Consider the following 113,853-nt stretch of genomic DNA (forward strand, 5'->3'; position numbering starts at 1 on the left):
ATGCCGCGCAAGCCCGCAAGCAAAGGCTCAGACAAACAGGTTTCACTGTTTCAGACACCCGAGCCTCCCGACTTGCTGCGCAAGGCGGTCCAGGCGATCCATATCGCGCCCAAGTCCGGAAAGATCGGGCTGCAGCAGCGCAAGATGTTCAGCTCGCTGATCAAGAACGCACTTCGGCAGGAGGCGTTCGAGCCTGGCCGGACCAGCTTCTCGATCTCGATCGCGTCGCTTTCGCACGAGAGCGGGCTGAACAGCAACAACACGAAGTACGTGAAGGACACGGTCAACTCGCTGATCAGTACCGTCGTCAACTGGGACTACCTGGCCGCGGACCGTTCGACGGTCTGGAAAGCGTCGGGCCTGCTCGCCGGCGCGGAGCTCGAGCAATCGGTGCTGAAGTACAGTTTCTCGGACCAGATTCGCAGCGAACTGCTGAACCCCGAAATCTACGCGCTGATCGATATGCGGATCGCTCGCGAATTCCGGCGGTCGCACTCGCTCGCCCTGTGGGAAAACACGGTGCGCTACGAAGGGATCGGCATCACCGCAAAGATCCCGCTGCCGAAATTCCGTGACCTCATTCTCGGCCAGGACAAGGCGTCGCAGTCGTACAAGGAATACAAGCTGTTCAAGAGCAAGGTCCTGGTGCCGTGCATTCAGGAGGTGAACGAAGTATCGGATCACACGCTCGAGCTGATCGAACACAAGTCCGGCCGCAGCGTGGAAGCCGTGCAGTTCAAGGTGACGCGCAAGCAGAGCGCCGATACGGTGGAAGACGGCGACGTCAAGAACGAAGCGCTGGTCGAGGAAGTCGCCAAGTTCGGCATTCCGCGTTCGGAAGCGCGCCGGCTGATCACGCAATACGGCGTGCAGCGCATCAAGGCGGCGATCGCCTATACGCTCAATCGGACAACGAAGAAGAATGCGGCGCCGGTCGACAACGTGGCCGCGTATTTCCGCAAGGCGCTGACGCACGGCTATACGCTGGCTGACGGGCAGGGAACCGAGGCGGTCGCACCGGCGAAGGAATCCGCGCAGAGCAAGCAGGAGCAGATTCGCGACAAGTATCTGGCGGCGAAGGTCGAGGAAGCCGGCGCGTATTTCCGCGAACTGGAGATCGATGACCAGACCAAGCTGCTCGAACGCTACAACGAGACGGTAGTGGGCTCGAAGGACCTGACGCTGTCGCCGAAGAAGAAGGCGAGCAAGCTCGCGCAGACCAGCTTCTTCCGATGGCTGGCACTGGATACCTGGGGCGAACCGACCTCGGACGACCTGCTGGAATTCCTGCTCAAAAGCAGTCTCGCAGGCAACTGATCCAGGCCTCGCAGCCGAGCTGCATCGCGCGCCGGACTTTGCGGTCGTCCGGCTTCGCGGTGCAACGCGGATGCGAGGCCTTCTGCTTTGGGCGCGTTAGTTACTTTTGCGCGGCCGTCGCCAGCTCGGCGACGTAAGCATCGATGACGATCTTGAGCTGGTCGGCAAGCGCCTCCTGATGGGACGCGTCGACGCCCTTGAGCTGCAGATCGAGACGGCCATCCGGGTAGGTCTTCAACTGGCCGATCGCGCGCGATTCGAGCGCGAAGTCGTGACGGACGCTGTAGCGCGTGCGGCCCGTTTTCTTGTTGCCGTCGCTCTGCGCACGCAGGAAATTCTCGAGATCGCGGACCGATTTTTTCCGGTCGATCACGGCCGTCAGCAGCCGGTCGGCCGTCGGTTCGCCCAGGCGTTCGAAAATCAGCTTCAGAAAGTACGCCGCCTGCAGGCCGACCACGTCGTTCGCGCCGGCCATCCGCTCCAGCAGGGTGTTGGGCAGTGCGTTGAGCGACAGCGTCTTGCTGATCGATGCCTTGTCCTTGCCGATCTTTTCCGCCAGCGTGTTCTGGTCGGAAAAGACCTTTTCGTCGAGGAGGCGCTTCCACGCAACCGCGTCGTCGAAGATCGTCTGGCGTTCGTGGTCGTGGTTCGCGCGATACGCGATCGTATAGAGCTGCTCGGGCGTGTGGTCCGTGCGGAACGTGGCGTTGATGGTCTCGTCGCCGTTGATGCTCGTCGCCCGCAGCCGGCGTTGCCCGTCGATCACGACGAGCTTGCCGGGAAACTCGGGAAGCCGCGTGACCTTGATCGGCTCGATCTGCCCTTCCCGTTTCAACGTCAGCGCGAGTTCGTGCAGGCTCGACTCCGAGTAGAACACGCGCGGGTTGAACGGATTCGGGATGCAGTCCTTGACCAGCACCTTCTGAGGTGCGCCAAGATCCGGCGTCCCGGCGGGCGTGACTGCGGGGGGCGTGCCAGCAGGCGTCGCCTCGGCGGCAACATTTGCAACGGCCGCGGGTTCGGGCAGCCGCGTTTCGAGGGCCGCATTTTCCTGCGCGAGTCCGCGCAACAGGCCGGCAGCGAGGTGCAGGTTGCCGGTGGGTTTCTTGTCTTTCGAAGTGTCCTTAGCCATGGGCGGCTCCGGTAGCGCGCGTCGACGCGATGTATTGGGCCATTTCCGTGACCAGCTTTTCGATTTCCGCGCGGGCCTCTTTCAGGCCCTTCAGGTATCGATTGTGGTGGTGGATCGTGGTGCCGAGCGCGAATGTCTGACGATAGACCTCGCGTTGCGCGATCTGGCTGTCGAGCAGATGCTCCCCTATTTCTTCAGCCCTTAGAATTTTTAAAATTTCTTCACGCATTTTAGTTTTTCCATTGACGCTATTCAGCATTAATGCGGAAGAAAGATTAGGGTTTCGAACGGCGCGCATCGATTCGATCATACGGATCATCGCGACGGTGCTGTACAGGTCGGCCGGCGACGGCGACAGCGGCACCAGGCAAAAGTCGGCGACTTCAAGGACGGATGCGATGCGCGGATCTTCGAGGTTGCCGGGACAGTCGACGACGATCACGTCGAAGTTCGCGTCCTGCTTCTTGATCTCGCCACCAATGCCGCGGCCGGCGGGCGCCAGCGAAAGGACCGTCATCGGCAGGGTGTTCTCGCCACTCGTGACCCAGCGGACAGATGTGCCTTGAGGGTCGGCATCGATCAACGCGACTTTGTTGCCGCCGGCCTCGAACGCGGCCGCGATGTTGACGGAGATGGTTGTCTTCCCAGTCCCACCTTTTTGATTACTGACGGCGATCTTGAAAGCCATTAAATTCCTCCAAGGAGTTTTGCGTAATATATGTAGTTATTGGCAAAATGTCCAGAAAAGCATTCGATGCAATGCATATCTTGACGGTCTATGTGGTTGTCACGTGACAAGTAGGCCAAATGGTCTATTTGCTATCAACAAAAATGTTCCAGTAAAAATATAACTTTCGATCGCGTCACCGATGCGATCATTAGAGCCAGTAAAAGATTTGCTCGGCTTCATGTCGACGATAAGACGCAGCGTGAAAACCGGCTGCCGCGACAGATCTCCATCTCTCGCTTTACTCGTAGCGATTTCGATTGGTTAGGATCTTGGACATCGAAGAAGCATCCAGTTGTCACGTGACAAGTCGCTGGAAATCGGTCCCGGGCATCGCGGTACATCGCCAGGAGGTTTCTGACCAGGCCCTGGTGTCGACCCTCGACTATTCCATTTCTGTATCCGATATTCGGCTCTTGACCTTGCTCGACTATCTGATGAGGCGAGTTGTCACGTGACAAACGAGTTGTTGAGATGCGCCTGGAGTGCCTTCGCGGCATCTTCCTGGAGCAGTGAAGCGAACAGCATCGAGATACTTAGGCGTTGTCTATCACGGCGGATTTTCACAGGCGGTGGTTAACCGCTCGATGTGGCTCGCTGCACGGTACGCTGGTGAGTTGTCACGTGACAACCAAAACTCCTGACGTGGCCTCTTGATGGATTGATCGAGAGAAGCCGCTCAGGTATCACCGTGAGCAAGCGCCTGAGGATGGCGAGTTATGGAGAGCGGCTTATCGCTCTGAACGAACCGCTGCTGACTCCCTGCTCAAGCGCGCACTTGCCCTTGCATGAGTCCTTGGGACTGCCTGGAATAATGGATCCGTTGCAGGTGTATCGAATGTCAGTGATGTGTCCCCATTTATTTGGGGACTCTCCGTGGTTTCATTTCGTCCGCCAGTCGGCAGGGGAGGGGTGTGGTCTCGTCGAACGCCGATGTTGCCATCGATGCATCCCGGCGCGCATCTGCGACCGCGACACCGAGAAACCGGCTGAATAGGTGAGAATTCACGCGCCAAACGGCGCGTGACAACGCAGGCGGATCGTGTCGTGAAACATTTTCGAGAAATGGGGTATTCTTGGAAATCCTTGTCTGGCAATGGCTTGCGCCACATTCTTCATGTTGTTTCACGCAAAATGAGCGAAATGGCTCGTGGAAATGGGGGCGTATGGCGTTTCCGTCTGCCGTTGCCATCGATACGCAGATGATCGACACAACATGTATCTTTTGATACGTAATTTGTGGTTAATGAAATGCTTTTGAGTGACCCAGGCCTGCGGGCGGCGGATTCGTTGCTAGTCGTGGTCAGCTTGAGATCATGTCGACACTCTGGCCCGACGCGCAGTGCTGATATTCAACGCGAGTTGTCACGTGACAACGCGTCATGTCAGTCGCACGATTTGGTGATGCGTGGCGCCTCGAGAGAAGTCGATAGATGGGCATATGCGCCCAAGGACCAGAATGCTGAAACAGGCACCGCGGTTGTTGGGAGGGGAAGCCCAGATACCTTCAGGAAGGGGTGAGTGACCGCGAGTCCGCCACGGGTCCGGCTATGGGTGCAGGATGCGCGCTCCCGCGAGCGCGATCGTTGTCACGCGCAAGACAGCCAGGGGAGTTGCGCGGACAGATGTTGAGCAATTTGATCCTGAGTGGGCACGACGCGCGCATTCTGTCGCGCTCCCCCGATTCAACCGGCTCAATCAAATACGGGTGAAGCCGATACTGGTGTTCTGCGGATTCGGCCAAAACGGAGCACCCGCCTCTCTCCCCATCATTGCCCGCGATCAATAACTTGCTGCGATCGACAGAACGACATCCATCCCGCCGCGCAGGTTATCGATATCTCGCCGTGGTGAATTGCCGAACAACCGGCTGTATTCCCGATTGAACTGGGTCGGGCTCGCATACCCGACCCTGAACGATGCCGATGCAGCGTCGAGACGCTCGGACAGCATCAGCCGACGTGCCTCGTTGAGCCGAATCCATTTCTGGTACTGCAGCGGACTCATGCCCGTGAGCTGGCGGAAGTGGTGATGGAACGTCGAACTGCTCATCTGGACTTGCGCTGCGAGATCGTCGACTCGCAGCGACTCGTCATAGTGGGCACGCAACCACCGGATCGCACGTGACACGCGGTTGCCCTGGCTGCCGGCAGACGCGATCTGACGCAGACGAACGCCCTGGTCGCTCGTCAGCAGGCGATAGTAGATTTCCCGCTCGACATACGGGGCGAGAACGGGAATGGCGTTCGGGTCGTCCAGTAACGCCAGCAAACGGTTCAGTGCATCGTACAGCGATTCGGTCATGTCGCCGACGACGAGGCCGCGGCCCACGGGGGCTTCGTCGCGATCTGGTGCGACCTGCATCATCAATTCCGTCAGGACACGGAAATCGAGCTTGAGACCGATTCCGAGAAACGGCTTCTCGTGGCTGGCCTCGATGACCTGGGTCGAACCAGGCAAATCGAGCGACGTGATCAGAAAGCGGTTGGCGTCGTAGATGTAGGCGTCGCCGCTCTGAATGACCCGCTTCGTGCCCTGAACGACAAGACCGAAGCTCGGCTCGACCATGCAGTCCATCGGCTGAGTCGGCGCTTCCCGGCGGTGGAAGCTCAGGTTCGGAATGGGCGTGGTGACGTGGTCGGCGCCTTCGGTCCACTTCGCGACACGTGCCGCGAGCGTTTGCCGCAGAGCGCACATGGGGCTGCGGCCGGCTGGTCGTTGATCTGCACCGTCGAATGCAGCGACGGCGACGTCGTCGTCTCGTTGGCCGGGGGTATATTGGACGGGTGCCGGATGCATGACTTCTCTATTCAGGTAATCGGGGGCGGGCAGGCCGCCGATATGCAGATGCTCCGGCAACGCATGCGCCATCGGAATCGCGGCATGGCCGCATTGCCGGAAAGCGCAACGATCGGTGGAGCGGCTACTTCGTCGCCTGCGACGCGCAAAGTTGCCAGCGGCGTGATTTCGTTGCCGGCGCCGTCGCATGCTCGTCGACCGTGCGCCACCACCGCTCGCCGCGATGCGGTGCGTCGAGATCGAGGCGCTCACCGATCCTGGGCGTCGACAACTCGATGCCACGCACGAGCGCCAGCGCCGTGACCCGCTCGAACGGTTCCTGCCAGCGATGCATTGCAAGATCGAACGTGCCGTTATGGATCGGGACCAGCCAGCGTCCGCGCAAATCGATATGCGCCTGCACGGTTTCTTCCGGCTGCATGTGCACGTACGGCCATTGCGCATCATAGGCGCCTGTTTCGATCAGCGTCACGTCGAACGGTCCGAGGCGCTCGCCGATCGTCCGGAACCCGTCGAAGTAACCGGTGTCGCCGCTGAAGAACATGCGCAGGTCGTCGTCGACGATGACCCACGACGCCCACAGCGTGCTGTTGCCGTCGAACAGGCTGCGCCCGGAAAAGTGCTGCGCGGGTGTCGCCGTCAACGTCAGGCCGGCCACGTCGACACTCTGCCACCAGTCGAGCTGACGAACTTTCCTTGCGTCGATGCCCCATTCGATCAGGCGGTCGCCGACGCCCAGCGTGGTCACGAACACATCGGTGGTTGCGGCAAGCGCCAGCACCGTATCGCGGTCGAGGTGATCGTAGTGATCATGCGAGAGGATCACACCGCGCAGCGGCGGGAGATCGTCAAGCGCGATCGGCGGGGCATGAAAGCGCTTGGGGCCGATGCGTCGGAACGGCGACGCACGCTCGGCGAATACGGGATCGGTCAGCCAGAATTCGCCGCGCAGCTTGAGCAGCAGCGTCGAATGGCCGAGCCGGTACAGGCTGCGATCGGGGGCGGCATCGAGCGTCGCGCGAGTCAGCGTATCGACGGGCACGGGGCCGGTGGGTACGGTGTTGCGCGGCTTGTTGACCAGCATGTTCCACGCGATCCCGAGTGTCTTGCTGAATCCTTCGACAGGACGCGGCGCGACATTGGTGAAACGCTCGCCGTTGTGCTGCGGCGACCCGCCGGACAGCGCGCGGCCGCGCCGGGCGGCGGCGAAACCCAGAATACGGTGAATCAGAACGAGAGGCGATGCCATGTCGGGGCGTCCGGAGAATAAAGTACACTAAACAGTGTAGTTTATTTTTTGGATAAGTAAACTGCCCGGTGTAAAATTTTCGTATGGAAACCAGCACTCCCCCCTTGCGCCTGACCGATCGAAAGCGCGCGGCCATCGTCGATGCGGCGATCGAGGAATTTCTCGCGGCAGGCTACGACGCGACCAGCATGGATCGTATCGCTGCGCGGGCGGACGTCTCGAAGCGCACGGTCTACAACCACTTCCCGGGCAAGGAAACGCTGTTCGCGGCGATCCTGCACAAGCTGTGGGAAGCGACGCAGACCGGCGGCTCGCCGACCTATCGCGCCGACGTGCCGCTGCGCGAGCAACTGCTCGCGTTGCTGGACCGCAAGTTGCGCTTGCTGAACGATGAAGCGTTTCTCGCACTCGCGCGCGTGGCGATCGGCGCGGCGATCCATTCGCCGGATCGCGCGCGCGACATGGTCGAGCGTCTCGGCGAGCGCGAGGAAGACGTGACGGTCTGGGTGCGTGCGGCCGCGGCGGCCGGCCGCCTGTCGGTCACCGATCCGGTGTTCGCCGCGCACCAGTTGCATGGCGTCGTGAAGGCATTTGCGTTCTGGCCGCAGATCACGATGGGTCAGCCGCCGCTCACGGCGCAGGAGCAACGGAAAGTCGCGGAGTCCGCGGCCGACATGTTTCTCGCGTACTACACGCGGCCGGATGACGGCGATGTGCGCGCCACACCGGACTGACCGTGCGTCGGGATGCCCTGCGCACAGCGAAGCCGGCGCACCTGAAGCCGAACGCGAGCAACTACCCATGAAGACGCTGTTGATCGTCTATCACACGATGACCGGGGGCACGCAACAGATGGCCGAAGCGGCTGCCGGCGCGGCGCGCGAGCAACCCGGCATCGACGTCAGGCTGCAGCGCGCGGATGCGACGAGCGCGGATGACGTGCTGGCCGCCGACGCATACCTGTTCGCGACGCCGGAGAATCTCGCGGCGATGTCCGGGCTGATGAAGGACTTCTTCGACCGCTGCTACTACGCGGCGCTCGATCGCGTGAACGGCCGTCCGTATGCGGCAATGATCTGCGCGGGAAGCGACGGACAGAACGCGTTGCGCCAGATCGACCGGATCGCGACCGGATGGCGGCTGAAGAACGTGGCGCCCGGGCTGATCGTCTGTACCCACGCGCAGACAACGGAGCGCATCCTCGCGGCGAAGACGATCGACGGCGACGATCTCGCACGCTGCGCGGAACTGGGTGCGGGTCTTGCCGCGGGACTCGCACTGGGCGTCTTTTGACGGCGTTGTGGTTGTGGCGATTTGCGGCGCGGGTCGTGCGGACGCACAACCGGTCGAATACCGAAACCCTAGCCGTCTTTTGCCGTTGACGAAGGCCGATGGTATTCGGGCCAAAGACGTTTCACGAGATCGCGCGAGGCGCTGTACGCGTGGCAGCTGTCGATCTTGAGCGGCTTTCCTTCGCTGTCGCGGTAGTCCAGCGACGAGCGCCGCATGCCGACCATCGTCTGATAGGCGGTGGTGGCGATCGGGCCGAGCAATTCCTTCAAGTGCGTGCACGTGTCGCAGGACGGCAGGCGCTTGCGAACCTCGCTGTTCCAGCCGGCGCCGATGCTCAGGCCGACGAGCGCCTGCAGCGAGTCGCCGCCGCCCGGACACTGCGCATAGGGATGCGCGCGAATGAACGTGGATACCGCGCGAACGACCATGTCGGCGTCGAAGACGAGCGTCACGCCGAGGTCGTGGATCGGCGACAGCGCCGCGACCGTTCGCGTACCGCCCGGTGGCGTGAAATCGCTGGTCTTGCGGTCCGCGAGGCAGGCCGTCACTTCGAACAGGCCGTCGCTGCGCCGATAGCCGCGCATGTCGATGTGCCGATGGTGAATTTCCTCGCGCGTGATGCCGTCGTGCGCGATGTCGTGTCGGGGAACCATGTATCCGCTCCGTTTCGTACAACCGGTTCTTTTCGCAGGCAAAGGAGAACATCGCCGGTTGATCGGGCGTGCAGCGAAACGGACCGAGATGCGCTGCCGACGACGTCAATCCGGCCATACTACGCATTTTCCGGCATCTTCGTACACGACGAGATCGATGCGAACGCAACGAATCGAGGGGGCGTCCGGTGCGGCCGTGGGCTGTCGGACGGCCTGTCGCGTGACGTTGGCAGGACGCGCGTCACGCGGAATGCCGCACGGGAGAGGCGGGCCGCTGCCGAAGCCGGGCCGGGTTTCGGCCCGATTTCCGTGACGTCCCCGAATGGCGTGACATCCGGGAGCGTATCCATATAATGCGCAACATGACCGCGCGGACGCCTTTCCGGCCTCCGGGGGCGGGCAAATGCAGACCGGCGAGTCAACCGGCCACCGCGCGTACCGGTATACTTCCACCCCTGCCTTGTCCGGCATCGTGGCCGGGTGCCTGAAACAGCGTGGCGTGCGCGATGCGGCCCCATAGTGTCCCGCATCGGCGGCAGACGGGCCGCCCGCACGGCGGCGAGCTTTCGAGCCGCGCGGCATGGCCGCACGAACCACACCTTATATTCCTGGTGGATTGAATTTATGGGTTTTGAACAACTTGCCGAATTGCGGGCGCAGCTCGCAGCGAAGGCCAAGCAGGAGCGCAACGCGAAGCGGCCGGCAGCACCGGCGGACACCGGCGCAAAGCCGAAGTCGGGCGACCGGCCGTCTCGCGGTGCCAAACCGGGCGCTGGCGCCAAGGCCGGGGCCGGTGCGAAGACACCGCATCGCGCGAAGCCCGCTTCGGCCAAGCCGTCGGCACCGGTCGATCCGGTCATCGTCGCGATCGGCAAACTGCAGCGGAAGTTTCCGAGCGCGTTCCCGAAGAATCCGGCCCCCAAAGTGCCGCTCAAGGTCGGCATCTGGGACGACCTGGCGCGCGAAGCTCAGGCCGTCGGCCTCACCGAGGCCGAGCTGCGCGAAGCCATGTCGACGTGGTGCCGCGGCAACCGTTATTGGTCGTGCCTCGTCGAAGACGCGGTGCGCGTCGACCTGCAGGGTAACGAAGCAGGGCGCGTCACGCATGACGACGCGGCACGGGCACGCCGGCTGAAGTCGCGCCGTCCCGGCAAGGGCGCCGCGCAAGCGGCCAAGGGCGCACAGCAGCCGCCGAAGGCCGAGCAGCAGGCCGAGGCCGCGACTGCACCGCAGGCGGCGGATGCAGCAGAAGTTCAGACCGACGCTACGCCGCAGGTCGAGCAGCAAGTGGCCGGCAACGAGTAACGCCACCGCCGTCCGCCGCACGGCGCGTACCCGCATGCATGTCGCACGCGGCGCATGACACGACGGACTGACCTGCCTCGACGGAGGCAGGTCAGGACTGCCTCCCCCGGCGCTTGCCGGCCAGCACCTACCTATCCCGCGTCAACCAGGCAATGCAACCGGACGAGGCACGCTCGTCAATCGGGACTGCATGCTTTTCCATTTCCAGGAAAACGATTTGCATACCTTAATTTATCGGCGTCGTCGCTTGATAATTCGGTTTCCTGAAATAGTAATATCGGAATCGCCGGCCGGGACGTGAGCGATCTGGTCGGGCGCATCGCGACAGGGCGACGCACGATAATCCCGACAGGCTCCTGATTGCACGACGCAGCTTGCATTTCGAAAGGTGCGGGAAACCCGCGCCCAAGCGATCCGGAGTCGCGTCCACCGATTTTCAACGTCCATTCAAACCGGATCATGAACCCGAGACATTCCGCGATTCTGGTCGCGCTCACGGCCGCCGCGCTGTTCGGCGCGGCAACACCGCTCGCCAAGGCGCTGATCGGCGCGATGTCGCCGTTCATGGTCGCCGGCCTGTTCTATCTTGGCAGCGGGGTCGGGCTCGGCATCGGGATCCTGCTGCGCAGGCTGCACAACCGCCGCGCACCGGCCGCGGATGCCGCGCCGCTGCAGCGCGCCGACCTGCCGTGGCTGGCCGGTGCGATCGTGGCGGGCGGTGTGGCCGGCCCGGCGTTGCTGATGCTCGGGCTGTCGAGCACGCCGGCGGCGACCAGTGCGCTGCTGCTCAATCTCGAAGGCGTACTGACGGCCGTCATCGCATGGGTCGTGTTTCGCGAGAACGTGGATACGCAGGTGTTTCTCGGCATGGTCGCGATCGTCGCCGGCGGCACGCTGCTGTCGTGGGTGCCGGGTCGGGCCGGCGTGCCGGTCGGTGCGTTGCTGATCGTCGGCGCCTGCCTGTGCTGGGCGATCGACAACAACCTGACCCGCAAGGTCGCCGCGAACGACGCGATGGTCATCGCGTGCGTCAAGGGGCTGATCGCGGGGCCCGTGAACATCGGCATTGCGCTGGCGACCGGCGCGCCGCTGCCTGCCGTACCGGTCACGGCTGCTGCGATGCTGACGGGGCTCGGCGGCTACGGGATCAGCCTGGTGTTGTTCGTCGTCGCGCTGCGCCATCTCGGCAGCGCGCGGACCGGTGCGTATTTCTCGATCGCGCCGCTGTTCGGCGTCGTGCTGTCGCTGCTGATCTGGCCTGCGCTGCCGCCGGCAACGTTCTGGGTCGCCGCCGCATTGATGGCATTCGGTATCTGGCTGCACGTGCGCGAGCGGCATGAGCACATGCACGAGCACGAGCGGCTCGAGCATGCGCACCGGCACCGGCACGACGAACATCACCAGCACACGCACGATTTTGCGTACGACGGCAACGAGCCGCACTCGCATTCGCACGTGCATTTGCCGATCACGCACAGTCACGCGCACTTTCCGGACATTCATCACCGGCATCGACATTGACCGCGGTCATGGACGGCGGACAACATGCGCCGCCAGGTGACCGTTTATGGGATGCGTGTCGCGCACTGGTCCATGACGTCGATGACGCAAGTGGACAGGCTGGTCGACGCGATGGCTATCGCGCGTGAGGAAAGCAGAAACCGAAATCTTCGCAGCCCGGGCACCCCGGTGCGGGGCCCGGCGGCGCGCCGAGTGAGGCCGCCACTTCCAGTGCGAGGAATTTCTTCCAGCGCAGGTGGGTGACGTTGCGCGCGGCCAGCGCGGGGAAATAACGATCGAGCATCGCGGATACCGCATCGCGCCCGTCGAGCCCGAGATCGCGCCAGAGATGGTCGGGGCGCAGGCACGCATGCGCGATGATCGACGCGAGGCAGTCGGCATCGTCGCGGGCGACGTCGGGATTCGCGTCGTCCATCAGCCGCGAGCGCAGCGTCGCGACGAACGCAGAATGGTTGGCTGGTAACACTGCCAACGTGACCATTGGCATCAGTGCAGCGACGGGCGCCAGATGCGGAAACTGCCGGGCGAGCAAGCCGGCGAACTGGTCGGGGGACAGCCCCAGCAGCGAGAGTTCGTTGCGGCACGCGCGAGCCGCGATGAGCGCGCCGAACAGCCGTGCGTCGGGCGTGTCGGCATGCGCGGCCGCCGATCGGAGCGCGTGCAGCGCGCTTTCCCGCGCGGGATCGAGCGCGGCTGTCATCGCGTGCCGCCGGATGGCAGCCGGGCCGCGCGAACGCGCGGCACTGGGCGGTGCTCCGTCGCGACCGTCACGCGCTCACTCGACGCCGACGATCACGCTCGATGCCTTGAAGATCGCGGATGCGGCCGAGCCGCTCGCGAGGCCGAGGCGATCGACGCTGTCATTGGTGACGATCGCGACGATCTCGGCGCCGCCCGCGGTCTTGATCACGACTTCCGAATTGACCGCGCCCTTCGTGACCGTCGCGACGGTGCCCGCGACGCAGTTGCGCGCCGATACCTTGCTGCTGTCGACGTCGACCATCACGATGACCGACGATGCCTTGACGAGCGCGAACGCCTTCGTGCCCGCCGCGAGGCCCAGCGAAGCCGCGCTGCCGTGGGTGATCACGGCGACGATGTCGAGGCCGTCCTGCGTGTGCAGCGTGATTTCGTCGTTGACGGCACCGGGCTTGACGGCGCCGACCTGGCCAGCGAAATGGTTGCGGGCACTGGTTCGCATGATGACGCTCCGAATGAAGGCGGCTGCCGGATCGGCAGCCGCGGATGAATGGAAATGCATCGCCCAGTCTACCGTCAACGCAGGGACGCGTCGCCATCCGGATGCTATGGCGCGAATCAGTAAAACCCGCCACCGCGGTGCGTTTTGCCGCACCGGGGTGATGTATTGAAGGCGATGACGCTACCGTGGCGACTCGCCGTCCTTGATCGTTGCGGCGGCACGCGCGGCGGCGGGGGCGCTGCCGCGCGCGGCCGCCGTACCGTCGCCGTCCCACCCGCCGCCCAGCGCGAGGAAGAGCCGCACCTGATCGGCCGCGACCTGGCCTTCGGCCGCCGCAACCTGCGCCTTCACGCTCGTCAGCGTGCGCGTCGCGTCGAGATCGGAGAGGAACGACTCGCGGCCGGCCGCATAGAGACGATGGGTTTCGTCGGCGGAATTGCGGGCCGATTCGTACGCGGTGCGCAAGGCGTCCGTACGTTGCACGTCGGCCGCATAGGTCGCGAGGCTCGACTGTGTTTCGCGCAGCGCGTTCAGCACGACGCCGTCGAAATGCGCGAGCGCGCCGCCCGTCGACGCCTCGGCTTCGCGCACGCGGGCGCGCTGGCCGTTGACGGGGAACGACCAGCTGATCAGCGGGCCGAACGACCAGCGATTCGTGGTGGACGAGAACAGGTCGGCGGCGACGCCGACCGAGCCGGCCGACGCACCGATGCTGATCGACGGATACAGCGCCGCGGTCGCGACGCCGATCCGCGCGGTCGCGGCGGCGAGCTGCCGCTCGGCTTCGCGTACGTCGGGGCGGCGGCGCAGCAGCGCGGCACCGTCGCCGATCGGAATCGGCTGACGCAGCTTCGGCAGCCGTTCGCATTCGACGACGGCCTTCGGCAGGTCGGCCGGCGCGCGCGCGAGCAGTGCGGCGAGCTGGTATTGCGCGACCTTGCGGCGCCCTTCGAAGCGCGGGATGTCGGCCGCGAGCGTGCGCACCTGCGTCACGCCGCGCGTCACGTCGGTCTGGTTGCCGCGCCCGGCATCGCGCAGCCGCTGCGACAGCGCGACGCGCTGCTTCTGCAGCGCGAGCGACTGCCTCGCGATCGCCAGCTCGTCGCCGGCCGAGCACGATTCGACGTACGCGCGCACGACGTCGGCGACGACGGTGATGCGCGCCAGGTCGCCGGCCGCCTTGACGGCCTCGCTGTCCGCGCGTGCGGCTTCGACGCCGCGCCGCAGCTTGCCGAACAGGTCGAGCTCGTACGACACGTTGATGCCGACCGCGCCTTCGTTGACGACCGGCAGCTTGTTCTCGAGCAGGTATTGCTCGGCCGATTCCTGCGCGCGCTGCACCGCGGCTTCGGCGCCGCCCGAGAACCCGCCCTGCTGGCTCGCGACTTCCAGCGCCGCGCGCGACCGCGCGAGGTTGGCCGCGGCGACGCGCAGGTCGGTGTTCGACTTCAGCGCATCGCGCACCAGTGCGTCGAGCACGGGGTCGTCGTACAGCTGCCACCAGTTGCCGGGCACCGCGTCGCGCGACACGAGCGTTCCGTTCGTGTCGTCGAGCGCATGGTTCGCGAGCGGCGCATTCACGTACGCCTGCTGCGGCAGCGTGTAATCGGGGCCGACGGATTTGCATGCGCCGAGTGCGAGCGCAAGCGGCGCGAGTGCGGCCGCGACGCGCAGACCGTGCCGGTTCATTGCGATGCTCCCGCCGCGCCGGCGGCGGCCCCGGACGCCGCGGTGACCGGTGCCGTGGCCGAGCCGGCACCGGCAGCCGGTTTTGTGTTGTCGTTTCGGCGCGTATCGGCGTCGCGCATCGACACGGTCGCGGTACGGCCGGCGATCATCCGGAAATCGTCGGGCACTTCGTCGAGTACGACGCGCACCGGCACGCGCTGTGCGAGCCGCACCCAGCTGAACGCCGGGTTCACGTTCGGCAGCAGGTTCGCGCCCTGCGTGCGGTCGCGATCCTCGATCGCGGCGACGATGCTCTGCACGTGGCCGCGCAGCGCATGCGGCTCGCCCATCACGATGATGTCGACCGGCTGGCCGATATGGATGCCGCGCAGCTTGGTTTCCTCGAAGTAGCCGTCGACACGGAACGAATGGCGGTCCACGACCGACAGGACCGCGCGGCCGGCCGGCACGTATTCGCCGACACGCGGCGCGCGGTCGTTCAGGTAGCCGTCCACGGGACTCACGATCGTCGTGCGCTGCAGGTTCAGCTTCGCGGTGTCGAGCGATACCTGTGCGTCGGCGACGCTGGCTTCGCCTTGTTCGACGCGCGTGCGGCTTTCCTCGACCTGCTCGCTCGCGACCAGGTTGCCGAGCTGCAGGTTGCGCGCGTATTCGCGCTTCGCCTGGGCGAGTGTCGCGCGGCGCTGCGCGAGCGTCGCTTCGGCGAGCCGTTCCGCGAGCGTGTAGCGCGCCTGGTCGATCACGAACAGCACCTGGCCGTGCTTGACCTCCTGGTTGTCGGCGACCTGCACCGACGTGATGAGGCCCGCCACGTCCGGCGCGACCTGGATCACGTCGGCGCGCACGTGCCCGTCGCGTGTCCACGGCGAGAACATGTAGTAGTTGATGATCCGCCACAGCACGAGGCCGGCCACGACGACGACGATCAGGGTGAGCAGGATTTGCCCTGCCGAGAGCCAGGTTTTTTTCACGTTAGGAAGCCACGAGATGGTGGGAAGCGATGACGACGGCGGCAAGCACGAACACGTAGATGCCGAGGTCGAAGATCGAACGGTGCCAGACGAGGCGGTAGAAGCCGACGCGCTCGAGCACGGCGCGCACGACGATGTTGATCAGGTAGGCGATCAGCATCAGCACGAGCGGGGCCGGCACGAATACGCCGAAGATGTCGATTTCGCCGATCATGGTCGCGGTCGGAAGGACGGGTTGGAAAGCCGGATCATGCGCGTGCTCCGTCCGAGGCCCGAGGCGCCTGGCCGGCAGCGGCCGGATACAGCGACAGACGCAGCCCGACGAGCGCGTGCAGCGTGTCGCGCAGCCGGCGGTGCGTGGCAGGGGCGGCAGGCGCGGTACCGCCCTCGGCCGGCGCGGCACCCGGCAGGCCGCGGCCGCCCACGCGGTGCAGTGCGTCGTCGATCGTCGCGAGCAGCGCGGGCGGTGCCGGCTGGCGCGCGTTCGCGGCCGCGCAGCGCGCGTAGTGATCGGTGACGCCGGCGAGGACGCGATCGATCGCGTCGGGTACGTCGCCCGACAGGCGACGGCGCGAGCGGCGCAGGTCGAGCGCGTTCAGTGCGATGCGCAGGTCGCGGAAGCTCTCGATCGACGGGTGGCGGTGATCGTCGGATGCGCCCAGGCGCGGCAGCAGCTGCGTGACGCGGTCGAGCATCCGCGATGCGTGGTTGCGCTGGTCGTCGAGCGGCTGCGTCGACGCGGAGCGCGCGACGTCTTCCCAGCCCGAGCGCAACAGGCGCCGCACCGCGAGCTCCGCGCCGAACGGCCGCGTCGCCCGCGTCCACACGTACGCGAACAGCAGCCCGGCGACACCCGCGAGGTTGCTGTTCAGGAACACGAAGAAATCCGCTTCGTACGCGCTCTGGATGCTGATGAAGGTCGCCGTGTTCACGGCGACGAGCATCGTCACCATGTTGAACTGCGGGCGCGGCAGCAGCGTGCCGATCAGGATGAACGGGCCCGCGAACATCAGCACGAGCATCGCGAAATCGTGCACGTGCGGCAGCACGACGAACAGGTACAGGCCCGCGAACACGACGCTCGCGGCGGTCGACAGGAAGAACTTGAACACCAGCGGCGCCGGCTCGTCGAGCGCGGCGAAGAAGCTGCACGACACGGCCACGAGCGTGACGGCCGCCGCACCGTCGTGCCAGCCGGACGAGATCCACAGCCAGCACGCGAACACGATCGCGAACACGACGGTCAGCGTCGAGAACAGCATCATCCCGCGATCGAAGAAGCGTTCGGTGCCGCCGAGCCGCCAGTGCCGGTAGCGCGGCTGCCACACACCCGATTCGTTCGCGATCAGCGCACGCAGCGAACGGCAGTCCTGCCAGATGTCGACGACCTGGCGCAGCCGCCACAGCGCGTTCGACAGCAGTGCGCCCTCCCAGCTCGCCAGGGCGCTGTCGGCGGGCTGCAGCGCGGCGATGCGCTCGCGCAGGTTGTCCGCGACCGCGTCGTGGGCCATGTCGCCGTCGGCCTTCACGGACGGCAGCGGTGCGTCGAACCATTTCGCGGCATCGGCCAGCAGCGCATCGAGAGCGGGCGGGCGCACGTGCAGGTCGCGCATCAGCGCGATCAAGGGATCGGCGAGCGACGACATCAGCGGCAGGAACAACTGCATGCGGCCCGCGAGCGCCTGCGCGCGGGCAAGGATGTGCGGGTGCGCATGGTCGTAACTCAGCTGGCTCAGCAGGAATTCGAGGCCGGTGATCGTCGCGGCGAGCCGTTGGCGGCATGCCGACAACGCCTTGCCGGCAATTTGCCCGGACAGCGTCTCGCGACCGTAGAACGCGGCGTCCTTGAACCACGCGTCGGTGCGTTCGATCAGCGTCGGCGCGAGCCGGTTCGGAAACACGGTGCTGCCGACCACGCTCGCGCAGACGATGCCGAGCACGATTTCCTCGGTTCGCGCGATCGCGACGTCGAACACGGTGGACGGGTCGGTCACGGTCGGCAGCGCGATCAGCGGCATCGTATAGCCGGCAAGCATGAACACGTAGCTGCGCGCGGTGCGGTCGGAGATCGCGAGGTAGAGCAGCGTGCCGCACCAGGTCGCGACGATGATGCTGAACAGGAGCGGCGTCTCGACGAACGGCGGCACGAAGAAGATCGCGGCGGCTGCGCCGAGCGCGGTGCCGAGCGCGCGGTACAGCGCCTTCGAGCGCGTCGCGCCGACGAACGGGTTCGACACGATGTAGACGCTCGCCATCGCCCAGTACGGGCGCGGCAGCTGGAAATACAGGCCGAGGTACAGCGCCAGCATCGACGCGGCGAACGTCTTGCCCGAGAACAGCCAGTCGCGAAGGCTCGGATAGGTCATGACGCGGTGTCGTCGGCGGGGGAGGTGCGCGTGGCGGGCGAGTGCGACTCGGACGCATTGAACGCGTCGAGCACGCGCAGCGTCGTTTCCAGATCGGCGCGCGACACGCCCTTGAGCACCTGGGCGCGCAGCGTGCGCAGGTCTTCTTCCATCCTCGCGGTGACGGCGCGGCCGGCGGCCGTCAGGGAGATCGTTTTCGCGCGACGATCGTGCGGATCCTCGTCGCGGCGCGCAAGGCCGGCCGCGCACAGCTGGTCGAGCAGGCGCACGAGCGACGGCCCTTCGATCCCGACGTGTTCGGCGAGCGTGCCCTGCCGTACACCTTCGCCGAGCCGGCCGGCGATCAGGAGCGGCGTCGCGCAGGCCTCGGACACGTTGTACGCGTTCAGCACGCCGTCACTGGTGCGGCGCCACTTGCGCGCGGACAGCACGAGCAGGCTGCTGACGGCGAGGCGGAGGTCGTGCAGATTGGTCATGGCCGAGATGATAGGGTAAAAACATTCGATAGCAAACTATCGTTTTCTTGTCACCCGGATGACATGTCGCTCGTCGCGCGGCCGGTCCGTCAGAACCAATTTAGGCAGCGTGCCGGCGGTGGTCAAGCTGTAAGGTCCGCGCCAGGAATCGCACGCGGCGCGCGAGGCGGCTATATTGTCGAATGTATCGAATGGTCAGACGAAAATCGTCGCGCAGGACCGACAGGGCCGCAGGGGTCGAGCAAATTCGAAGCCCGGGTTCGGGAATGCCGACTTCGCGAAACGCCGTGCGGCGCGCATATTTGGGCCCTTGCCAACGCACCGGAGACTCCATCAGTGTCGAACTCATCCTCGCAGCCCGCCGCACCCGCGTCACTCGACGCGTGGCTCGGCAAGACCGAAACGCTTGGCGACGACATCACCGCGTTCCCGCTCAACGCGCTGGCCGCCACGCTCGACCGCCCGTCGCCCGGCGACGTCGTCCCGCCGATGTGGCACTGGCTCTATTTCCTGCCCATCGCGCCGCTGGCCGAAGTCGGCCCCGACGGCCACCCGAAGCGCGGCGGCTTCCTGCCGCCCGTGCCGCTGCCGCGCCGCATGTGGGCCGGCGGCCGGCTGACGTTTCACGCGCCGCTGCGCGCGGGGCGGCGCGCGACGCGCGAATCGACGATCGCGAACATCGAGGACAAGACGGGCCGCAGCGGCCGGCTCGTGTTCGTGACGGTGCAGCACCGCATCGAATCCGATGGGGTGCCGTGTATCGAGGAAGAGCACGACATCGTCTATCGAGACGCGCAGCGGCCGGGCGCGCCGGCGCAGAAGCCGGTCGCGGCGCCCACGGGTGAAACGTGGGCGCGCACCGTCACGGCCGACGCCGTGATGCTGTTCCGCTATTCGGCGCTGACCTTCAATGGTCACCGTATCCACTACGACCGCAGCTACGTGACGCAGGAAGAAGGCTATCCGGGGCTCGTCGTGCACGGCCCGCTGATCGCGACGCTGCTCGTCGATCTCGTGCATCGCGAACGGCCGGACGCGGTGCTCGCGAGCTTTGCGTTTCGCGCGGTGCGCCCGACCTTCGACGGGGAGCCGTTCACGCTGTGCGGCAAGCCGTCGGACGACGGCAGTACGATCGAGCTGTGGGCGAAGGATCGCGATGGCTGGCTGACGATGCAGGCGACGGCGACGCTGGCTTGACGCGCCGCGCGAACGGCGCGACCCGATTTCGTTTCCACAGCCCACGACGAACGCGGTTCCCGGTCGCGGTCTCACGCTCGAGACGGTCCCGCCGCAACTGCGTTGCGACGCGATTCCGGCCGATGTGCCGGTGACCTCGAAGACACGGCACATGCCGTGCGCGCCGGTGGCCTGACCGCCCGCATCGACTCGACCCGCAGCGCCCTGCTGACGTGCGCGATTCCACCGGGACAATATTTTCAGGGTGTTTTGCCGGGCGACGAGGCGGATGCCACGACGGAGACATCGAGACGGGAAAGACCGAGGTATCGGCGGGCTGGCGCGACGCGATCGGCGCGGTGCCCGGCATCGAGTCGAGAGACAAGCGGCTCGTGACGCGTGCGAAAGCCGACGAGAGCGTCGGTATCGTGAAGGAGGCGGCGGACGAGGTCGCGGAGCGGAACATGTCGTCGCTCGCGTGAGGTTCGGGCGGTCGTGATGCGCTTTGGCGCGTGACGTGATGCCGCCGCATGAAATGCGGCGGCGCTTTTTTATGGTGGTGCCGTTCGGGAGGACCGCCGATGCGTTGCCGCAGCACGCACCGGTCGCCGATCCTCGATCAGTAGTCCCACACGACGGGAACGAAGCGGAAGCCGCTGCCGTCCCGCGCAACATGGCCGATGGAAGGGAACGCGACATGTGCGGCGGCCAGCAGCGCACCGGTGTCGGCGGCTTCGTTGAACAATGCGATGCGCACGTCGACAGCCGCTTCGGGATCGTGCTCGAAGCCGTTCTGCCAGTCGGGATGATCGAAGTTGACTTCGAAGATCGCGTCGCCCGCGAACGTCAGCTTTTCCCCGTTCGACGCGACGTCGACCACGCAGTGCCCGGGCGTATGTCCGCCCGTCACGCGCGCCGTCACGCCGGTTGCGACTTCCACGGTCCGATCGAACGTCACGATGTTTTCGCCGTAGAGCGTCACGAACCTGGCCGCCGCCTTGCGCAGTGCGGGCGGTACGGTTTCCGGCATCACCGTCTTGCTGAAGTCCGGATTCTTCCAGAACGCCATTTCGGCGGCCGATACGTGAATGCGTACGTCGGGGCGCAGCCGGGCCTTGACGCCGTCGGTGTTCAGCCCGCCGACATGATCCATGTGCATGTGCGTTATCACGATGTCGGTGATCGCGGCCGGGTCGATACCGGCCGATTCCAGACGCATCACCGATCGCCCGGCGCGCGTAAAGTATTCGAAGCCGTCACCCACGCCCGAATCGATCAGGATCAGACGATCGGCGCTGCGCACGAGCGCGATGTTGAGCGCCCAGTCGAATCGGTCGCGTTGCAGGAAACGCCCGTCGAACCAGGCGTTGCGCTCCGCCTCGCTCACGTTGGTGGACATGGTGGAAGTCGGCAGCGGCAGCACGCCGTCGCTGATCAGCACGACATCGACATCGCCGATGCGCACGGCGTAGCGGGAGGGAACGAGTTCGCCCGAACCTTCTTTTCCCAGGCGGTCGATAACCGGCTGGACGTTGCGGAGTGGTGCGTTCATGTTCAGTAGTCCTGTTCGTCGAGTGGATTGAGCCGCGCGGCACGGCGCGGTTCGCGAGCGCGATCGTGAAGGTCGCGCGCTTCGGTTCGCCCGGATTCCGGTCGAGCGTGTCAGCGATTGTAGTGACGGTCGATACACGCCAACAGCGCCGCACGTGTCCACATCGTGTTGTCCGGGCGACAACAATCCCGCCGCGGCTTCAGCCGCCCGACCTGCATCGACCGCTGTCCATCGCCGGACGGCGGGCGATGCAACGGATGCCGTTGATGGAAAGCCGGGCGCCGCCGGCGCGCGGATCAGCCCGGTTGCGCAGCGGCCAGCATGTGATACGCGGGAATCAGCGCGTTGCCGGTCTCGCCGATCAACCGGTCGTTGGCGATCGGGGCGGTACCGCCGAACAGCGGCGTCGACACGTCGCACGCCGGGCAAGTCATCCCGCCAATTTGCAATGCCCGATGTGATCGGACGATGTGGGGATCGGTTCTTTCAGCGTCGCGGCGGCTTGCGCCGCGACCGCCTATAATCCGCACACCCGTTCGCACTGCACGCGGCCGGGGGCGGCGCGATCGTCGGAAAGCAGCGATACGCGCGATTTCCATCCACCGGACAAAGGGGCACGCATCTTGGCAACTTACATCGTTTTTACACGGGAAAGCACGCAGGATCAGCACGAACTCGATACCTACGCGAGCAAGGTCGGCGCGACGCTCGCTGGTCATCCGGTGAAGGTGCTCGCGGCTTACGGCGCTCAGGAAACGCTGGAAGGCGAAGGACCGGAAGGCGTGGTGATCGTCGAGTTTCCGTCGAAGGAGGCCGCACATGCGTGGTATCACGGCCCCGAATACCAGGCCGTCGTGCAGCACCGGTTCAAGGGCGCGCGCTATCGTGCCGTGCTGGTCGAAGGTGTTTGAGCGCGGCGTTTCTGCCGTTCACCGCGAAGCGATGTCGTGATTGACGTTGTCATGTTTGCGATGACATCTTCCCCCGCGCCCGTCCGTCCGCCGATGGGCCGCGCGGCCATCACGCTGCTCGCCGCCGGCATGCCGCGTCATCTCGCCGCGATGTTCACCACAGTGTTGCGCGTCGGCGCGATGCTGTCGCCCGGGCGGATGAACGCAGGCTGAGGCGGGCGGCGCGGCCGCCCACCCGCATCCCGCGCGTTGCCGTTCAGCGCACGCGAGGCTGCAACGCGCGCAACCAGTACGACACGGCTACCGCGCCGCCGTCCGGCGTGCCGATCGCGCGCTCGCCGAGATAGCTCGCCCGCCCTGCGCGCGGCGTCATGCGCGCGGTGGCTTCCGCGCCTTCCACGGCCGCTTCCACGGCCGCCGTCCATGCACTTGCGTTGTCGCGATCGCTGTCGAGTGCGCGGCTGAATGCATCGACGGCCGGCACCAGTGCATCGAGCATCGTCCGGTCGCCGGCATGCGCGCCCCCCAGTTCGCTGATCGAATCCACTGCCGCGCGGAATGCCGCCGCCCAGTCGCGCGCCGACGGTTCGGCAAGGTCGGCCAGCCGGCGCGATGCGCGCAGCAGCGCGGTTGCATAGAACGGCCCGGAACTGCCGGCGATCGCGCGGCGCGACGCCGCGCCGAGCGCCGCGAGTGCGCCGGCCGGCGTGGCGTACGCGGTATCGGGCAACGCGAGGATCGCGTGCGCGGCGCGCAGCATGCTCGCACCGAGGTCGCCGTCGCCGGCCGCCGCGTCGAGGTCCGTCAGCGTCTGCTCGTGATCGATCAGCGTCTGCGCGACCGCGTGCAGCGCCGGCTGCAGGCGCGCGGCCCAGGCGCGGCCGGCCGCGTCGAGCGGCGGCAGTGGTGCGTCCGGCGACGCGGCCGCGGCTACGCGGATCTGTGCATTCACGGCGCCGCCGCCCGGCCAGGCGCGCGCCTGCGTCGGTGCGTCGAGCAGCGATGCGCGTTCGTCGTTCAGCCGCAGCACCGAGATCGAGCAGCCGGGCATGTTCAGCGCGGACAGGAATGTGCCGGCCCACGCGCGCGCGACGACGATGCCGCGCCGGGTCAGGTTGTCGTACGCGGCACGCAGCACGATCGCGAGCTCCATGTCCGGCGTCGCGCCGAGACCGTTGACGAACAGCGCGACGCGTTCGCCGCGGTCGAGCACGAGATCGGCGGCGATGCTCGACAGCAGCGTGTCGACCAGCGCGTCGGCCGGCAGCGGCGCGCGACGTTCGACGCCTTTCTCGCCGTGAATGCCGAGGCCGAGCTCGATCTCCTGATCGCCGAGGCTGAAGCCCGATTTGTCGGCGCCCGGGATCGTGCAGCCGTCGAACGCGACGCCCATCGTGCCGAGCTCGGCCGCCGCGTCGCGCGCGATGGCTGCAACACGGGCAAGCGGCAGCCCGCGCGCGGCGGCCGCGCCGGCGAGCTTGTGGATCAGCACGGTGCCGGCGATCCCGCGCCGCTGGCCACGGTCGACACGACCGCGCAGCGATACGTCGTCGGCGACGACGACCGTCTCGACCGGAATGCCTTCCGCGCGCGCAAGCTCGGCGGCGAGCCCGAAATTGAGCCGGTCGCCGGTGTAGTTCTTCACGATCAGCAGCGCGCCGTTGGGGCCGGCGCTCGCGCGGATCGCGGCAAGCACGGCGTCGGTGGACGGCGACGTGAATACTTCGCCGCACACGGCCGCGCTCAGCATCCCTTCGCCGACGTAGCCGCCGTGCGCGGGCTCGTGGCCGCTGCCGCCGCCGGACAGGATCGCGACGGGGCGTCGAGACGGTTCGGGCAGCGGCTGGCGGACGAGCACGTGCTCGTCGCCGAGGATCGCGAGATGCGGCGACTGCCGCGCGATGCCTTCCAGCATTTCTCGCACGACATCGGACGGACGATTCACAAGCTTTTTCATGGCGACGGATTCCGGACGGGTGAACGGGGGCGCGGCCGGGCCTGCATGGGCGTCGGTCGGCATCGTATTGCGGAGAATCGTGCGGGTGCCCGGTCGCCGGGGGCAGCCGGTCGCATGACGGATGACCGGATGCGCGAGCGGCAACGAAGCACGAGCTTCGCGCCACGATACATCAGGTTCGGACGTCAATGCACGGATTGCGGCGCGATCGCGCCGTTGGGCGAGATTATTTCAGCGCCGCAATTTCCTTCGCACGGATCAGCCGCGCGCGCAGCACGTTGCGGCTGATGCCGAGCAGTTGCGCGGCCCGGATCTGGTTGCGGTGGCTGAAGTCGAACGCGACGCGCATCACGGTGTCCTCGATATGCTCGAACAGGTTGCCGTGTCCGTCGTCGAGCAGGTCGCGCAACGCGTGCTCGAACGCAGCCTGAGCATGGGCGGACGGTTCCGGCGCAGGCACGGCGGCCGGTGGCACGCACGGCGACGCAAGGTGCAGGTCGGTGTCGTGCAGCACATCGTGGCGGCACACGAGCAGCGCGTGATGGATCGCGTTCTCCAGTTCGCGGATATTGCCGGGCCAGTGATGCGATACGAGCCGGCGCTCGGCGCGCGGGTCGAAACCGCGCGGTCCGGCACCGAGGCGCGCGCGGTAGTCGTCGAAGAAGTGACGCGCGAGCGGCAGGATGTCGCCCGGACGCTCGCGCAGCGGCGGCACCGCAAGCTGCACGACGTTGAGCCGGTAGTACAGGTCGCCGCGGAAATGCCCGGCCGCCACCGCCTGCTGCAGATCGACGTTGGTCGCCGCGACCACGCGCACGTCGACCGGAATGCCCGTGCGCGAGCCGAGCCGCACGACCTCGCGCTCCTGCAGCACGCGCAGCAGCTTGACCTGCATCGACAGCGGCAGGTCGCCGATCTCGTCGAGAAACAGCGTGCCGCCGTGCGCGGCTTCGAACCAGCCGGGCTTGGCGCCGACGGCGCCCGTAAATGCGCCTTTCTCATGGCCGAACAGTTCGCTGTCGACGAGCGTTTCGGAGAAGGCGCCGCAATTCACCGCGACAAACGGCCCGTCGCGGCGATTGCCGAGAGCGTGCACGTGACGCGCGATCAGTTCCTTGCCGGTGCCCGTCTCGCCGACGATCAGCACGTTCGCGTCGCTCGGTGCGACACGGTGCACTTCCTCGAGCAGCGCGAGCGAGCGTGGATCGGCAAACACCTGCGTCCGCGCGCGGACCTGTGCCGGGCGTCCGGGCAACGTCAGGACGGAGGCGGTGCGTGCCGCAGCGGGCAGGCCGGCCGGATCGCGCGTGTCGGATGCGTCGCGGGACGGGACGACGACACGAAGGTTGAGCGGGCGCGACGAAGCGGAAATGGAAGTCATGGCGATGAACCGTTGGATGGCCGGGCGAGACGGACCCGTGCCGACAAGCGCCGGGGTCCGGCTGCTGCGTGGTCAGCAGAGTGTTCAATGTTTCGCCGCGCGCGAAAAGCATCGATTTCTGATAACCAAAGCGCGATTGCTGAGAAACCTGCAATGGTGCGGGCGAGCGGGGTTGCCCCGACGCCGGGGCGTCGAATTCGATGCCATCGCGCGCCGCGCTGCTTCCTGGGCAGCAGTTCGCCAGCACGGTCGCTTCGCCCGGTTCATCACGTCGTGGAATATCGATGTGATACGCGCGGCGGAACGCTTGCCGCGCTCGCGCATTTGTGCGAATCCCGTGCCGGGCGGACGAACGCACGAAACTTCGCGATGCAGACGATCGCGCCGCGACCCGGCCGCCCGAATGGCACGCTCCTTGCTGACCCGAAGCGGTATCGCCGCATCGACACGCGGCTCGACAACGGGAACGCATCGCATGAGCAACACCCTCAACGTGGTCGCGATATCGGGCAGCCTGCAACGACCGTCGCGTACGCTGGCGCTGACCAACGAGATCGTCGCGGCACTCGGCGCCGCGCTGCCGATCGAGCCGCGACTGATCGAACTCGGCGAGATCGGCAGCCGGCTGGCCGGTGCGCTGACGCGCGCGCAGGTGCCGGCCGATCTCGAGGCACTGATCGGCGCGATCGAGACGGCCGATGCGCTCGTCGTCGCGAGCCCGGTCTATCGCGCGTCGTATACGGGCCTGTTCAAGCACCTGTTCGACCTCGTGCGCCATGACGCGCTCGTCGACGTGCCCGTGCTGCTCGCGGCCACCGGCGGCAGCGAGCGTCATGCGCTGGTGATCGACCATCAACTGCGACCGCTGTTCAGCTTCTTCCAGGCGCGCACGCTGCCGGTCGGCGTGTACGCGTCCGAAAGCGATTTCGACGCGTACCGGATCGCGAACCCGGCGCTGCGCGAGCGCATCGCGCTTGCCGTGGATCGCGCGGTACCGCAGTTGCGTGCGCACGCATTCTCCGCCGCGGCCGCGTAGGCCGCTTCCGTTTCCCCTTCGACCAGGACACCTCCATGAGCCTTCACGACCCTTCCGCCGACGGCGTCAAATTCGCGTACTGGGTGCCGAACGTCAGCGGCGGCCTCGTCGTCAGCACGATCGAGCAGCGTACCGACTGGAGCCTTGAATACAACCAGAAACTCGCACGCACGGCCGAGGCGGCCGGCTTCGACTACGCGCTGAGCCAGATCCGCTTCACGGCCGGCTACGGCGCCGAATACCAGCACGAGTCGGTGTCGTTCAGCCAGGCGCTGCTGCATGCGACGACGAAGCTCAAGGTGCTCGCCGCGATCCTGCCGGGGCCGTGGCATCCGGCGGTGGTCGCGAAGCAGCTCGCGACGATCGACCACATTTCGAACGGGCGCATCGCGATCAACGTCGTGAGCGGTTGGTTCAAGGGCGAATTCACCGCGATCGGCGAGCCGTGGCTCGAGCACGACGAACGCTATCGGCGCTCGAAGGAATTCATCCAGGCGCTCAAGGGCATCTGGACCCAGGACAACTTCACGTTCAAGGGCGACTTCTATCGCTTCAACGATTACACGCTGAGCCCGAAGCCGGTGCAGAAGCCGCACCCGGAAATCTTCCAGGGCGGTAGCTCGCGGGCGGCGCGCGACAACGCGGCGAGCGTGTCGGACTGGTATTTCACCAACGGCAATACGCCGGAGAACCTGAAGGCGCAGATCGACGATATCCGTGCGAAGGCCGCCGCGAACAACCATCGCGTACGGATCGGCGTCAACGCGTTCGTGATCGCGCGTGATACCGAGGAAGAGGCGAAGGCCGTGCTCGACGACATCATTGCGCACGCGCACGTCGAGGCGGTCAATGCGTTCGGCGATGCGGTGAAGGAGGCCGGCAAGGCGTCGCCGGAAGGCGAGGGCAACTGGGCGAAATCGACGTTCGAGGATCTGGTGCAGTACAACGACGGCTTCCGCACGAACCTGATCGGCACGCCGCGGCAGATCGCGGAGCGCATTGTCGCGCTGAAGGCGATCGGCGTCGATCTGGTGCTGGCCGGGTTCCTGCATTTCATCGAGGAAGTCGAGTACTTCGGCAAGAAGGTGCTGCCGCTCGTGCGCGAACTCGAGGCGCAGCGGCAGGCGATCGCGGCGTGACGCGCCGGCCGATCGAGGCAGGTTGCCTGCGACGGCTGTCGCGGGCCGTTCCGATCTGACGCTTCGTATAGCGAAACAAGGGGTGACGGATGCCTGGGGGATCCGTCGATCGATTCATCGGTTCCGATGCGGAAGCGATCGAGGTCGCACACCGCGTCGCGGCGCGGCTCGCGGCACATGTGCCGTCGCGCGACAGCGAACGGAAGCTGCCGTTCGCTGCGCGTCCGGTTTCCCCCACGCTTGCGCGAACTGGAGGCCGACCTGCCGGCGAAGTGACGCAACGCGCGCCGGTGCGTGCTGTACGGCATCACGCGCGCGTCGGCAGGCGGATGTCGTTACCCGCGCGCGGCCGTCACGCCACGCCCGCCAGCTTCGATGCTTCCCGGACCATCTGCACGCCGAGGCCGCCAAGCACGAGCCCCATCGCCCAGCGCTGCGCGAGCAGCAGCGTCGGGCGCCCGCGCAGGAATTTTGCGATGCCGCTCGAGCAGATCGCCACCAGCCCGTTGGCCGATGCGAACGCGGCGATCAGCAGCGAGCCGAGAAACAGCGACTGGCCGAACACGCTGCCCTGCCGGTAGTCGATGAACTGCGGCAGCAGCGACACGAACAGCATCGCGAGTTTCGGGTTCAGCACGCTCGTCGTCGCACCCATCGCGAGCAGGCGCATCGGCTGCTCGTTCGGCAACGCCTGCACCTCGAACGGCGAGCGGCCGCCGGGCCGCACCGCCTGCCATGCCAGATACAGCAGGTAGACTGCCCCGACCGCGCCCAGCACGCTGCCCGCATAGGGCACGCTCATGAACAGCGTCGTGATGCCGAATGCCGCGCCGAACATGTAGAACAGGTAGCCGATCATCACGCCAGCCAGCGAAATGAGTCCGGCCGTGCGGCCTTGCGCGATCGAGCGCGACATCACGTAGACCATGTTCGGCCCGGGCGTGACCGCGAGCATGCCGCCGATGGCGAGAAATCCGTAGAGCGATCCGGACGTGTGCATTTTTCCGCTTCCTGCATCGAGTGAGTGCTGACGGGATTCATTGTCCGGCCGTGGAGGAGAGCAGTAAAACGGGATAAACTGAATTGATTGATCAGATTTCCTGAATCGACATGAAAAAGCTCGACCTCGACGTACTCGCGATGGTGGTGGCCGTCGCCGAAACCGGCTCGTTCGCGCAGGGCGCGCAGGCCGTGCACCGGTCGCCGTCGGCGGTGAGCATGCAGATCAAGGCGCTGGAAGACGCGCTCGGCAAGCCGCTGTTCATCCGCGACACGCGCAACGTGACGGCCACCGACGACGGCACGATGCTCGCCGACTACGGCCGCCGGATGCTCGCGCTGCGCGACGAGGCATGGGCGTCGGTGGTGCGCCCGGAGATCCGCGGCCGCGTGACGATCGGCGTGCCGGACGACTACATTTCGTCGCTGCTGCCGCAGGTGCTCGGCAAATTCGCCGCGATGCATCCGCGCGTCGAAGTGCGCGTGATCGGCCAGCCGAGCAGCGCGCTCGTGCCGATGCTCAAGGACAACACGGTTGACCTCGCGTGTCTCACGCGGATCAAGGGCGTGACCGGCGAGCTGATCCGGATGGAGCCGCTCGTCTGGGTCGGGTCGCCGAAACGCGACGTGTGGAAGGAGCGGCCGCTGCCGGTGGCGTTTTTCACGCACGGCGGCAGCATGGCGCGCGATCACGCGGTCAAGGCGCTGAACCGGCGGAAGATCCCGTACCGGATGTCGTACGAAAGCCCGAGCCACCTCGGGATACTGAGCATGGTGGAGGCCGGGCTCGCGGTCGCGCCGCTGGCGCGCTGCTGCATTCCGGATCACCTCGTGCAGCTTTCGGAAAGCCACGGGCTGCCGCCGCTGGGCGAGATCGAGGTCGTGCTCGCGCGCAGCGCGCAGTCGGCGCGCCCGCCGTGCGATTACCTGGCCGAGCAGATTCTCGGCGAATGGCGCACCTGACCGGCCGGCGGCCGGCCGCGCGTCAGCACGACGCCAGCAGCCATTCACGGAACGCGGCGAGCGACGGCAGCGTCTCGTTGCCGGGCGGATAGACGAGGTAGTAGCTGCGCTGGCTCGTGATCGCGTCGCCGATCGACACGAGTTCGCCGCGGCTCAATTCATCCTCCACCAGTACCTTCGGCACCAGCCCGATCCCCATCCCGGCGCGAACGGCCTGGATGAGGTGGGACGTCAGCTCGAAGCTCGGGCCGATACGCATCTGGCGATGGTCGAGCCGATAGTGCGAGAACCATTCGGCCCATGCCTGCTGGTTGCTCGTCACGCCCAGCAGCGTCTGCTTCGCGGCCCATGCCGGCGTGCGCGCGTCGGCCTTGCGGCCACGGCCCGCCTCGGGCGGCGCGATCGCGATCAGGAACTCGTTGTACAACCGGTGCGCGTGCAGGCCGGGCCAGTCGCCCGCGCCGACGGTGATGGCCGCGTCGAGGTCGTCGTTGAGGAAATCGATCGCGCCGATCCGTGAATGAAGGTGCACGGTCACGCCCGGATGCGCGGCGTAGAAGTCGTGCAGGTGCGGCAGCAGCCATTTCGAGCCGAACGTCGGCAAGGTGGCGAGCCGCAGCGTGCCGGCGCCCGCCTGGTGCGACATCGCCTGCAACGTCGCGCCGCGGATGCGCCCGAGCGCGCCGTTCAGTTCGGCGAAATAGCGGCGGCCGACTTCGGTCAGCTTCACCGAGCGGCCTTCGCGTCGGAACAGCGGCACGCCGAGCTGGTCCTCGAGCGTCTGGACCTGCCGGCTGATCGCGCTCTGGCTCAGCGACAGCTCCTCGGCCGCGCGCGTGTAGCTTTCATGCCGCGCGGCGGCCTCGAACACGAGCAGCAATGACATCGACGGGGTCAGGCGACGGTAATTCATGAGTTTTATGCAATATTCGCCGGGCAAGAATTCGTTTGTTTCTCGCGGAATATCCAAAGATACTGGAATTCCCGGTCGCGCGGAAACTTGCTAAAAAATCATGTTTCGGTGCGCGCGAGCCGGCCGGCTCCACCCACACTGCGTTTTTACCCATGTCGATCGCCCCGTTGCCCCGTCCCGCCAGCCCGCCCGCGAACGTTTACCGCGATTTCCTCGCCGCGCTGCAAGCGGCGGGATTCGCCGGGGAGATTCACGCGGACCACGCGAACCGGACGGTGCAGGCCACCGACAACTCGATCTACCAGCGTCTGCCGCAGGCGGTGATCTGCCCCGCGCATGCGGACGACGTCCGGCTGCTGGCGCGGCTGCTGGCCGAACCCGCGCACCGCGACGTCGCGGTGGCCGCGCGCGGCGGCGGCACGGGCACCAACGGGCAGTCGCTGACCGACGGCGTCGTCGTCGACCTGTCGCGCAACATGAACCGGATCCTCGAAATCGACGTCGGGCAGCGCTGGGTGCGCGTGCAGGCGGGCGTCGTCAAGGATCAGCTCAATGCGGCGCTGAAGCCGCACGGGCTGTTTTTCGCGCCGGAGCTGTCGACGTCGAACCGCGCGACCGTCGGCGGGATGATCAATACCGACGCGAGCGGGCAGGGCAGCTGCACGTACGGCAAGACGCGCGATCACGTGCTCGCACTCGATTTCGTGCTGATGGGCGGCGAGCGGCTGCACAGCGATGCGCTCGACGACGACGAGCTGGCGCGCCGTTGCGCGAGGCAGGACCGCATCGGCAAGGTCTATCGCACCGCGCGCCGCATCAGCGACGACCAGGCCGCGCTGATCGACGCGAAGTTTCCGAAGCTCAACCGCTGCCTGACCGGCTACGACCTCGCGCACCTGCGCGAACCCGACGGCCGCTTCAACCTGAACAGCGTGCTGTGCGGCGCGGAGGGTTCGCTCGGCTTCGTCGTCGAGGCGCAGCTCAACGTGTTGCCGATCCCGAAGTATTCGGTGCTGGTCAACGTGCGCTATGCGGGCTTCATGGATGCGTTGCGCGACGCGCGCGCGCTGCTCGGGCACCGGCCGTTGTCGATCGAGACCGTCGACTCGACGGTACTGATGCTCGCGATGAAGGATTTCGTGTGGAGCAGCGTGGCCGAGTATTTCCCGCAGGACGACCGGCGGCCGACACTTGGCATCAACCTGGTCGAATTCAGCGGCGACGATGCGGACGACGTCGATGCGCGCGTGCGTGCGTTCGTCGAGCATCTGCGCACCGATACGAGCGTGGAGCGCCTCGGCCATACGCTCGCGGCCGGCGACGATGCGGTGAAGCGCGTGTATGCGATGCGCAAGCGCGCGGTCGGCCTGCTCGGCAACGTGCAGGGCGAGGCGCGTCCGCAGCCGTTCGTCGAGGACACCGCGGTGCCGCCCGAGAACCTCGCCGCGTACATTGCCGAATTCCGCGCGCTGCTCGACGGCCACGGGCTGCAGTACGGGATGTTCGGTCACGTCGACGCGGGCGTGCTGCATGTACGGCCGGCGCTCGACATGAAGGACCCGAAGCAGGCCGCGCTGGTGCGGCCCGTGTCGGACGCAGTGGCCGAACTCACGCAGCGTCATGGCGGCCTGCTGTGGGGCGAGCACGGCAAGGGCGTGCGCTCCGAGTACGCGCCGGCGTTTTTCGGCGAGCTGTATCCGTCGCTGCAGCAACTGAAGGCCGCGTTCGATCCGCACAACCAGTTCAACCCGGGCAAGATCGCGACGCCGCCGGACAATACGATGCGGCTGCTGAAGATCGACGAAGTGCCGACGCGCGGCGACCACGACCGGCAGATCGACGAGCGCGTGTGGCAGGCCTACGGCACCGCGATGCACTGCAACGGCAACGGCGCGTGCTACAACTTCGATCCGGACGACGCGATGTGCCCGTCGTGGAAGGCGACGCGCGAACGCGTGCAGTCGCCGAAGGGGCGCGCGTCGCTGATGCGCGAATGGTTGCGCCTGCAAGGACAGGCCGGCATCGACGTCGTCGCGGCGGCGCGTGCGCGGCAGCCGTTCCTGCGCGGCCTGGCCGCCCGCTGGCGCAACAGTCGCGCGGCGCGCGGCGGCGACGCCGATTTCTCGCACGAGGTGTACGACGCGATGGCCGGATGCCTTGCGTGCAAGTCGTGCGCGGGGCAGTGCCCCGTGAAGGTCAACGTGCCCGAGTTCCGTTCGCGCTTTCTCGAGCTGTATCACCAGCGCTACCTGCGGCCGCTGCGCGACTACCTGATCGGCTCGCTCGAAGTCACGATGCCGTGGATGGCGCGCGTGCCGGCGCTGTACAACGGGCTGATGCGTGCGGGATGGGTACGCACGCTGCTCGAACGGCAGGTCGGCATGGTCGACAGCCCGCTGCTGAGCCGCTTCGATCTCGCGGCCGTGATCCGGCAATGGAGCGTGAAGCCGGCCGACCCGCGCGCGCTTGCCGCGCTGAGCGACGCGCAGCGCGTTCGCAGCGTCGTCATCGTGCAGGACACGTTCACGCGCTATTTCGATACCGAGCAGCTGGCGACGCTGATCGAGCTGGCGGCGCGTACGGGCTTTCAGGTCTGGCTCGCGCCGCTTGCACCGAACGGCAAGGCGCTGCACGTGCAGGGCTTTCTGCACGCGTTCGAGAAGGCCGCGATCCGCAATGCGACGCAACTGGCCGCGCTGGCGCGTTCGGGCGTATCGCTGGTCGGCCTCGATCCGGCGATGACGCTCACGTATCGGCAGGAATACCTGAAGGTGACGGGGCTCGCCGAGGTACCGAAAGTTGCGCTGCCGCAGGAGTGGCTGCTGCAGGCACTGCCGGAAGCCGGCGCGAGCGGCGTGACCGGTTCGTACCGGTTGCTGCCGCACTGTACCGAGAAGACCAATGCGCCCGACAGCGGCAAGCAATGGATGCAGGTATTCGCGCGGCGCGGTTTGCGATTGAAGGTCGAGTCGACCGGATGCTGCGGGATGTCGGGCACGTACGGGCACGAGGCGCGCAATCTCGCGACGTCGAAGACGATCTATGCGCAGTCGTGGGCGGCGCGCGTCGACGGGCCCGCGGACGAAGGCGAGGCGCTGGCGACCGGGTATTCATGTCGCAGCCAGGTGAAGCGCTTGTCGTCGAAGCAGGTGCGCCATCCGTTGCAGGCGCTGCTCGATCACGTGCGGGCGGCGGGGTAACGATCGGGCGGCGCGGTTTGCGCGGCGCGCAAGGGGGCATCGATCGATGCATCGAGCGGCCCTCTGCGTTGCCGCATGCGACGCATGCCGCGGTTCAGGCGTCGGCTTTCGCGGCCTTTCGCGCGCGCGGCTTTTCCGCCGCGGGAAACACGCCGCCGCCGCGCGGGCGTTTCGGCTCGATCCGCATCTGCCGGATCACGCGCCGGAAATCGATCTCGTGCGCGGCCAGCGTGCCGATCAGTTTCGCGATGACCGCGAGGTGGGACGGGACGGTGCCCTTGCTCGAATAGTTCGTGATCGAACTTTCGTTCATCCGGATCAGGCGGGCGAACTCGCGCGCCGTCAACTGCGCTTTCTTCAGCTCCTGTTGGAATTCCGCATACGCCATTGCACACATGATGCTTCGTCTCCGTGAATCGGCATTCGGCCCGCCCGGCGCCGGCGCCGACGGGTGGCGTTCCCGTCGTGCCGGCGCCGCGGCGGGTTACATCTTCACCTGATCGAGGAAGGTCTTCTTGCCGCTCTTGTAGCCGTAGATCGAGATGATCCCGTGCGTCAGGTCGCCCTTCGCGTCGAACGTCGTCGTGCCGATCACGCCGTTGTACTTCGTCGACGGCATCGCGGCGAGGATCTTCGCGGGGTCGGTCGAGTTCGCGCGCTTCATCGCATCGACCGCGATGTAGACCGCGTCGTACGCGAACGGCGCATCGAACTTGATGCCCTGGTTGAAGCGCTTCTGGTACTTCGCGAGGAAGTCCGCGCCGCCCGGCATCTTCTCGAGCGCCGCGCCGGCCTGCGAGCACAGCACGTTGTCGGCCGCCGGGCCGGCCAGTTCGGCCAGCGAGTCGGTGCATACGCCGTCGCCGGACAGGATCTTCGCGCGCAGGCCGAGCTGCTTCGCCTGCTTCGCGAGCGGGCCGCCGGTTGCGTCCATGCCGCCGTACATGATCGCGTCGGGGTTCTCGCCCTTGACCTTCGTCAGGATCGCGCGGAAGTCGACCGCCTTGTCGTTGGTCGCGTCGTGCGACAGCACCTTCAGGCCGAGCGCCTTCGCCTTCTTCTCGAACTCGTTCGCGAGGCCCTGGCCGTACGCGGTCGAATCGTCGATCACCGCGACGCTCTTCACCCCCTTCGCCTGCGCGTAGCTCGCGAGCGCGGGGCCCTGCTGCGCATCGGTCGCGACGACGCGGTAGGTCGTCTTGAAGCCTTGCTGCGTGTAGGTCGGGTTGGTGGCCGACGGCGAGATCTGCACGATGCCCGCGTCGCTGTAGATCTTCGACGCCGGGATCGACGTACCCGAGTTCAGGTGGCCGATGACGGCGACGACCTTGTCGTCGACGAGCTTCTGCGCAACCTGCGTGGCCTGCCGCGGGTCGGCCGCGTCATCCTGCGCGTCGAGCTGCAGCGTGATCTTCTTGCCGCCGATCGTCAGGCCCTTGGCGTTGATTTCCTCGACCGCGAGGCGTGCACCGTTCTCGTTGTCCTTGCCGAGGTGCGAGATGCCGCCCGTCGTCGGTTCGACGCTGCCGATCTTCACGACCTGGTCGGCCATTGCCGTCGACGCGGCCGCGAACGCGGCGGCAGCCAGTGCAACGGTGATCAGGGGTTTGCAGCGCATGCCGACAGTGCTTCGTTCCATCTGCCATCTCCGAATTGAATGTCTTTCTATTGACGTCTCGACCGGCCGGCGAGGCGCCGGGGCGGTCGGACGAGTCTCCATACCCATCATGGGCGTCACTTGCATGGCGTCCGGCGGTATGACGGGCTCGCCCGGACGAGCGGGCGAATCGTCGCCGGCCGTCATGCAATTCGTATGAATATATACGAAGGCGATTTTGCGCGCCGCGGCGAATCGCGTAGCGGCCCGCGCGGCAAGGGCGGACGCCCGGATGTCGAAGCATCCGGATGCCGGAAATCGTGCGCTGCGGCGGGCCACCGGCTGCGGTTCGCTGTCGATGTCCTTACGGATGCATCCATTATTCGGCCGGGCGACGGGGCGAAGCCATGGACACTGACGCGCGGTCAATCCGGAACTGTTCGGTCGATTTGTCTGCACAGTTTGGGCACTTGCGATCGCCTATCCGGTTTCGTCGGCTGGCTTTCATCAACGGTGGTGTTCGTCTTAATGCAACTAACGGTCAAGCCCGCCTGTGTCGGCGAATGGGTGTCGACCACCTGCCCGGGACGATCCATTCCGCTTCGCAGAAGCTGGGGTGCGTTTCGGTCCGCCTGCTGCCGCATCGACGGGCCGGCACGGCCAACCGAAGCGGTGGCGATCTACGAACGCCCGCGCAGTGCGACGAAGACCACGCCTGCGATGGCCAGCAGGCCGCCGCAGGCCGTCGCGATGCCGGGCCGCTCGCCCGTCAGTACCATCGACAGCAGCGTCGCGACCGCCGGCGTCAGGTAGAGGAAGTTGGCCGCGCGGGCCGCGCCGAAGTAGCCGAGTGCGAAGGTCCAGGTCGCATACCCCAGCGCGGCGGGGAACACGCCGAGCACCACGACGGCCAGCGCCGTGTCGCGGGACCCGCCGGCGAGCGACCCGAGCGCGCCGGGCAGCCAGGGCGTGAGCAGCACCGCGCCGGCCAGCAGCGTGTATGCCGTGCAGGCCAGTGCGCCGTACACGGGAATCAGCCGCCGCTGCAACACGAAATAGCTGGCGGAACACAGCGCCGCGCCGAGGATCAGCGTGCTGCCCGAGCCGAGCACGAGGCCGCCCGGCTGCCCTTGCGCGATCACCGCGATGCCGGCGAGGCTGACCAGCGAACCGAGCCATCCCCAGCGGTTGAAGCGCTCGCGCAGAAACACGGCGGCCAGCAGCGCGGTGAAGATCGGCAGCGTATTCACGATGAAACTCGCCGCGCCGGCCGACACTGTCTGCTCGCCGGTATTGAGCAGCGCGTTGTACAGCGCGATGCCGAGAAAACCGCACGCGACGAAGCGCAATGCGTCGCCTTTCGCCGGCAGCGGCGGCCGCCGCCACGCGAGCCACGCGATCACCAGCAGCGCCGCGGTCGCGAAACGTGCCGACGCGAGCTGCAGCGGTGCGAGGCCGTGCAGGCCGATCCGGATGAACGGGAATGCGGATGCCCACGAGACGATCGTGAACGCGACCGCGCCTGCCGCGACGAGCGGTTGTCGCGCGCCGCGCGACGTCGATGAGGAAAGGGTATTCATGCAGCCATGGTGCGGCGTCGCGAGATGTTAAGCTAGCGCACAGATCAACACGCGGATATGAATATGGTTCACAGCTCGGGTTCGCGTCGGGCTGACGATCCGGCGCGTGCGCGCCCGGTCGTGGACGTGCTGCCGGTTGCCGCGTCGGCGCCCGGCCCGCGGCCGCCGCTCGCGAGCCTGGAGACCGTCTGCACGGTGGCCCGCGAGGGTTCGTTTCTCGCGGCCGCCGATGTTTCCGGCGTCACGCACGGTGCGATCAGCCGGCGGGTGGCCGCCGTCGAAAACTGGCTCGGGATGGCGCTGTTCGAGCGGCATGCGCGCGGCGTGCGTCTGACGCCGGACGGGCAGCGCTTCGTCGGCCGGATCGAGCAGGCGTTCGCGATCATCGACGCCGCGGCCGATCAATGGCGCTCGCCGCGTACGCCGCGGCTGGTCCGGATGAGCGTCGTGCCGGCGTTCGCGCAGCTCTGGCTGTTCGAGCGGCAGCATGCGCTCGAAAGCGAAGCCCCCGCGCTGCGTATCGAGCTCGGCATCGAACTGCGCAACGTCGATATCGCCGGCGGTGAAGCCGATCTGTCGATCCGGTACGGGCGCGGCAACTGGCGTCAGCTCGAAACCCGTGCGTTCATGCCGGAACGGCTGTACCCGGTGGCGCATCCGCGGCTTGCCGAGCAGCTGGCGAAGGCGCGCCGCCGGGCGGGGGACGCCGCGCTGCTCGACATGCCGTTGCTGCACGATTCCGACGTGACGGGCTGGCGCACCTGGTTCGACGGGCTGGGCATTCCGTTCAAGCCGCGGGTGCAGGATCGCCGGTTCGAGGATTACAACCTCGTCCTCGCGGCGGCCGAAGCGGGCCTCGGCGTGGCGCTGGCGCGGACCCCGCTCGCGGATACGTACCTGACGCGCAGCGCGCTTGTTCGCGTCAGCCGGCATGAAGTCGATTCGCAGCTCAGGTATCACTTCGTGCATGCGAAGGGCGAGAGTCGGCCGGAGGTGCTGGCGTTGATGGAGCGGATGGTGAAGGCGTTGGGGTAGGCACGCGCCTTGCCGTGGATGCGATCGACCGTGCGGTGCCATTTCTGCCAGCTCGACCGTCGTCGCCAGATCGTTACAATGCAGCCGCGGAATACGGCGAGATCGCCACGGTGAGGCAGAATCGTGCCTTTGGCCGGTGGCGGGCCACTCTTCAATCATTGCAGTACGGGTTCAAATCTGTTGAAAAGGGAACCGATGAATAGACCAGACAAGTCGTCGAAAGCGCGTGCGGCGCTGGACCAGCTGTTTTCGGGCATGGCGCCCGCGGACGCGACGCGTACTTCGCCGCGCCCCGGCAATCCGTTCGAGGCGGCGGACGACGAGGTGTCCAGTGCATCCGGCGGCCGTGGCCGCGTCGAAGTCACGCTGTCGACCCGAATCCAGCTGCGCGGCTATCCGAGCGCCGACGCGTTCATGAAGCGCATGGCCGAAGCGTGGGGGCTGGAATGGGGGACGTACGACAGCATCCGGGCCGTGGCGACGCTGCCGGCCGGATGGCGCTCGCGCCGCCTTCCGGAAGTCACGCAGATCGTCGACGAGCATGACGTGCTGCGCGCCGAGAGCAGCCTGCAGGGCGGCGAGATGTCGTATCTGAAGGTGCACCCGCGCTACTACATCGATGCACGCAAGCGTTTCGGCTGGAGCAAGTCGTCGAAGGCGTCCGACGATCCGGATCTGGACGGTCCCGACTGGAACTGCTTCGTGATCGACCGCGAAAAGTCCGTCGAGGTGCACGAACTGACGACGTCGTCGCTGAAGGCCGACATGGACAACGCCCGCGCGACGTTGCTGAAGTGGCTCGACGAGCACTATCCGAAACATCGCGACCCGTTTGCATACTGGTCGGATTGCGACCGCGCGCTGTAAGGTTGCACGGCGGCGCGACGCATCCGCCGCTTGCCATGGTGGACGACCATTGAAGCAAATCAGTCCGGTCCCGATTCTTTGGGCAGCCTTCGGCGCGGCCGTCGGATCGACCGTCATCGAGTTGCTGCTGTGGGCAATTGCCGGCGACGATGCCGTCCGGAATCTGTTGCGCGACGCACGCCTCACGGCCGCGATCGTGATGGGGCGCAGCGTGCTCGGTTCGTCCGGCGGCTTCGATCCGCTGGTCATGGGCGTGGCGACGCTCGTGCATGCGGCGCTTTCGCTGGTCTATGCGGCCGTGCTGGCACGGCTGGCCCACGGATTGTCGCTTCGCGCCACGCCGCTTGCCGGCGGCGCATTCGGCCTCGTCCTGTACGGCGTCAACCTGTACGCCTTCACGGCAATCTTCCCGTGGTTCATTCCGGTTCGCGGCGCGATCACGCTGATCGCTCATCTGGTATTCGGGGTCACGGCTGCGGCAGTCTACTGCGTCGCCCGGCGCGAGACGGGGCGCTGATCCCGGCATCGATTGCCGAGGGTGCCTGCCCCCGTCATCCGTATCCCGACCCCTGGAATAACCTGGCGCGCCGTGTCGTTTAGCCGTCAGGAGACCCCGGTGCGAAGCGAAGTAGCGGCGAGCGGTGATCGCCGCGCGACGAATCGTGCGCAAGCAAAACGGTGTGTCGGGCGTCGTTGGCGACGCTCGGGATCAAATGGTCGGGAGCAACGCAGGAGCCGATCATGTGCAACTTGTTTCGATCCGCGACAGGCATCGTCTGTCTCGGCCTTGCCGCGTCCGTCTTCGCGCAAATGGCTGACGATCCGGCGGAGAACGGCGCGAACTGTCGCGCGATCGTCGCGCAGGCGGACATCGACGGCACGCGGCAGCAGATCGTGGGGCGCGCGTGCCTGCAAGGCGACGGTACGTGGCAGATCGTGCAAGGCCCCGACGGCAGCGTGCTGTGGTATCCGGCGGCGGCCTACCCCTATGCCGATCCGTGGTACTGGGGGCCGCCGCTGTTCGTCGGAGCGGGCGTGAGCTTCATCTTCGTCGATCGTTTCCGGCGTTTCCACCGCTTCGATCACGTCGATCACTTCAATCCGATCGAGCATCGCCGCTTCGGCGCCCCGATGGGCGCGGGGTTCCGCCATGGCTCGTTTCCGGTCGGTGCGACTCGCGGATTGGGCGGCATGCGGCGACATTAGACGGCGATTGACCGGTGTCGCGATGCCTATTCGACCCTGGACGGTATGCGGCGACTGTCCAGGTCCTTCAGTGCCGGAAAGACGCTGCGGTCCCATGAACCAAGGCCGTACGACTGCCACAGTATTTTCCGTCTGACGAAAATTTCGAACGTGGGCGTCGGTGGCGACAAATTTTCGAGGCGCTGTCGCCGCTCGAACAACCATCGGACGATCGGCGGATAGTCGTCGACCGTTTCGGCGGACGCAATGGTATCGCGTTCCACGATGAAAAGATGCACGTCCGGGTGCGCGTTGGCCCAGGATTCGAATTCGCCTTTTCCGCCCAATGAACCTGCCCACCGCTGGCAATAAACGCAATCCTTTGCCGCGTGCACGATCAGGACGATCGGTTCGTGCTCGTGCACGTCTGCTGCGCGAATGCGGTCAGCCCAGGTGACCTTCGGTTGCGGTTCGGACGCGCTCTTGCCGACGCTGGCGTCCGATTCGTCACTGGCCAGCGCCATGTGCGGAGTCGCAAGCATCAGCGACGCCAGTACCCAGACAGTAGCCATCCTGTGCTGCGACCACCGCAGATGTGCCATGTTCGTGCTCCCGTGCGGGACAGCCGGTATCGATCGACGAAGCGACGCGGACGACCCTGAAATCAGTGTAGTAGCCGGGAGCGCGGTGCGGTATTCCGCTCCGCGCGAGACGACCGAGGCGCTTACAGGATCGACGCGAGCCGGGGCACGCGAAGCAGGAGACCGGCAACCAGGTAGCACGCGACGCAGGCGACGCTGCCGGTCACGGTGAATTTCAGGAACGGGTTCGCGGGCACGTGTCGCCACGCGAGGGCGACACCGACCAGCACGGGCGGATGGATGATGTAGATGGCATACGCGCGTCGCGACAGTGGCCGCCATGCGCCCGTCAGCCGGTCGAAGCACCGCTGAAAGCGGTCGACGAGAAACAGGATCGCCCCCCATGCGACCAGCGGTTCCCAGAACGCGTAGATCACCGCCTGAGGACGGCCGCGCCACGCGGGAACGTGCTTCGCGAGCAGGTAGGCGAGCGGCAGCACGGGCAGCGCCAGCAGCGCGATGCGCGACCACAGCCGGACCTGCCGTGCCGGCAGATGCGCGATCCAGTGCACGCGCGCTGCCCGGCAACCGGCCGCGTACAACACGACGTAGCTCGCGAAGTAGCCGAGTTGCAGTCCCCATACGTTGGTACCTATCGGCCACCGGGACCGCAGCGCCAGTGCCGCGATACCCGTGAACCACGCTGCGATGGCCAGCGTCCTGTCGGAAGGGCCGCGGGCGGAGCGGTTCATATCGTGTGCGACAGCGCGCGGGAAGGGGGGGTACAGCAGGGCCGCCGCCACGCTGAAAATCAGCAACGCCTCGGCGAACCACATCGGTCCGTTCTCGAACGTGCCGGTTCGCCACAGATGTTCCAGCGTCTTCGCGAACGGGTGGCCCGCGCCAGACTGTGCGAGGGCGATCGTTACGGGGCCGATCAGGACGCCGTATATCAGCAACGGCAGCCCGAGCCGGAGAAACCGGTCGGCCAGGAAACGGACGGTGCCCTTGCGCGCGATCGACGGCGGCGTGTAATAGCCCGCCAGGAAGAAGAACAGGCCCATGAAAAATGCCTGGTTGATCGCGCAGAAGAGCGTCAACAGCGCGGATTCGATCGACGGCCCGGCGGCCACTTCGTGGTAGTACCACCCGCCGAGTGCGCCGTACGTGATCGCGCAGTGGTGAAAGACCACCAGCAACGTCAGGCAGGCCCGCAGTGCGTCGAGGCCGGCATTTCGATGCACGGCAACTGCCCCGTCTTGCTGAAACGCCAGGTTGACCGGAACGTCGTGAGCGCTCATCGCCTCGCCTGCGTGGTTGGTCCGTCATGACCCGCCTGACGACGATCGTTGTCGCGATGACGCGTGCGCATCCGGCGGGCGTACAGATCCGTACCCTACGCCGTTGTGCTTACAACCTTCCAACAAGCCGTTTTACCGCTGGTGCGGTACCCGGTCAGTCGAGTTTTCCGCGCAGGTCGTCGAACGGAATCATCACGTGCGTGCGGTACGCGGGCCGCGCCTTCAGGCGTTCGTACCACGCTTGCACGTGCGGGATGTCCGGCCGTGCGATGTCGAGTTCGAAGTAGCGATACAGATGCGTGCCCGCCGCGATGTCGGCGAGCGTGATCGTGTCGCCGGCGAGAAACGGCTGCCCGGCCAGCACCGCGTCGAGCAGCCGGAAATACTGCGCGCATTGCGCGATGCTCTGCTCGACGCGCGCGGTGTCGCGCTGCTCGGGCGGCGTCCGGAAGTAGCCGCGGAACACGCCGTTGAGGAACGTGGGCTGCAGCGTTGTCTGCGCCCAGTCCATCCAGCGGTCGGCGCGCGACTGTTCGGCCGGGTCGTCGTGCCAGAAGCCGGGGCGCCCGTAACGCGCGGCGAGGTAGCGCAGGATGCTGTGCGATTCCCATACGACGGACCCTTCGTCGTCGATCAACGGCACGCGTCCATGCGGATTCATCGCGAGAAACTGGGGCGTGTCGAGCACGCCGAACCGGCCGCCGGCCGGCACGTGCCGATGCGCGAGCGCGAGCTCGCCGACGAGCCACATCACCTTCTGGACGTTGAACGCGTTGCGTCGTCCCCATACCGTCAGCATGCCGGTCTCCTTGCGTCGTGTGGAATCGGAAGTCGGACAGTGTAAGCGCCGCAGGCGTGCACCGCGGTGCACGCCTGCCGAGTGTCCGTCGCGCTCCCGTCGAAAAAGGCGATCCACCCGGGTCATCGCGGGCTTGATGTGCCCCCATCCGTTTTTTACTATGAGGGAAACGCGCCCGCACGTGCGCCCAAACCACTTCCGAGGGCCTCAATGCAATCCAGGTCGGCTGCTCCCTATACTGTCGTCGTCATGGGTATCGTGATCGCCTGCGCGTTGATGGGCCTGTGCGTGCTGCAGTTGTTGCAGAGCCGTAATGATGCGCTCGACCGGGCCCGCGAAACCTCCCGCAATCTGGGCCTGATGGCCGAACGCGACATCGAGCGCAACGTCGAACTCTACGACCTTTCGCTGCAGGCGGTGCTTCACGGTCTGCAGCGCACGGACGTGATGAATTCTTCCGCGAGCCTGCGCCGCGCCGTGCTGTTCGATCATGCGATGACTGCGCAATTTCTTGGCTCGATGCTGGTGCTCGACGCTGGCGGAAACATCGTCCTGGATTCCGCCAACGACGTGCCGCGCCAGGGAAATTTTGCGGATCGCAAGTACTTCACCGTCCATCGCGACAATCCCAATGCAGGGCTTTACGTCAGTGACCCATTTGCATCGCGGTTGCGGGGCGGATTGCTCAGCATGGTGCTGTCGCGGCGAATCTCGAACCCCGACGGCTCGTTTGGCGGCGTCGCGCTGATTGCGATCAACCTCGAGTACTTCCGGCAGCTGTTTGCCGGGCTGTCGCTCGGGCAGCACGGCTCGATGTCCCTGATCGGCGAAGACGGCATATTGGTGATGCGTTACCCGTACGACGTGCACCTCATCGGCCGCGACATCAGCAAGGCAGCGACATTCCGGCGCTTCCAGACGGCATCGGAGGGCTCTTTTTCCGAAACGGCGTCGATCGACGGGGTGCGTCGTCTCTATTATTTCAAGCGCCTGCCGAAGCTGCCGCTGATCATCATGGTCGCGGAGGCGGAACAGGACATCTATGCAGGCTGGCGGCACCGCGCGGTAACGATCGGCGCGCTGGTGGCCACGTTCGGCGTCGCTTTTATCGTCGTGTCGATCATGCTCGGTGCACAACTGCGGCGTCGTATGCGGGCGGAGTCCGAACTGGTGCTCCTGGCACGCACGGACGGGCTCACTGGCTTGAACAATCGGCGCAGCTTCGGGGAAGTGCTGGACCGCGAATGGCGCCGCGCCCGCCGCGCTCATTCCGTTTTTTCCCTGCTGTTTGTCGACGTCGACCGCTTCAAGGCGTACAACGACACGTACGGCCATCAGGCGGGCGACGACGCGCTGGCGGCTGTTGCCCGCTGCATCGGCGACAACATCCGCCGCCCGGCAGATACCGCGGCTCGCTACGGTGGGGAAGAATTCGTCGTGCTGTTGCCCGATACGCCGCCAACGGGCGCCGCGCAGATCGCCGAGCGCATTCGTGCGGCCATCGATGAATTGGCGCTCGAGCATGCTGGCAGCGAATACGGGCGCGTCACGGCCAGTATTGGCCTGGCAAGCTGGACACCGGAGCAGGAAGGGGAGGCTGGCGCCGTGATCAAGGCAGCGGACGAGGCGCTGTACTACGCGAAGGCAACCGGCCGGAACAAGGTCGCTGCCTTTCAGTCCCGGCCCGATTGAGGCCGGGATGACGTACCCCTATTTTTGTTCGAACCGGCGTGGAGTCCGAGGTAAAAACCCGCTGCTTGGCACCGTGCGCGCGGGCGAACTGCCTGGGCGACAGGTTGCCGATCGAATCGGACGGGGACGCGTATGTCCTGTAACCGCGGCGGCGTTGCGCCGATGGCCGGACTTCCTGCGTCGAGAAACAACCTCGTGACGCTGCACAACTAGCGGAACGCCCTCATCTGCCCCATCATCATCTGCAGCATCTTGTTGGCGGCCACGGAGAGCTTGCGGCCCACGCGCGTGACCATATGCGCCTCGGCGTTCTCGAGGATCGGATGCGCGATCTCGATCGCGAACAGCTCCTTGGCTTGCAGCTCGGCCGCCACCGCGAAGGCGGGCATCACCGAGATGCCGAGTCCCGATTTCACGAACTCCTTGAGGATTGCGAAGGAATTGGTGGTGACGACCGGTCCGAGCCGCACGCGCTCGGCGTACTCCACGGCCTCCATCATCTGCCGCGTGCCGTAGGACGGGTGCGTGGCCGCCAGCGGGTAGGTGGCGAGCTGCTGCACCGTCAGTACCTTGTGGGTGCGGCGCGGAAAGTCGGGGCCGACGATCGCCATCATCGGCTGTCGCTTCGAGGCGCGCGACACCAGCTTGGGCTCGGCGGGCGGGTTGTAGACCAGGCCGATCTCGCCCTCGTCGTTCGAGATCTTGCGGATCACGTCGTTGGTGCTGCCCACGTCGAGGTTGACGCGGATCCCGGGGAACTGCCGGCAGAACTGCTGCATCGGCCCGGCCAACAGGTCCGAGACGAAGCCCTCGCCGAGCACCAGGCTGACCTCGCCGGTCTTGAGGCCGCGCAGTTCCTGCAGGCGCGAGAGCAGGTCGTCGCGGTGCGCGAGCTGCTCGCGGAAATACTCGATCACGCAGCGTCCCGCCTCGGTGGGCGTCACGCCGCGCGCGTGGCGCTCCACCAGGGTGGCGTCGAGCTCCTTCTCCAGCAGCCCGATCTGGCGGCTCACGGCCGAGGGCGCCACGTCGAGCCAGTCGGCCGCGGCGCGGATCGTGCCGCAGCGCACGGCCTCGTAGAAATAGACGATCCGGCTGTCGGTAAGGGTGTCGCTCATGATCCAGGTGTTCTAAAAAAGAGAACAATATCAATATTGGCGTTGATTGATTATACGGGTCGCCGGACCGAACATCGTGGCCATGCAAGGCGGGCGCACGCTGGCGCGCCGGCCTCGAACCAACAGCTATCAGGAGTCGTCGGATGAAAACGGTGGGCGTGATCGGTCTGGGCAACATGGGGCGCGGCATGGCGGGTTCGCTGCGGCGCGGCGGCTACACGGTGCTCGGCTACGACGCGGCGCCCGGCGTGGCGCTCGCGCTGGCCGGGCAGGCGGTGCTGTCGGCGCGCGATTCGGTGGCGGAAATCGCGCGCGACGCCGACGTGCTGCTGCTGTCGCTGCCGACCTCGGCGGTGGTCGAGGCGGTGGTGCTGGGCGCGGGCGGCGTGCTCGAGAACGCCAGGCCGGGCAGCATCGTGATCGATACCACCACGGCCGATCCGGACAGCACGCGGCGCGTGGCGGCGGCCCTGGCCGAGCGCGGCATCGGCTTCGTCGACGGCCCGGTGAGCGGCGGCCCGAAGGGCGCGGCCACCGCCACCATGACCATGGTGCTGGGCGGCTCGGACAGCGACATCGCGGCCATCGAGCCGATCCTCGCGGCGATCAGCGCGAAGCGCGTGCATGTGGGCCCGGTGGGCGCCGGCCACGTCACCAAGCTGCTCAACAATCTGCTGACCGGCGTGCACCTGCTGGCCGCCAGCGAGGCGGTGCGCACCGCGCGCGCGGCCGGCGTCGATCCGGAAAAGCTGGTCGAGGCGCTCAACGGCGGCTCCGGCCGCAACAGCGCGACGCTGACCAACTACCCGACCTGGATCTTCAACGGCAAGTTCGATTCCGGTTTCACCATGAAGCTGATGCGCAAGGACGTGCGGCTCGCGCTGGGCCTGCTCGACCAGTTCGACAGCGTCGCGCCGGTGGCGCGCGAGGCGGCGCGTGTGTGGGCCGCCAGCGAGGTGGCCGTCGCCGACGGCGAGGACTTCAACCGCATCGTCGACTTCGTCGACCCTGCCTGAGGCCGGGCAGCCCGCGCCGCGATCCCGCTCGACCCCTATACGGAAACCTGACATGACCCAGCACGCAGACCAGTTGCTCGCCGCCTTCGCGCATTTCTTCCCCGGTGCCGCCACGATCGGCTCGTATATCGACGGCGAACTCGTCGCCGGCCAGGGCGACACGATCCAGCTTTACGATGCGGCGACGGGCGAGGCCACGCTCGCCTATCGCGACGCCGGCGCGGCCGTGATCGACCATGCCGCCGAAAGCGCGCGCCGCGCGCAGCGCGAATGGTGGGCGCTCACGCATGCCGCGCGCGGCCGCGTGATGCAGGAGGTGGCGCGTGCGATCCGCGCCGAGGCCGAGGCGATCGCGCGGCTGGAGGCGCTGGGCTCGGGCAAGCCGATCCGCGACTGCCGCGGCGAGGTGGCGAAGGTCGCCGAGATGTTCGAGTACTACGCGGGCTGGACCGACAAGTTCTACGGCAGCGTGATCCCGGTGCCGACCTCGCACCTCAACTACACGCGCCGCGAGCCGGCCGGTGTCGTGCTGCAGATCACGCCCTGGAACGCGCCGGTGTTCACCTGCGGCTGGCAAGTGGCGCCCGCGGTGGCGATGGGCAATGGCGTGCTGCTCAAGCCGTCGGAACTGACGCCCTTCACCTCGCTGGCGGTTGCCCGGCTCGGCGAGCGGGCCGGGCTGCCGCGCGGTCTGGTCAACGTGCTGGCCGGTTTCGGTCACACCGTCGGGCAGGCCGCGATCGCGCATCGCGTGGTGAGCAAGGTGGTGTTCGTCGGCTCGCCGGCCACCGGCGCGCGCATCGCCGAGGCCGCCGCGCGCCGTGTGCTGCCCTGCGTGCTGGAGCTGGGTGGCAAGTCGGCCAATATCGTGTTCGCCGATGCCGACCTCAAGCGCGCCGCGCTGACCGCGCAGGCGGCGATATTCGCCGGCGCGGGCCAGAGTTGCGTGGCCGGCTCGCGCCTGCTGGTGCAGCGCGCCGTCTACGACGAATTCGTTGCGATGGTGGCTGCCGGCGCGAAGAAGATCCGTGTCGGCGCGCCGCTCGACGACGCGACCGAGGTGGGCCCGATCAACAATCGCAAGCAGTACGACCATGTGATGTCGATGATCGCGCGCGGCGTGGCGGCGGGCGCCACGCTCGCCAGCGGCTCGGCCGAGCGCGTCGAGGCGGGTCGCGGCGGCTACTTCGTGGCGCCCACCGTGCTGGCCGGCGTGTCGAACGCGATGGAGGTGGCGCGCACCGAGATCTTCGGGCCGGTGGTGGCCGCCATCCCGTTCGACACCGAGGACGAGGCGATCGCGATCGCCAACGACACCGACTTCGGCCTGGCCGGCGCGGCCTGGACCACCGACGTGGCGCGCGCGCATCGCGTGGCCGCGCAGGTGAATGCCGGCACCTTCTGGGTCAACGGCTACAAGACCATCAACGTGGCCTCCCCGTTCGGCGGCTACGGCATGAGCGGCTACGGCCGCTCGAGCGGGGTCGAGGCGCTGTACGAATACACGCAGACCAAGAGCGTGTGGGTCGAGACGGCCGAAGCGCCGCCCACCGCGTTCGGTTATCTGTAACTACCGGCCCGCATTCGACGGCAGCCGGGCTTCAAGGGGAGATTCGTCATGGAACACGCACTGGGTATCGAACGCCGCGAGCTGGGCGGCGCGGCCACCGCCAAGGTCCTGCTTTACGCGGCCGGCATCCTGCTGATCGCCGAATGGATCGGCTCGTTCACGTTCAAGCTCGGACCGGGCAAGGTCGTGCTGCTGCCGATGATCTGGGCGCTGCTGCTCGGTGCCGCGGTGGGGCTGGCCAGTGCGCGCTGGAACAGCAGCGTGCGCCTGAGCGTGCCGGACCAGTTCTTCGCGGCCGCGATCCTGCAGCCGGCGCTGCTGCTGTTCGTCTCCAAGCTCGGGCTGATGGTGGGCAGCGCGCTGCCCAAGCTGGCTTCGGCGGGGTGGGCGCTGGCCTTCCAGGAATTCGGCCACTTCGTCGGCACCATCCTGCTCGGCCTGCCGCTCGCATTGCTGCTCGGCATCAAGCGCGAAGCGATCGGCGCGACCTTCTCGGTGGGCCGCGAGCCGAGCCTGGCGATCATCGGCGAGAAGTACGGCATGGATTCGGCCGAGGGCCGCGGCGTGCTGGCCGAGTACCTGACCGGCACCGTGTTCGGTGCGGTGTTCATCGCCGTGTTCGCGGGTTTCGTGAGCAGCCTCGGCATCTTCGATCCGCTTGCGCTGGCGATGGGCTCGGGCGTCGGCTCGGGCAGCATGATGGCGGCCGCCTCGGGCGCGATCGCCGCGCAGCAGGACCCGGAGACGGCGAAATCGGTGCTCGCCTTCGCCGCGGCCAGCAACCTGATCACCACCACCATCGGTACCTACTTCACGCTGTTCATCTCGCTGCCGCTCGCGGTCTGGGGCTATCGCGTGCTGGAGCCGCTGATCGGCCGCACCACCAAGGCTTCGGCACAGCCCGAGGCGGCCAGCCCGTCGCTGGGCGAAGTGCGGACCGAGGCGCCCGCGCTCGGCTACGGCGGCAAGCTGCTCGCCTGGATCGTGACGGCCGCGATGGCGCTGGTGTGCGACTGGATCGCGCACGGCACCACACCGCTGGTGGGACTGCCGGGAATGGCGATCATGGTGTGCGCGACGATCGTCGGCGATGCGCTGGCGCGCGTGACGGGGCGACGGATTCCGGCCGTCTGCTGGGTATCGGTGGTGGCGATGTTCCTGACCTCGCCGTGGTGCCCGTGGGCTTCGCAGATCGCCGCGCTCGGCTCGCACAACGATTTCCTCGGGGTGACCACGCCGATGCTGGTGTTCGCGGGGCTGTCGATCGCCAAGGACATCCCGGCCTTCCGCCGGCTCGGCTGGCGTATCGTGCTGGTGTCCTTCGTGGCGAATGCCGGCACCTTCATCGGCGCGACCCTGGTGGCGCAGCTGTTCCATATCTGATGCCTCGCGGCGTGGCGGCGGGCGCCATGGACCAGCCCGCCGCCACGCCGCGACGACCGACAAGCACGTACCCATCTGCATGAAATTGATCGATTCCATCGTCGCGCATACTGACGAACTCACGGCGATACGCCGCGACATCCATGCCCATCCCGAGGTGGGCTACGACGTGTTCCGCACCGCCGAACTCGTCGCCGAGCGGCTCGAGCAATGGGGTTATGCCGTCACGCGCGGTGTCGGCCGCACCGGCGTGGTCGGCACCTTGAAGCGCGGCGGCAGCGCGCGCGCGATCGGCCTGCGCGCCGACATGGATGCGCTGCCCGTGCAGGAGGCCAACACCTTCGCGCATCGTTCGACGGTGCCCGGCGCGATGCATGCCTGCGGCCACGACGGGCACACCGCCATGCTACTGGGGGCCGCGCGCCATCTGGCGCGGCATGGCGAGTTCGACGGCACCGTGCAGCTGTTTTTCCAGCCGGCCGAGGAGGCGGGCGGCGGCGCGCGCGCGATGATCGAGGACGGCCTGTTCGAGCGTTTCCCGGTGGATGCCGTGTTCGGGCTGCACAACTGGCCCGGCATCGCGGCGGGCGATTTCGCGGTGCGGCCGGGGCCGCTGATGGCCTCGACCAGCCTGTTCCGGATCAACTTGCGCGGTGCCGGCTGCCACGCGGCCATGCCGCACCTGGGCCGCGATCCGGTGTTCGCGGCGGGGCAGGTGCTGAGCGCGCTGCAGGGAATCGTCACGCGCAACCGAAATCCGGTCGACGGCGCGGTGCTGTCGGTCACCCAGGTGCATGCGGGCGAAGCGATGAACGTGGTGCCGACCGACGCCTGGCTCGGCGGCACGGTGCGGACCTTCTCCGATGCGACGCTCGACCTGATCGAAACGCGCATGCGCGCCGTGGTGGCTGCGACGGCCGCGGCCTTCGATTGCGAAAGCGAGGTGGATTTCCAGCGCCAGTATCCGGCTACCGTGAACGATGCCGAGCAGACGGCGGTGGCGGTGGCGGTGATGCGTGAACTGGTGGGCGACGCGCATGTGAACGCCGCCGTCGATCCGACCATGGCGGCGGAGGATTTCTCGTTCATGCTGCGCGAGAAGCCGGGTTGTTATGCATTCCTCGGGAATGGCGCGGGCGATCATCGCGTGCATGGGCACGGCGGCGGGCCTTGCCTGCTGCATAACGCCAGTTACGACTTCAACGATGCGTTGCTGCCGGTGGGGGCGAGTTATTTCGTGAGGTTGGTGGAGCGGGTCCTGGGGCGGTAGGGACGCGGTGCTGACTTGTCGGGGCCGATCGCGACCGGGCGCCGCGCACCGAGGTGGCGGGGCCGCGGTCTTGCCGTTGCCCCGCTGCCCGTCGATCGGGTTCGCGTACGCTTTCGCGCGGTCGCGCGCCGTCGAGTTTCGCTGCGTCAGGCGCCGAGCAGGCCGCGTGCGGCCAGATTGGCGTACAGGGCGCGCACGCCGAAGGTCCAGGGGGCAATCGTCGTGCAGAGCTGTACGGTATTGACGAGTGCGCCGAGCGTGGGCGTCGAGATGGTGACGCGATCGCCCAGGTGATGCGTGAACCCGCCGCCGGGCGCGTCGCGGTCCTGAATCGGCGAGAACATCGTGCCCAGGAACAGCATGAAGCCGTCCGGATACTGGTGATGCGCGCCGCAGGTTTGCGCGACGAGGTCGGCAGGGTCGCGGCTGATCTCGCGCATGTGGCTGATGCCGTCGAGGACGAAACCGTCGTCCGCGCCTTCGACGCGCAGCGACACGCTGGCCTGCCGTACGCTGTCCAGCGTGAAGCCGTCGTCGAACAGCCGCACGAACGGGCCGATCGCGCACGAGCCGTTGTTGTCCTTGCACTTGCCAAGCAACAGCGCCGAGCGGCCTTCGATGTCGCGCAGGTTCACGTCGTTGCCGAGCGTGGCGCCGACCGGCGCGCCGGCGCTGCTGACCGCGAGCACGATCTCGGGCTCCGGGTTGTTCCACACCGACACGGGCAGCAGGCCCACCTCCGCGCCGAAGCCCACCGCGGACATCGGCTGCGATTTGGAGAACACCTCCGCGTCCGGGCCGATTCCGACTTCCATGTATTGCGACCACGCGCCGCGGCGCTCGAGTTCGGCCTTCAGGCGCAGGGCGGCTTCCGAACCGGGAACGATCCTCGACAGATCGGTGCCGATGGTCGCGGCCAGGGTGTCGCGCACGTCCCGCGCCTTGGCCGGATCGCCGCCGGCTTGTTCCTCGATGACGCGTTCGATCAGGCTGACGGCGAAGGTGACGCCGCAAGCCTTGATGGCCTGCACGTCGCACGGTGCGAGCAGGTGCGTGGCGCCGGACGTGCCGTCCAGTGCCGCCTGCAGCAGCGGCTCGACGCGGCCCAGCGATTCGCCGGGGGCCGCGCGCGCGATGGCGACTGCGTCGGGGCAGTCGAACAGGTCCGCGGTGGTCGGCACGGTGCGCGTGATGTCGAACATCTCGCCGCCGCGCACGGCAACGACGCTCGGGCCCGCGTGGGCGCCATCGTGCCGCCAGACGCGGCCGATCAGCAGCGCGTGTGCGAGGTCGTGCGGCAGGCAGTCGGAAACGGAAAGTGTACGCATGGTCAGCTCGGTGGGAGTCGTAGACGGTTGGATCGGCGGGATCAACGAGATCAGTGGGAGTGGCGCGGGTTGCCGCGCTGCTCGATGACCTTCAGGTACAGCGTGGCCGGTTCGAGGCAGCCGCCGGTGGACAACTGGCCCACGAACCGGCGATAGAGTTCCTGCCAGGGCGTCTGCGCCTGCGGGACGGTGAAGCGGGCAGTTTCGCGGCGGCGTGCGAGTTCCTCTTCGTCGACGAGCACGTCGACGCTGCGGCGATTCAGATCCACGCGGACGCGGTCGTTCGTGCGCAGCAGGGCCAGGCCACCGCCGACCGCAGCCTCCGGCGACACGTTCAGGATCGACGGGCTGGCCGACGTGCCGCTCTGGCGTCCGTCGCCCAGGCATGGCAGCGACGTCACGCCGCGCTTCACGAGGTCGGCAGGCGGGGCCATGTTCACGACTTCCGAACTGCCCGGATAGCCGACCGTACCGCAGCCCCGGATCACCAGGATGCAGCGCTCGTCGATGTTCAGCTGCGGGTCGTTGATGCGGGCGTGATAGTCCTCGGGGCCGTCGAAGACGATCGCGCGTGCCTCGAAGGTGTTCTCCGCGCCCGGCTCGGCAAGGTAGGTCTGACGGAAGGCTTCGCCGATCACCGACATCTTCATGATGGCGCTGTCGAAGAAATTGCCTGACAGCACCATGAAGCCGGCGCCGTGTTTGAGCGGCGCTTCGGGCGTACGGATCACGTCGCGATCGGCGTCCTGCGCCGCGTCGGCGAGCTCGCCGATCGCGCGGCCGGACACGGTCAGGCAATCGCGCCGCAGCAGACCGGCCGAATCGAGCTGGCGCAGCACGGCGGGCACGCCGCCGGCGCGATGGAAGCTCTCCCCCAGGTATTCGCCGGCCGGCATGCAGTTGACGAGCAGCGGCACGGATTCGCCGAAGCGCTGCCAGTCATCGAGGCTCAGCTCCACGCCCATGTGCCGCGCAATCGCGATCAGATGTGGCGGGCAGTTGGTCGATGCGCCGAGCGCGGAGGCGACCACGATGGCATTCTCGAACGCCGCGCGCGTCATGATCCGCGACGGGCGCAGATCCTCGCGCACGAGCTCGACGGCGCGCTTGCCGGTGGCGTAAGCCATCTGACCGCGTTCGCGATAGGCGGCGGGGATGCTCGCACACCCCGGCAGCGACATGCCGAGCGCCTCGGCCAGGCTATTCATCGACAGCGCCGTGCCCATGGTATTGCAGTGGCCGATCGACGGCGACGATGCGGTGGTCAGCTGCATGAAGCCTTCGTAGTCGATATCGCCGGCAGCCAGCAGATTGCGGGCGTGCCAGATCACGGTGCCCGATCCGACCCGCTTGCCTGCGTGCCAGCCATCGAGCATCGGTCCGCCCGACAGGACGATCGCGGGCATGTCCACGGTGGCCGCCGCCATCAGGCAGGCGGGCGTGGTCTTGTCGCATCCGGTCGTGAGGACCACGCCGTCCAGCGGAAAGCCATGCAGCACTTCCACGAGCCCCAGGTAGGCGAGGTTGCGGTCGAGCGCGGCGGTGGGCCGGCGGCTCTGCTCGGCCAGCGGATGGACGGGGAACTCCATCGGAATGCCGCCCGCGTCGCGGATGCCCGCCTTGGTGCGTTCGGCCAGCTCGAGGTGGTGGCGGTTGCACGGCGCCAGGTCACTGCCCGTCTGCGCGATGCCGATGACGGGACGTCCCGACTGCAGCTCCTCGCGCGTGAGCCCGTAGTTCATGAAGCGCTCGACATAGAGCGCGGTCATGTCCGCATGCGCGGGGTCGTCGAACCACTCCTGGCTGCGCAGACGGCGAGGGGCTTGGGTCATGGCAGGCTGTCTCCGAAGGATTTGCTTGGTTTTGCGTGCCGGATAGTTACCGGTAACATGGCGTCGATGTTAGCACGGGGTTTTCGCGTTGCGTAAGGGGATTCTCGAGCGAATGATGCAGGCAATGGAGATCGTGCGACGCACGGGCGCGGGTTTCCGGGGCGGCGAATGGCGTGCGCCGATACGCGTCGATCCTCGCAAGGGCTGCTCTCCGATGCGGCGCAGGTGCGCGTGATCGGCAGGGTGTGTATGCGGTCTCGCACGTCGCACTACCGCCGCGCCTCGATACGCAGCTGTTCCCGCACGAGCCGGCCAGCCTGTGCTTTCGGCCAGTTACGCGCTTTCCCGTGCGACGATCGTGTAGTCGATCCGGATGCGTTGCGACGCGCTCCGCTCGCCGCCATCGCGAGCTTGCAATGCCGCCAGCAACGCTTCGCCCGTGCGCAGGCCGATGCCGTACGCGTCGACCGACACCGTGGTAATGCTCGGGTGGCAGCATGCGGCCACCTCGAAGTTCCCGAAGCCGGCCACGGCCATGTCCGCGGGCACGGACAGCCCGCGCCGATGGCATTCCATGATGGCACCGAACGCCGACATGTCGCTCACGCACATTACCGCGTCGGTGTCGGGCCACGTCTCCAGCAGGGCGGCCATCGCAGGCCCACCGTGGCTCATGGTGATCGGTGATTCGCCGAGCCGCACGATGCGCGGCTCACCGAGTCCCAGCGCCTTGATCTCCGCCTGATACCCCTTGAGCCGGTCCAGGCCGCGGCGATCCAGTTCGCTGGCGCCGCCGAGAAAACCGATGCGCTGGTAGCCGCGCTCCGCCAGATGCCGCACCATCGCACGCGCGGCCCGCACGTTGGAGAAGCCCACGGCGGTGTCGATGGGATGCGTGGGCAGGTCCCACATTTCGACGACGGGAATGGCCGAGCGTTGCAGCACCTGGCGCGTCGCATCGGTGTGTTGCGCACCGGTCAGCGCGATGCAGCGCGGCTGGTAACGCAGCATGGAGCGCACCAGCCGTTCTTCACGTTCCAGGTCGTAGTCGGTGTCGCCGAGCAGCAGTTGCAGGCCATGCGGTTCGAGCGCATCGGTGAGGCCGCGCACGGTGTCGGAGAAGTTGGAACTCGACAGCGACGGCACGAGCACCGCGACGAACGCCGAGCGCCCCGACGACAGCGCACCTGCGGCCGCGTCGGCCACGTAGCCGAGTTGGTCGATGGCCTTGCAGACCCGCGCGCGCGTTTCGGCAGCCACGCTGTGGCCGGCGAGCACGCGCGACACCGTCATCTTCGATACGCCGGCCAGGCGCGCTACGTCGGACATGCGGGGCGGTCCGGCAGGCCGGACGGCGGTGGGGCTGGGCATCGGAATGGCGATCCGGGAGAGAAATCAGTCAAGGCTACATCATACCGGTGCGAAATACCGTGCAGGCCGCCGGCGTCCGTTGCGACCGTGGCTCCACTAGGGAAACTCCCCGTTCACCAGCACTTGAACTCGCCTGTCCCGACATGCTAACTTGGTTATGTTACCGGTATCAGATCGCCGATGGTTCCCGTTGCCGCGTCGGCGTTTTTTTTGCGACGAATTGTTATCGGTAACATCCACGCATCATCGAACTCGCAGGTACGAAGAAGACCTACACAATCAGGAGACAAACCGATGCCGTCCATTACGCAGACCGCTGTCGCACCGGCCGCGGCCGCCTCTTCGGAAGACGCCCTATATCGCAAGGTCATGCGGCGCGTTCTGCCATTGCTGCTGCTGTGCTACGTCGTGGCGTACCTGGACCGCGTCAACGTGGGCTTCGCCAAGCTGCAGATGCTCGACGACCTGAGCCTGAGCGATGGCGTCTATGCGTTCGGCGCCAGCACATTCTTCTGGGGCTACTTTCTGTTCGAGATACCCAGCAACCTGCTGCTGCACCGCTACGGCGCGCGCTTCTGGATTGCGCGGATCATGATCACCTGGGGCATCGTGTCGTCGTCGATGGCCTTCATCGTGCCGCTCGCGCAGTTCTTCCACGTGCAGACGTCCACGATGTTCTACACGTTGCGCTTCCTGCTGGGCCTGTGCGAAGCCGGCTTTTTCCCCGGCGTGATCCTGTACATGAACTACTGGTTTCCGGCGCGCCGCCAGAGCGTGGCCATGTCCGGCTTTCTGGTGGCGATCCCGCTGAGCCTGACGCTCGGCAGTGTGGTGTCCGGCTGGCTGATGGAACAGACGCATGGCCTGGCGGGCATGAGCGGCTGGCAATGGATGCTGCTGCTGGAAGGGCTGCCGTCGATCGTGGTGGCGTTCATCGTGCTGGCCTGCCTCGGCGACGGCCCGCAGTCGGCGAAGTGGTTGTCCGCCGACGAAAAGGCCGTGCTGTCGCGCAATCTCGAATCCGAGGCCGCGCACAAGTCGCACAGCATCGGCGCCGCGCTGCGTAGCCCGCGCGTCTGGCTGCTGACCTTCATCCTGCTCACCTTCAATACCGGCTTCTACGGACTGGCGTTCTGGCTGCCGTCGATCATTCGCGCGTCGGGCGTGCAGAGCCCGCTGCATATCGGTCTGCTTACCGCCATTCCGTATCTGACGGCGATCTTCGCGATGGTGTGGAATGCATCGCACTCGCGCAAGACCGGCGAACGCCGCCTGCACGCGGCGATTCCCGCGCTGATCGGCGGTGTCGGCCTGATCATGAGCGCGGCGTGCGCGCAGCACGTGGCGTTGTCGATACTGTTCCTGACTATCGCCACCTGCGGCATTCTGGCGCTGATGCCGATCTACTGGACCTTCCCCGGCCAGATCCTGTCCGGCACGGCCGCGGCCGCGGGCATTGCGCTGATTAACTCGGTGGGCAACCTGTCCGGCTTCACGGGCTCGATGATTACCGGCATCGCCAAGGAAATGACCGGCAACATCAACAACGGCACCTATGCGCTGGGCGCCTGCCTGCTGGTCAGCTGCGTGCTGATCGCGCTGATTCCGCGTGCCATCCTGCAGCCGCCGGCCAGGCTGTAGGTACTTCGCGGACAGTCTCGTACGCGGTCGTCGCGGCGAGCCTGATCGCGCGATCGATCGCCGTGTCAAGCGTGTGCCGGGTGAGCAGATCGATGATCGGTGTGCCAACCACGCTGACGAGCACGGGATGCCGCGGCAATCCGACGAGCAGATAATGCCCGAGCGTTTCCACGACGGTTCCCGTGCCTTGAATGATTCGGCCCCCCCTTCAGGCCGCATTCCGTGGCGTGAGACCTGCAAGTCGGGATGAACGGGAGTCGCCGCTGGTTCGCCGGACGAAATCAGTCGCCACATTGGCGACCATGCAGCCCGAGGTGCAACTGGACCAGCCACGCCCGGCGGCAGTCGTCGGCGACCAGCACTTTGACGCCGGGGTTTTCGCTCGATTCGATCTTGCGCGCCGCCACGGCGGCATCGAACGCTCGCAGCGCCCACCGCCGCAGCAGCACCATCACCAGAAGCGCCACGATGAAGGTGCTGCCCTGATAGAGCAACGCGGGTGCACCGCTTTCGGGCACGCCGAACAGCAGGCCGACGCTCAGACAGGGGAGGCTGGCCATGCCCGTCGAAACCGAGAAGAGCACGATGTTTGCGCGCGGCGCCGTTGCGGTACCGGGTTTCATGACGCGCAGGTTCTCCGCGGGATAGACGTGATCGTCATGCTGAGCGTGCATGGCTTACTCGACACTGACATGATCCGCAATCTTCAACCAAGGCCGATACCGCGGGGGAAGTGCTCGCGGATGCCTGCATGAAGCACGCGCGCCATCGTGATGACGGCGGCCGCGATCATCCCGCGGGCCTTGCCGCCGTTCGCATTCGGCTTCGGCTTCGGCGCGACGCGCGCGGGGCGGCTGCCTGCCGAGCCCGCCTTCCGCGAGGCGCGAGCGCCGTGTCTCCGTCGATTCGCTGTTTCCGGGTGAGTAAGTAACGAGTAAGTCGATCGATCCTAGAGTCGGCTCCGTTGCCCCTCCACTTCGAGAAACAACCGTGAAATGAACTCTTTGCCGCAAGCGTCCACTGTTGCTGGCTTTCATATCGGCCGTTCTGTATTCGGGCGCAGCGTGGGCGAACAGCGCCGCGACTGAGGCAAAGAGCCAACACTGCGGTTTTGGCGGCACGTGAACGAACGTGGTGTCACGAGACTTACGCCTTTCCGTCACAAAAAATTTTTTAATGCGTCGCCAACGTTTGCGAATGCCAAACGAGCTCCGTCGCACTTCAGCGCCCGACCGTGCCGCCGTAAAGCAGATACAGGCGCGTTCTCGTGAGCCTGTCGCAATTGCCGCGCGCACCTTTCAATTATCCAACATCGCAAGGACTGCTCTTTATCGTCCGGCCTTGTTGCCCCTGGAGTAGAAGACATGAATCTGAACAACCTGCCGGTCAAGACGAAGCTCTCCGGAGCGTTCGGGATACTGGCAGTCATCGTGCTGGTCGTCTCCGGACTGTCCCTCAAGGAATTGAACGAGGCCAACAGCCGCTTCGCCGGATATATCGGCGGCGTCAATGCACGTGCCGACTTGGCCGAAGCCGTACGTACCGCAGTCGACGATCGGGCGATGGCAGTGCGCAACCTCGTATTGGTGACGACACCGGCCGACGTCGAACTGGAAAAAGCCGCCGTGATCGACGCCGAACGACGCGTCGAGTCCAACCTCGAGAAGTTCAATGCAATGGTGGCCAGCGCTTCCGACCTAAGCGACAAGGGGCGCAGTCTGGCGGCTGAACTCCCGCGGATCGAAGCGCTCTACCGCCCGGTGGCCTTGGACATCGACCGGTTGGCAGTGAGCAACCAGCGTGATGCAGCGATCGCTGAAATCAATACGAAATGCAGACCGCTGCTGTCGGCGCTGATCAAGGCGTCCAACGACTATGCGGACTTCACGCGTCAGCACGCAGCGCAGATGGTGCAGGAGGCGGGCGAACAGTTTTCGACCCAACGAGCCGTGCTGATCATCATCTGTTTTGTCGCGGTTGCAATCGCAGTGCTGGCCGGCGTCGTCATTACACGGGGTGTGTTGCGTGCGCTTGGTGCCGAGCCGGACGCTCTGGGCAAGGTGGCCCAACGCGTGGCCGGCGGAGATCTGGGCCCGGTACCCGGTGCGCAAGCCGCGCCCGCGGGCAGCGTGCTCGCGTCGATGGGTGAGATGCAGGCGAGCCTCGTGCGCCTGATTGGTCAAGTCCGCACGTCAGCGGACGGCATCGCCACCGGTTCGAGCCAGATTGCGTCGGGTAACGTCGATCTTTCCGCGCGCACCGAGCAGCAGGCGGCTTCCCTGCAAGAAACGGCCGCGAGCATGGAGGAACTCACGTCGACCGTCAGGCAGAATGCCGAGAACGCGCAGCAGGCAAGCTCACTTTCTGCCAAAGCGTCGGAAGTGGCAGGGCGCGGCAATCATGTCGTCAGCCGCGTGGTCGACACGATGGGCGATATCAGCGCAAGTTCCAGCAAGATTGCCGAGATCACGGGGATCATCGAGGGCATTGCTTTCCAGACGAATATCCTCGCGCTCAATGCCGCGGTGGAGGCGGCCCGCGCGGGCGAGCAGGGGCGTGGGTTCGCCGTGGTCGCAAGCGAGGTGCGCAGTCTCGCGCAGCGATCGTCCATCGCCGCGAAGGAGATCAAGGATCTGATCAATGCATCCGTGCAGAAGATCCAGGACGGCTCGTCCCTTGCGAGTGAAGCGGGAAAAACGATGACCGAGGTCACGCAGTCGGTTGCTCGCGTCACCGACATCATGAGCGAAATCGCCGCGGCATCGACCGAACAAAGCCGGGGTATCGAGCAAGTCAATCAGGCCATCACACAGATGGACGATGTCACGCAGCAGAACTCCGCGCTGGTGGAGGAAGCGGCGGCCGCGTCGAAATCACTGGAAGACCAAGGGCGACAGCTGAACCATGCAGTGTCGTTCTTCCGGCTGGATGCGAACCAGCAGGCATGGGTCTGAGACGTTTCTCGTAGTCATTCGGCAAGCGAGTTCTCTTTTCCCGGAGGCAAGGAGAACTCGATGAAGATGCGGTTGACCGACGAGCAGATCGTCCGGACTCCGCGCGTGGCCGAGAGTCGGGACGAACCCATGAATGATCCGGGCAAGCGCCACGACATCTCGGAACAGACGTTCGAGCGCTGGCGCAACCGGTTCGGCGGCGTGGATGTGGCCGATGCCGGCCGGCTCAAGGGGCCGGGAGTCGGAGCGCGAGCGGCTCGGACGTTTGATCGCTGCAATGGCTGGTCATCGACGGCCTGAAGGAATGCAGCCGAAAAAACGAGTCATCCAACGGGACGGCGCGACGCGCTGGAAGCCCTGACCCGGCGGTGGCCACGCCGTCGTCGTTGCGACTGCAACATTCGCCTGCCTGGTGCGACACAAGCCGATCCGGTATGGCGCTACGGCTTTGCGCGCGACCCGTTGGCGGACGGGCGTGCGTTGAATATTCTCGCGCGCGACCCCGCGCATCGACGACACCTCGATTCGATCTTGTACGCGCGGTCGATCATTCATTAGATCACTTGAGCGAATCAGCAAACTTTGCCGGACGGCAACACATGCGCGATCGAATCCCGAGCCGCCGGATCGGCGCGGCTCGCGGGGATGTGACCGGATAGGCGCGTTGCGATTGCCAACGGGTAAACCCGTATCGTCGGTTATTTTTGGCGTCGTATAGTGCAGCCACGGATACAAATATCCAATCTTACAAAATACTTTCCGATTGGGGGCGATGGTGATTCCCCGGCGGATGGATCGACGCACGCTCAGCCAGCGTAGCGACATAGGGCAATGACATGAACATGGACGGACAGACACCCTCGCCATATCCGCAATTTCCCGCGACGGCGGAAGAGGAAGCCTACGCGTACGTGCTCTACCGGATCCGGATGGGGACGTACAAGGCGGGCGATCGCTTGATTCCGGAGGACATCGCCGCCGAGATCAATACGAGCCGCATGCCGGTGCGAGAAGCGTTTCGCCGGCTCGCCAGCGAAGGGTTGGTCGTGATCCGGCCGAATCGCGGCGCGGTCGTGCGGGGGCTCGACGTCGACGAGATGGAAGTGGTATTCGGCATGCGCGGCGTGCTGGAGGGGCTGGCGGCGCGCATGGCGCTGCCGAACATCACGCCGCAGCATGTCGACGAGTTGACGCGCCTGATCGACGCGATGGAGCGCGCCGAGCCGGACGGCCAGCAGTGGGTGACCGTGCATCGCAGCTTTCACGAGTATCTGTGCCAGCTGTGCGGCCGCCAGCGCCTGATTACGCAGATTGCCGGGCTGCATACGATGGTGGAACCGCACATGCGCTTGTGGCTCGAGCTGGCGTACAAGCCGAAGACGTCGCGCGACGACCACATGTCGCTGATCGAGGCGATCCGGTGCGGCGATCCTGTCGCGCTCGAGGCGGCGGTACGCGAGCACATCGAAGCGACCGTGCCGGCATTGCGCGACTGGATGACGGGCGGCGACTGACGGAACGCGGCGAGGCGGTCGCCGACGCCTCGTGCTTATCGATAAGGCATCCGAAATAATCGTCAGACGAGAGACCTGCAACACGACCACGCAGTCATTTCCACCGAAACACGTTACGGAGTATCGACATGAAACGACACATGATGAGATTCCTGGTGCTCGCCGCCGTCATGCTGGCGGCCGCGCAGGCCCAGGCGAAAGAGTGGAAGGACATCCGGATCGGCTACGAAGGCGCTTATCCGCCGTTTTCGTCGATGCAGCCGGACGGCACGCCGGTGGGTTTCGACATCGACGTGATCCATGCACTGTGTGCGCAGATGCACGCCCGTTGCACGTTGGTGCAGATCGGCTGGGACGGCCTGCTTCCCGCATTGATGGCCGACAAGGTCGACGCGATCGTCGCGTCGGTCGCGATCACCGCCGAGCGCAAGCAGAAGGTCGCCTTCACCGACAAGTACTACAACACGCCGCGCCGGCTGGTCGTCGCGAAAAACAGCCCCGTCAAGGACGCGACGCCGGCGGAGTTGAAGGGCAAGCGCGTCGGCGTTCAACGCGGCACGCTGGCCGACAAGTACGCGAGCGCGTATTGGGTGCAGAACGGCGTGCAGCTGGTGCGCTACCCGACCCAGGACGAAGTCTACCTCGACCTGCGCTCGGGCCGCATCGATGCCGCGCTGCAGGACGCGACCGCCGCGTATTCGGCATTTCTGACGAAACCGGAAGGCGCGAACTTCAAGTTCGTCGGCACGCCGATCGTCGGTACGACGCCCGAGCAGAAGGCGTTGCTCGGCGAGGGTTACGGCATCCCGGTGCGCAAGACCGACGACGATCTCCGGCAGCAACTGAACCAGGCGATCACGGCCATTCGCGCCAATGGCGTGTATCAGTCCATCGAGAAGAAGTACTTCGATTTCGACATCTACTGATCGCGTGTCGATCGGCGCCGCGCCGACGCGCATGGATGCGCCGGCATGGCCGATATGAACCCCGAGCGCGCTGGAAAGGAGCGTTATGTCCGAATTGCAGCAATACCTGCCGGCGCTGTTGCGCGGCGCCGAGGTGACGATCGTGCTCGCCGTGTTGTCCGTCGCGCTCGCCGTGTGCATCGGCATCGCGGGCGCGATGGCCAAGCTGTCGGGCTCGCGTGTGCTGGTGTCCGCCGCCACCGCGTATACCACGCTGATTCGCGGCGTGCCGGAATTCGTGATGATGCTGTTGGTGTTTTATGGCGGCCAGATTCTACTGAACCAGCTGTCGGCCGCGTTCGGCTTGCATGCGCCCGACGTCGACGCGTTCGCCACCGCCGTGCTGACGATCGGCTTCATTTTCGGCGCGTACTACACGGAGACGTTCCGTGGCGCGATGCTCGGCGTGCCGCGCGGCCAGATGGAGGCGGCGCGCGCATACGGATTCTCGGGATGGCTCGCCTTTCGACGCATCCTGTTGCCGCAGATGGCGCGGCTCGCGTTGCCCGCCGCCGTGAACAACTGGCTGGTGCTGCTCAAGACGACGGCGATCGCGTCGCTGATCGGCCTGCACGACGTGATGTTCATCTCCGACCAGGCCGGCCGCACGACCCAGGCGCCGATGACGTTCTACCTGGCCGCCTGCGCGGTGTATCTGCTGGTGACGTCGGGATCGACGGCATGCCTGGCGCGTGCCCGCATGCGCCTGAACCGCGGCATGCGCGAGGGGAGGCTGCACGGATGAGCCATGAACAATGGATCGCGCTGCTCGGCGCGTACGCCGGCGGGCTGTGGGTCACCGTGCAGTTGACCGTGGGCTCGCTGGCCCTCGGGTTGCTGCTCGCGATTCCGCTGGCCGTGTTGCGCGTGTCGCCGAACCGCGTCGTGCACGGCCCGGTGGCGGCCTACACGTGGTTCATGCGCGGCACGCCTCTGCTCGCGCAACTGATGCTCGTGTATTACGGATTCGGTCAGTTCCAGTGGGTCCAGGACGCGTGGCAGCGCGGCAATCCACTGTTGTTGCCGCTGCGCGACCCGTTCGGGTGCGCGCTGATCGCGCTGACCGCGAACACCTGCGCGTATACCGTGGAAATCCTGGCCGGAGCGATTCGCACCACCGCGTACGGCGAAATCGAAGCGGCGCAAGCCTACGGGATGTCGCGCGCGACCGCGTGGCGCCGCATCGTGCTGCCGTCGGCGCTGCGCCGGTTCCTGCCCGCCTACGGCAACGAAATCATCCTGTTGCTGCACGGCACATCGCTCGTCAGCGCGATCACGCTGATCGACCTGACGGGCGCCGCGCGGGATGCCTACGCGAATTACTACGCGCCGTTCGAGGCGTTCATTTCCGTCGGCACCGTCTATTTCGCGTTGACGGGGCTCGTCGCGCTGCTGATCCGGACCGCCGAGCGGCGTCTGCTCGTCCACCTGCGGCCGCTGCCGCTTTCCACGCTTGCTCAATCGCGGAGCCACGCCACATGAATGCACTGTCTGTCGACAATCTCCACAAACGCTACGGCGACAACGAGGTCCTGAAGGGTGTCTCGCTCGCAGCGAACCCGGGCGACGTGATCAGCGTGATCGGTTCGTCGGGATCGGGCAAGAGCACGCTGCTTCGATGCATCAATTTTCTGGAATCGCCTTCGTCGGGCCGCGTGTCGCTGGGCGGCGGGGAAGTGCGGACGTCGGTCGACCGCAACGGCCGGATCAGGATTTCGGATCCCGTGCAGTTGCGCCGGATGCGGACGCGGCTCGCGATGGTGTTCCAGCATTTCAATCTGTGGGCACACATGACGGTGCTGCAGAACGTGGTCGAAGCGCCGCTGCACGTCCTGAAGCTCGGCCGCGCGGAGGCGCGCGAACGGGCGGAACGCTATCTCGAACAGGTGGGCATGACGCATTTCGCCGATGCGTACCCGGCCCATCTGTCCGGCGGCCAGCAGCAGCGCGTCGCGATCGCACGCGCGCTCGCGATGGAGCCGGACGCGCTGCTGTTCGACGAACCGACGTCGGCGCTCGATCCGGAGCTGGTCGGCGACGTGCTCAAGGTGATGCGCGATCTCGCCGGCGAAGGCCGCACGATGATCGTCGTCACGCATGAGATGGGCTTCGCGCGCGAGGTGTCGAACCACGTCATGTTCCTGCACCAGGGTGTTGTGGAGGAAGAGGGCCATCCGAGCGACATATTGAGGATGCCGAAAAGCGGACGGTTGCAGAAATTCCTGTCCGGCGGGCTCAAATAGCGGGATTCGACGGCCAGTTCCGGCCGGGTCCGCACACGCAAGACACGACCATGGAAGAGACGAAACCAGGAAGGTACCCATGCACATGCTGAAGCAGAATGACATCGACCACGTCCTTCATCCGTATACGAACCTGAGCCGCCATCGCGATGTCGGGCCGATGGTGATCGAGCGTGGCGAGGGCGTTTATGTATACGACACGGAAGGAAACCGCTATATCGAAGCGCTGAGCGGCCTGTTCTGCGCATCGCTGGGATTCAGCGAACAACGGCTGGCCGATGCAGCCGACCGGCAGATGCGCAAGCTGCCGTTCTATCACGCGTTCGGCCACAAATCGTCGGAGCCGTCGATCCTGCTGGCCGAGAAACTGATCTCGATGGCGCCCGTGCCGATGTCGAAGGTGTTTTTCGCGAACTCCGGTTCCGAAGCCAACGACACCGCGGTGAAGCTGATCTGGTACTACAACAACGCGCTCGGGCGGCCGCTGAAGAAGAAGATCATCGCGCGCACGCGGGCGTACCACGGCGTGACGATCGCGTCGGCGAGCCTGACCGGCCTGCCGAACAACCATCGCGACTTCGACCTGCCGATCGATCGCATCCTGCATACGGACTGCCCGCACTACTATCGTCATGCGCTGCCGGGCGAATCGGAGGAGCAGTTCGCGACGCGCTGCGCCGATTCGCTCGAGCAACTGATTCTTCGCGAAGGGCCCGAGACGATCGCCGCGTTCTTTGCCGAGCCGGTCATGGCGTCGGGCGGCGTGATCGTCCCGCCGGCCACCTATATGGAAAAGATCCAGCGCGTGCTGAAACGGTACGACATCCTGCTCGTGGCCGACGAGGTCATCTGCGGTTTCGGTCGGACCGGCAACATGTTCGGCTCGGAAACGTTCGGCATGCAGCCCGACATGATCGTCGTCGCCAAGCAGCTGTCGGCCGGCTACCTCCCCATCTCGGCGCTGATGGTCAACGAGGGGGTCTATCGCGCGCTCGTGGCCGAAAGCGAGAAGATCGGCACCTTCGGCCACGGCTTCACGTACAGCGGCCACCCCGTTTGCGCGGCCGTCGCGCTCGAGACGCTGCGCATCTACGACGAGGACGGCGTGCTCGACCACGTGCGCGACGTCATCCCGCATTTCCAGCAGCGCGTGGCCGATCTCGCGGCGCATCCGCTCGTGGGCGAGGCACGCGGGTCCGGGCTGCTCGCGGCCGTCGAGCTGGTCGCCGACAAGGCGACGAAAGCGCCGTTCCCGCCCGCCGAAGGCGTGGCGATCCATGCGGGCGAGCGGGCGCTGACGTACGGCGTGATCACGCGGGCGCTGGGCGATACGTTCAATTTCTGCCCGCCGTTGATCATCACGCACGACGAAATCGACCAGTTGTTCGACGCGTCGAAACAGGCGCTCGACGACACGCTCGCATGGCGCCGGTCGCTGGCCGCACGCTGAATCGGGAGAACACCATGAGGAATTTCGAACAACCGGGCCGCTCGCTGGTGATGTCGACCGGCGCGATGGCCGCGACGTCGCATCCCGCGTCGACGCTGGCCGCCATCCGGATCCTGGAATCGGGCGGCAATGCGATGGACGCAGCCATTGCCGCATGCGCGGTGCAGTGCGTCGTCGAGCCGGGCTCGACCGGCATCGGCGGCGATTGCTTCGCGCTTTATTCGCGCGGCGGCGGCGACGATATCGTCGGCTTCAACGGGTCGGGCTGGGCGCCGGCCGCTGCGAGCGTCGAGCGGCTGAGCGCGCTCGGCATCACGTCGATCGAGCGGCACTCGCCGCACGCGGTGACGGTGCCCGGCGCGGTCGACGCGTGGGCGACGCTCGCGCGCGACCACGGCACGCTGCCGCTTTCCGCGCTGCTTGCGCCGGCGATCCGGCTCGCCCGCGACGGCTATGCGGTCGCGCCGCGCGCGGCCGCGGACTGGGCCCATCAGGCGCAGTTGCTGTCGCTGGACGACACGAGCCGCGCGCAGATGCTGGTTGCCGACCATGCGCCGCGCGCGGGCAGCGTGCATCGGCAGCCGCTGCTCGCGCGCACGCTCGACGCGATCGCGCAAGGGGGCCCGCGGGTGTTCTACGAAGGCGCGGTCGCCGAGGACATCGTGGCTCGCCTGCGTAGCATGGGCGGCCTGCATACGATGGACGACTTCGCGGCGTTCCGTGGCGAATACGTGACGCCGATCACCGCGCGTTTTCGCGGCTACGACGTGCACGAGTGTCCGCCGAACGGACAGGGCGTCATCGCGCTGCTGATGCTGAAGCTGCTCGAAGGATTCGACGCGAACGACGATCCGCTCGGCGCCGAGCGCCTGCACCGGGAGATCGACGCCGCGCGCGTCGCGTATGCGTTGCGCGACGTGCTGCTCGCGGATCCGCGCTACCGGCCGCTGGATGTCGATACGCTGTTGTCCGAGGCGTCGGTCGAGTCGCTGCGCACGCGCATCGCGGCGCTGCATGCCCTCGGCGCGCCGGTCGCGGCGCCGGTGGAGCACAAGGATACGGTCTACATCTGCGTGGTCGACAAGGACCGCAACTGCGCGAGCTTCATCAATTCGCTGTTTCATCCGTTCGGCAGCGGCATCATGTCCGCGCAAACGGGCGTGATGCTGCACAACCGCGGCCAGAGCTTCACGCTCGAAGCGGGCCACCCGAACGCGATCGCGCCGCACGCGAGGCCGATGCATACGATCATCCCCGGCATGGTGACCCGCGACGGCAAGGTGCAGATCACGTTCGGCGTGATGGGTGGCCACTACCAGGCGATGGGACATGCGCACTTCCTGTCGAAGGTGCTCGACTACGATCTGGACCTGCAGACGGCGATCGACCTGCCGCGCATCTTTCCGCGGCCGGGTACCGATCAAGTGGAGGTCGAATGCACGATGCCCGCGGCGGTGCGCGAAGCGCTCACGCGACGCGGCTTCAACCTCGTCGCGCCGAACTGGGCGATCGGCGGCGCGCAGGCGATCCGGATCGACTGGGAGGCCGGCACGCTGATCGGCGCGTCCGACCATCGCAAGGACGGCTGCGCGCTGGGCATCTGACCCGGGCGTCCGCATTGTCGGCACACGAAACAAGGATGACATCATGCAGAAGCAGTCGGTCGTACGTGGAGATGGCGCGATCCGCCGCGAGTCGCCATACGGTTCGTCGAAGGAGAATACCTATGCGGGCGTGGTGTCGTTCATGCGGCGTCTGTATACGAAGGAACTGGCCGGCGTCGATCTCGCCGTGACGGGCGTGCCGCTCGATATCGCGACGACCAACCGTCCGGGCGCGCGGCTCGGCCCGCGCGCGATCCGCGCGGCGAGCAGCCAGCTCGGCGTGCTGCTGCCGTATCCGTGGGGGATCAATCCGTTCGACGACTATGCGGTAATCGACTACGGCGACTGCTGGCTCGACGTACACAATCCGTCGACCGTCAAGGAGACGATCGTCGCGCATGCGCGCACGATACTCGACGCCGGTGCACGGATGCTGACGCTCGGCGGCGATCACTACATCAGCTATCCGCTGCTCGTCGCTCATGCGGAAAAATACGGCCGGCCGCTTTCGCTGATCCATTTCGATGCGCACTGCGATACCTGGCCGGACGATCGGCCGGACAGCCTCAATCACGGGTCGATGTTCTACAAGGCGATCAAGGACGGCCTGATCGATCCTGCCCACTCGGTGCAGATCGGTATCCGGACGTGGAACGACGATTTCATGGGCGTGTCGGTGCTCGACGCGGCGTGGGTGCATGAGCACGGCGTGAACGCGACCATTGCCCGAATCGTCGAGATCGTCGGCGCGCGGCCGACCTATTTCACCTTCGACGTCGACGGGCTCGATCCGGCGTTCGCGCCCGGCACGGGTACGCCCGTGCCGGGCGGCCTGTCGAGCGCGCAGGCGCTGTCGATCATCCGCGGGCTCACGTCGGTCGACCTGGTCGGCGCAGACGTGGTCGAGGTCGCGCCCGCCTACGATCACGCTGACATTACCGCGCTGGCCGCCGCGCACGTGGCGAGCGAGCTGGTCTGCTTGTTCAGGCACCGCGCTCGCGCGGCGCGGTAGGGCCTGGGCGCGCCGGCGATTCGCGTCGCCGGCGCGGCCCGGGAAAAACGGCATCGATTTCGCTCGTATCAATTCGGTGTACGAATTGAATGACGAATGAAGCAAAAAACATGTCAATAGATGGATCAACCACGCAACGACAGGAGAGCACGGCAATGAAATGGATCGCATCGACCACACTTGCATGCGCGGCCGGTATGTGCGGCAGTGCATTTGCGCAAAGCTCGGTCACGCTGTACGGCGTCATCGACGAATCGATTCAGTACACGCACAACACCGGCGGCGCCAGCAACCAGGTCAAGCTGCAATCGGGACAGATGTCGGTCAGCCAGTGGGGGCTGAAAGGCACGGAGGATCTGGGCGGCGGCCTGAGCGCGCTGTTCAACCTGCAGAACGGTTTCAACGTGAACAGCGGCAAGATGAGCGGCGGCCTGCTGTTCGGACGCAAGGCGTTCGTCGGGCTGTCGGGCGGATTCGGTACGGTGACGGCCGGCCGCCAGCAGGATACGTTGCAGGACCTGGTGTTGCCGGTGCAGGGGAACAATTTCCTCGAGTACTTCACGGCGCCCGGCGACGTCGACAATGCAGACGGCTCGGTCCGCAACAGCAATGCGGTCAAATGGGTGAGCCCGTCGTGGGGCGGCCTGCAGGTGGCCGCGATGTACGGGTTCGGCGGCGTGGCGGGCTCGGTCGGCTCCGGGCAGGCGTACAACGCCGCGATGTCGTACACGGCCGGGCCGGTGACCGTCGCGGCCGGCTATGCGCATCTGGACAACGGTAACGCGGTGCTGTCGACGCGTGGCGCAAGCAGCGCCGATACGATCTTCCTGTCGCCGGTCAACAATGCATACGCGACGGCGAGTGCGGTGAATATCGCGCGGGCCGGCGTGAGCTACGTGCTCGGTGCCTTCACGCTGGGCGGCCACTATAGCTATGCCGAATACCTGCGCGACGGGCATTCGACGTTCGGGGCGGCCGAGCGCTACAACAACGGCTCGGTGTTCGTCGCATGGCAGGCTTCGCCGGCACTGTTGTTCGAGACGGGTTACAACTATCTGAAATCGCACGGCGATTCGTCGGCCACCTACCAGCAGGTCACGCTCGCGGCCGACTACGCGATCAGCAAGCGTACCGATCTCTATGCAACGATGAGCTACGGGCACGCGTCGGGCAGCAACGGCGCGGGCCCGGCGCAGGCGGTGATTGCGGATGCGTATGTCGATGGCGGCAAGGCCACCCAGGAGCTTGCGATCGTCGGGATTCGCCACCGTTTCTGACACGCAAGCGGCGCGCGTCATGACAGTGGCACGCTCGTGGCCGCTGTCGTGACGCACGAGGTGCAGGGGAGGCGGCGTTTGACAAGCGGCCATCCGGTATGCGTCTCCCGGTACATCGTGGGCGATGCGCACCGGCAACGAGAACGCGATGATTTCCGGGAAACCGTGGTCGACCCACAACCCGGTCGTGAACGAGAAACCCGGTTCGTCGCCTTCGGCGAGCACTTCCGTGCAAAACCATCCGCGCCGCCACGTTGCCGCAGCATCCCCGCCTACCGCTCCGCGCCTTCCGCTTCCGCCGTCTCGCCGAGGAACCCGCCGCTCTGGTGCGCCCACAGCGCCGCATAGATACCGCCCGCGTTCAGCAGCTGCTGGTGCGTGCCTTCCTCGACGATGCGCCCTTCGTCGAGCACGATCAGCCGGTCCATGGCCGCGATCGTCGACAGCCGGTGCGCGATCGCGATCACCGTCTTGCCGCTCATCAGCGTGTCGAGGCTGCGCTGGATCGCGACTTCGACCTCGGAATCGAGTGCGCTGGTCGCCTCGTCGAGCACGAGGATCGGCGCATCCTTGAGCATCACGCGCGCGATCGCGACGCGCTGCCGCTGGCCGCCCGACAGCTTCACGCCGCGCTCGCCGACCTCGACGTCGTAGCCGCTGCGCCCGTGCCGGTCGCGCAGCCGGTCGATGAACTCGGACGCTTCCGCCCGCACGGCGGCCTCCTGCATCTCGCGCTCGGTCGCGTCGGGCCGCCCGTACAGCAGGTTCTCGCGCATCGTCCGGTGCAGCAGCGACGTATCCTGCGTGACCATCCCGATCGCGCTGCGCAGGCTGTCCTGCGTCACATGCGCGATGTCCTGGCCGTCGATCCGGATCGTGCCGCCGCCGACGTCGTAGAAGCGCAGCAGCAGGTTCACGAGCGTCGACTTGCCGGCGCCCGAGCGGCCGATCAGGCCGATCCGTTCGCCCGGCCTGATCGTCAGGTTCAGCCCGTCGAACACCGTGCGGTCGTTGTCCTCGTGCGCGAACTGGACGTTGTCGAATACGATTTCGCCGCGTTGCACCGCGAGCGGCCGCGCATCGGGCGCGTCGACCACGCTGCGCACCTTCGTCAGCGTGTTGATGCCATCCTGGATCGTGCCGACGTTCTCGAACAGCTCGGTCATTTCCCACATGATCCAGTGCGAATAGCTCGACAGTCGCAGTGCCATCGCGATCACGGCCGCGACGACGCCCGCGCTCGCCTCGCCGTGCATCCACAGAGCGAGCGCGAGCCCGGCCGAGCCCACCAGCAGCAGCGTCGACAGCAGGTGATTGACGATCTCGAACGCGCTGACGAGCCGCATCTGCGCGTCGCCGGTCGCCTTGAACGCCTCCATCGCGCGCCGGGCATGGTCGGCTTCCCGCCGCGTGTGCGAGAACAGCTTCACGGTGGTGATGTTCGAATACGCATCGGTGATGCGGCCTGTCATCAGCGCGCGCGCGTCGGCCTGCCGGCTGCCGACGGCGCCCAGGCGCGGCACGAAATACGCGCACGCGGCGCCGTAGCCGAGCGCCCACAGCACGAGCGGAATCATCAGCCGCCAGTCGAAGCTGGCCGCCAGCACGAGGATACCGATCAGGTATGCGGTCACGCCGATCACGACGTCGACCGACATGAACAGCGCGTCGCGCACCGCGAGCGCGGTCTGCATGATCTTGGTCGTCACGCGGCCCGCGAATTCATTGGCGTAGAACGACAGGCTCTGGTCGAGCATCAGCCGGTGAAACAGCCAGCGCAGCCGCATCGGGAAGTTGATCGCCAGCACCTGGTGCTTGACCATCGTGTGCAGCGCGATCAGCAGCGTGCTGCCGGCGAGGATCGCCGCGAAGCCGGCGAGCGCGCCGAAGTGGCGGCCGCCGAATTCCGCCGGTGTCGACGTCGACAGCCAGTCGACCACGTGCCCCATCATCGCGAACAGCGCGGCTTCGTATGCGGCGAGCGCGGCCGACGTCAGCGCGATCAGCAGGATCCAGCCGCGCGCGCCTTTCGTGCACGCCCAGACGAACGAGAAGAATCCCTTCGGCGGCGTGACGGGATCTTCGAGCGGGAAAGTCGGCAGGCGACGTTCGAACCACGAATACATTGAAACTCCTCCTTGTAGCGGCCGCGCGGGGCGGTGCGACCGATATTGCCTGATGCCCGTTTCATCTAGCGTGCCTTTGGCGGCGCTGCCGTGTTGCACATGTGTTCACTGCGACCGGATCCACGCTTCGATCGGGCCGAGCGTGCCGGGCGCATACACATGGCGCCCGAGCGCCGTGTACGGACCGATCTTCCACCGCGGCCAGTCCGACTCGAGCGGGTAATCGAACCAGCCGGCGCGCGGCAGCCCGTGCGTCGCGCCCGGCACCACGACGAAGCGCCGGATCGACGTGGCTATCCAGCGCGCCCCACCCGGCCAGCACGGGCCCCTGCCTCGTCGCGAGCGCCTGCGATGCATCTTCCAGATAGCCGCGCTCGGCGGCCAGTGTCGCATCGATCCGGTCCGATTGCAGGCCGCCTTGACGCCCGCAGCCCATCGCCATGATAATAGATCGACTGATCAGTCTAATAAATATTAGAGCGATCGTCATGCACGGAGTTCCCGTTGAGAAAGATCGATCCTGAAAGAGTGGAAGCGAAGCGGCGCCAGATTCTGGATGCCGCCATCGCCTGTTTTGCGCGCGACGGCTTTCATGCGACGTCCACGGCCGCGATCTGCAAGGCGGCCGGGATGAGCCCCGGCAACCTGTTTCACTATTTCCCGACCAAGGCGGCGATCGTCGAGGCCGTCGCGCAGGAAGACCAGCGCGAGATGGCCGAGCTGTTCGCGCGGCATGCGAACGCCGACGATGCGCTGACCGCGATCGAGGAGATCGCGCTGGCGCTGATGGAACTGTCGAGCGATCCCGTCTATGCGCGCATCAGCATCGAGACCGCGGCCGAGGCGACGCGCAATCCGGAGGTCGCGGCATTGTTCGCGGCGAACGAGGCGCAGGTGAAAGGGCGGATGGTCGCGCTGATCAAGCGCGGTGTCGCGCAAGGGACGATCGACGGGAGCCTGAAGCCGGATCTCGTCGCGACGTGGTTGCTCGCGCTCACGGAAGGCGCGGTCGGGCGGGTCGTATTCGAGCCGGGATTCAAGCCGCGCGCGCATCGCGCGATGCTGCGGACGATCATCCGGCGGATGCTGCGGCCGCAGTGACGATCGCTGTCCCGATACCGCGCGGCACCCTCGTCGTCGCGCGTTTCGGTCCTGGTCTCATCTGCCCTTCGGCGCACCCAGGCAGCGCATGATTGCCGAGCGCAGCTTGTCGCTCGGCACCGGCTTGTGCAGCAGCATGAAGCCGCCGCGCTGCGATCGGCCGGGCCGGCGCGCGGTGGTGTCGCCGGTGATCAGCATCGCGGGAATGGCCGCGTTGAATTCTTCGCGAATCCGTGCGATCGCGCCGATTCCGTTCTCGTCGCCGCGCAGGTGCAAATCGCAGATCAACAACGTCGGGGGTACGTCGCCGGTCGCCAGAAGCGCGATCGCGTCGTCGACCGACGGCGCCACGACGACGCGGTATCCCCAGCGGGTGAGCAGGATCGACATGCCCGCGCGGATGGCCGCTTCGTCGTCGATCACCACGACGAGGTGCGCCGCGGCCGCGGCGGCCTCGTCGAAGGCGAACTCGTCGACGGCGGTCGCGGGCGGTTTCACGACCGCGTCCACTCGCACCAGGCGCAGTTCGAAGCACGAGCCCTGCCCGGGCGCCGAGCGCAGTGCCAGCGGGCACTCGAGCAGCTCCGCCAGGCGCCGGACGATCGCCAGGCCGAGGCCCACGCCCTGTTCGTGGCCGCGGTCGCGATGGGGCAACTGGTAGTAGTCGTCGAACACGCGGCTTTGCTGATCGGCGGGAATGCCGCGCCCGGTATCGATCACTTGCAGGCGGACATGCGTGTGTGTGCGCCGGCAGCCCACCACGATCCGTCCCGCGTCGGTATAGCGCACCGCGTTGGACAGCAGGTTGCGCGCGATCCGCTCGATCAGCACCGGATCGGAGTCGACCACCACGGTGCTCGGCACGTACGACAGGTGCAGCCCCTTCGCGCGCGCGTCGACGGCTACGTCCCGGCACACCCGCTCCAGCACCGAATCGATCGCGAACGGCCTGCGATGCACGGGCACGACACCGGCATCGAGCCGCGAGATGTCCAGGATCGCGGTGAACAGCTCGTCCATCGCATTGACGGATTGGTCGATGCGTTCGACGAGCAGCGCGCCATCGACGGGCATCGGCACGTGCCGCAATGCGCCGACGAACAGGCTCAATGCATGGACGGGCTGGCGGAGGTCATGGCTTGCCGCCGCGAGAAAGCTCGATTTGACGCGCACGGCTTCCGCGGCGAGATCCTTCTGCTGCCGGAAGTTTTCGGCCAGTTGAGCGGCCTGCTGGCGCGCGTGTTCGGCGGTCCGTTGCGCATGGATGAGCTGCAACTGCATCTCGATCTGGTTGCGCAGCTCTTCGACCAGCCGGATGTACCGCTCCGAATAGGCGTTTTCCTTGCAGTCGAGCAGGCAGATCGTGCCGAACGTCGTCATGTCCGGCCAGCGGATCGGCAGGCCGAGATACGAAACCATATTCACGCGCAGATCCGGATTGTTTCGCCAGCGTTCCGATCGTCGCGCGTTCGGCACGACCAACGAGCGGCCGCTCTCGATCACCGCTTCGCAATAAAGCCCCGATCCGTGCAGCTCGGCCGATTCGCCCGGATAGAACGGATTGCCTTCGGATCGGCTCGCCACCAGCACGCGGATGTCTTTTCCGACGTTGCGCATGATCAGCGCGGCCGGCACGCCGACGATTTCCGCCATCAGGTCGACGAGACGCTGCCAGCGCGCGATCACGTCGGCGGCCAGGTCGAACGGGACGTCCGAGGCTGCCGAAACGATCGGCGGCGGGGCTTCGGGTGATTCGTCGGCGCGCGTCATGCGCAGGCTCCTCGGGTATCACGCCCCGGACCCGGAGCCCGCATGCGGTATCGCGACCGGGCCCGGCGGTCGGCGTCGGTGCCGCGCCCGTTCATTGCCACGTGAATGCACATGAATGTCCGTCAAGTGTCGTTCATTGCGTGTGAGGCGAATTGCAATCGCGCGCGTCGCAGGCGGGTGCATCGGGGAGTCGGAGGATCGCGCCACGCTTCGTGTCTCGGGGCGGGGTTGTCATCAACGCCCCCGTTTGCGTCGAGGATGCAGAAAAATTTAGGCGATCCCCGCCGGCAACGCAATTCGCGCTTCCGGTCAGATGAGTCCGGCCTTCCTGCCGACGGCAGCCGCCTGCGTGCGATTGATCACGTTCAACGCCTTGAAGATCGCAGTGATGTGCGCCTTGACGGTTTTTTCCGACAGGCCGAGCTTGCGTGCGATGACTTTGTTCGGCATGCCTTCCGCAAGATAGCGCAGCACTTCGATCTGGCGGTGCGTCAGCAACTCGTCGCGCGAAAGCGTCGTCGCCCCGGCGCTGTCCGGCTGCTGTGTCGCGTGTTCGTCGAGTACGAGCGGTGGCACGTAACGCTCGCCGCTGAGCGCGATCCGGATGGCAGACAGCAGCGTATGCGGGCTGGCCGATTTCGGCACGTAGCCCATCGCGCCTTGCGTGAATGCGGCGCGCACGGCGCCCGGATCTTCCGACGACGACAGCACGATGACGGGCAGCCCCGGGCGCATCTTCGCGAACACGGCGAGCGCGTCGATCCCGTCCATGCCTCGAAGCTTCAAGTCGAGCACGATGGCGTCGAGGTCTGCGTGCAGGTTGAGCAGGTGCAGCGCGTCATCGGCGCTGCTCGCCTGAACGACGATCATGTCGGCGTCTTCCCGACGCAGCAGCATCTCCACGCCGTCACGCAGGAGCGCGTGATCGTCGACGATCAGTATTTTCATGGGCGCGATGGGCTGTGGGAAAGCCGACGCCTATCCGATAGGAAAGAACAGGATTGTACAAGACGAAAGTCGTAATACTAACGTCCTGCTTATCCGGTATTTCCCCTGCGTCGAACGTCGCGTTTACATTCCGTTTGAAAAGGTCGAGACTCCATCGCGGCAGTGGCTAATGGCAGGCGATTCAGGCGGCGCCGTGCTGCGATCGTCGGCGTACGTCTGCCGCTGAATGCCGACTGAAACCCAGGTGTATCGCAGTGCGAAGCAAGCGTGCGGCGGAAGGCCGTCGAAATTCGCCGCACGGGAGCCGTTGAATCGGATATTTCACGATGAAATAAGCATGATGAAACGGCGTATTTTTTTCCATGTGTCATTCGATGGCGAGGCCATTGATTTCGATTGTGCGTCAATTGATGCCGGCGACGAGTGTTGTCAACGGAAATGACGTAATTCAGGAATCGAACGTGACGTATCCATGTCCCACCGGCGATGCCGAATCGGGTGTGCTCCGTTGCCGAAGCGGACGGGCGCCATGAGCTTCGATGGCCTCTCGATCCAACAGCGGATGGGCATCGGCTTCGTGCTCGTCGTGATGCTGACGATCGTGGCGTGTGGAACGATCGTCCTGGAAAGCTACCGGCAATACCGGCAGGGGAGCCTCGATTTGCGCGATTTCGGGCGGGTCGAGCGCGCGATGGTCGCGGCGAACCTGATTTCGGCCGAACGCTGGCCGGCCAACACGCTGCTTGCGTTGCAGCGGCGCGACCCGGCGGCGGACGTGGAGGCCGTAAGCGATGCGCGGATGCGCTCGAACCTGGCACTCGACGCGCTTCGAACGGACATCGCGCAGGCGGCGACCCTCGAGGCACCCGAGCGGCGGATCGCGTTGCGTGCGCTCGAGTCGATCCGCGCGGAACTGGACGGCGCCCGTGGCGAAGTCGACGCGCTCGCGGCGCAGCCGCTGACGGCGCGCACGGTGTGGCAGGTTCAGGCGGCGCAAGACCGGATGTTCGCGGTCGCCGACGATCTCGCGTCACTGGCCGACGACGTCATGGCCGGCACGGCAATGCGCAATCCGGCGACGTCGGGTTTGTTGATGCTCGCGCACCTGCTTGGCGACCTGCGCGAATATACCGGCCGGCTCGGCTCGCTGTTCGTCGCGTCGCTGATCAAGCGCGAGCCGATCGGCGAGGAGCGGCTCGCGAGCATCATCCAGATGCGCGGACGCATCATGCAGCTGCGCGCGTTGATCGCCGGCGCGATCGCGCCGCTGCTCGCCGACACGACGCTCGCAAACGACTTCGCACGACTGAACGACACGCTGGACGGCAGCTTCCTGCCGCTGGTCGCGGCGACGATCCGCGCGAGCCGGACGGGTGCGTATGCGATGAGCGTCGAGGACTTCGCGCGGCGGATCATGCGCGATCTCGGGGCGTCGGAGCAACTGCGCGACCGCGTGATCGAAATGACGAGCGCGCGTACCGTCGAGTTGCGCGATGCCGCCCGCGTCAGGATGGCGCTATCCGTCGCCCAAGCGGCGCTGTGCACGTTGATCCTGTTCCTGCTCGTGCGCGGCACGCAGCGGACGCTGTCGAAGCCGCTCGCCGAGCTGAGCCGGCGCATCGTCGCGCTGAGCCAGGGCGATGTGTCGCCGATCGCCCGGGTGCCGGGCGCGAGCCCGGAGATCGGGCGGGTGAACGACGCACTGGACATGCTGCGCGGCGCCTACGTTCGCCGTTCGGTGCTCGAGCGGCAGCGCAGCGACATGCTGACGCTGTTCTCGCATGACATGCGCGCGCCGCTCACGTCGGTCGTCGTGCTGGTGAATGCGCCCGCCGAATGCCCGTCCGGCTGCACCCTGCGCGAGCGCCTGCATGAAATCGGCAGGCTGGCGTGCCATACGCTGGCGATGGCCGACGGTTTCGCGCAGGTCTCGAGGGCGGAGGCGGGCGAGTGCGTGTCGGAGCTCGTCAACGTCGCTGACCTGATGAATCAGGCACGGGATGAAATCTGGCCGCGCGCGCAGGAAAAGCGGATTGCCGTCGAGGACGTGCCGCGTTGCGACGAAGCGCTCGTGTACGGCGACCCGGCACTGCTGTCGCGCGCGCTGGCCAACCTGCTCGGTAACGCCGTCGAGTACAGCGCACCCGATACCCGTATCGAGTGCACGGTTGAACTGACCGACGATCGCGCGTCGGTGCGCTGCATCATCCGCGACCACGGTTACGGGATCGCCGCCAGCGAACAGGCGCATCTGTTCGAGCGTTATCGGCGCTTTCGCCTGCAAGGGCAGCCGTACACGAAGGGCGTCGGGCTCGGAATGGCGTTCGCCAAGGCGGTCGTCGATCGGCATCGCGGCGAGATTCGCGTGGACAGCGCGGCCTGGCAGGGCACGACGGTAGTGCTGCGCTTGCCCGTGGCCGGGGCGGACGACGCGGCGGAAAGCGCGAACCGCGAGACGCTGGCCGAACCCGTCCCGGGCTGAGGGCCGGCGGCGACGAGCCGGCCGGTGCGCTCGCCGGGGTGCCAGATTTTCAGGCTTTTCATGGTGCCCCGAAAAAAGTCCTTGACTGTCTATCTATGAGTAGATAAAGTTCGATCCATGGAAACGAAACCGACCGTCCGCGAACAGATTCTCGATCACGCGATCACGCTGATGATGCTGCGCGGTTACAACGGCTTCAGCTATCGAGACCTGTCCGACCTGGTGGGCGTGAAGACGTCGAGCATCCACTACTACTTCCCGTCGAAGGACGATCTGGTGCTGGAAGCGGTGGCGGTGTACAGCGACGAAGTCCTCGCGGCCATGCGGACGATCGATCCGGCATTGCCGGCCGACGTGAAGCTGAGCCTGTACACGAAGATGTTCGGCCGCACGCTCGGCGACGGCAACCTGATCTGCCTGTGCGGGATGCTCGCGGCCGATATCGAAACGCTGCCGGAGAACGTGCGGCAGGCCGTGCAGGCGTTCTTCAAGGCCAACGAAAGCTGGCTGGCGGCATTGCTGGCGCAGGGCGCGAAGGAAGGTACGCTGCAGTTCAGCGGCGAACCCGATACGGCCGCGCGCACGTTGTACGCGGCGTTTCAGGGTAGCGTGCTGGCCAGCCGGCTGTTTCATACGCGGGCGCGCCTCGAGGATGTCGAGGCCGTCTGGAAGGCGCGGTCCTGACGGACCGCGCGGGTAGCAGGGCGGTTCGCCGCCGTTTTATGGGTTCTTGTTGTCTATTTAGTGATAGATAGACAATCGGCGCAGAAGGTAATGCTTCTGTATTTTTTGGGGATGCTTGTCTATCTATGAGTAGATAAACAAGCGCGGGACCGGCGGAAAAAGCCGACGGCACGCGATCCCCGGTTCGAAGGTTGTTTCGTTCATTTACCGAAAAGGAGTCTGTCATGTCGATCGAAAAAGTGTTGTACCGCGCCCATGCAAAAGCCACCGGCGGCCGTGACGGTCGTGCGACGGTGCCCGAAAGCGGTCTCGACCTGAAGCTGACCACGCCGCGCGAACTCGGCGGCGCGGGCGGCGCAGGCGCGAACCCCGAGCAGCTGTTCGCCGCCGGCTACAGCGCGTGCTTCATCGGCGCGATGAAGTTCGTCGCGGCCCGCGACAAGATCGCGATGCCCGCGGACGCCGCCATCGAAGGCAGCGTCGGCATCGGCGCGATCCCGAACGGTTTCGGCATCGAAGTCGAACTGAAGATCTCGCTGCCGGGCCTCGATCGCGACGTCGCGCAAACGCTGATCGACCGTGCGCACGTCGTCTGCCCGTACTCGAACGCGACGCGCGGCAACATCGACGTCACGCTCACGCTTCTCTAATCAGTCGCACTACGAATCATTTGTCGTCATTCAACCGCGAACGCCAAGGAACACCATCATGAAGATCGTCAAGCCGCTGCTGATCGCCGCCGCCGTTGCGGCCGCGCTGTCCACCGCCCCCGCCGCATTCGCGGCCGGCGCCAATACCATCCGTCCCGATACGAAGACGAGTGCGTTCCTCGCCGTGCTGAACGGCCAGAAGGGCCCGGGCCTCGAAACGCTGAGCCCCGCGAAGGCGCGTCAGGTGCTGGTCGATGCGCAGAACGGCGTAAAGGTGGACCTGTCCGGCATCGACGTGTCGAACCGCACGATCGAGCAGGACGGCCTGTCGGTACCCGTCACGATCGTGCGCCCGCAAGGCGCGACGGGCACGCTGCCGGTCTTCGTGTTCATCCACGGCGGCGGCTGGGTGCTCGGCGACTTCCCGACACACGAGCGCCTCGTGCGCGATCTCGTCGTGCAGTCGGGCGCCGTCGCGGTGTTCGTGAACTACACGCCGTCGCCGGAAGCGCATTACCCGGTTGCGATCAACCAGGCCTATGCGGCGACGAAGTGGGTGGCCGCGCATGGCGCCGAGATCGGTGTCGACGGCAGCCGCCTCGCGGTGGTCGGCAACAGCGTCGGCGGGAACATGGCGGCCGTCCTGGCGCTGATGGCGAAGGACAAGGGCGGCCCCGCGATCCGCTTCCAGGGGCTGATGTGGCCGGTCACGGACCACAACTTCAATACGGGCTCGTACAACGCGTACCAGCAGGGCCACTTCCTGACGCGGCCGATGATGAAGTGGTTCTGGGACGCCTACACGAAGAACGAAGCGCAACGCAACGAGATCTACGCGTCGCCGCTGCGCGCGAGCACCGCGCAGTTGAAGGGCCTGCCGCCCGCGCTGATCCAGGTGGCGCAGTTCGACGTGCTGCGCGACGAAGGCGAAGCGTATGGCCGCAAGCTCGACGCGGCCGGCGTGGATGCGACGACCACGCGCTACGACGGCACGATCCACGATTTCGGTTTGCTGAACGCGCTGGCCGACGATGCACCGACGAAGGCCGCGACGAAGGCGATGGCCAACGAAATCGCGACGCGGTTGAAGTAACGGCGGCGGGCGCGCACGCGCGCCGCCAGTGTCGCGGTGCGTGTAAGAACGGAACGAAGGCGGGCATATGCCCGCCTTTTTTGCATGCGACCGGCGCGGTTGGCGCGGTGAAGCACAACGGTGTCCGCAGGGGCGACACGGTCGAGCCGGGATCGTGCGATTGCGCCGTCGCGACCGGCGGCCGGCAATGTTGGTACGATCGCGCGTATCGTCCATGCCGGCGCGGCAAGCCGCCGGCCCGGCGCAACCATTCGGGAGAAGCGGTTCATGTTGCAGGCGTTCGCGGTCTTGCTGATCTTCCAGTGTCTCGGCGAAGGCGTGTCCTATCTGTTCGGCCTGCCGGTGCCGGGCCCCGTGATCGGCATGCTGCTGCTGTTCGGCTTCGTGATGCTGCGCCCGCAGGTGGCCGATGCGATCGAGCCGACCGCGCTCGAGCTGCTGCGCCATCTGTCGCTGCTGTTCGTGCCGGCCGGCGTTGGCATCATGGTGTCGGCCGATCGCGTGCGCGGCGATGCGGTCGCGGTCGTCGTCGCGCTGGCCGTCAGCACCACGCTGGCGATCGCGGTGACGGCGCTCGTCACGCGTGCGCTGCTGCGGCGCCAGCGCCGCGCGGGCGGCAACGCGGAGGGCGTGCAATGACGGCCTTCCCGAAACTCGGCGCGATCTGGGTCTATCTCGCCGCGACCCCGCTGCTCGGCCTGACCATCACGCTGGTCGCGTATCTGTTCGCGCAGGCCGTCTATGCGCGGGCGCGCTTCAACCCGCTCGCGAACCCGGTGCTGATCGCGGTCGCGCTGATCGTCGTGCTGCTGACGATCACGCATACGCCGTATCCGACGTATTTCGAAGGCGCGCAGTTCGTCCACTTCCTGCTCGGCCCCGCGACCGTCGCGCTCGCGCTGCCGCTGTACCGCCAGTGGTCGAAGCTGCGGCGCACCGCGCTGCCGCTGCTCGTCGGCCTGCTCGCGGGCTCGCTGACCGCGATCGTGTCGGCGGTCGGCATCGCCGCGCTGTTTGGTGCGTCGGGCCAGACGATCGCGTCGCTCGCGCCGAAATCGGCGACGACGCCGATCGCGATGGCGGTCGCCGCCGAGATCGGCGGCATTCCGTCGCTCACCGCCGTGCTCGTGATTTCGACCGGGATTTTTGGCGCGGTATGCGCACGTGGCATCCTCAATCTGCTGCGGGTCGACGAGCCGGCCGTGCGCGGCTTCGCGCTCGGCGTCGCGTCGCACGGGATCGGTACCGCGCGCGCGTTCCAGGTCAGCGAGGAGGCCGGCGCGTTCGCCGGGCTCGGGATGGGGCTGAACGGCGTGCTGACGGCCTTCGTCGTCCCGATCCTGCTGCCGGTGTTGTCGCGCTGGATCTGAACGCGCGCCGGTCGGCCGCGGGCTATCGGTTTCCCTGATGGCGCGGATGGCAGGCCGAAAGGACGGCCCGTGCCGCTTGCACGTATCGTTGTCGTTATCAGGAGAATTCAGGAACGCACACGGACATTTGCGCGGCGATCGGCTAACGTTGCATCGGCGCCGTTGTCGCAAGCCGTCGCGTGCGCGCCGGTGTCCGATAATCCACAATCAACACTCGACAAGGAGATCCGGCCATGAAGCAGTCTCGCGTTGTTTCGGTGGCAGCAGCAGTAGCGGCGTCGTGCGGTCTGTTGTTGACCGCCGTGCCGGCGGCATACGCGCAGGATCCGGCGTCCGCGCCGACGCAGAAGCAGCTCGACAAGGCGCAGAAGAAGGCGGCGCGCAAGGCGGCCCGTGCGCGGCACGCGTCGGACCTGAAGGCGATCGGCACCGGCAGCGGTTACCGGCTGACCAACGACCAGAGCAACTATCCGCAGAACGCCGTGCAGAAGGCGCCCGCGACGAAGGCGGCGCCGGCCGCGCCGGCTTCGGGCCAGTAACGCCCGCCAGCCCTGCACAGGACGAACGGCGCCGGTCGAACCGGCGCCGTTCGTTCGTGCGCGCAACGGCAGCGGCGCGAGGCCGCCGCGTTACGACGCGAGCTTGCTGGCGATTTCCGCGACGTGCTTGCCCTGGTAGCGCGCGATGTCGAGTTCGTTCGCGCTCGGCTGGCGGCTGCCGTCCGCGCCCGCGAGCGTCGTCGCGCCGTACGGCGTGCCGCCGGTGATTTCGTTCATGTTGACGAGCCCGCTGCACGCATACGGCACGCCCACGATCACCATCCCGTGGTGCAGCAGCGTCGTGTGGAACGACGTGATCGTCGTTTCCTGGCCGCCGTGCTGCGTGCCGGTCGATGCGAACACGCTGCCGATCTTGCCGACGAGCGCGCCCTTCATCCACAGGCCGCCCGTCTGGTCGAGGAACGTGCGCATCTGGCCGGCCATGTTGCCGAAGCGGGTCGGCGTGCCGAAGATGATGGCGTCGTAGTCGGCGAGTTCGTCCACCGTGGCGACCGGCGCGGTCTGGTCGACCTTCACGCCGATCGCGCGGGCCTGGTCGACGGGGATCGTTTCCGGCACGCGCTTGAGCGTGACCTCGACGCCGGGCACCGATTTCGCGCCCTCGGCGATGTGCTGCGCCATCGTTTCGACGTGCCCGTAGGACGAGTAGTAAAGAACCAGAACCTTGGCCATGTTGCGAATCTCCGATTAAAAAGGCCCCGCATTCAGCGGGGCCCGGTTTCCCGAACGGGCGTCATGCCCACTCGGCCGTCACTTCGACCGGACGCAGGTCGAACACCAGCACTTCGGCCTCCTGGCCGTCGGCGATCGTCAGCGCCTGTTCGCCGCGGATGCGCGCGCCGTCGCCTTCGCCGAGCGTCACGCCGTTGACCGTCACGCTGCCGCGCGCCACGTGCACGTAAGCAAAGCGGCTCGGGTCAAGTTCCAGCGTCGTGCGCTCATCGCCGTCGAACAGGCCCGCGTAAATCCGTGTGTCCTGCCGGATCTTCAGCGAACCGGCGTCGCCGTTCGGCGACACGACGAGGGCGAGCTTGCCGCGCTTGTCGTCGGCCGCGACATTCGTCTGCTGATAACGCGGCTCGGCACCCTTTTCGGCCGGCCCGACCCAGATCTGCAGGAAGTGGACCGGCGTGTCCGGCGAGTGGTTGAACTCGCTGTGGCGCACGCCCGTGCCCGCGCTCATCAACTGCACGTCGCCTGGCACGATCACCGAACCGGTGCCCATCGAGTCCTTGTGTTCCAGCGCGCCGTCGAGCACGTACGACAGGATTTCCATGTCGCGGTGCGGGTGCGTGCCGAAGCCGCGGCCCGGCGCGACGCGGTCGTCGTTGATCACGAGCAGGTCGGAGAAGCCGACTTGCTTCGGATCGTAGTAATTCGCGAACGAAAACGTATGACGGGAGCTGAGCCAGCCATGCTCCGCACGGCCACGTTGGTTTGCTGCACGGATTTCGATCATGATTTTTTCCTTGAAGTCGCCGGACCTCGGAAGTGGGCCCGGCCGTTCGTTGAGATGAATCTTAGGTCAATCGATTTGACAAATAAATGGCTGTAGAGATAATGACTGTCGCTATGGAGTGGACAATATGGAACTCAACGACCTGAGGATCTTCGTCGCGACCGTCGATGCGGGCAGCTTCACGGCGGCGGCCGACCAGCTGATGCTGTCCAAGCAGTTCGTCAGCCGGCGCACGATGGCGCTGGAGGCGTCGCTCGGCGTGCGGCTCCTGCACCGCAATACGCGCAATCTCGCGGTGACCGAATCGGGGCAGGAGTTTTATGCGCGCGCGCAGCGCATCCTGGCGGAGATCGCCGACGCCGAGCAGGCGATGTCGGTGCGCAGCACCGAGCTGCACGGCTCGCTGAAGATCAGCGCGCCGCTGTCGTTCGGGATCACCCATGTGTCGCCGCTGATCGCCGAATTCCTGTCCGCGCACCCGGCCGTGCGGCTGAACCTCGACCTGACCGACCGGCGCGTCGACCTGATCGGCGAAGGGTTCGACCTCGTGCTGCGGATCGGCTCGCTCGAGGATTCGACGCTGATCGCGCGCCCGCTGGGCGCATGGCGGATGATCGCGTGCGCGAGCCCCGCGTACCTGAAGCGGCAGGGCATGCCGCAGACACCGGCCGATCTCGCCGGTCACACTTGCCTGCTGTACGGGCGCGAGCGGCGCGTCGGCTGGGAATTCCGCGTCGACGGCGCGTCACGCACGTTCGACGTGCAGGGGCCGCTCGTCGCGAACAACGGCGAAGTGGTGCGCGACGCGGCGATCGCGGGGCTCGGCATCGCGCTGCTGCCGCACTTCATCGTCGGCGCGGCGCTCGACAGCGGCGCGCTCGTGCCGGTGCTCGACGCGTACGTGCCGCCGCCGATCACGCTCAATGCGGTGTTCCCGCAGCATCGGGAAGGGTTCGTCACGCTGCGCACGTTCATCGGATTTCTTGCCGAGCGGCTCGGCGACGCGCCGCCGCCCGGGAAGCGCGACGCGGGCCGGACGCGATAGCAGGCCACCGTGCGGTGAATAGCGCGCATATTCTCCGCAAAATATGCGGGGAATATTGAGTCACGCGGCGAATCGGTGGGATAATCTCCGCATCATGAGCGGAGATTACACTTTCATCTGGGAATCGGCCGATTGGCCGGCGTGGCGCTTCGACCTTCCGGCACTCGCGACGCCGCTGGCCGACGTCAGCCGCGCGCAAGGCATGCTGGCCGGGCGGCTGGCGGACATCGGCCTCGCGCTGCGCGACGAGGCGAGCCTGGCCGCGTTGACGGAGGACGTCGTCAAGACCAGCGCGATCGAGGGCGAAACCCTGAACGTCGCATCGGTCCGCTCGTCGATCGCGCGCCGGCTCGGGGTCGACATCGGCGCGCTGGCGCCGGTCGACCGCCACGTCGAGGGCGTCGTCGACATGGTGCTGGACGCGACGATCCATGCGGCGGCGCCGGTGACCGAGGCGCGCCTGTTCGGGTGGCATGCGGCGCTGTTCCCGACCGGCTATTCGGGATTGTCGCGAATCACGGTCGGCGGATGGCGCACGGATGCGAGCGGGCCGATGCAGGTGGTGTCCGGCCCGATCGGCCGGCAGCGCGTGCATTTCGAGGCGCCGCCGGCCGCGCGCCTGACGCACGAGATCGCGCGCTTTCTCGCGTGGCTCAATGCCGAACCGGCCGAGCCGTTGCTGATCCAGGCCGGCCTGGCCCATCTGTGGTTCGTCACGCTCCACCCGTTCGACGACGGCAACGGCCGTATCGCGCGTGCGCTCGGCGATCTGGTCCTGGCGCGCGCCGACCGGAGTCCGCAGCGTTTCTACAGCCTGTCGGCGCAGATCCAGCGCGAGCGCAATGCGTACTACGACGTGCTGGAGCGCACGCAGCGCGGTTCGCTCGACGTCACGGAATGGCTCGCGTGGTTCCTGGATACCCTCGGCAGGGCGATCGATCACGCACACACGACGCTCGACGCGGTGCTGGTGAAGGCGCGCTTCTGGCAGCGCTGTGCGGGCTTCGCGATGAACGCGCGCCAGGCCAAGGTGATGAATCGCCTGCTCGACGGTTTCGAGGGGAAGCTGACGACGACCAAGTGGGCGGCCCTCGCGAAGTGCTCGCAGGACACCGCGCTGCGCGACATCGCGGAACTCGTCGAGCGCGGCGTGCTGCGCCGTTCGTCGTCCGGCGGCCGGAGCACGAGTTACGAGCTGGCGCCGTTCGACGGCTGATACCCGTTCGCGCGCTCGACGGCACGGCATCTACGCGAAAAGGCCGACTTGTGGCGTGTGGTTTCTCGGCTCATCCCGCGGGCCAATCCGATTGGCTATTTCGTCGGACCGAGGATCCGGGAGGCCGGCAAGCGCCACAACGCGATCACGCTACCCGACCCGTTCAAGGGCCACTGCAGCCGCCGCGCGCTCGAACAGGTCGTTGCGTGCGCATCGATCCTGTTCCTGATTGCCGGCGTTCGCAAGCATCACCGTCGCCGCGTCGGACGTGCTCGACAAGGTCCGGCTGCGCGCGTGGCTGAAGGCGTCGCCGCGCACGATCCAGCGCGCAAAAGGCATCGTGCGCGTGGCCGAGGCGCAGGGGGCAGTCGCCGCGCGAAGCGACGGGCGCGATGGTGTTCATCGGAATCTTCCATCGCGCGACGCAAGCCGTATTGCGCGACGGCATCGTGCAACGCAGCGTGGCTGCCGGAACGGTTGCAACGACATCGAACGTCGATTGATCGGCGTCGCGCATCCGGGTTACGCTTCGGCGGGCGGCGGCGTGTGCCGCATGCCGGGCCGGGCGTTTTTACCTCGAATGTCGCGTGCAGGTAGCTTCTACGGGCGCGCGACCCAGCGACGATCAAGCCGATGACTATCCAGAACCGATCGAATCCGCGCGAACACGCCGCGATTTCCGCATCCAGCGTGCGACGCACGCCTCTGCCATTCGTCGCGGCGGCCGCGCTGCTGACGCTGTTGCCGATTGCCGCGCAGGCGGCCGGCTTCGACTGCGCGAAGGCCGCCTCGCCGGCCGAGAAGACGATCTGTGCGGATACCGCCCTGTCGAAGCTGGACGGCGACCTGTCGGCCGCGTGGAAGCGGGCGCTTGCAAAAGGCGGCGATACGGCCGCGCTGAAGGCCGCGCAATTGAAGTGGCTGAAGCAGCGCGACCAGTGCGGCAGCGATGCACCCTGCCTCGGCGACCGCTACCGCGAACGGCTCGCGAGCCTGAACGGCACGCCGCTCGCCGCCGACCGCTGGCAGCAGACGTGGTACCTGACGAGCGACAACCCGTCGTTCGGTGGTGTGCTGACGTTCACCGGCACGGCGCCGCGCCTGCATTTCGAACTGAGCGGCAACAACGGCGCGAATGACGGCGGCCTCGACGGCGACATCGTGCTGCACGGCGATAGCGGCACCTATCGCCGGGACGCATGCCGGCTCGATTTCGACCGCAAGGGCGGGCGCATCCGCGTCACGCAGCAGGGCGCGGATTTCGATTGCGGTGCCGGCGCGGGTGTCGTCTACGCGGGCGACTACGTGACGGCGTCGCAGTTCCAGGCCAAACCGCCGGCCGACCTGCTGACCCTCAAGGTCGTGACCGACGCGACGCAGAATGCGGCCGCGCACAAACTACTCGGCGGCGATTATCAGACGCTCGTCGACATGGTCAACTACAGCGCCGACGAGAAGGATCTCGACGGGCTCGATGCGCACGTGAAATCCTACTGGGTGCGCGGCATCGCGACGACCAACGCGGCGATCGTGATGCGCCGCGGCGCCGATCTGTGGATCGGGCTGCTCGTGTTCGATGCGAAGAACACCGTCCGGATGCGCTACTACACGAACGTGCCGGCGTGGAAGAAAACCGTGCCGAAGACGATCAAGGCCTGGCACGACAATCTCGACAAGGCGCTGCCGATCGACGTGATGCCGTGAGCGGGCGCCGCCGCGCGGCACGTCTTCACTTCCGGCGCGCCGCGCGCACGGGCGCCGGCGGCGCGACCGATTCCCGCGTGCGCAACTCGGGCAGCACGGCCCGGCCGGGCCCCGTGGCGCCGTTCTCGAGCGCGTCGAGCAGTGCATGCGCGGCCTGGCGCCCGATTGCGTCGGTATCGACCCACATCGTCGTCAGCGGCGGCTGGATCTCGCGCGCGAGCGCGATGTCGTCGAACCCGGTGATCGACAGTTGCGCGGGCACGTCGATGCCGAGCGCCTGCGCCTCGAGCAGCGCACCGAGCGCGAGTGCGTCGTTGCCGCAGATCACGGCGGTCGGCCGCGTCGCCGCGTCGCTGCCGGCGATCGCGCGCAGGCTCGCGCGCCCGAACGCGATCGTGGCCGCGCCTTCATGCTGATGCACGGGGCGCACGGCGAGGCCGTGCGCGGCCAGCGTGTCGTGAATGCCGCGCAGGCGCGCCTGTACGCGGTCGTTGTCCGCCGACGGCTGCATGATGATCGCGAAATCGCGGTGACCGAGGTCGAGCAGGTGGGTGGTGAGCCGCGCGAACGCCGCGCGGTTGTCGAAGCCGATGCAGCAGTGCGGACTGTCGTCGCGATACGCGTAGGTGACCACGTAGGGCACGCGATGCATCGCGAGGAGTTCGAACAGTTCCGGCGGATACGCTTCGCCGACCAGCGACACGGCTTCCACGCCGCGCGACAGCATCGCGCGCACCTGCGCCAGCGCCTGCGCGGGATCGTAGTTCGAGCAGCCGAGGAACAGCGTGATGCCGTGTTCGGCCATGACCGCCTGCATGCCCGCGACCTGCGACGCGAACACCTGGTCGTCGAGCGTCGGAATGATCGCGCCGGTGATGTGGGTACGCGTGGACGCGAGCGCGCGGCCGGCCGCATTCGGAATCCAGTTCAGCGTGCGCGCCGCGTCGCGCACGCGCTGCTGCACGTCGGCCGACACCTTGCCGGGATCGTTGTACACGCGCGAGACGGTCGCGGTCGACACGCCGGCCAGCTTCGCGACGTCGCCGAGCACCGAGCGGCCGCTGCCGCGGCGCGTGCGCGACGCGCCGCCGCGGGACGGGGGCGTGCTCATCGGCCGTCTCCCGGCGGGCGGGGCCTGCCTGCGGCATGCGTTGCCAGTCGCGTCATTGTTTACCCTCGATTCATGGTGGTCCCGCTTGCATCCTCATCCGATCCTGTGAGAATGTAAGCGCTATCTTATTGCTGCTTCGTATTATGTCAGACATGGATTTCACCCGCATCGCGAAATTTTCAGAGACGACGGCCTGTTCGGCCATTATGTCGATCTCAAATGTAAGCGGTTACATTCGAGCATGAACGACATCGCCTCGTCGCGTATCGCTGTCGTCGGCAGCGTCAACATCGACCTCGTCACACGCACGTCGCGCCTGCCGGTGCCGGGCGAAACGTTGCTCGGCACGGCATTCCAGACCGTTCACGGCGGCAAGGGGGCGAACCAGGCGGTCGCGGCCGCGCGCCTGGGCGCATCGGTCGTGATGATCGGCTGCGTCGGCGACGACGCGTTCGGCGCGCGCCTGCATGGCGCGCTCGCGGCGGAGCGCATCGACGTGACGCACCTGCATCGGATCGGCGGGGCGGCGACCGGTGTGGCGACGATCACCGTCGACGACGGCGGTGCGAACAGCATCGTCGTCGTGCCCGGTGCGAATGCGTGTCTCGATGCCGGCCGGATCGACGCGGCGCGCGACGCGATCGCGGAGGCGGCACTCCTCGTGTGTCAGCTCGAAGTGCCGGTTGCCGCCGTCGCGTGCGCGATTGCCTGTGCCACTGAGCACCACACACCGGTGCTGCTCAATCCGGCGCCCGCGCAGCCGCTGTCCGACGCGTTGCTGGCACGGGTCGACTATCTCGTCGTCAACGAAACCGAGGCCGAGTCGCTGACCGGCATCGCCGTCGGCGACGACGCGTCGGCCGTGCGCGCGGCCGATGCGTTGTGCGCGAAGGGCGTCGGCAACGTGCTGGTCACGCTCGGCGCGCGCGGCGTCTGCTGGCGCGGCAGCGCGGGGAACGGCCGGCATCGGGCGATGACGGTGGTGGCCGTCGATACGACCGCGGCCGGCGACACGTTCGTCGGCGGGTTCGCGGCCGCCCGCGCCGGCGGCGCATCGATGGACGATGCGATCGGCTTCGGCCAGCGCGCGGCGGCCATCAGCGTCACGCGCCACGGCGCGCAAACCTCGATCCCGACGCGTGACGAAGTCATGCGCGGGGATACCTGAATTCCGCATACGACGGAACGGCCATCACCGGCCGACACCAGTGACATGGAGACAACCGACATGAACGAAAACCAACCTGTTCCGCCCGCACCGCCACGCATCCGGCGCGGACAACGCATCGCGCTCGCGCTGTTGATGGCGAGCGGGATCGTCAACTACCTCGATCGCGGCACGCTGGCCGTCGCGAGTTCGGCGATCCGCGGCGATCTCGGCCTGTCGCTCGCGCAGATGGGGCTGCTGCTGTCCGCGTTCTCGTGGAGCTATGCGCTGTGCCAGTTTCCGGTGGGCGGCCTCGTCGACCGGATCGGCCCGCGCCGGCTGCTCGGCATCGGGCTGATCGTCTGGTCGTTCGCGCAGGCGGCGGGCGGCATCGTGTCGACCTTCGGCTGGTTCATCGTCGCGCGCATCGTGCTTGGTATCGGCGAGGCGCCGCAGTTTCCGTCGGCCGCGCGCGTGGTGAGCAACTGGTTTCCGCTGCGTGCGCGCGGCACGCCGACCGGCATTTTCAACGCCGCGTCGCCGCTCGGCACCGCGCTGGCGCCGTTGCTGCTGTCGATTCTCGTGGCATCGTTCAACTGGCGCTGGGCGTTCATCGTGACCGGTGCGCTCGGTCTCGTCGTCGCGGTCGTCTGGTTCGCGCTGTATCGCGATCCGGTGCGTGCGCAACTGTCCGCCGCCGAGCGCAGCTATCTCGATGCCGACGCGCAAAACGTGGCCGCGGCGCCGAAACTGACCTTCGCCGATTGGCGCAGCCTGTTCTCGCACGGCACGACCTGGGGGATGCTGATCGGCTTCTTCGGATCCGTGTACCTGAACTGGGTCTACCTGACCTGGCTGCCGGGCTACCTGACGATGGAGCGGCACATGAGCCTGATCCGCACCGGCTTCGCCGCGTCGGTGCCGTTTCTGTGCGGGTTCGTCGGTTCGCTGGTCGCCGGCTGGCTGTCGGACCTGGTCACGCGCCGCAGCCGTTCGCCGGTCGTGAGCCGACGCAACGCGGTGGTGGTCGCGATGCTCGGGATGGTCGCGTTCACGATCCCGGCCGCGCTCGTGCAGAGCAACACGGTTGCGCTCGCATGCATATCGGTCGTGATCTTTCTCGCGAACGCCGCGTCGGCCAGCTCGTGGGCGCTCGCGACGGCGGCCGCGCCGCCGAGCCGCATCGCGTCGCTCGGCGCGATCCAGAATTTCGGCGGTTTCATCGGCGGCGCGCTTGCGCCGATCCTGACGGGCATCATTGCGCAGAAGTGGTCGTTCGTGCCGGCGCTGCTGACGGCCGCGGCGATTGCGTTCACCGGTGCGATGGCGTACCTGCTGCTGGTGCGCAAGCCGATTCCCGAGCAGGCCGCGAACGCCGCGCCCGGACCGTTGCCGGCATGACCCGCGGCCTGCCCCCCGCATTCACTGAAGCAAGGAGAAACAGATGCAACACCCGCAGCAATCGAACGTGACCATCGAGGGGATCGTGCCGGTGATGCTGACGCCGTTCGACGACGCCGGCGCGATCGACTACGCCGGGCTCGAACGGCTCATCGAATGGTATCTGGCACACGGCTCGGATGCGTTGTTCGCGGTCGCGCAATCGAGCGAGATGCAGTTCCTGAGCCTGGCCGAACGCGCGGAACTCGCGCGTTTCGTGGTCGATCGGGTGGCCGGCCGGGTGCCCGTCGTCGCGTCCGGGCACATCAGCGACGATCTCGATGCGCAGGTCGCCGAATTGTGCGCGGCGGCCGAATCGGGCGCGCAGGGCGTCGTGCTCGTGACCAACCGCCTCGATCCGCAGCGCAAGGGCAGCGCCGCGTTGCTCGATCATCTGCACCGGCTGCTCGCGCGACTGCCGTCGGATCTTCCGCTCGGCCTGTACGAATGTCCGGCCCCTTACCGGCGGCTCCTCTCGGATGACGAACTGCGTGCGTGCATCGACACGGGCCGGTTCGTGATGCTCAAGGACGTGAGCTGCGATCTCGAGACGGTGAAGCGGCGTGTCGGGATCGCCGCGGGATCGCCGCTGAAGATCCTGAACGCCAACGCCGCGATTGCGTGGGACGCGATGAAGGCCGGGTCCGCCGGCTTCAATGGCGTGTTCACCAATTTCCACCCGGACCTCTACCGGTGGTTGCGCACGCAAGGCGATACGAATCCGGCGCTGGCCGACGAACTGTCGACGTTCCTGGTCGTGTCGGCGGTGTCGGAGGCGCTCGGCTACCCGGCACTCGCGAAGCTCTACCATCAGCGGATCGGCACGTTCGGGTCGATCAAGTGCCGTGCGATCGACTACGACGTGCGCGAGCGATTCTGGGCGCTCGACGCGGTGCTCGACAAGATCGTCGCGGGAACCGAGCATTTCCGCCGGCGGATCGCGGCGTAGGCGCCCGGGGTGGCGGGTCGGGCGATGCATTCGGGCCGCATGTGCGGCCCGGCGTCACCGCTTGCCGTGCCGTTTTGCACGCACCTTGATGCTTAGCAAGCCCTTGTTTGACTCAATTGTCCACTAAATCGAGACGGCAAATCATATTTTGACGGATTGATGATTTGCAGCGAGACAGTAGACTGCACCCGTGCTTCGCCAGAACCGGTTCGCGGCGCGCCGCGAACGGCGCGACCGGACGGATTCTTCGGCAACCGGCCACGGTATCGGCCGGCGATCCGGTTGGGCGAGGCGTGGTCCGTTGCCGGCCACGCGCGCCGCTTCGGCGTGCGTCGGCGGCGGCCGCATCAAACCGTCAATTCAAGGGTGATTGTTATGCGTTACGTTTCGCTGGAATCGAGGAAGGACGAGCTGCTGCTGGCGGCTCGCGTGTTGATGATGATCCTGTTCGTGCTGTTCGGCTGGCAGAAGCTGACCGGCTTCTCGGGCACGGTCGCGTACATGGCGTCGACGGGGAACCCGGCGCCCGAACTGGCGGCCGCGATCGCGGTGGCGGTCGAACTGGCCGGCGGCGTGCTGATCGCGATCGGCTTCTACACGCGTCCGCTCGCGCTGGTGTTCGCCGCCTATACGCTCGCGACCGCGCTGATCGGCCATCGCTACTGGGCGCTGCAGGGGATGGAGCAGTACATGGCGATGATCAACTTCTACAAGAACGTGAGCATCATCGGCGGGTTGCTGTTGCTCGCGCTGACCGGGCCGGGGCGGTACTCGGTGGACCGGAAGTAACGCAGGGCGAAGTTTTGCCCGGTCTCATGGGCCCGGTGCACCGAGGTGCGCCGGGCCTTGTTTGTTGCGGACTTTTGCGGCCCCCGTTCGCGGCCGCAGGCATTGCACGGAACCGCGGGCCGGCAGCGCAGGCATCCGAATTTTCGAGAATGGCATCCGGGTACTCGTTGTAACCTCATGCTTCCAAACCTCGAAGCCATCCGTTCCCGATGCCAAGCACGACGTCACCGACCGAACTCCCCACCATCCTCCTCATCGGCGCCTCCGGCCTGCTCGGCCGAGCCGTCGCCGCCTCCCTCGCCCGCGAACCGTCGCTGAACCTGATCGCGACCCGCCGTAACCCGCACACCGCTGGCGCAAGACTGCTCGCGCTGCCGCCGGAAAACCTCGCGCTGCTCGACGTCCTCGACCAGCCGGCCCTCGAGCAGGCGTTCGCGACCCACCGGCCGGCCGCCGTCATCCTCTGCGCGGCCGAACGCCGGCCCGATATCTGCGAACGCGACCCGGCCGCCGCCCGCGCGATCAACGTCGACGCGCCGGCCCGCGTCGGCGCGCTGGCTGCCCGATACGGCGCATGGACGCTCGGCATTTCCACGGACTACGTGTTCGACGGCAAGGCCGCCCCGTACCGTGAAGACGCGGCACCGAACCCGCTGAACATCTACGGCCGCACCAAGCTCGAAGGCGAGGCGGCGCTGCTCGCCGCGTCGTCGCTGTCCTGCGTGCTGCGCCTGCCATTGCTCTACGGCCCGATCGCCGACTGGAGCGAATCGGCGGTCACGAGCCTCGTCCCGGCGACCGCGGCATCGGCGCGCACGGGCGCGCAAGCGGTCGGCATGGACGCCTGGGCGATCCGCTATCCGACCTACACGCCGGACGTGGCGGACGTGATCCGCGACCTGACGCTGTGTCACCTGTCGGGCCGGACGGTCACGGGCATCCGTCACTGGTCCGGCGACGAGCCGATGACGAAATACGAGATCGCGCAACGGATCGCCGCCGCGCTCGGCGTCGCCGCGTCGCTCACGCCGATCGAGCAGCCGACCGACGCGACGCCGCGCCCATACGATTGCCATCTGGACGCGTCGAGCCTGCGCGCGCTCGGCATCGACCACGCGACGCCGTTCGACGTGGCCTTGCGCACGGTCCTGCGCGGCGCGCCGCCGATTCCGTAAGGCCGTCGACGATGTGCTGCGGCGGGCCGTGCCACCGGCGCGGAAAGCCCGGGACGAAGCGGGTTTTCGTTCGACGGGGCGCGTGATCCGCACCCACCGGCAGAGGGCGGCATGCGCTGTCGTGCCGTCATCGAAAGGCGATACACTGCGCGGGTTCCCGACCCAGTCGGGAGCGTCGGGGCACCGGGCAAACCGGCAGCGATGGCGCGGATCGCGCCACATTCCCTGACTCATTCGAACAAATCGAGAGAGAAAGAGAGGGCCCATGCTGACACGTCTTCGTAACGGACTCGACCGCGCGCGCGACTTGCGCGGATCCGGACCCGCTTCAACCCTTGCGCACCGGCCGACGGCGCGCGATCTGGCGCGTTCCCGTGCCCGGTCAGGCCGACTGCTATCTGGCGGCCGAGCCGGCCGGGGTGGAGCGTTTCGTCGTCCATCTCGAAGCCGACGCGTTCTATCGCCGCTGGCTCGAAACGAGCCCCGCATTCCCGAAACAGGATTCGCAGGACTGCGTACCGCGCCGGGCCATGCCGCTCGACGGCAAGTTCGCAATGGCCGCCGCCGGGTTCAGGGGCGGCCGAGAGGCGCCGGTGGCGCTGCCGCCGGTCGGCTACTGGCCTGCGGGAAGCGGGTACGAAGTCGCGATGAGCGACGGCATGACGCGGACCTTCTGGCTGCTCGCCAATCACGTGCGGTCGTTTCCGGTGAGCGTGGCCGACGCGACCTGGGCGACGATGCTGAACGGCATGGCCGGTATCGGCGTGGCGCCGATCGCATACAGCGCGCTGTTCGCGCGGGGCGTGTAAGCGCGGCAACGGGGTGAGGCACGCGGGCCGGCGACGTGCTCGGCCCGCCGCCTATCGCGCGTCGTCCCCCTGATTTGACACCCGGCGCGTGCGCCCATTACAGTCGCGACGCGGGCCGGTGGGTCAAGCACACACCCGGAACAGGCAGTCGATGTTCCAGGACCACGGGGCTACCCCGTGGATCGGATCGACACACCGATGCGTCGCAAGGGGCCCGGTTGCGCGCGGCGCAACGCCTCCCCTCGCAGCACCAGCCACGTTGACTCATCGTCCCGCCCATTCTCGCCCATTCCCGGCCATGCATGCATCCCTGCGCGACACGACCCGCACGATTGCCGAGGCGATGCTCGCCGGTTCGCCCGAACGCGACGGCGTCGTCGCGCGGATGGCGGCCGTGCTCGGCGGCGCGCCGGTCTGGGCAGATGAAGTCGCGGATGCATCGCTCGCGCGCTTCGGCGCGCATTGGGCCGACACCGCCATCGATGCACTTGCGGCCGTCGTGGCCGAGGCGCCCGGATTCGTGCGCGCGTGGTATGGCGACCCTCGGCCGGCCGTGATCCGCGTCGTGCGGCGGCCGCCGGTCCAGCGGCCGTTGCCGGCGCCGCTCGCCGGCTGCGAGGTACCGCCATGGGCGACGCCCGGCGATCTCGCCGACTGGCTCGGCGTGAGCGTGCCGGCGCTCGACTGGCTGTCCGACCACTGGCGCGTCGACGCGCGCAGCGGCGCCACGCCGCTGCATCACTACACGTACGTCGCGGTCGACAAGCGCAGCGGCGGGTGCCGGCTGGTCGAGATCCCGAAGGGAAGGCTGCGCGAGGCACAGCGCCGCATCCTGCACGGGTTGCTCGATCGCATTGCGCCGCACGGCGCGGTGCACGGTTTTCGCAAGGGGCACGGGATCGTGTCGTTCGCGGCGCCGCATGCCGGCCGCGATGTCGTCGTCCGCTTCGATCTCGCGGATTTCTTCGTGTCGGTACGCGCCGCACGCGTCCATGCGCTGTTCGCCACGCTCGGGTATCCGGTCGAAGTCGCGCGCACGCTCACCGGGTTGTGCACGAATCGCGTGCCCTCCGCGCGGCTGCTCGCGCCGGACCTGCGCGACCGGTTCGACTGGATCGGCCGCCAGCGCTATCGCGAACGGCATCTCCCGCAGGGCGCGCCGACGTCGCCGGCGCTCGCGAACCTGAGCGCATTCCGGTTCGACATGCGGCTCGCCGCGCTCGCGCGTTCGCTCGACGCGACCTACACGCGCTATGCGGACGATCTCGCGTTCTCGGGCGGCGGCGCGCTTGCGCGCGACATCGAGCGGCTGCAAATCAGGGTTGCCGCGATCGCGCTCGAGGAGGGCTTCGCGCTGCAACTGCGCAAGACGCGCGTGATGCGGCGCGGGGCGCGACAGCAACTGGCCGGCGTGGTCGTCAATCGTCATCCGAATCTGGCGCGCGACGAGTTCGATCGGCTGAAGGCCATCCTGACCAACTGCATCCGGCACGGCCCGGCCTCGCAGAATCGGGACGCGCATCCGGATTTCCGCGCGCATCTCGCCGGGCGCGTCGCGCATGCCGCCGCGCTGAATGCGGCACGCGGCGCGAAGCTGCGCGCGCTGTTCGACCGGATCGCCTGGGGTGCGCACGACGCCGGGCGGTAAGCCGCTCGCTGCGCATCGATTCCGTTACGCGACTTCTGCAATACGATGTCGCGCACTGCTATCATTCGCGCCATGCCGCACCCGTGCCAGGGGCGGCGCCTGACTTGCCGCAGCCGTTCGCCGTGCCTGTTCGTGCGCGACGCCGGCCCGGTCCTGCCTGTCAATGACGCGCGACGTCGTTTAGTGCGCATCGCGCAAAGCATGCCGGCTCGGGCGGACGATTCACATATTTGACAGCACCGATCGGCGGAACTTCGTGATAGGTTCGACCATCGGAGTTTTTTGCAAAAACATGCCCAAAGAGGATGAATACATGACCCAGGCCCTGCAGGAACTCGAAGCACAACTTCGGGACCTGAACATCAAGCTGTCGGATGCGAAGCAGAAGGAGAAGCAGGCCGCGCTCGCGGCATTCAAGGAGCAAGTCGAGCTGTTGGGCATTTCGCAGCAGGAAGTGTTGAGCGCGCTCGGCTACATCGTCCAGCGAAAACGCAAGGCGCCTGCCAAGTACTACGATCCGACGACCGGCCGCTCGTGGTCGGGGCGCGGCCCGCGGCCGAAATGGCTCGAAGGCAAGGATCTCGAATCGCTCGCCGTCGACCGCGAGGCCAAGGCCTGGTGGCCCGGCGACGACCAGGGCTGAAGCCGGTCGAGCCGCCCGGCGGCGCGGCGCCGTCCGGCTCGGGCCGGCAGGCCCGCCGGTAACCCCCGTCCGTCAATCTTTTTCATCCGGTGTCCGGCCTGGCCGCGACATCGCCGGCCTCGCCGCCGACACCGGATCGACGTTTCCTCCGTTTTCCCGCCTTGCCTGCCATGTCCCGCTTGCCGTTGCGGCAGCGGCGCCGATGCGCGCCCGCGCCCGTCGTCGGCGCACACAGGCCTTAGAATGTCGCCGGACATTCGTGGCAGGACACCATGGCAGCAAACATGAAATCTTCGACGCTCGACGGCTCGTCGGCCCCGCGCGTGGAGCAGGTCGGGTCGTACGCGTGGAAAGCGCTGGCCGGGTCGGCGATCGGTTATGCGATGGACGGCTTCGACCTGCTGATCCTCGGCTTCATGCTGCCGGCGATCACGGCGGCGCTGCAACTGACGCCCGGGCAGGGCGGCGCGCTCGTCACGTGGACGCTGATCGGCGCGGTCGCGGGCGGCATCCTGTTCGGCGCGCTGAGCGACCGCTACGGGCGCGTGCGCGTGCTGACCTGGACGATCCTGCTGTTCGCGATCTTCACCGGCCTGTGCGCGTTCGCGCGCGGCTTCTGGGATCTGCTGGCCTACCGCACCATCGCGGGCATCGGGCTGGGCGGCGAGTTCGGGATCGGCATGGCGCTCGCGGCGGAAGCGTGGCCGGCGAGCAAGCGCGCCCGCGTGTCGTGCTACGTCGCGCTCGGCTGGCAGGCCGGCGTGCTGCTGGCCGCGCTGCTGACGCCGCTCCTGCTGCTCCACATCGGCTGGCGCGGCATGTTCCTGGTCGGCGTGCTGCCCGCGCTGCTCGCGTGGGCGATGCGCAACAAGCTGCACGAGCCGGCAGCGTTCGTGCAGCGCGCGACGCAGCCGACGTCCAATGCGTTCCGCATGCTCGTCGCCGACGGCCGCACCGCGCGCACGAGTCTCGGCATCGTGATCCTCTGTTCGGTCCAGAACTTCGGCTACTACGGGATCATGATCTGGCTGCCGACCTTCCTGTCGAAGCAGATGGGCTTCTCACTGACGAAGTCGGGGCTGTGGACGGCGGCGACGGTCGTCGGGATGATGATCGGCGTGTGGGTGTTCGGGCAGCTGGCCGACCGCATCGGGCGCAAGCCGACGTTCCTGCTGTACCAGCTCGGTTCGGTCGTCACGGTCATCGCGTATGCGCGGCTGACGGACCCGACGGCGATGCTGTGGGCCGGCGCGCTGATGGGCCTGTTCGTCAACGGGATGGTCGGCGGCTACGGGACGCTGATGTCGGAAGGTTATCCGACGGCCGCGCGCGCCACCGCGCAGAACGTGCTGTGGAATATCGGCCGCGCGGTCGGCGGCTTCGGCCCGGTCGCGGTCGGCGCGCTCGCCGCGCACTACGCGTTCCAGACGGCCATCGCGCTGCTCGCCGGGCTCTACGTGCTCGACATGGTCGCGACGTTGTTCCTGATTCCTGAGCTCAAGGGCGTCGAACTCGAATGAGCGTGGCGCTCGCGCGCACCGCGACGATTTCACCGGAAACCACGATGCAACAGAAGAACAGGACGATCGGCGTGATGGGCTCGGGCAAGGAGCCGTGGCTGGCGTTTTCGGAGCCGCTCGGCGCATGGCTCGCACAGGCCGGCTTCAATCTGCTGACGGGCGGCGGGCAGGGCGTGATGCTGGCCGTCGCGCGCGCGTTCGCCGGCGTGCCGGGGCGGGCCGGCCGGTCGATCGGCATCCTGCCGACGCAGGCCGATCCGGTCGCGGGTTTCGTGCCGCTCGACGGCTATCCGCATCCATTCGTCGACATCCCGATCCTCACGCCGCTGCCGCGCCGCGAACCCGATGCCGATCCGCACACGATCAACCGCAACCACGTGAACGTGTTGAGCAGCGACCTGATCGTCGCGTTGCCGGGTGGGCCCGGCACGGCGCAGGAAATCTCGCTGGCGCAACACTGGCGCAAGCCGCTCGTCTGCTTCGGGCCGGACGGCGCGTTTCAGGCGCTCGCGGTCGATGCCGTATGCACGTCATCGCTCGACGACGTGATCCGGTTCGTGGAGGCGGCGTTTGCGGCGGAGCGCGCGCGGGCGACGAGATAGCTCGCGCGAGCGGCTTCGACGGCGGCGGGTTGCGCTTTCGATGCGGGCGTGCCTGCGGCGCACGCGGCCGCAGGCACGGTTCGGTGCCGTCCACGTCCCGTTTTCAACCGCGCCCACAGCCGGTTCCGCAGCCGGCGAATCTCGTGCGGCATCGGCTTGAGCCGCGTCATCCTGCCCGGCACCTCGTCGGCCGGATACACCAACGGATCGCGCGCGACGGCCGGCTTCACGTACTGGCGGGCAGCCTTGTTCGCGGTCGCGTAGAACGCCGCGTTGGGGATGCCCGCGTCGACCTTCGGATCCTGCCGTAAGTTGATCCATTTCAGCGCCGCGTCGAGGTGGATCAGTTCTGCTTGGGCATCAACAACGAGAGACCTGATTGAACGGGTCCGGTCGCGAGAAGGAATCAACAAATCGGCGAGATATGCCATGAACCATTCCGAATCTTTCCAATCCGAGGTGAGCGTTTCAAGATCAGGTCAGTAACGTACTCAGATGATGAGCTGCGGCGGCTAGATGACGAGATGCCCATCCTGGCGGCAATCAAAAGTTTTTTGTCAGGCCTGCCCCCAAGGTGCGGCCGCGACCGACCGAAACCAGTTGCATGCCGTTGAACAGGTTGCCGAAGGTTTCATAGCGTTTGTCGAAAAGATTGCGGCCGAACAGATAGACTTCGAGATCCTTGTTCTTCCATCCAATCCGGGCATTCACCAGGCTATAGGCGTCAAGGTAATAAGATTTGTCGATATCTGCGGTGCGCTTGCCGGTATATTGGTATTGAAGGTCGGCGGAGAGCGTGCCCGGCAAATGAATTGCCTTGGCTGAGGTTTCGTATTGCAGCCCGGCCGTCGCCGTCCAATTCGGTGTGTTCGGAACGGCATTGCCGGTGACCGTATTGACCGCGGCGCCGTTGGCGCCGAGTTCGCTATGGATGTAGCCGACGCCCCCGGAGAAGCTCAAGCCTTCAGCGACGAGCGCGCGCGCCTGCAACTCGAAACCACTGGTCTTGTAGTCCTGGTATGTCGTCCGAAAGGCGCCAAGCGAAGGATCGAGATAGGACATGACACCGTTCTTGATGTCGTTGTGATAGACGCTGGCATCGATCTGAAGACGATGGTCAAGAAGATCGGCCTTGACGCCCGCTTCGTAAGTCCACCCCAAAGCGGCCGGATAGGGGTTGCCCACGATGCCATCGACCGGATAGCTAAAGAGCGGGTACACCCGTGACGCGTGACCACGAGCCACCGACACGTAGCTTTGAATGTCGTTCGTCCACTTGAAGGACAGGGCTACCCGACCTGTCGGATAGGTTTGCGACGTGGAGTTGGAGCCGGTCAGCGAAGCGAGGCCCAGGGAGTTGTCCTGCTTCATCTCGATATTGTCATGGCTTACCCGACCGCCGATCGAGAACTCCCAGCGGTTCGCAAAGGGGATCGAAACGTCCCCGAACAGTCCTAGATTGGTCGTGTCGAGATTGCTTTTCATCGCGACTGAGCCGGAATACGGAGGCGGCGCGCACTGCGTACTGCTGCACCAGCGTATGCCGTTGGTTCGCATGGCACTGGCACCGACGACCCAGCGAACCGGGGCACCCTCGATTGAATTCAGCCGAATCTCCTGGCTGAAGATGTTCTCCTGATCCGTCGAGTGGCCCACGTTACTGGATGCGGGAAACCCGATCGCGTCATAGACAAGTTTGTCCACGAGATCGAGTTCGCTTTCCAGCTTGTTGTGCTGGTAGGAACTGATGGAAGTGAGCTGGAAATTCTTGAAAAAATGCTCGACGGTCACGGTGGCGCCCGCTTGCGTTGTCTTCAAGTCCGGCTCGGTCAGGATGCCACTGGTCGGAAACTGACTGGCGCTACGCAGGATATAGAGCGGGGAGTTGGCCTGATCATGCAGATAGTTGCCCGTCACTGTGATGAGCGTGTCGTCCAGCCCCGTGAAGCGTAGTCCTCCACGGAATGCACCGATGTCGCGCTTGCCCAGCTTGTCGGTGTATAGGCTGCGTATATCGCCATTCTCGTGGCCGTAACGGATCGCCATCCGTCCGTCAAGTTGTCCGGGCACGATATTGCCGCCAAGAACTGCCTCGCCCATGCGATAGCCGTGTTCGCCGACCTCGGTTGTCACGTGAACATCCCGAGTTCCGTCAGGCTGCTTCGTGACAACGTTGATGGCGCCACCCAGCGCATTGGTTCCCCATAGCGTGCCTTGGGGACCGCGCAGCACTTCGATATGGTCGACGTCGAGCAACATGTTCGACGCGCTCATCATGCTGTTCGGCACACCATCGACATTGAATGCGATCGTGCCATCGGCGTAGTTGGCAGGCGTCCCAAGTGAACTGACACCGCGAATCGAGAACCACTGGGAGCCTGTGGCGCGGCTGACCCATTGCACATTGGGCGAATGGCCGGCGATAGCCACACCTGGATCGAAGGGCGATTCCTTCAAGGTCTTCGCTTGCAGAACCGTGATGCTTTCAGGCACATCCTGAAGGCGTTCGGTCGTTTTCCGGGCGGTGACCGTGACGGGCTCAAGGACGGTGCTCTCTGCGCTCGATGCCGACGTGCCGCTATCCGGCGACTCAGTGGTTGATTGCGCTTGCTTTCCCTCGGTAGCGAACACGTCCGGAGCAGCGACGGCGACGGCTGCGGCAATCGTTGCGTTGAGCAATGTATGTCGGACGGTACGGAAGCCACACGCCGGGAGCCTTTCGCGCATCGCGTCGATCGAGCCTGAACTTCTGCCAAGGGATTGATGAAAGGGAGAGCGACGTACCGCGCATTGCCCTTCAATATGAGGCGTGCTAGACATTAAACGAGACTCATTTGCATTATCTGGACCGTCAATTTACCGATTCGCCGACACACCTCCGTAGCGAGATTTGGCCAATTCCTTGTTCAATCAGGCCAAGTGGATGTCTTTCCATCGAGATGGCCGTATTGCGAAATAAATTGACTAGATTTCGCAATGTAGAAGTGTGGCTGCACGGGTAGGCTGCGCCTCATCGTGGCCTGCCATGCCTGTTCTCTGGCCGGCCGAGTACTTCGTCCTTCCCGAGGAATACCCGTGCACTCACATATCATCGGTAGATCGGCCATGCGCGGCCGTTCAAGCGCCATCTCGAGCCCCTTTGCTCAAGCGGGGCGCGCATGAGCACCGCCGCTCTCTCCCGTACCAAACCCATTGTCATAAGCGTTGTTGGGCTGGCCGTGGTCTTCGGCCTGCTGTATGCCTGGCGCGCTGTTCGAAGCGGCGGCGCGGAACAACAGGCCATGCCGCCGATGCCTGTCTCGACGATCCGCGCGGCGCCACGCAGTGTGGCCGACGAGTGGCAGGCCGTTGGCAGCCTGCAAGCCGTGCATGAAGTGCTGCTGGCTCCCGATACCTCGGGGCGGGTGACCGCCGTCAATTTCAACGCAGGCCAGTCCGTGAAGGAAGGGGCGGTGCTGATTCAGCTCTACGATGCCCCCGAACAAGCGGATCGTGCCGCCGCCGTGGCCAAAGCCGATTTCGCCCAGTTGCAACTCAGGCGTTCGCAAGCGTTGGCACCTACCGGCGCGGAACCGCGCGAATTGCTCGAACAACATAAGGCGGACGCTGCCCAGACTGCCGCGGCAGTCCGGCAACTGGACGCACGCATTCAGCAAAAGGCGATTCGCGCGCCGTTCTCCGGTCAGTTAGGTATCCGACGGATCAACCTGGGTCAGTATCTCAATGCCGGTGACGCGATCGCCACGCTGACCCAGCTCGACCCGCTCTATGTCAACTTCACGTTGCCGCAGCAGGACATGCCCAGGCTGACGTCGGGCGCACCGGTTCAGGTCACGGTGGATGCTGTGCCGGGGAGGGTGTTCACCGCCAGGATTAGCGCCATCGAACCGCGTATCGATGGAGAAACCCGCAATGTGGCCGTTCAGGCGCTGTTGCCCAATGCCGACCGGGTGCTGAAACCCGGGATGTACGTGACGGCGCGGCTGGTATTGCCTGCCACGACCGACAATATCGTATTGCCGCTGACGGCGATCCAGACTTCGGCCTCTGGTGACAGCGTGGTGGTCGTGAAAGGGGCCGACGCGCAGGGAGTCGGCAAGGCGGTTGCCGTGCCGGTCGTCACCGGCCGCCGGCTCGGGGAGGAGGTTCTCGTATCCCAAGGCGTCAAGCCTGGCGACATCGTGGTGATGGCTGGCCAGAACCGTCTTCCGCCCGGTGCGACCGTAAAAATCAACGGCACGCCCCCTTCGGCAACGGCGACACCTGACGCCCCGGCCGTTGTGTCCTCCAGCGCCAGCGCGCGGTAAAGGAAACCACGCCATGCGCTTTACAGACATCTTCATCCGTCGACCCATCCTGGCACTGGTCGTCAGCCTGCTCATTCTGCTGATGGGTGCCACGTCGATTTTCCTGTTGCCGGTGCGGCAATACCCCTATCTCGAAAACGCCACCATCACGGTCAGTACCACGCTGCCCGGGGCAACCCAGGACGTGATGCAGGGTTTCGTGACCACGCCGATCGCGCAGTCCATCGCCACGGCCAGCGGTATTGAATACCTGAGTTCGACCACCACGCAAGGCAAGAGCGAGATCAAGGCGCGATTGGTGCTCAACGCCAACGCCGATCGCGCGATGACCGAAATCCTTGCCAAGGTGCAGCAGGTCAAGTACCAGTTGCCGGCGGGCATTACCGATCCGGTCATCAGCAAGTCCACCGAGGGCGGTACAGCGGTGCAGTACATCGCCTTCTACAGCAAGACGCTGTCGATCCCGCAAGTGACGGATTTCGCATCGCGGGTTGCGCAGCCTCTGCTCACCAGCATTCCGGGGGTGGCCTCGGCGGACGTCTATGGCGGCCAGACGTTGGCCATGCGCATCTGGATCGACCCGGTGAGGTTGGCCGCGCGCGGGCTGTCGGCCGGCGAGATATCGGCCGCGCTGCGCGCCAACAACGTGCAGGCCGCGCCGGGCCAGCTTAAGAGCGCGCTGACCGTCACCAACATCAGCGCCGCCACCGATTTGCGCAGCGTCGAGGACTTCCGCCAGATGGTCGTGAAGTCGAGCCCCGGCGGTGGCGTCGTGCGGTTGTCGGATGTCGCCACCGTGGAAATAGGCGGCCAAAACTACAATAGCCTCTCGTTCGCTACCGGCATACCCGCGATCTTCGTCGCCATCCAGCCCACGCCGGCCGGGAACCCGCTGGAGATCGTCAAGCAGGCCAACGAACTGCTGACCAGGATTCGTGCAATGGCGCCCCCGGGACTGACGGTAGCGCCGAACTACAACGTAGCGCGCTTCGTCAATGCTTCGATCGAGGAAGTAAAACACACGCTGGTGGAAGCCATCGTGATCGTGATCGCGGTGATCTTCCTGTTCCTCGGCACGTTCCGCGCGGTGATCATTCCGGTCGTCACCATTCCGTTGTCGCTGGTCGGCACCGCTGCGTTGATGCTGGTCTGCGGTTTTTCGATCAACCTGTTGACCCTGCTGGCGATGGTGCTGGCGATCGGTCTGGTGGTGGACGATGCCATCGTCGTGGTGGAGAACATCCATCGACACATTGAGGAGGGGCTGACGCCGGTGCGCGCGGCCCTGCTCGGCGCACGCGAAATCGTCGGGCCGGTGATCGCCATGACCGTCACGTTGGCGGCGGTCTATGCGCCAATCGGCATGATGGGTGGACTGACCGGCGCGCTGTTCAAGGAGTTCGCCTTCACATTGGCCGGCTCGGTCATCGTCTCCGGCGTGGTCGCGCTGACGCTCTCGCCGGTGATGAGCTCGATGCTGCTCAGTTCCAGGCAGGGAGAGGGGCGGCTGGCGAAGCGGGTCGAGCACTACATGGAAGGGCTGACGGCGTTCTACGGGCGCCTGCTGGCCCGCACGCTCGCCGCTCGCGGTGCGGTGCTGCTGGTCGGCGTGGCCGTGCTGGCCGCCATCGCGGTGCTGTTCACCGGCACCCGCCGCGAACTGGCGCCGACCGAGGACCAGGGCGCCGTCATCGTCGTCACCAAGGCCCCGCAATATGCGGGCGTCGGCTACACCGCCCGCTATGCTCAGCAGATCGAAAAGCTGTTCGAGCAGATTCCCGAGTTCGACAGCAGCTTCATGAACATCGGCGACTCCGCCGGTGGCCAGAACATGATGCTCGGTGGCGCGATCCTCAAGGACTGGTCGAAGCGCAAGCGGTCGGCCACCGAGATCCAGGGGCAGATTCAAGCCGCCGGCGGCGCCATCGACGGCGAGACGTTGACCGCCGTGCAGTTGCCCCCGCTACCGGGTTCCAGCGGCGGCCTGCCGGTGCAGATGGTGCTGCGCTCGCCCGACGACTTCAAGACGCTGTACGAGACCGGCGAGAAGATCAAGGCAGCGGCCTATGCCAGCGGTCTGTTCCTCTACGTGCAGAACGACCTGTCCTACGACAGCCCGCAGGCACACATCACGATCGACAATGCGAAGGCCAGCGAAATGGGGGTGACCATGCAGTCTGTCGCCGATACCCTTGCCGTGCTGGTCGGCGAAAACTACGTCAATCGCTTCAACTTCCACGACCGCTCCTACGACGTGATCCCGCAAGTGCGCGGCGCCGAGCGTATGACACCGGAAGACCTCGGGCGCTTCTATGTCAAAACGACCTCCGGCGCACTGGTGCCATTGTCGACCGTGACGCATGTCGAGATGCGCCCGCAAGCGAACCAGCTCACCCAGTTCGGCCAGATGAATTCGACCACGCTCGAAATGCTGCCGGCGCCGGGCGTGAGCATGGGCGAGGCTGTGAAGTTCCTGCAATCGCAGCCGCTGCCGCCCGGCACCAGTGTGGACTGGCTCAGCGACAGCCGCCAGTTCGTGCAGGAAGGCAACCGCCTGCTGGTCTCCTTCTGCTTCGCATTGGTGGTGATCTTCCTGGTGCTGGCCGCGCAATTCGAGAGCCTGCGCGATCCGCTGGTGATCCTGGTGACGGTGCCGCTGGCGGTCTGCGGCGCGCTGGTGCCGCTGTGGCTGGGTTTTGCCACGCTCAATATCTACACGCAGATCGGATTGGTCACCTTGATCGGCCTGATCTCCAAGCACGGCATCCTGATGGTCACTTTCGCCAACCATATCCAGCACCACGAAAACCTGAGCCGCATCGAGGCGATCGAGAAGGCGGCGGCGGTGCGGATGCGTCCCGTGTTGATGACCACCGCGGCAATGGTCGCCGGCCTTGTGCCGCTGTTGTTTGCAGACGGCGCAGGCTCGGCCAGCCGGTTCTCCATCGGCATCGTGGTGGTGATGGGCATGATGGTCGGCACCTTCTTCACGCTGTTCGTACTCCCCACCATCTACAGTTTCATCGCCAAGGATCACCGGGGAACAGCGGAAAGTTCTCGCGCCCGTGAACTCGCTACTGCGGAGGCTCCCGATGTCGCTCTTTAAACCGGTTCCCGCGATGCCTGTTGTGTCGCGTCCGGCGACGCTTCCCTCTCCACGCGCAGCCTTCATGGCGATGGCCGTTGCCTTTATCACCGCAGGTTGCGCCAGCGGCCCCGATTACCACGCGCCGGCCTTACCGGAAACCGCAGCAGGCCCGTTCGTCAGTCACCCGTCCAATACGGATGTTGCCGAAGCACTGCCCGCGAACTGGTGGAAGCTGTATGACGACCCCGCGCTCGACAAGCTGGTGCAGGAGGCCTTGTCGGCCAATCCCAACCTGCGCGTGGCGATGGCCAACCTCGATCGCGCGCGGGCCATCTACACGGAAGCGCGCAGCGGGCAATTCCCTTCGACCCGTATGTCAGGAGGCGTGGGATACGGGCGCGATCAGACCACGTGGTCCGGCACCGGCCAGGCCCCCGCGCAATGGAGCTACAGCGCCGGCCTCGACGTCTCCTATGAACTCGATCTGTTCGGTCGGGTCAGGCGCGACATCGAGGCTGCTCGCGACGACACCGATGCAATCGCCGCCGCCTACGATGCCGCCAGGGTAGTTGTTGTTGCGGAGACGACGCGGGCCTATGTGGACGCCTGCAGCTACGGTGAGTCCATCGGCGTGGCGCGCTCGTCCGTCGAACTGGCACAGCGCAGCCTGGATCTCATCGACAGCCAGGCGCGCGCGGGCTCGGCGTCGCATCTGGATGTCGAACGGGCTGGCGTCACGCTGGCTCAGGCCCAGGCCGCATTGCCGCCCTTGCAAGGCCAGCGCGAAGCCGCACTGTTCGAGCTGGCCGCGTTGACGGGGCGCACGCCCTCGCAAGTGCCGGAACCGGCGCGTGCCTGCACCAAGGCTCCCGAGATTTCCGGTGCGTTGCCGGTCGGCGATGGCACGGCGCTGCTGCGCCGTCGTCCCGACGTGCGGCAGGCCGAGCGCCAACTGGCGGCGGATACCGCCCGCATCGGCGTGGCCGTGGCGGATCTCTATCCACGTGTCACGCTGGGCACCTCGGGTAACTACCTGCGCAACGACTACCTGAAAGGCAATCGCACCTTGTCCTTCTCTTTCGGGCCGCTCATCTCGTGGACGTTCCCCAACATGATGGTGGCTCGCAGTCGCATTGCGCAGGCGAAGGCACAAAGCGCGGCGTCGCTGGCCAGCTTCGACGGTGCCGTGCTGAATGCACTGAAAGAGTCGGAGCAATCGTTGAGCGCCTATGGCGCGGCGATGCAGCAGCGCGATGCGCTGGCAGAGGCGCGTGACCGTGCCGAGAATGCCTTCCGGCTGGCCGACCAGCGTTACCGCGCCGGCTCCATCAGCTACCTCGACGTGATCGTGGCACAGACCGGTCTGATCGACGCGAAAGCCCAGGTGGCCGCTGCTGACCAGCGAGTCGGTTCTGCGCGAGTCAGCGTATTCAAGGCGCTTGGCGGTGGCTGGGAACAGGCCAGTACGCAGTAATGCTCGAGGGCATCGGCGCGTGGGCGATCTCACCGTCGCGCCGATGTCTGATGCCAACCATTAGCCACGCGGCTCCGCGTTGTCGCGAACGACCGGAGGTCCGGCATAGCGAAGGAAGACGGATATGGACCCGCACGACGACCCGCCTCGGATCATTGACCTGATTACATCATTCGGCAGCAAGAGCCCGCCGTCTGGCAAACACACGATGAAGCACACCACAGCAGCCTGTCCGGCGACCACACCGCCGATGTCGTCTCAGGAACAACGATTGGCGGCCAGCCGACTGCGACCGACGATCGCTCGTACCCGTGTCCTGTCCGTACTGGAACAGGCGGCGCCGCGCTGTCTCGATGCCAGTCAAATGTATCGCATCCTCTGCACGCAACTCGACAGCCTCAAACCGGCCTCGATCTACCGTGCGCTGAATGATTTGTGGACCTCCGGCTTGCTGGTCCGTACGGAGGGCGCACAAGGCCGCGCACTCTACGCGCTCAAGCCGGATAGGAAGAACCTTCAGAACGACACCGTGCGCTGCCACTGTGGCGCGCGGTTGGTTTTTATCGAGGACCGGGCTTTGCACGAGCATCTTCGATCGCTGGCGACCAAGGAAGGCTTCGATCTCGACAAGGAGCCAGCTTTTACCATCACCGTGACGTGTGCGGAATGTCGGTCGTTCCGCAGGAGAAGAGAGTAGGCGACTTTAAACCGTGGTCGCCCGATCTGACGGCGCCTCGCCGCTTTTTGCTGCCAAGCGTCCATGCTCGGTGGACGACGGCACGCTCCCGTCAAGGTGAGACTTAATCGGGAAGCATGATGCCGCGTACGGCGGCAGACTGCGCGGTTGTCGTTCGATCGGAAAGGTATCGTGCTGGCGGCTTGCCTACCGCCTTGCGGAACATGGTGATGAATCCGCTGGCATTTTCGTAGCCCAGTTCCAGCGCCACCGTTTGCACGCTTTCGCCGATGGTCAGGCGTTGAAGCGCAAGGATCACATGCAATTGCCGGCGCCAGCGTCCGAAGCTCATGCCGATTTCGTGCAGCAGAAGCCGGCTCATGCTTCGTTCGCTCATGCCAATGCGGGTAGCCCAATCGCCCTTTGAGGTTTTGTCGGTAGGATCGGCCAACAGCATTTCCGCGAGTCGGCGCAATCGCGGATCACGCGGCATCGGCAAATGCAGGTCTTCTACCGGCGCCGCCGCCAACTCATCTAGCAACGCGGCAATCAGTCGGTCTTCCCGGCCGCCCGACGGGTATGACGCGGGGAAGCCGGCCACCTTCAGAAGCAACTCGCGCAACAATGGCGAGACGGAGATCGTGCAGCAGGTTTTCGGAAGATCCGGTGCGGCATCAGGCTCCACGAACAGGCAATGACATTCGGTTTCACCGGATCCCCGTGCCGAGTGGGGCAAGTCTCCCGGTATCCATACCGCGCATTGCGGCGGCACGATCCAGACACCGTTTTCGATTTCGCAGTTGAGGATGCCACGGACGGAGTAAAGCAGTTGCGCCCTGCGGTGCCGATGCCTCGCATGTTCCCAGCCCTTGGCTACCGACATGGCACTCAGGGCGACAACGGGACGGGGCAGGTTGTCCACGTCCTTGGCCACGGTCGGATCGGTGATGGCAATGCTTGACATGATGCGTATCGGGCTTCGGATCCAAGATGAGGCGCTGGCCTAATTGAAAAACATTATGGCCAACTTGTGCAATGACGTCCAGCCATTCCGTCGGTATCGTGTGATTGACCATGCTGGTCGTTCTGCTCGCCAGGGCTATTGCGCTTCCGGTCCGGAGGGGTATCCCATTTTCTTGACGAGGTAGGGCCGCCAGCTATTTCCCGTGAAGCGCCGAAGGAGTATTGGCATGTTGATTGACGCCTCGAAGTTCCCCTTGGTCTGGATGCGGCTGAACGCGCCAGGCACCGACCCCGCAGCCTCGCCTTTTGCCGAGTTCGAGGGATTGCTCGCACGGAAGGAAGTTTTCGTTTTACTCAACGACGAGGGGTTTGATCAAGGCGAACACGAACATTCGCCGGAAGAAAGGAAGCAAACCTCGCTTTGGATGAAACGCCACAAGAGCGAATTGCGAACCTTCGTCAAGGCAGGGATCTACATCGAACCGAATACCGCCAAGCGACTGGCGGCCAAGGCGTTCGCTCTGGTCTACGAAAAATTTTGGGGCTATCCCATGCTCACGGTTGCGACGAAAGACGAGGCGCTGGCCCTGGCGCGGAGGTTGTTGCTGGGCGAGCAAACGGATGCATGGTCGCACTAGGCCCGACTAACTGAGGGCGGTCGGTATCGGTGGACGGCAACGCGTTAAGCGGCGGTACGGTCACCGAAGAAATGAGGCAGGTCATGGCATCGAAACCCGTCGAAACCCGGAACGTCGTCTCCGTCGGAAGCAAGATCCGATCGCTGCGCCAGCGCCAGGGCCGCACGCTGGATGACATCGCGATCGTCTCACATCTTTCGAAATCCTTTCTTTCTCAGGTCGAGCGAGATCACGCCAGCCCGTCGATCACTTCGCTCGCGAGCATCGCGAAAGCGCTGGGCGTGTCCGTCAGCTATTTCGTCGATACGCCGACCGAGGAAGGCCGTGTGCGCCGCCATAAGGATTTGCAGTACTTCGCCTTCGCCGGTTCAGCCGATCTGCTCGCGCGCCTGTCGAATCAGTCGGGCGGCCGCCAACTCGAAGCGATTCTCGTGCGCATGCCTCCCGGCGAGCGACCAAGCAAAGTGACCACGCACGCATGCGAGGAATTCGTGCATGTGCTCAGTGGTGAAGTGACGATCACGCTCGAAGGCAAATCGTTCGTGCTCGGCGCAGGCGACAGCGCGCACTATGAATCGACAATTCCGCATCTCTGGACCAACACGCGCGACGACGAAGCCGTGCTGGTCTGGGCCGGCACGCCGCAGCTGCTCTGACTGGCGCGCGGCGCGGCAGGACTTGCTTGCGCGTGAGGCGACGTCCTAAAGAGCTCGACCTTGCCTGGCAAGATGATGATGGGGCGGCTCAATATGCAGTCGCCGAGTCCAGTGCGAGGGGAGAAAGTGTCCAATCCCGAGCGGCTATCGGCGGGTGCCTGGGGGGCGTTGATCCAGATCGACGGCTGCGATCATCGATGGTGCGAGGAACGGGCGCCGGCCTGCACGCCGCTGGTGTACGTCGACGACGCGACGAGCCGGCTGACGATGTTGCACTTTACGCAAACCGAATCGACCTTCGGCTACTTCGAAGCGACACGAGCGTACATCGAATGGCACGGCAAACCTGGGGCGCTCCACAGCGACAAGGCCGCTGTGTTCCGCAATGTGAAGTCGGGTAAGACCGGTACCGACCGGAGCACGCGTTCGGCCGTCGACGTCGCCCGCGATCAGAAGCGGTATCCGACCGAAAGGAACGTCACGATCGGATTGACCCGGAATTTGCTGGTGCTCGTGACCGTGCCGACGGACGACCGGGTCGTCAGCGTGGCGCGTGTCGATACCCACGAATACGCCACCGACGCGTTGATCGACCAGCGAGAGTCGATGTTGTAGGTCAGGCCGCCGCTGACGACGGGCGCAAAGGACTTGCTGAGCGACACGGACGTCGGCCCCTCGAGCGCTGTCCCAGCGGTCGGCGAAAAATAGATCTGCCCGGTGGAGACTGGATTGCTCAGCTTGATGTTGCTGAACCACGTATAGGTGACGCCGGCGCCCAGATACGGCCTGAACCGCGCATTCGGCTGGCCGAAATAGTAGTTGAAGAGGATCGCGGGACTCCACGCGCGTGCAGTGCCCAGTTCCCCGATACCGCTGAGCGTGCCCGCACCGTTCAGGCGCCATGTCGGCGGAACGCCCATGACCATCGTCGCCGCGATATGGTCGGTCAAGAAGTACGTTGCGGTCAGCCCGAACGTATCGCCGCTTGCGATCTCCCCACCGCTGCCGGTCATCACTTGTGACCGGCCGAGCGCATTGACGGTCAGCGGATCAGCCGACCCCTGCGGGGCAAAGTGCGACCAGCCGGCATTGACTACCCACTGGCCGGCTGATTGCGCGTGCGCGCCAGAGATGGCCGCGAGCAGTACGAGGGTTCCTGCGCTCATTCGTTTCATGATTGTCTCCAGATTTTGGTGTTTGCGTTCAGGAATCGTGAAACCTGTCTTCATCCCCGTGCGCCAGACGTGACGCGCGGGCGGGTCCTGCGCGGATGAAGCGCGACGCCAAGGGCATCGGGTTCTTCTTCGTTAATCAAAAGATCTTTCAGTAACTTCGGATTCCGAACATATTTGCTTAATCCAACGTCAAGCATTCCGAGAATCGACAGTCACTGATGTTCGGGTTCGACCGACGTCGAAAAGGCAAACGGGAAGCGACCCATCACCGTATGGGTCTTCGCTATCTGCGCGCGATCGCTCAGCGCCACATGCAAGGCGAGCCCGCACGACGGGTCGTCCGCCATGCTCACTCGGGCACCCTCGATGCCGGCATCGTTCAGCGCGGCGATCAGCGCGTCGAGCGTCTCCCGTCGTTTGAGTTCGGGCTTGAAGATCTTGCCGACCGCCGTGAGCGGCATTGCCTCGACGATATGAATCCGCTTCGGTAGCGCGGCACGCTCGCCGATCAAGCCGCGTATGAATGTGTCCAGCTCCGTCTCGGTTGCGGTTGCGCCGGCTTTCAACTGCACGTACGCGACGGGCAGCTCGCCTGCATGCACGTCGGGACGTCCGATTGCCGCAGCGATTTGCACTGCCGGGTGGCGGTGCAGCGGCTCTTCGATCGTCGCCGGATCGATGTTGTGACCGCCCCGGATGATGAGTTCCTTGCGGCGGCCCGTGA

The 113,853-nt window shown here is 66.2% G+C and carries 100 protein-coding genes and 5 pseudogenes (1 of these 105 only partly in view); 64 read left to right on the top strand and 41 right to left on the bottom strand.

Annotated features, from left to right (window positions below; genetic code table 11):
- Nucleotides 1-1,317, top strand: a complete 1,317-nt coding sequence (locus AC1VVG_RS30525) for a replication initiation protein (RefSeq protein WP_034191720.1) — start codon at nt 1-3, stop codon at nt 1,315-1,317.
- Between the two features lie 100 nt (nt 1,318-1,417).
- Here the strand turns inward: AC1VVG_RS30525 and AC1VVG_RS30530 are convergent, their stop codons facing one another.
- The 4 genes from AC1VVG_RS30530 to AC1VVG_RS30545 all read right to left on the bottom strand — a co-directional run bounded on the left by AC1VVG_RS30530 (nt 1,418) and on the right by AC1VVG_RS30545 (nt 7,224).
- Nucleotides 1,418-2,449: a ParB/RepB/Spo0J family partition protein gene (locus AC1VVG_RS30530; RefSeq protein ID WP_034191721.1), complete on the bottom strand. Its 1,032-nt coding sequence runs from the start codon at nt 2,447-2,449 to the stop codon at nt 1,418-1,420.
- Entirely contained in the window at nt 2,442-3,137 is a 696-nt protein-coding gene (locus tag AC1VVG_RS30535) for a ParA family protein (protein ID WP_031398033.1), read from the bottom strand. The genes AC1VVG_RS30530 and AC1VVG_RS30535 overlap by 8 nt, the downstream gene beginning before the upstream one ends.
- A gap of 1,821 nt (nt 3,138-4,958) precedes the next feature.
- Nucleotides 4,959-5,975, bottom strand: a complete 1,017-nt coding sequence (locus AC1VVG_RS30540) for an AraC family transcriptional regulator (RefSeq protein ID WP_034191740.1) — start codon at nt 5,973-5,975, stop codon at nt 4,959-4,961.
- A 124-nt stretch (nt 5,976-6,099) separates the two neighbouring features.
- Nucleotides 6,100-7,224, bottom strand: a complete 1,125-nt coding sequence (locus tag AC1VVG_RS30545) for an MBL fold metallo-hydrolase (RefSeq protein ID WP_059561920.1) — start codon at nt 7,222-7,224, stop codon at nt 6,100-6,102.
- Nucleotides 7,225-7,307: 83 nt separating this feature from the next.
- Between AC1VVG_RS30545 and AC1VVG_RS30550 the strand changes: the two genes are divergently transcribed.
- Nucleotides 7,308-7,958, top strand: a complete 651-nt coding sequence (locus AC1VVG_RS30550) for a TetR/AcrR family transcriptional regulator (protein WP_482837274.1) — start codon at nt 7,308-7,310, stop codon at nt 7,956-7,958.
- A 67-nt stretch (nt 7,959-8,025) separates the two neighbouring features.
- A complete protein-coding gene (locus tag AC1VVG_RS30555) occupies nt 8,026-8,517 on the top strand; it encodes a flavodoxin family protein (protein ID WP_034191725.1) in 492 nt (163 codons plus the stop codon).
- Nucleotides 8,518-8,585: 68 nt separating this feature from the next.
- Here the strand turns inward: AC1VVG_RS30555 and AC1VVG_RS30560 are convergent, their stop codons facing one another.
- Nucleotides 8,586-9,170, bottom strand: a complete 585-nt coding sequence (locus tag AC1VVG_RS30560; RefSeq protein WP_482837276.1) for a DUF2889 domain-containing protein — start codon at nt 9,168-9,170, stop codon at nt 8,586-8,588.
- 624 nt (nt 9,171-9,794) lie between these two features.
- On the opposite strand from AC1VVG_RS30560, the gene AC1VVG_RS30565 reads away from it, so the two are divergent.
- Both AC1VVG_RS30565 and AC1VVG_RS30570 read left to right on the top strand, forming a co-directional pair.
- Entirely contained in the window at nt 9,795-10,475 is a 681-nt protein-coding gene (locus tag AC1VVG_RS30565; protein ID WP_226229351.1) for a ProQ/FinO family protein, read from the top strand.
- A gap of 459 nt (nt 10,476-10,934) precedes the next feature.
- Nucleotides 10,935-11,996, top strand: a complete 1,062-nt coding sequence (locus tag AC1VVG_RS30570) for a DMT family transporter (protein ID WP_034191728.1) — start codon at nt 10,935-10,937, stop codon at nt 11,994-11,996.
- Between the two features lie 115 nt (nt 11,997-12,111).
- On the opposite strand, the gene AC1VVG_RS30575 is transcribed toward AC1VVG_RS30570, so the two are convergent.
- From AC1VVG_RS30575 to AC1VVG_RS30605, 7 genes are all read right to left on the bottom strand, one after another.
- Complete coding sequence (locus AC1VVG_RS30575) at nt 12,112-12,696, bottom strand: nitrogen fixation protein NifQ (RefSeq protein ID WP_482837278.1); 585 nt, start codon at nt 12,694-12,696, stop codon at nt 12,112-12,114.
- A gap of 75 nt (nt 12,697-12,771) precedes the next feature.
- Entirely contained in the window at nt 12,772-13,197 is a 426-nt protein-coding gene (locus AC1VVG_RS30580; protein WP_049033629.1) for a TOBE domain-containing protein, read from the bottom strand.
- A gap of 180 nt (nt 13,198-13,377) precedes the next feature.
- Nucleotides 13,378-14,886: an efflux transporter outer membrane subunit gene (locus AC1VVG_RS30585; protein ID WP_482837280.1), complete on the bottom strand. Its 1,509-nt coding sequence runs from the start codon at nt 14,884-14,886 to the stop codon at nt 13,378-13,380.
- On the bottom strand, nt 14,883-15,857 hold the full coding sequence (locus AC1VVG_RS30590) for an efflux RND transporter periplasmic adaptor subunit (RefSeq protein ID WP_482837282.1): 975 nt from the start codon (nt 15,855-15,857) through the stop codon (nt 14,883-14,885). The genes AC1VVG_RS30585 and AC1VVG_RS30590 overlap by 4 nt, the downstream gene beginning before the upstream one ends.
- 1 nt (nt 15,858) lies before the next feature.
- Nucleotides 15,859-16,071: a DUF1656 domain-containing protein gene (locus AC1VVG_RS30595; RefSeq protein ID WP_034191733.1), complete on the bottom strand. Its 213-nt coding sequence runs from the start codon at nt 16,069-16,071 to the stop codon at nt 15,859-15,861.
- Nucleotides 16,072-16,105: 34 nt separating this feature from the next.
- The gene (locus AC1VVG_RS30600) at nt 16,106-18,223 is read right to left on the bottom strand and encodes an FUSC family protein (protein ID WP_482837284.1); all 2,118 of its coding nucleotides are present in this window, start codon (nt 18,221-18,223) and stop codon (nt 16,106-16,108) included.
- The gene (locus AC1VVG_RS30605; RefSeq protein ID WP_482837286.1) at nt 18,220-18,699 is read right to left on the bottom strand and encodes a MarR family winged helix-turn-helix transcriptional regulator; all 480 of its coding nucleotides are present in this window, start codon (nt 18,697-18,699) and stop codon (nt 18,220-18,222) included. Before AC1VVG_RS30605 ends, AC1VVG_RS30600 begins: the two co-directional genes overlap by 4 nt.
- A gap of 336 nt (nt 18,700-19,035) precedes the next feature.
- Here AC1VVG_RS30605 and AC1VVG_RS30610 point away from each other — a divergent pair, with 336 nt between their 5' ends.
- Together AC1VVG_RS30610 and AC1VVG_RS30615 are read left to right on the top strand one after the other, a co-directional pair.
- Complete coding sequence (locus tag AC1VVG_RS30610; protein WP_482837288.1) at nt 19,036-19,896, top strand: HTD2 family dehydratase; 861 nt, start codon at nt 19,036-19,038, stop codon at nt 19,894-19,896.
- Nucleotides 19,897-20,234: 338 nt separating this feature from the next.
- Nucleotides 20,235-20,357: a hypothetical protein gene (locus AC1VVG_RS30615; RefSeq protein ID WP_482837290.1), complete on the top strand. Its 123-nt coding sequence runs from the start codon at nt 20,235-20,237 to the stop codon at nt 20,355-20,357.
- A 137-nt stretch (nt 20,358-20,494) separates the two neighbouring features.
- On the opposite strand, the gene AC1VVG_RS30620 is transcribed toward AC1VVG_RS30615, so the two are convergent.
- Nucleotides 20,495-21,427, bottom strand: coding sequence for an MBL fold metallo-hydrolase (locus AC1VVG_RS30620; protein WP_482837292.1), 933 nt, complete (start codon nt 21,425-21,427; stop codon nt 20,495-20,497).
- A 623-nt stretch (nt 21,428-22,050) separates the two neighbouring features.
- Here AC1VVG_RS30620 and AC1VVG_RS30625 point away from each other — a divergent pair.
- Nucleotides 22,051-22,338, top strand: coding sequence for a DUF1330 domain-containing protein (locus AC1VVG_RS30625; protein ID WP_034191737.1), 288 nt, complete (start codon nt 22,051-22,053; stop codon nt 22,336-22,338).
- 60 nt (nt 22,339-22,398) lie between these two features.
- Entirely contained in the window at nt 22,399-22,551 is a 153-nt protein-coding gene (locus AC1VVG_RS30630) for a hypothetical protein (protein WP_482837294.1), read from the top strand.
- A gap of 43 nt (nt 22,552-22,594) precedes the next feature.
- Here the strand turns inward: AC1VVG_RS30630 and AC1VVG_RS30635 are convergent, their stop codons facing one another.
- Together AC1VVG_RS30635 and AC1VVG_RS30640 are read right to left on the bottom strand one after the other, a co-directional pair.
- A complete protein-coding gene (locus AC1VVG_RS30635; protein WP_482837296.1) occupies nt 22,595-24,295 on the bottom strand; it encodes a dihydroxyacetone kinase family protein in 1,701 nt (566 codons plus the stop codon).
- 226 nt (nt 24,296-24,521) lie between these two features.
- Nucleotides 24,522-25,676, bottom strand: coding sequence for a sigma-54 interaction domain-containing protein (locus AC1VVG_RS30640; protein ID WP_367190532.1), 1,155 nt, complete (start codon nt 25,674-25,676; stop codon nt 24,522-24,524).
- A gap of 475 nt (nt 25,677-26,151) precedes the next feature.
- Here AC1VVG_RS30640 and msuE point away from each other — a divergent pair, with 475 nt between their 5' ends.
- Together msuE and sfnG are read left to right on the top strand one after the other, a co-directional pair.
- Entirely contained in the window at nt 26,152-26,712 is a 561-nt protein-coding gene (gene msuE, locus AC1VVG_RS30645; RefSeq protein WP_367190531.1) for an FMN reductase, read from the top strand.
- 35 nt (nt 26,713-26,747) lie between these two features.
- Nucleotides 26,748-27,851 (top strand): dimethylsulfone monooxygenase SfnG, encoded by a 1,104-nt coding sequence (sfnG, locus tag AC1VVG_RS30650; RefSeq protein ID WP_069245780.1) that lies wholly within the window; start codon nt 26,748-26,750, stop codon nt 27,849-27,851.
- A gap of 352 nt (nt 27,852-28,203) precedes the next feature.
- Here the strand turns inward: sfnG and AC1VVG_RS30655 are convergent, their stop codons facing one another.
- Nucleotides 28,204-28,851, bottom strand: a complete 648-nt coding sequence (locus AC1VVG_RS30655) for a LysE family translocator (RefSeq protein ID WP_034192008.1) — start codon at nt 28,849-28,851, stop codon at nt 28,204-28,206.
- A gap of 110 nt (nt 28,852-28,961) precedes the next feature.
- On the opposite strand from AC1VVG_RS30655, the gene AC1VVG_RS30660 reads away from it, so the two are divergent.
- Nucleotides 28,962-29,813 (top strand): LysR substrate-binding domain-containing protein, encoded by an 852-nt coding sequence (locus AC1VVG_RS30660; RefSeq protein WP_482837299.1) that lies wholly within the window; start codon nt 28,962-28,964, stop codon nt 29,811-29,813.
- A 22-nt stretch (nt 29,814-29,835) separates the two neighbouring features.
- Here the strand turns inward: AC1VVG_RS30660 and AC1VVG_RS30665 are convergent, their stop codons facing one another.
- The gene (locus tag AC1VVG_RS30665) at nt 29,836-30,726 is read right to left on the bottom strand and encodes a LysR substrate-binding domain-containing protein (protein WP_482837301.1); all 891 of its coding nucleotides are present in this window, start codon (nt 30,724-30,726) and stop codon (nt 29,836-29,838) included.
- A 152-nt stretch (nt 30,727-30,878) separates the two neighbouring features.
- Between AC1VVG_RS30665 and ydiJ the strand changes: the two genes are divergently transcribed.
- The gene (gene ydiJ, locus AC1VVG_RS30670) at nt 30,879-33,926 is read left to right on the top strand and encodes a D-2-hydroxyglutarate dehydrogenase YdiJ (protein WP_482837303.1); all 3,048 of its coding nucleotides are present in this window, start codon (nt 30,879-30,881) and stop codon (nt 33,924-33,926) included.
- A 94-nt stretch (nt 33,927-34,020) separates the two neighbouring features.
- Here ydiJ and AC1VVG_RS30675 read toward each other — a convergent pair whose 3' ends face one another.
- The 3 genes from AC1VVG_RS30675 to AC1VVG_RS30685 all read right to left on the bottom strand — a co-directional run bounded on the left by AC1VVG_RS30675 (nt 34,021) and on the right by AC1VVG_RS30685 (nt 37,103).
- On the bottom strand, nt 34,021-34,323 hold the full coding sequence (locus AC1VVG_RS30675; protein ID WP_059562243.1) for a hypothetical protein: 303 nt from the start codon (nt 34,321-34,323) through the stop codon (nt 34,021-34,023).
- Between the two features lie 87 nt (nt 34,324-34,410).
- Nucleotides 34,411-35,565, bottom strand: a complete 1,155-nt coding sequence (locus AC1VVG_RS30680) for a branched-chain amino acid ABC transporter substrate-binding protein (RefSeq protein ID WP_034192003.1) — start codon at nt 35,563-35,565, stop codon at nt 34,411-34,413.
- 638 nt (nt 35,566-36,203) lie between these two features.
- The gene (locus AC1VVG_RS30685; protein ID WP_034192002.1) at nt 36,204-37,103 is read right to left on the bottom strand and encodes a DMT family transporter; all 900 of its coding nucleotides are present in this window, start codon (nt 37,101-37,103) and stop codon (nt 36,204-36,206) included.
- A 57-nt stretch (nt 37,104-37,160) separates the two neighbouring features.
- Between AC1VVG_RS30685 and AC1VVG_RS30690 the strand changes: the two genes are divergently transcribed.
- The 4 genes from AC1VVG_RS30690 to AC1VVG_RS30705 all read left to right on the top strand — a co-directional run bounded on the left by AC1VVG_RS30690 (nt 37,161) and on the right by AC1VVG_RS30705 (nt 40,211).
- Entirely contained in the window at nt 37,161-38,138 is a 978-nt protein-coding gene (locus AC1VVG_RS30690; RefSeq protein ID WP_034192001.1) for a LysR substrate-binding domain-containing protein, read from the top strand.
- A gap of 195 nt (nt 38,139-38,333) precedes the next feature.
- Nucleotides 38,334-39,005, top strand: a complete 672-nt coding sequence (locus AC1VVG_RS30695; RefSeq protein WP_034192000.1) for a hypothetical protein — start codon at nt 38,334-38,336, stop codon at nt 39,003-39,005.
- 49 nt (nt 39,006-39,054) lie between these two features.
- Complete coding sequence (locus AC1VVG_RS30700; protein ID WP_034191999.1) at nt 39,055-39,522, top strand: hypothetical protein; 468 nt, start codon at nt 39,055-39,057, stop codon at nt 39,520-39,522.
- Between the two features lie 224 nt (nt 39,523-39,746).
- Nucleotides 39,747-40,211: a hypothetical protein gene (locus AC1VVG_RS30705; protein ID WP_367190527.1), complete on the top strand. Its 465-nt coding sequence runs from the start codon at nt 39,747-39,749 to the stop codon at nt 40,209-40,211.
- 26 nt (nt 40,212-40,237) lie between these two features.
- Here the strand turns inward: AC1VVG_RS30705 and AC1VVG_RS30710 are convergent, their stop codons facing one another.
- The 3 genes from AC1VVG_RS30710 to AC1VVG_RS30720 all read right to left on the bottom strand — a co-directional run bounded on the left by AC1VVG_RS30710 (nt 40,238) and on the right by AC1VVG_RS30720 (nt 42,871).
- Nucleotides 40,238-40,762: a hypothetical protein gene (locus tag AC1VVG_RS30710; protein ID WP_482837307.1), complete on the bottom strand. Its 525-nt coding sequence runs from the start codon at nt 40,760-40,762 to the stop codon at nt 40,238-40,240.
- Nucleotides 40,763-40,914: 152 nt separating this feature from the next.
- Nucleotides 40,915-42,072: an acyltransferase family protein gene (locus AC1VVG_RS30715; protein WP_482837309.1), complete on the bottom strand. Its 1,158-nt coding sequence runs from the start codon at nt 42,070-42,072 to the stop codon at nt 40,915-40,917.
- A 154-nt stretch (nt 42,073-42,226) separates the two neighbouring features.
- Complete coding sequence (locus tag AC1VVG_RS30720; protein ID WP_226252526.1) at nt 42,227-42,871, bottom strand: glutathione S-transferase family protein; 645 nt, start codon at nt 42,869-42,871, stop codon at nt 42,227-42,229.
- 210 nt (nt 42,872-43,081) lie between these two features.
- Here AC1VVG_RS30720 and AC1VVG_RS30725 point away from each other — a divergent pair, with 210 nt between their 5' ends.
- Nucleotides 43,082-44,563: a sensor domain-containing diguanylate cyclase gene (locus AC1VVG_RS30725; protein WP_482837311.1), complete on the top strand. Its 1,482-nt coding sequence runs from the start codon at nt 43,082-43,084 to the stop codon at nt 44,561-44,563.
- A 209-nt stretch (nt 44,564-44,772) separates the two neighbouring features.
- On the opposite strand, the gene AC1VVG_RS30730 is transcribed toward AC1VVG_RS30725, so the two are convergent.
- Nucleotides 44,773-45,681, bottom strand: a complete 909-nt coding sequence (locus AC1VVG_RS30730; RefSeq protein ID WP_034191993.1) for a LysR family transcriptional regulator — start codon at nt 45,679-45,681, stop codon at nt 44,773-44,775.
- 128 nt (nt 45,682-45,809) lie between these two features.
- Here AC1VVG_RS30730 and AC1VVG_RS30735 point away from each other — a divergent pair, with 128 nt between their 5' ends.
- The 4 genes from AC1VVG_RS30735 (at nt 45,810) to AC1VVG_RS30750 (ending at nt 50,920) form a co-directional block, all read left to right on the top strand.
- The gene (locus AC1VVG_RS30735; protein WP_226103838.1) at nt 45,810-46,697 is read left to right on the top strand and encodes an NAD(P)-dependent oxidoreductase; all 888 of its coding nucleotides are present in this window, start codon (nt 45,810-45,812) and stop codon (nt 46,695-46,697) included.
- A gap of 52 nt (nt 46,698-46,749) precedes the next feature.
- Nucleotides 46,750-48,267 carry an aldehyde dehydrogenase family protein gene (locus AC1VVG_RS30740; RefSeq protein ID WP_059562269.1) on the top strand — a complete coding sequence of 506 codons (1,518 nt, stop codon included), beginning with the start codon at nt 46,750-46,752 and terminating at the stop codon, nt 48,265-48,267.
- 48 nt (nt 48,268-48,315) lie between these two features.
- Nucleotides 48,316-49,650 carry a DUF3100 domain-containing protein gene (locus AC1VVG_RS30745; RefSeq protein WP_482837314.1) on the top strand — a complete coding sequence of 445 codons (1,335 nt, stop codon included), beginning with the start codon at nt 48,316-48,318 and terminating at the stop codon, nt 49,648-49,650.
- 79 nt (nt 49,651-49,729) lie between these two features.
- The gene (locus AC1VVG_RS30750; protein ID WP_034191989.1) at nt 49,730-50,920 is read left to right on the top strand and encodes a M20 aminoacylase family protein; all 1,191 of its coding nucleotides are present in this window, start codon (nt 49,730-49,732) and stop codon (nt 50,918-50,920) included.
- 146 nt (nt 50,921-51,066) lie between these two features.
- Here AC1VVG_RS30750 and AC1VVG_RS30755 read toward each other — a convergent pair whose 3' ends face one another.
- From AC1VVG_RS30755 to AC1VVG_RS30765, 3 genes are all read right to left on the bottom strand, one after another.
- Nucleotides 51,067-52,248 (bottom strand): fumarylacetoacetate hydrolase family protein, encoded by a 1,182-nt coding sequence (locus tag AC1VVG_RS30755; protein ID WP_034191988.1) that lies wholly within the window; start codon nt 52,246-52,248, stop codon nt 51,067-51,069.
- Between the two features lie 50 nt (nt 52,249-52,298).
- A complete protein-coding gene (locus AC1VVG_RS30760; RefSeq protein ID WP_482837316.1) occupies nt 52,299-54,080 on the bottom strand; it encodes an IlvD/Edd family dehydratase in 1,782 nt (593 codons plus the stop codon).
- Between the two features lie 333 nt (nt 54,081-54,413).
- Entirely contained in the window at nt 54,414-55,451 is a 1,038-nt protein-coding gene (locus tag AC1VVG_RS30765; protein ID WP_482837318.1) for a LacI family DNA-binding transcriptional regulator, read from the bottom strand.
- A 294-nt stretch (nt 55,452-55,745) separates the two neighbouring features.
- On the opposite strand from AC1VVG_RS30765, the gene AC1VVG_RS30770 reads away from it, so the two are divergent.
- Entirely contained in the window at nt 55,746-57,092 is a 1,347-nt protein-coding gene (locus AC1VVG_RS30770) for an MFS transporter (protein ID WP_482837320.1), read from the top strand.
- A gap of 281 nt (nt 57,093-57,373) precedes the next feature.
- On the opposite strand, the gene AC1VVG_RS30775 is transcribed toward AC1VVG_RS30770, so the two are convergent.
- Complete coding sequence (locus AC1VVG_RS30775) at nt 57,374-57,766, bottom strand: hypothetical protein (RefSeq protein WP_226252528.1); 393 nt, start codon at nt 57,764-57,766, stop codon at nt 57,374-57,376.
- 690 nt (nt 57,767-58,456) lie between these two features.
- Here AC1VVG_RS30775 and AC1VVG_RS30780 point away from each other — a divergent pair.
- From AC1VVG_RS30780 to AC1VVG_RS30830, 11 genes and pseudogenes are all read left to right on the top strand, one after another.
- Nucleotides 58,457-60,046 carry a methyl-accepting chemotaxis protein gene (locus AC1VVG_RS30780; RefSeq protein ID WP_124671223.1) on the top strand — a complete coding sequence of 530 codons (1,590 nt, stop codon included), beginning with the start codon at nt 58,457-58,459 and terminating at the stop codon, nt 60,044-60,046.
- A 60-nt stretch (nt 60,047-60,106) separates the two neighbouring features.
- A pseudogene (locus AC1VVG_RS30785) lies at nt 60,107-60,538 on the top strand (transposase); the annotation flags it as partial.
- A 344-nt stretch (nt 60,539-60,882) separates the two neighbouring features.
- A complete protein-coding gene (locus tag AC1VVG_RS30790; RefSeq protein WP_482837322.1) occupies nt 60,883-61,560 on the top strand; it encodes a GntR family transcriptional regulator in 678 nt (225 codons plus the stop codon).
- Nucleotides 61,561-61,700: 140 nt separating this feature from the next.
- Nucleotides 61,701-62,486: an ABC transporter substrate-binding protein gene (locus AC1VVG_RS30795; protein WP_069704927.1), complete on the top strand. Its 786-nt coding sequence runs from the start codon at nt 61,701-61,703 to the stop codon at nt 62,484-62,486.
- 85 nt (nt 62,487-62,571) lie between these two features.
- Nucleotides 62,572-63,270, top strand: a complete 699-nt coding sequence (locus AC1VVG_RS30800) for an ABC transporter permease (RefSeq protein ID WP_482837324.1) — start codon at nt 62,572-62,574, stop codon at nt 63,268-63,270.
- Nucleotides 63,267-64,007, top strand: a complete 741-nt coding sequence (locus AC1VVG_RS30805; protein ID WP_482837326.1) for an ABC transporter permease — start codon at nt 63,267-63,269, stop codon at nt 64,005-64,007. Before AC1VVG_RS30800 ends, AC1VVG_RS30805 begins: the two co-directional genes overlap by 4 nt.
- On the top strand, nt 64,004-64,768 hold the full coding sequence (locus AC1VVG_RS30810; protein WP_482837328.1) for an ABC transporter ATP-binding protein: 765 nt from the start codon (nt 64,004-64,006) through the stop codon (nt 64,766-64,768). The genes AC1VVG_RS30805 and AC1VVG_RS30810 overlap by 4 nt, the downstream gene beginning before the upstream one ends.
- Before the next feature lie 79 nt (nt 64,769-64,847).
- Entirely contained in the window at nt 64,848-66,218 is a 1,371-nt protein-coding gene (locus tag AC1VVG_RS30815; RefSeq protein ID WP_482837330.1) for an aspartate aminotransferase family protein, read from the top strand.
- Nucleotides 66,219-66,232: 14 nt separating this feature from the next.
- Entirely contained in the window at nt 66,233-67,822 is a 1,590-nt protein-coding gene (locus tag AC1VVG_RS30820) for a gamma-glutamyltransferase family protein (RefSeq protein WP_482837332.1), read from the top strand.
- Nucleotides 67,823-67,865: 43 nt separating this feature from the next.
- Nucleotides 67,866-68,834: an agmatinase gene (gene speB, locus AC1VVG_RS30825; protein WP_034191977.1), complete on the top strand. Its 969-nt coding sequence runs from the start codon at nt 67,866-67,868 to the stop codon at nt 68,832-68,834.
- 155 nt (nt 68,835-68,989) lie between these two features.
- Nucleotides 68,990-70,111, top strand: a complete 1,122-nt coding sequence (locus tag AC1VVG_RS30830; RefSeq protein ID WP_034191976.1) for a porin — start codon at nt 68,990-68,992, stop codon at nt 70,109-70,111.
- 144 nt (nt 70,112-70,255) lie between these two features.
- Here the strand turns inward: AC1VVG_RS30830 and AC1VVG_RS30835 are convergent.
- From AC1VVG_RS30835 to AC1VVG_RS30845, 3 genes and pseudogenes are all read right to left on the bottom strand, one after another.
- Nucleotides 70,256-70,447 (bottom strand): annotated as a pseudogene (locus tag AC1VVG_RS30835) (DUF4262 domain-containing protein); the annotation flags it as partial.
- Complete coding sequence (locus AC1VVG_RS30840) at nt 70,384-72,237, bottom strand: ABC transporter ATP-binding protein (RefSeq protein ID WP_124608656.1); 1,854 nt, start codon at nt 72,235-72,237, stop codon at nt 70,384-70,386. The gene AC1VVG_RS30840 and the pseudogene AC1VVG_RS30835, both read right to left, overlap by 64 nt.
- Before the next feature lie 105 nt (nt 72,238-72,342).
- A pseudogene (locus AC1VVG_RS30845) lies at nt 72,343-72,652 on the bottom strand (alpha/beta hydrolase); the annotation flags it as partial.
- An 89-nt stretch (nt 72,653-72,741) separates the two neighbouring features.
- Here AC1VVG_RS30845 and AC1VVG_RS30850 point away from each other — a divergent pair.
- Nucleotides 72,742-73,338, top strand: a complete 597-nt coding sequence (locus tag AC1VVG_RS30850) for a TetR/AcrR family transcriptional regulator (protein ID WP_200086788.1) — start codon at nt 72,742-72,744, stop codon at nt 73,336-73,338.
- A 57-nt stretch (nt 73,339-73,395) separates the two neighbouring features.
- On the opposite strand, the gene AC1VVG_RS30855 is transcribed toward AC1VVG_RS30850, so the two are convergent.
- Nucleotides 73,396-75,108 (bottom strand): hybrid sensor histidine kinase/response regulator, encoded by a 1,713-nt coding sequence (locus AC1VVG_RS30855; RefSeq protein ID WP_482837335.1) that lies wholly within the window; start codon nt 75,106-75,108, stop codon nt 73,396-73,398.
- A 309-nt stretch (nt 75,109-75,417) separates the two neighbouring features.
- On the bottom strand, nt 75,418-76,056 hold the full coding sequence (locus tag AC1VVG_RS30860) for a response regulator (RefSeq protein ID WP_049028533.1): 639 nt from the start codon (nt 76,054-76,056) through the stop codon (nt 75,418-75,420).
- Nucleotides 76,057-76,585: 529 nt separating this feature from the next.
- On the opposite strand from AC1VVG_RS30860, the gene AC1VVG_RS30865 reads away from it, so the two are divergent.
- The 7 genes from AC1VVG_RS30865 (at nt 76,586) to AC1VVG_RS30895 (ending at nt 82,874) form a co-directional block, all read left to right on the top strand.
- Nucleotides 76,586-78,538: a sensor histidine kinase gene (locus AC1VVG_RS30865; protein ID WP_482837337.1), complete on the top strand. Its 1,953-nt coding sequence runs from the start codon at nt 76,586-76,588 to the stop codon at nt 78,536-78,538.
- Nucleotides 78,539-78,655: 117 nt separating this feature from the next.
- Nucleotides 78,656-79,222 carry a TetR/AcrR family transcriptional regulator gene (locus AC1VVG_RS30870; protein ID WP_034191971.1) on the top strand — a complete coding sequence of 189 codons (567 nt, stop codon included), beginning with the start codon at nt 78,656-78,658 and terminating at the stop codon, nt 79,220-79,222.
- Between the two features lie 224 nt (nt 79,223-79,446).
- The gene (locus AC1VVG_RS30875) at nt 79,447-79,872 is read left to right on the top strand and encodes an organic hydroperoxide resistance protein (RefSeq protein WP_034191970.1); all 426 of its coding nucleotides are present in this window, start codon (nt 79,447-79,449) and stop codon (nt 79,870-79,872) included.
- Between the two features lie 58 nt (nt 79,873-79,930).
- Nucleotides 79,931-80,965: an alpha/beta hydrolase gene (locus AC1VVG_RS30880; RefSeq protein WP_482837339.1), complete on the top strand. Its 1,035-nt coding sequence runs from the start codon at nt 79,931-79,933 to the stop codon at nt 80,963-80,965.
- A 267-nt stretch (nt 80,966-81,232) separates the two neighbouring features.
- Nucleotides 81,233-81,604 carry a CidA/LrgA family protein gene (locus AC1VVG_RS30885; protein ID WP_034191968.1) on the top strand — a complete coding sequence of 124 codons (372 nt, stop codon included), beginning with the start codon at nt 81,233-81,235 and terminating at the stop codon, nt 81,602-81,604.
- Nucleotides 81,601-82,335, top strand: coding sequence for an LrgB family protein (locus tag AC1VVG_RS30890; protein ID WP_034191967.1), 735 nt, complete (start codon nt 81,601-81,603; stop codon nt 82,333-82,335). The genes AC1VVG_RS30885 and AC1VVG_RS30890 overlap by 4 nt, the downstream gene beginning before the upstream one ends.
- Nucleotides 82,336-82,568: 233 nt before the next feature.
- Nucleotides 82,569-82,874: a hypothetical protein gene (locus AC1VVG_RS30895; RefSeq protein WP_034191966.1), complete on the top strand. Its 306-nt coding sequence runs from the start codon at nt 82,569-82,571 to the stop codon at nt 82,872-82,874.
- 90 nt (nt 82,875-82,964) lie between these two features.
- Here the strand turns inward: AC1VVG_RS30895 and wrbA are convergent, their stop codons facing one another.
- Nucleotides 82,965-83,567, bottom strand: a complete 603-nt coding sequence (gene wrbA, locus AC1VVG_RS30900; protein ID WP_226252535.1) for an NAD(P)H:quinone oxidoreductase — start codon at nt 83,565-83,567, stop codon at nt 82,965-82,967.
- Nucleotides 83,568-83,628: 61 nt separating this feature from the next.
- A complete protein-coding gene (locus tag AC1VVG_RS30905) occupies nt 83,629-84,354 on the bottom strand; it encodes a pirin family protein (protein ID WP_482837342.1) in 726 nt (241 codons plus the stop codon).
- 127 nt (nt 84,355-84,481) lie between these two features.
- Here AC1VVG_RS30905 and AC1VVG_RS30910 point away from each other — a divergent pair, with 127 nt between their 5' ends.
- From AC1VVG_RS30910 to AC1VVG_RS30930, 5 genes and pseudogenes are all read left to right on the top strand, one after another.
- Nucleotides 84,482-85,399, top strand: a complete 918-nt coding sequence (locus AC1VVG_RS30910; protein WP_124608660.1) for a LysR family transcriptional regulator — start codon at nt 84,482-84,484, stop codon at nt 85,397-85,399.
- Nucleotides 85,400-85,493: 94 nt separating this feature from the next.
- Nucleotides 85,494-86,615, top strand: a complete 1,122-nt coding sequence (locus AC1VVG_RS30915; RefSeq protein ID WP_208456740.1) for a Fic family protein — start codon at nt 85,494-85,496, stop codon at nt 86,613-86,615.
- A 25-nt stretch (nt 86,616-86,640) separates the two neighbouring features.
- Nucleotides 86,641-86,846: pseudogene (locus AC1VVG_RS30920) on the top strand (sodium:solute symporter family protein); the annotation flags it as partial.
- 37 nt (nt 86,847-86,883) lie between these two features.
- Nucleotides 86,884-87,252 (top strand): hypothetical protein, encoded by a 369-nt coding sequence (locus AC1VVG_RS30925; RefSeq protein WP_482837344.1) that lies wholly within the window; start codon nt 86,884-86,886, stop codon nt 87,250-87,252.
- Complete coding sequence (locus AC1VVG_RS30930; protein ID WP_082744789.1) at nt 87,249-88,319, top strand: lysozyme inhibitor LprI family protein; 1,071 nt, start codon at nt 87,249-87,251, stop codon at nt 88,317-88,319. Before AC1VVG_RS30925 ends, AC1VVG_RS30930 begins: the two co-directional genes overlap by 4 nt.
- 25 nt (nt 88,320-88,344) lie before the next feature.
- Here the strand turns inward: AC1VVG_RS30930 and AC1VVG_RS30935 are convergent, their stop codons facing one another.
- On the bottom strand, nt 88,345-89,430 hold the full coding sequence (locus AC1VVG_RS30935; protein WP_034191961.1) for a LacI family DNA-binding transcriptional regulator: 1,086 nt from the start codon (nt 89,428-89,430) through the stop codon (nt 88,345-88,347).
- A 241-nt stretch (nt 89,431-89,671) separates the two neighbouring features.
- Between AC1VVG_RS30935 and rbsK the strand changes: the two genes are divergently transcribed.
- The 10 genes from rbsK to AC1VVG_RS30985 all read left to right on the top strand — a co-directional run bounded on the left by rbsK (nt 89,672) and on the right by AC1VVG_RS30985 (nt 100,152).
- Complete coding sequence (gene rbsK / locus AC1VVG_RS30940) at nt 89,672-90,598, top strand: ribokinase (RefSeq protein ID WP_059562310.1); 927 nt, start codon at nt 89,672-89,674, stop codon at nt 90,596-90,598.
- 60 nt (nt 90,599-90,658) lie between these two features.
- Nucleotides 90,659-91,978 carry an MFS transporter gene (locus tag AC1VVG_RS30945; protein WP_482837347.1) on the top strand — a complete coding sequence of 440 codons (1,320 nt, stop codon included), beginning with the start codon at nt 90,659-90,661 and terminating at the stop codon, nt 91,976-91,978.
- 43 nt (nt 91,979-92,021) lie between these two features.
- The gene (locus AC1VVG_RS30950) at nt 92,022-92,966 is read left to right on the top strand and encodes a dihydrodipicolinate synthase family protein (RefSeq protein WP_049036751.1); all 945 of its coding nucleotides are present in this window, start codon (nt 92,022-92,024) and stop codon (nt 92,964-92,966) included.
- Nucleotides 92,967-93,341: 375 nt separating this feature from the next.
- Nucleotides 93,342-93,755: a DoxX family protein gene (locus tag AC1VVG_RS30955; protein WP_034191958.1), complete on the top strand. Its 414-nt coding sequence runs from the start codon at nt 93,342-93,344 to the stop codon at nt 93,753-93,755.
- 209 nt (nt 93,756-93,964) lie between these two features.
- Nucleotides 93,965-94,930, top strand: coding sequence for a dTDP-4-dehydrorhamnose reductase family protein (locus AC1VVG_RS30960; protein WP_200086781.1), 966 nt, complete (start codon nt 93,965-93,967; stop codon nt 94,928-94,930).
- 374 nt (nt 94,931-95,304) lie between these two features.
- On the top strand, nt 95,305-95,739 hold the full coding sequence (locus tag AC1VVG_RS30965; protein ID WP_482837350.1) for a plasmid fertility inhibition factor family protein: 435 nt from the start codon (nt 95,305-95,307) through the stop codon (nt 95,737-95,739).
- Between the two features lie 298 nt (nt 95,740-96,037).
- Nucleotides 96,038-97,387: a reverse transcriptase family protein gene (locus AC1VVG_RS30970; RefSeq protein ID WP_482837352.1), complete on the top strand. Its 1,350-nt coding sequence runs from the start codon at nt 96,038-96,040 to the stop codon at nt 97,385-97,387.
- Between the two features lie 313 nt (nt 97,388-97,700).
- Nucleotides 97,701-98,030 (top strand): H-NS histone family protein, encoded by a 330-nt coding sequence (locus AC1VVG_RS30975; RefSeq protein WP_034191954.1) that lies wholly within the window; start codon nt 97,701-97,703, stop codon nt 98,028-98,030.
- A gap of 272 nt (nt 98,031-98,302) precedes the next feature.
- The gene (locus AC1VVG_RS30980; RefSeq protein ID WP_482837354.1) at nt 98,303-99,550 is read left to right on the top strand and encodes an MFS transporter; all 1,248 of its coding nucleotides are present in this window, start codon (nt 98,303-98,305) and stop codon (nt 99,548-99,550) included.
- On the top strand, nt 99,547-100,152 hold the full coding sequence (locus AC1VVG_RS30985) for an SLOG cluster 4 domain-containing protein (RefSeq protein WP_034191952.1): 606 nt from the start codon (nt 99,547-99,549) through the stop codon (nt 100,150-100,152). The genes AC1VVG_RS30980 and AC1VVG_RS30985 overlap by 4 nt, the downstream gene beginning before the upstream one ends.
- Here the strand turns inward: AC1VVG_RS30985 and AC1VVG_RS30990 are convergent.
- Nucleotides 100,050-100,583, bottom strand: a complete 534-nt coding sequence (locus tag AC1VVG_RS30990) for a type 2 periplasmic-binding domain-containing protein (protein WP_069704913.1) — start codon at nt 100,581-100,583, stop codon at nt 100,050-100,052. The two genes, AC1VVG_RS30985 and AC1VVG_RS30990, sit on opposite strands and share 103 nt — an antisense overlap.
- A 112-nt stretch (nt 100,584-100,695) precedes the next feature.
- On the bottom strand, nt 100,696-102,831 hold the full coding sequence (locus AC1VVG_RS30995) for a TonB-dependent receptor (RefSeq protein ID WP_482837356.1): 2,136 nt from the start codon (nt 102,829-102,831) through the stop codon (nt 100,696-100,698).
- Between the two features lie 479 nt (nt 102,832-103,310).
- On the opposite strand from AC1VVG_RS30995, the gene AC1VVG_RS31000 reads away from it, so the two are divergent.
- The 4 genes from AC1VVG_RS31000 to AC1VVG_RS31015 all read left to right on the top strand — a co-directional run bounded on the left by AC1VVG_RS31000 (nt 103,311) and on the right by AC1VVG_RS31015 (nt 109,718).
- The gene (locus AC1VVG_RS31000; protein WP_034191949.1) at nt 103,311-104,459 is read left to right on the top strand and encodes an efflux RND transporter periplasmic adaptor subunit; all 1,149 of its coding nucleotides are present in this window, start codon (nt 103,311-103,313) and stop codon (nt 104,457-104,459) included.
- A gap of 13 nt (nt 104,460-104,472) precedes the next feature.
- Entirely contained in the window at nt 104,473-107,565 is a 3,093-nt protein-coding gene (locus tag AC1VVG_RS31005) for an efflux RND transporter permease subunit (protein ID WP_482837358.1), read from the top strand.
- Nucleotides 107,552-109,021 (top strand): efflux transporter outer membrane subunit, encoded by a 1,470-nt coding sequence (locus AC1VVG_RS31010; protein ID WP_226103821.1) that lies wholly within the window; start codon nt 107,552-107,554, stop codon nt 109,019-109,021. Before AC1VVG_RS31005 ends, AC1VVG_RS31010 begins: the two co-directional genes overlap by 14 nt.
- A 124-nt stretch (nt 109,022-109,145) precedes the next feature.
- Nucleotides 109,146-109,718, top strand: a complete 573-nt coding sequence (locus tag AC1VVG_RS31015; RefSeq protein WP_080288027.1) for a Fur family transcriptional regulator — start codon at nt 109,146-109,148, stop codon at nt 109,716-109,718.
- A 103-nt stretch (nt 109,719-109,821) separates the two neighbouring features.
- Here AC1VVG_RS31015 and AC1VVG_RS31020 read toward each other — a convergent pair whose 3' ends face one another.
- Nucleotides 109,822-110,661, bottom strand: a complete 840-nt coding sequence (locus tag AC1VVG_RS31020; protein WP_034191946.1) for an AraC family transcriptional regulator — start codon at nt 110,659-110,661, stop codon at nt 109,822-109,824.
- Nucleotides 110,662-110,887: 226 nt separating this feature from the next.
- Between AC1VVG_RS31020 and AC1VVG_RS31025 the strand changes: the two genes are divergently transcribed.
- The 3 genes and pseudogenes from AC1VVG_RS31025 to AC1VVG_RS31035 all read left to right on the top strand — a co-directional run.
- Complete coding sequence (locus AC1VVG_RS31025) at nt 110,888-111,298, top strand: hypothetical protein (RefSeq protein WP_034191945.1); 411 nt, start codon at nt 110,888-110,890, stop codon at nt 111,296-111,298.
- Between the two features lie 83 nt (nt 111,299-111,381).
- On the top strand, nt 111,382-111,954 hold the full coding sequence (locus AC1VVG_RS31030; protein WP_059562337.1) for a cupin domain-containing protein: 573 nt from the start codon (nt 111,382-111,384) through the stop codon (nt 111,952-111,954).
- Nucleotides 111,955-112,116: 162 nt separating this feature from the next.
- A pseudogene (locus AC1VVG_RS31035) lies at nt 112,117-112,380 on the top strand (ISNCY family transposase); the annotation flags it as partial.
- A 23-nt stretch (nt 112,381-112,403) separates the two neighbouring features.
- Here the strand turns inward: AC1VVG_RS31035 and AC1VVG_RS31040 are convergent.
- Both AC1VVG_RS31040 and AC1VVG_RS31045 read right to left on the bottom strand, forming a co-directional pair.
- Nucleotides 112,404-113,129, bottom strand: coding sequence for an OmpW/AlkL family protein (locus AC1VVG_RS31040; protein WP_482837361.1), 726 nt, complete (start codon nt 113,127-113,129; stop codon nt 112,404-112,406).
- 212 nt (nt 113,130-113,341) lie between these two features.
- Nucleotides 113,342-113,853 carry the 3' end of an acyl-CoA synthetase gene (locus tag AC1VVG_RS31045; protein WP_226229248.1) on the bottom strand. 1,450 nt of this gene lie beyond the right edge of the window, so 512 of the gene's 1,962 nt are visible here — the last part of the coding sequence; its start codon lies off the right edge, out of view — the gene reads right to left on this strand; it ends in the stop codon at nt 113,342-113,344.

The sequence above is a fragment of the Burkholderia sp. L-4 genome (genome assembly GCF_056856535.1).

Coding starts and splice junctions, on each gene's coding strand:
- AC1VVG_RS30525 (WP_034191720.1), top strand. CDS start 1: ATGCCGCGCAAGCCCGCAAGCAAAGGCTCAGACAAACAGGTTTCACTG.
- AC1VVG_RS30530 (WP_034191721.1), bottom strand. CDS start 2,449: ATGGCTAAGGACACTTCGAAAGACAAGAAACCCACCGGCAACCTGCAC.
- AC1VVG_RS30535 (WP_031398033.1), bottom strand. CDS start 3,137: ATGGCTTTCAAGATCGCCGTCAGTAATCAAAAAGGTGGGACTGGGAAG.
- AC1VVG_RS30540 (WP_034191740.1), bottom strand. CDS start 5,975: ATGCATCCGGCACCCGTCCAATATACCCCCGGCCAACGAGACGACGAC.
- AC1VVG_RS30545 (WP_059561920.1), bottom strand. CDS start 7,224: ATGGCATCGCCTCTCGTTCTGATTCACCGTATTCTGGGTTTCGCCGCC.
- AC1VVG_RS30550 (WP_482837274.1), top strand. CDS start 7,308: ATGGAAACCAGCACTCCCCCCTTGCGCCTGACCGATCGAAAGCGCGCG.
- AC1VVG_RS30555 (WP_034191725.1), top strand. CDS start 8,026: ATGAAGACGCTGTTGATCGTCTATCACACGATGACCGGGGGCACGCAA.
- AC1VVG_RS30560 (WP_482837276.1), bottom strand. CDS start 9,170: ATGGTTCCCCGACACGACATCGCGCACGACGGCATCACGCGCGAGGAA.
- AC1VVG_RS30565 (WP_226229351.1), top strand. CDS start 9,795: ATGGGTTTTGAACAACTTGCCGAATTGCGGGCGCAGCTCGCAGCGAAG.
- AC1VVG_RS30570 (WP_034191728.1), top strand. CDS start 10,935: ATGAACCCGAGACATTCCGCGATTCTGGTCGCGCTCACGGCCGCCGCG.
- AC1VVG_RS30575 (WP_482837278.1), bottom strand. CDS start 12,696: ATGACAGCCGCGCTCGATCCCGCGCGGGAAAGCGCGCTGCACGCGCTC.
- AC1VVG_RS30580 (WP_049033629.1), bottom strand. CDS start 13,197: ATGCGAACCAGTGCCCGCAACCATTTCGCTGGCCAGGTCGGCGCCGTC.
- AC1VVG_RS30585 (WP_482837280.1), bottom strand. CDS start 14,886: ATGAACCGGCACGGTCTGCGCGTCGCGGCCGCACTCGCGCCGCTTGCG.
- AC1VVG_RS30595 (WP_034191733.1), bottom strand. CDS start 16,071: ATGATCGGCGAAATCGACATCTTCGGCGTATTCGTGCCGGCCCCGCTC.
- AC1VVG_RS30600 (WP_482837284.1), bottom strand. CDS start 18,223: ATGACCTATCCGAGCCTTCGCGACTGGCTGTTCTCGGGCAAGACGTTC.
- AC1VVG_RS30605 (WP_482837286.1), bottom strand. CDS start 18,699: ATGACCAATCTGCACGACCTCCGCCTCGCCGTCAGCAGCCTGCTCGTG.
- AC1VVG_RS30620 (WP_482837292.1), bottom strand. CDS start 21,427: ATGAACGCACCACTCCGCAACGTCCAGCCGGTTATCGACCGCCTGGGA.
- AC1VVG_RS30630 (WP_482837294.1), top strand. CDS start 22,399: ATGACATCTTCCCCCGCGCCCGTCCGTCCGCCGATGGGCCGCGCGGCC.
- AC1VVG_RS30635 (WP_482837296.1), bottom strand. CDS start 24,295: ATGAAAAAGCTTGTGAATCGTCCGTCCGATGTCGTGCGAGAAATGCTG.
- AC1VVG_RS30640 (WP_367190532.1), bottom strand. CDS start 25,676: ATGACTTCCATTTCCGCTTCGTCGCGCCCGCTCAACCTTCGTGTCGTC.
- msuE (WP_367190531.1), top strand. CDS start 26,152: ATGAGCAACACCCTCAACGTGGTCGCGATATCGGGCAGCCTGCAACGA.
- sfnG (WP_069245780.1), top strand. CDS start 26,748: ATGAGCCTTCACGACCCTTCCGCCGACGGCGTCAAATTCGCGTACTGG.
- AC1VVG_RS30655 (WP_034192008.1), bottom strand. CDS start 28,851: ATGCACACGTCCGGATCGCTCTACGGATTTCTCGCCATCGGCGGCATG.
- AC1VVG_RS30660 (WP_482837299.1), top strand. CDS start 28,962: ATGAAAAAGCTCGACCTCGACGTACTCGCGATGGTGGTGGCCGTCGCC.
- AC1VVG_RS30665 (WP_482837301.1), bottom strand. CDS start 30,726: ATGAATTACCGTCGCCTGACCCCGTCGATGTCATTGCTGCTCGTGTTC.
- ydiJ (WP_482837303.1), top strand. CDS start 30,879: ATGTCGATCGCCCCGTTGCCCCGTCCCGCCAGCCCGCCCGCGAACGTT.
- AC1VVG_RS30675 (WP_059562243.1), bottom strand. CDS start 34,323: ATGTGTGCAATGGCGTATGCGGAATTCCAACAGGAGCTGAAGAAAGCG.
- AC1VVG_RS30680 (WP_034192003.1), bottom strand. CDS start 35,565: ATGGAACGAAGCACTGTCGGCATGCGCTGCAAACCCCTGATCACCGTT.
- AC1VVG_RS30685 (WP_034192002.1), bottom strand. CDS start 37,103: ATGAATACCCTTTCCTCATCGACGTCGCGCGGCGCGCGACAACCGCTC.
- AC1VVG_RS30690 (WP_034192001.1), top strand. CDS start 37,161: ATGAATATGGTTCACAGCTCGGGTTCGCGTCGGGCTGACGATCCGGCG.
- AC1VVG_RS30695 (WP_034192000.1), top strand. CDS start 38,334: ATGAATAGACCAGACAAGTCGTCGAAAGCGCGTGCGGCGCTGGACCAG.
- AC1VVG_RS30705 (WP_367190527.1), top strand. CDS start 39,747: ATGTGCAACTTGTTTCGATCCGCGACAGGCATCGTCTGTCTCGGCCTT.
- AC1VVG_RS30710 (WP_482837307.1), bottom strand. CDS start 40,762: ATGGCTACTGTCTGGGTACTGGCGTCGCTGATGCTTGCGACTCCGCAC.
- AC1VVG_RS30715 (WP_482837309.1), bottom strand. CDS start 42,072: ATGAGCGCTCACGACGTTCCGGTCAACCTGGCGTTTCAGCAAGACGGG.
- AC1VVG_RS30720 (WP_226252526.1), bottom strand. CDS start 42,871: ATGCTGACGGTATGGGGACGACGCAACGCGTTCAACGTCCAGAAGGTG.
- AC1VVG_RS30725 (WP_482837311.1), top strand. CDS start 43,082: ATGCAATCCAGGTCGGCTGCTCCCTATACTGTCGTCGTCATGGGTATC.
- AC1VVG_RS30730 (WP_034191993.1), bottom strand. CDS start 45,681: ATGAGCGACACCCTTACCGACAGCCGGATCGTCTATTTCTACGAGGCC.
- AC1VVG_RS30740 (WP_059562269.1), top strand. CDS start 46,750: ATGACCCAGCACGCAGACCAGTTGCTCGCCGCCTTCGCGCATTTCTTC.
- AC1VVG_RS30745 (WP_482837314.1), top strand. CDS start 48,316: ATGGAACACGCACTGGGTATCGAACGCCGCGAGCTGGGCGGCGCGGCC.
- AC1VVG_RS30750 (WP_034191989.1), top strand. CDS start 49,730: ATGAAATTGATCGATTCCATCGTCGCGCATACTGACGAACTCACGGCG.
- AC1VVG_RS30755 (WP_034191988.1), bottom strand. CDS start 52,248: ATGCGTACACTTTCCGTTTCCGACTGCCTGCCGCACGACCTCGCACAC.
- AC1VVG_RS30760 (WP_482837316.1), bottom strand. CDS start 54,080: ATGACCCAAGCCCCTCGCCGTCTGCGCAGCCAGGAGTGGTTCGACGAC.
- AC1VVG_RS30765 (WP_482837318.1), bottom strand. CDS start 55,451: ATGCCCAGCCCCACCGCCGTCCGGCCTGCCGGACCGCCCCGCATGTCC.
- AC1VVG_RS30770 (WP_482837320.1), top strand. CDS start 55,746: ATGCCGTCCATTACGCAGACCGCTGTCGCACCGGCCGCGGCCGCCTCT.
- AC1VVG_RS30775 (WP_226252528.1), bottom strand. CDS start 57,766: ATGCACGCTCAGCATGACGATCACGTCTATCCCGCGGAGAACCTGCGC.
- AC1VVG_RS30780 (WP_124671223.1), top strand. CDS start 58,457: ATGAATCTGAACAACCTGCCGGTCAAGACGAAGCTCTCCGGAGCGTTC.
- AC1VVG_RS30790 (WP_482837322.1), top strand. CDS start 60,883: ATGAACATGGACGGACAGACACCCTCGCCATATCCGCAATTTCCCGCG.
- AC1VVG_RS30795 (WP_069704927.1), top strand. CDS start 61,701: ATGATGAGATTCCTGGTGCTCGCCGCCGTCATGCTGGCGGCCGCGCAG.
- AC1VVG_RS30800 (WP_482837324.1), top strand. CDS start 62,572: ATGTCCGAATTGCAGCAATACCTGCCGGCGCTGTTGCGCGGCGCCGAG.
- AC1VVG_RS30805 (WP_482837326.1), top strand. CDS start 63,267: ATGAGCCATGAACAATGGATCGCGCTGCTCGGCGCGTACGCCGGCGGG.
- AC1VVG_RS30810 (WP_482837328.1), top strand. CDS start 64,004: ATGAATGCACTGTCTGTCGACAATCTCCACAAACGCTACGGCGACAAC.
- AC1VVG_RS30815 (WP_482837330.1), top strand. CDS start 64,848: ATGCACATGCTGAAGCAGAATGACATCGACCACGTCCTTCATCCGTAT.
- AC1VVG_RS30820 (WP_482837332.1), top strand. CDS start 66,233: ATGAGGAATTTCGAACAACCGGGCCGCTCGCTGGTGATGTCGACCGGC.
- speB (WP_034191977.1), top strand. CDS start 67,866: ATGCAGAAGCAGTCGGTCGTACGTGGAGATGGCGCGATCCGCCGCGAG.
- AC1VVG_RS30830 (WP_034191976.1), top strand. CDS start 68,990: ATGAAATGGATCGCATCGACCACACTTGCATGCGCGGCCGGTATGTGC.
- AC1VVG_RS30840 (WP_124608656.1), bottom strand. CDS start 72,237: ATGTATTCGTGGTTCGAACGTCGCCTGCCGACTTTCCCGCTCGAAGAT.
- AC1VVG_RS30855 (WP_482837335.1), bottom strand. CDS start 75,108: ATGACGCGCGCCGACGAATCACCCGAAGCCCCGCCGCCGATCGTTTCG.
- AC1VVG_RS30860 (WP_049028533.1), bottom strand. CDS start 76,056: ATGAAAATACTGATCGTCGACGATCACGCGCTCCTGCGTGACGGCGTG.
- AC1VVG_RS30865 (WP_482837337.1), top strand. CDS start 76,586: ATGAGCTTCGATGGCCTCTCGATCCAACAGCGGATGGGCATCGGCTTC.
- AC1VVG_RS30870 (WP_034191971.1), top strand. CDS start 78,656: ATGGAAACGAAACCGACCGTCCGCGAACAGATTCTCGATCACGCGATC.
- AC1VVG_RS30875 (WP_034191970.1), top strand. CDS start 79,447: ATGTCGATCGAAAAAGTGTTGTACCGCGCCCATGCAAAAGCCACCGGC.
- AC1VVG_RS30880 (WP_482837339.1), top strand. CDS start 79,931: ATGAAGATCGTCAAGCCGCTGCTGATCGCCGCCGCCGTTGCGGCCGCG.
- AC1VVG_RS30885 (WP_034191968.1), top strand. CDS start 81,233: ATGTTGCAGGCGTTCGCGGTCTTGCTGATCTTCCAGTGTCTCGGCGAA.
- AC1VVG_RS30890 (WP_034191967.1), top strand. CDS start 81,601: ATGACGGCCTTCCCGAAACTCGGCGCGATCTGGGTCTATCTCGCCGCG.
- AC1VVG_RS30895 (WP_034191966.1), top strand. CDS start 82,569: ATGAAGCAGTCTCGCGTTGTTTCGGTGGCAGCAGCAGTAGCGGCGTCG.
- wrbA (WP_226252535.1), bottom strand. CDS start 83,567: ATGGCCAAGGTTCTGGTTCTTTACTACTCGTCCTACGGGCACGTCGAA.
- AC1VVG_RS30905 (WP_482837342.1), bottom strand. CDS start 84,354: ATGATCGAAATCCGTGCAGCAAACCAACGTGGCCGTGCGGAGCATGGC.
- AC1VVG_RS30910 (WP_124608660.1), top strand. CDS start 84,482: ATGGAACTCAACGACCTGAGGATCTTCGTCGCGACCGTCGATGCGGGC.
- AC1VVG_RS30915 (WP_208456740.1), top strand. CDS start 85,494: ATGAGCGGAGATTACACTTTCATCTGGGAATCGGCCGATTGGCCGGCG.
- AC1VVG_RS30930 (WP_082744789.1), top strand. CDS start 87,249: ATGACTATCCAGAACCGATCGAATCCGCGCGAACACGCCGCGATTTCC.
- AC1VVG_RS30935 (WP_034191961.1), bottom strand. CDS start 89,430: ATGAGCACGCCCCCGTCCCGCGGCGGCGCGTCGCGCACGCGCCGCGGC.
- rbsK (WP_059562310.1), top strand. CDS start 89,672: ATGAACGACATCGCCTCGTCGCGTATCGCTGTCGTCGGCAGCGTCAAC.
- AC1VVG_RS30945 (WP_482837347.1), top strand. CDS start 90,659: ATGAACGAAAACCAACCTGTTCCGCCCGCACCGCCACGCATCCGGCGC.
- AC1VVG_RS30950 (WP_049036751.1), top strand. CDS start 92,022: ATGCAACACCCGCAGCAATCGAACGTGACCATCGAGGGGATCGTGCCG.
- AC1VVG_RS30955 (WP_034191958.1), top strand. CDS start 93,342: ATGCGTTACGTTTCGCTGGAATCGAGGAAGGACGAGCTGCTGCTGGCG.
- AC1VVG_RS30960 (WP_200086781.1), top strand. CDS start 93,965: ATGCCAAGCACGACGTCACCGACCGAACTCCCCACCATCCTCCTCATC.
- AC1VVG_RS30970 (WP_482837352.1), top strand. CDS start 96,038: ATGCATGCATCCCTGCGCGACACGACCCGCACGATTGCCGAGGCGATG.
- AC1VVG_RS30975 (WP_034191954.1), top strand. CDS start 97,701: ATGACCCAGGCCCTGCAGGAACTCGAAGCACAACTTCGGGACCTGAAC.
- AC1VVG_RS30980 (WP_482837354.1), top strand. CDS start 98,303: ATGGCAGCAAACATGAAATCTTCGACGCTCGACGGCTCGTCGGCCCCG.
- AC1VVG_RS30985 (WP_034191952.1), top strand. CDS start 99,547: ATGAGCGTGGCGCTCGCGCGCACCGCGACGATTTCACCGGAAACCACG.
- AC1VVG_RS30990 (WP_069704913.1), bottom strand. CDS start 100,583: ATGGCATATCTCGCCGATTTGTTGATTCCTTCTCGCGACCGGACCCGT.
- AC1VVG_RS31000 (WP_034191949.1), top strand. CDS start 103,311: ATGAGCACCGCCGCTCTCTCCCGTACCAAACCCATTGTCATAAGCGTT.
- AC1VVG_RS31005 (WP_482837358.1), top strand. CDS start 104,473: ATGCGCTTTACAGACATCTTCATCCGTCGACCCATCCTGGCACTGGTC.
- AC1VVG_RS31010 (WP_226103821.1), top strand. CDS start 107,552: ATGTCGCTCTTTAAACCGGTTCCCGCGATGCCTGTTGTGTCGCGTCCG.
- AC1VVG_RS31015 (WP_080288027.1), top strand. CDS start 109,146: ATGGACCCGCACGACGACCCGCCTCGGATCATTGACCTGATTACATCA.
- AC1VVG_RS31020 (WP_034191946.1), bottom strand. CDS start 110,661: ATGTCAAGCATTGCCATCACCGATCCGACCGTGGCCAAGGACGTGGAC.
- AC1VVG_RS31025 (WP_034191945.1), top strand. CDS start 110,888: ATGTTGATTGACGCCTCGAAGTTCCCCTTGGTCTGGATGCGGCTGAAC.
- AC1VVG_RS31030 (WP_059562337.1), top strand. CDS start 111,382: ATGGCATCGAAACCCGTCGAAACCCGGAACGTCGTCTCCGTCGGAAGC.
- AC1VVG_RS31040 (WP_482837361.1), bottom strand. CDS start 113,129: ATGAAACGAATGAGCGCAGGAACCCTCGTACTGCTCGCGGCCATCTCT.